The organism is Sediminicola sp. 1XM1-17, from assembly GCF_037203765.1.
In the GTDB taxonomy this organism is placed as follows: Bacteria; Bacteroidota; Bacteroidia; order Flavobacteriales; family Flavobacteriaceae; genus Sediminicola.
In genome coordinates, this window is the sequence record NZ_JBBCAS010000007.1 from 1 (window position 1) to 115,343 (window position 115,343).

98 protein-coding genes, 2 tRNA genes, 1 other RNA gene and 1 pseudogene (1 of these 102 running past the window's edge) are annotated in these 115,343 nt (G+C 41.8%); 66 read left to right on the forward strand and 36 right to left on the reverse strand.

Annotated elements, in window-relative coordinates:
• The 4 genes from WAA86_RS11210 to WAA86_RS11225 all read right to left on the reverse strand — a co-directional run.
• On the reverse strand, positions 1-198 hold a 198-nt coding region (locus WAA86_RS11210; protein WP_337301102.1), incomplete at its 3' end, for a hypothetical protein.
• A 36-nt stretch (positions 199-234) separates the two neighbouring features.
• A tRNA-Pro gene (locus tag WAA86_RS11215) sits at positions 235-311 on the reverse strand.
• A 122-nt stretch (positions 312-433) separates the two neighbouring features.
• Complete coding sequence (locus tag WAA86_RS11220; RefSeq protein ID WP_337301103.1) at positions 434-1,591, reverse strand: NRAMP family divalent metal transporter; 1,158 nt, start codon at positions 1,589-1,591, stop codon at positions 434-436.
• Positions 1,592-1,748: 157 nt separating this feature from the next.
• Positions 1,749-1,910, reverse strand: coding sequence for a hypothetical protein (locus tag WAA86_RS11225; protein ID WP_337301104.1), 162 nt, complete (start codon positions 1,908-1,910; stop codon positions 1,749-1,751).
• Positions 1,911-2,072: 162 nt separating this feature from the next.
• Here WAA86_RS11225 and WAA86_RS11230 point away from each other — a divergent pair, with 162 nt between their 5' ends.
• Positions 2,073-5,558, forward strand: coding sequence for a PAS domain S-box protein (locus WAA86_RS11230; RefSeq protein ID WP_337301105.1), 3,486 nt, complete (start codon positions 2,073-2,075; stop codon positions 5,556-5,558).
• A 144-nt stretch (positions 5,559-5,702) separates the two neighbouring features.
• On the opposite strand, the gene WAA86_RS11235 is transcribed toward WAA86_RS11230, so the two are convergent.
• Positions 5,703-5,780 (reverse strand) — tRNA-Pro (locus tag WAA86_RS11235).
• 296 nt (positions 5,781-6,076) lie between these two features.
• Positions 6,077-14,593, reverse strand: coding sequence for a T9SS type B sorting domain-containing protein (locus WAA86_RS11240; RefSeq protein ID WP_337301106.1), 8,517 nt, complete (start codon positions 14,591-14,593; stop codon positions 6,077-6,079).
• Positions 14,594-14,728: 135 nt separating this feature from the next.
• Between WAA86_RS11240 and WAA86_RS11245 the strand changes: the two genes are divergently transcribed.
• On the forward strand, positions 14,729-15,850 hold the full coding sequence (locus tag WAA86_RS11245) for a PQQ-dependent sugar dehydrogenase (RefSeq protein WP_337301107.1): 1,122 nt from the start codon (positions 14,729-14,731) through the stop codon (positions 15,848-15,850).
• A 78-nt stretch (positions 15,851-15,928) separates the two neighbouring features.
• On the forward strand, positions 15,929-16,333 hold the full coding sequence (locus WAA86_RS11250; protein WP_337301108.1) for a c-type cytochrome: 405 nt from the start codon (positions 15,929-15,931) through the stop codon (positions 16,331-16,333).
• Positions 16,334-16,335: 2 nt separating this feature from the next.
• On the opposite strand, the gene WAA86_RS11255 is transcribed toward WAA86_RS11250, so the two are convergent.
• Together WAA86_RS11255 and WAA86_RS11260 are read right to left on the reverse strand one after the other, a co-directional pair.
• Positions 16,336-17,151, reverse strand: a complete 816-nt coding sequence (locus tag WAA86_RS11255; protein ID WP_337301109.1) for an N-acetylmuramic acid 6-phosphate etherase — start codon at positions 17,149-17,151, stop codon at positions 16,336-16,338.
• Between the two features lie 2 nt (positions 17,152-17,153).
• Positions 17,154-17,903: a DeoR/GlpR family DNA-binding transcription regulator gene (locus WAA86_RS11260; RefSeq protein ID WP_337301110.1), complete on the reverse strand. Its 750-nt coding sequence runs from the start codon at positions 17,901-17,903 to the stop codon at positions 17,154-17,156.
• 182 nt (positions 17,904-18,085) lie between these two features.
• Here WAA86_RS11260 and nagB point away from each other — a divergent pair, with 182 nt between their 5' ends.
• The 16 genes from nagB (at position 18,086) to WAA86_RS11340 (ending at position 35,375) form a co-directional block, all read left to right on the forward strand.
• On the forward strand, positions 18,086-19,999 hold the full coding sequence (gene nagB / locus WAA86_RS11265; RefSeq protein WP_337301111.1) for a glucosamine-6-phosphate deaminase: 1,914 nt from the start codon (positions 18,086-18,088) through the stop codon (positions 19,997-19,999).
• Positions 20,000-20,195: 196 nt separating this feature from the next.
• Positions 20,196-21,470 (forward strand): MFS transporter, encoded by a 1,275-nt coding sequence (locus WAA86_RS11270; protein WP_337301112.1) that lies wholly within the window; start codon positions 20,196-20,198, stop codon positions 21,468-21,470.
• On the forward strand, positions 21,463-23,079 hold the full coding sequence (locus WAA86_RS11275; protein WP_337301113.1) for a glycoside hydrolase family 3 protein: 1,617 nt from the start codon (positions 21,463-21,465) through the stop codon (positions 23,077-23,079). The genes WAA86_RS11270 and WAA86_RS11275 overlap by 8 nt, the downstream gene beginning before the upstream one ends.
• Positions 23,061-24,137 (forward strand): anhydro-N-acetylmuramic acid kinase, encoded by a 1,077-nt coding sequence (locus tag WAA86_RS11280; RefSeq protein WP_337301114.1) that lies wholly within the window; start codon positions 23,061-23,063, stop codon positions 24,135-24,137. Before WAA86_RS11275 ends, WAA86_RS11280 begins: the two co-directional genes overlap by 19 nt.
• 128 nt (positions 24,138-24,265) lie before the next feature.
• Complete coding sequence (locus WAA86_RS11285; protein ID WP_337301115.1) at positions 24,266-24,661, forward strand: hypothetical protein; 396 nt, start codon at positions 24,266-24,268, stop codon at positions 24,659-24,661.
• Positions 24,662-24,992: 331 nt separating this feature from the next.
• Complete coding sequence (gene udk / locus WAA86_RS11290; protein WP_337301116.1) at positions 24,993-25,601, forward strand: uridine kinase; 609 nt, start codon at positions 24,993-24,995, stop codon at positions 25,599-25,601.
• Positions 25,602-25,607: 6 nt separating this feature from the next.
• Positions 25,608-25,940 (forward strand): FtsB family cell division protein, encoded by a 333-nt coding sequence (locus tag WAA86_RS11295; RefSeq protein ID WP_337301117.1) that lies wholly within the window; start codon positions 25,608-25,610, stop codon positions 25,938-25,940.
• Positions 25,933-27,321 (forward strand): methylmalonyl-CoA mutase subunit beta, encoded by a 1,389-nt coding sequence (locus WAA86_RS11300; protein ID WP_337301118.1) that lies wholly within the window; start codon positions 25,933-25,935, stop codon positions 27,319-27,321. Before WAA86_RS11295 ends, WAA86_RS11300 begins: the two co-directional genes overlap by 8 nt.
• Positions 27,314-29,458, forward strand: coding sequence for a methylmalonyl-CoA mutase (scpA, locus tag WAA86_RS11305; RefSeq protein ID WP_337301119.1), 2,145 nt, complete (start codon positions 27,314-27,316; stop codon positions 29,456-29,458). Before WAA86_RS11300 ends, scpA begins: the two co-directional genes overlap by 8 nt.
• A gap of 149 nt (positions 29,459-29,607) precedes the next feature.
• Positions 29,608-30,381 carry a ParA family protein gene (locus WAA86_RS11310; RefSeq protein ID WP_337301120.1) on the forward strand — a complete coding sequence of 258 codons (774 nt, stop codon included), beginning with the start codon at positions 29,608-29,610 and terminating at the stop codon, positions 30,379-30,381.
• A gap of 1 nt (position 30,382) precedes the next feature.
• Entirely contained in the window at positions 30,383-31,288 is a 906-nt protein-coding gene (locus tag WAA86_RS11315) for a ParB/RepB/Spo0J family partition protein (RefSeq protein WP_337301121.1), read from the forward strand.
• Complete coding sequence (locus WAA86_RS11320; RefSeq protein WP_337301122.1) at positions 31,281-31,928, forward strand: DUF5683 domain-containing protein; 648 nt, start codon at positions 31,281-31,283, stop codon at positions 31,926-31,928. Before WAA86_RS11315 ends, WAA86_RS11320 begins: the two co-directional genes overlap by 8 nt.
• Before the next feature lie 3 nt (positions 31,929-31,931).
• Positions 31,932-32,633 (forward strand): 4-hydroxy-tetrahydrodipicolinate reductase, encoded by a 702-nt coding sequence (dapB, locus tag WAA86_RS11325; RefSeq protein WP_337301123.1) that lies wholly within the window; start codon positions 31,932-31,934, stop codon positions 32,631-32,633.
• Between the two features lie 96 nt (positions 32,634-32,729).
• Entirely contained in the window at positions 32,730-34,421 is a 1,692-nt protein-coding gene (gene lepB / locus WAA86_RS11330; RefSeq protein ID WP_337301124.1) for a signal peptidase I, read from the forward strand.
• Positions 34,422-34,441: 20 nt separating this feature from the next.
• Entirely contained in the window at positions 34,442-35,074 is a 633-nt protein-coding gene (locus WAA86_RS11335) for a WbqC family protein (protein WP_337301125.1), read from the forward strand.
• Positions 35,067-35,375, forward strand: a complete 309-nt coding sequence (locus WAA86_RS11340) for a DUF6122 family protein (protein WP_337301126.1) — start codon at positions 35,067-35,069, stop codon at positions 35,373-35,375. Before WAA86_RS11335 ends, WAA86_RS11340 begins: the two co-directional genes overlap by 8 nt.
• On the opposite strand, the gene WAA86_RS11345 is transcribed toward WAA86_RS11340, so the two are convergent.
• The 7 genes from WAA86_RS11345 to WAA86_RS11375 form a co-directional block, all read right to left on the reverse strand.
• Complete coding sequence (locus WAA86_RS11345) at positions 35,376-36,401, reverse strand: endonuclease/exonuclease/phosphatase family protein (RefSeq protein ID WP_337301127.1); 1,026 nt, start codon at positions 36,399-36,401, stop codon at positions 35,376-35,378.
• A gap of 8 nt (positions 36,402-36,409) precedes the next feature.
• Positions 36,410-37,279 (reverse strand): rhomboid family intramembrane serine protease, encoded by an 870-nt coding sequence (locus tag WAA86_RS11350; RefSeq protein ID WP_337301128.1) that lies wholly within the window; start codon positions 37,277-37,279, stop codon positions 36,410-36,412.
• 2 nt (positions 37,280-37,281) lie between these two features.
• On the reverse strand, positions 37,282-38,025 hold the full coding sequence (locus WAA86_RS11355) for a rhomboid family intramembrane serine protease (RefSeq protein WP_337301129.1): 744 nt from the start codon (positions 38,023-38,025) through the stop codon (positions 37,282-37,284).
• Complete coding sequence (gene mutL, locus WAA86_RS11360) at positions 38,026-39,873, reverse strand: DNA mismatch repair endonuclease MutL (RefSeq protein ID WP_337301130.1); 1,848 nt, start codon at positions 39,871-39,873, stop codon at positions 38,026-38,028.
• Positions 39,873-40,166, reverse strand: a complete 294-nt coding sequence (locus WAA86_RS11365; protein ID WP_337301131.1) for a hypothetical protein — start codon at positions 40,164-40,166, stop codon at positions 39,873-39,875. Before WAA86_RS11365 ends, mutL begins: the two co-directional genes overlap by 1 nt.
• 182 nt (positions 40,167-40,348) lie before the next feature.
• On the reverse strand, positions 40,349-40,831 hold the full coding sequence (gene ribH / locus WAA86_RS11370; RefSeq protein WP_337301132.1) for a 6,7-dimethyl-8-ribityllumazine synthase: 483 nt from the start codon (positions 40,829-40,831) through the stop codon (positions 40,349-40,351).
• A 3-nt stretch (positions 40,832-40,834) separates the two neighbouring features.
• Positions 40,835-41,599, reverse strand: a complete 765-nt coding sequence (locus WAA86_RS11375; RefSeq protein ID WP_337301133.1) for a tetratricopeptide repeat protein — start codon at positions 41,597-41,599, stop codon at positions 40,835-40,837.
• Between the two features lie 124 nt (positions 41,600-41,723).
• Between WAA86_RS11375 and recF the strand changes: the two genes are divergently transcribed.
• From recF to WAA86_RS11390, 3 genes are read left to right on the forward strand one after another with little or no spacing between them, the layout of a single operon-like run.
• A complete protein-coding gene (recF, locus tag WAA86_RS11380; protein WP_337301134.1) occupies positions 41,724-42,803 on the forward strand; it encodes a DNA replication/repair protein RecF in 1,080 nt (359 codons plus the stop codon).
• Between the two features lies 1 nt (position 42,804).
• A complete protein-coding gene (locus WAA86_RS11385; protein ID WP_337301135.1) occupies positions 42,805-43,224 on the forward strand; it encodes a hypothetical protein in 420 nt (139 codons plus the stop codon).
• The gene (locus WAA86_RS11390) at positions 43,224-43,520 is read left to right on the forward strand and encodes a DUF721 domain-containing protein (protein ID WP_337301136.1); all 297 of its coding nucleotides are present in this window, start codon (positions 43,224-43,226) and stop codon (positions 43,518-43,520) included. Before WAA86_RS11385 ends, WAA86_RS11390 begins: the two co-directional genes overlap by 1 nt.
• Before the next feature lie 54 nt (positions 43,521-43,574).
• On the opposite strand, the gene WAA86_RS11395 is transcribed toward WAA86_RS11390, so the two are convergent.
• On the reverse strand, positions 43,575-43,994 hold the full coding sequence (locus WAA86_RS11395) for a nucleoside-diphosphate kinase (RefSeq protein ID WP_337301137.1): 420 nt from the start codon (positions 43,992-43,994) through the stop codon (positions 43,575-43,577).
• A 51-nt stretch (positions 43,995-44,045) separates the two neighbouring features.
• Positions 44,046-45,074, reverse strand: coding sequence for an alkaline phosphatase D family protein (locus tag WAA86_RS11400; protein ID WP_337301138.1), 1,029 nt, complete (start codon positions 45,072-45,074; stop codon positions 44,046-44,048).
• An 80-nt stretch (positions 45,075-45,154) separates the two neighbouring features.
• Between WAA86_RS11400 and WAA86_RS11405 the strand changes: the two genes are divergently transcribed.
• Genes WAA86_RS11405 through WAA86_RS11415 form a run of 3 tightly spaced genes read left to right on the forward strand, consistent with a single transcriptional unit; the run spans position 45,155 to position 47,857 of the window.
• A complete protein-coding gene (locus tag WAA86_RS11405; RefSeq protein WP_337301139.1) occupies positions 45,155-46,171 on the forward strand; it encodes a DHH family phosphoesterase in 1,017 nt (338 codons plus the stop codon).
• A complete protein-coding gene (gene gldI / locus WAA86_RS11410) occupies positions 46,168-46,722 on the forward strand; it encodes a gliding motility-associated peptidyl-prolyl isomerase GldI (RefSeq protein WP_337301140.1) in 555 nt (184 codons plus the stop codon). Before WAA86_RS11405 ends, gldI begins: the two co-directional genes overlap by 4 nt.
• A gap of 13 nt (positions 46,723-46,735) precedes the next feature.
• Entirely contained in the window at positions 46,736-47,857 is a 1,122-nt protein-coding gene (locus tag WAA86_RS11415) for a peptidylprolyl isomerase (protein ID WP_337301141.1), read from the forward strand.
• Positions 47,858-47,942: 85 nt separating this feature from the next.
• Here WAA86_RS11415 and WAA86_RS11420 read toward each other — a convergent pair whose 3' ends face one another.
• A complete protein-coding gene (locus tag WAA86_RS11420; protein WP_337301142.1) occupies positions 47,943-48,407 on the reverse strand; it encodes a CBS domain-containing protein in 465 nt (154 codons plus the stop codon).
• Between the two features lie 90 nt (positions 48,408-48,497).
• The gene (locus tag WAA86_RS11425) at positions 48,498-49,958 is read right to left on the reverse strand and encodes an aminoacyl-histidine dipeptidase (RefSeq protein ID WP_337301143.1); all 1,461 of its coding nucleotides are present in this window, start codon (positions 49,956-49,958) and stop codon (positions 48,498-48,500) included.
• Between the two features lie 126 nt (positions 49,959-50,084).
• On the opposite strand from WAA86_RS11425, the gene WAA86_RS11430 reads away from it, so the two are divergent.
• The 3 genes from WAA86_RS11430 to WAA86_RS11440 all read left to right on the forward strand — a co-directional run bounded on the left by WAA86_RS11430 (position 50,085) and on the right by WAA86_RS11440 (position 55,518).
• A complete protein-coding gene (locus WAA86_RS11430) occupies positions 50,085-51,152 on the forward strand; it encodes a DUF3810 domain-containing protein (protein WP_337301144.1) in 1,068 nt (355 codons plus the stop codon).
• 83 nt (positions 51,153-51,235) lie between these two features.
• Positions 51,236-54,187, forward strand: a complete 2,952-nt coding sequence (locus WAA86_RS11435; RefSeq protein ID WP_337301145.1) for an amidohydrolase family protein — start codon at positions 51,236-51,238, stop codon at positions 54,185-54,187.
• Between the two features lie 38 nt (positions 54,188-54,225).
• Positions 54,226-55,518 carry an amidohydrolase family protein gene (locus WAA86_RS11440; protein WP_337301146.1) on the forward strand — a complete coding sequence of 431 codons (1,293 nt, stop codon included), beginning with the start codon at positions 54,226-54,228 and terminating at the stop codon, positions 55,516-55,518.
• A gap of 77 nt (positions 55,519-55,595) precedes the next feature.
• Here the strand turns inward: WAA86_RS11440 and WAA86_RS11445 are convergent, their stop codons facing one another.
• On the reverse strand, positions 55,596-56,411 hold the full coding sequence (locus tag WAA86_RS11445; protein WP_337301147.1) for a hypothetical protein: 816 nt from the start codon (positions 56,409-56,411) through the stop codon (positions 55,596-55,598).
• Positions 56,412-56,487: 76 nt separating this feature from the next.
• On the opposite strand from WAA86_RS11445, the gene WAA86_RS11450 reads away from it, so the two are divergent.
• From WAA86_RS11450 to WAA86_RS11505, 12 genes and pseudogenes are all read left to right on the forward strand, one after another.
• Positions 56,488-57,300, forward strand: coding sequence for a TrmH family RNA methyltransferase (locus WAA86_RS11450; RefSeq protein WP_337301148.1), 813 nt, complete (start codon positions 56,488-56,490; stop codon positions 57,298-57,300).
• Between the two features lie 72 nt (positions 57,301-57,372).
• Positions 57,373-58,605 carry a M48 family metallopeptidase gene (locus WAA86_RS11455; protein ID WP_337301149.1) on the forward strand — a complete coding sequence of 411 codons (1,233 nt, stop codon included), beginning with the start codon at positions 57,373-57,375 and terminating at the stop codon, positions 58,603-58,605.
• Between the two features lie 44 nt (positions 58,606-58,649).
• Positions 58,650-60,854 carry a RelA/SpoT family protein gene (locus WAA86_RS11460; RefSeq protein ID WP_337301335.1) on the forward strand — a complete coding sequence of 735 codons (2,205 nt, stop codon included), beginning with the start codon at positions 58,650-58,652 and terminating at the stop codon, positions 60,852-60,854.
• Between the two features lie 41 nt (positions 60,855-60,895).
• Entirely contained in the window at positions 60,896-61,351 is a 456-nt protein-coding gene (locus tag WAA86_RS11465; RefSeq protein WP_337301150.1) for a Fur family transcriptional regulator, read from the forward strand.
• 14 nt (positions 61,352-61,365) lie between these two features.
• Positions 61,366-62,637: an adenylosuccinate synthase gene (locus tag WAA86_RS11470; protein ID WP_337301151.1), complete on the forward strand. Its 1,272-nt coding sequence runs from the start codon at positions 61,366-61,368 to the stop codon at positions 62,635-62,637.
• A 131-nt stretch (positions 62,638-62,768) separates the two neighbouring features.
• Positions 62,769-64,376: pseudogene (locus tag WAA86_RS11475) on the forward strand (OstA-like protein); the annotation flags it as partial.
• Between the two features lie 425 nt (positions 64,377-64,801).
• On the forward strand, positions 64,802-65,980 hold the full coding sequence (locus tag WAA86_RS11480; RefSeq protein ID WP_337301152.1) for an aspartate aminotransferase family protein: 1,179 nt from the start codon (positions 64,802-64,804) through the stop codon (positions 65,978-65,980).
• Positions 65,981-66,079: 99 nt separating this feature from the next.
• On the forward strand, positions 66,080-67,477 hold the full coding sequence (locus WAA86_RS11485; RefSeq protein ID WP_337301153.1) for a tetratricopeptide repeat protein: 1,398 nt from the start codon (positions 66,080-66,082) through the stop codon (positions 67,475-67,477).
• A gap of 31 nt (positions 67,478-67,508) precedes the next feature.
• Positions 67,509-68,432 (forward strand): DUF368 domain-containing protein, encoded by a 924-nt coding sequence (locus tag WAA86_RS11490; RefSeq protein WP_337301154.1) that lies wholly within the window; start codon positions 67,509-67,511, stop codon positions 68,430-68,432.
• Positions 68,433-68,439: 7 nt separating this feature from the next.
• Positions 68,440-69,459: a DUF368 domain-containing protein gene (locus tag WAA86_RS11495; RefSeq protein ID WP_337301155.1), complete on the forward strand. Its 1,020-nt coding sequence runs from the start codon at positions 68,440-68,442 to the stop codon at positions 69,457-69,459.
• Positions 69,431-70,183, forward strand: a complete 753-nt coding sequence (locus WAA86_RS11500; protein WP_337301156.1) for a shikimate dehydrogenase family protein — start codon at positions 69,431-69,433, stop codon at positions 70,181-70,183. The genes WAA86_RS11495 and WAA86_RS11500 overlap by 29 nt, the downstream gene beginning before the upstream one ends.
• Positions 70,184-70,393: 210 nt before the next feature.
• Positions 70,394-72,457 (forward strand): DUF349 domain-containing protein, encoded by a 2,064-nt coding sequence (locus WAA86_RS11505; protein ID WP_337301157.1) that lies wholly within the window; start codon positions 70,394-70,396, stop codon positions 72,455-72,457.
• A gap of 52 nt (positions 72,458-72,509) precedes the next feature.
• On the opposite strand, the gene WAA86_RS11510 is transcribed toward WAA86_RS11505, so the two are convergent.
• Entirely contained in the window at positions 72,510-73,775 is a 1,266-nt protein-coding gene (locus tag WAA86_RS11510) for a DEAD/DEAH box helicase (RefSeq protein ID WP_337301158.1), read from the reverse strand.
• A 145-nt stretch (positions 73,776-73,920) separates the two neighbouring features.
• On the reverse strand, positions 73,921-74,649 hold the full coding sequence (locus WAA86_RS11515) for an NYN domain-containing protein (RefSeq protein ID WP_337301159.1): 729 nt from the start codon (positions 74,647-74,649) through the stop codon (positions 73,921-73,923).
• Positions 74,650-74,741: 92 nt separating this feature from the next.
• Between WAA86_RS11515 and WAA86_RS11520 the strand changes: the two genes are divergently transcribed.
• Entirely contained in the window at positions 74,742-75,230 is a 489-nt protein-coding gene (locus WAA86_RS11520) for a nuclear transport factor 2 family protein (protein ID WP_337301160.1), read from the forward strand.
• A 61-nt stretch (positions 75,231-75,291) separates the two neighbouring features.
• Here WAA86_RS11520 and rny read toward each other — a convergent pair whose 3' ends face one another.
• From rny to WAA86_RS11540, 4 genes are all read right to left on the reverse strand, one after another.
• Positions 75,292-76,860 (reverse strand): ribonuclease Y, encoded by a 1,569-nt coding sequence (gene rny / locus WAA86_RS11525; RefSeq protein ID WP_337301161.1) that lies wholly within the window; start codon positions 76,858-76,860, stop codon positions 75,292-75,294.
• 49 nt (positions 76,861-76,909) lie between these two features.
• Positions 76,910-77,019, reverse strand: a non-coding RNA gene (ssrS, locus tag WAA86_RS11530) — 6S RNA.
• Positions 77,020-77,071: 52 nt separating this feature from the next.
• On the reverse strand, positions 77,072-77,368 hold the full coding sequence (locus tag WAA86_RS11535; protein WP_337301162.1) for a cell division protein ZapA: 297 nt from the start codon (positions 77,366-77,368) through the stop codon (positions 77,072-77,074).
• Positions 77,369-77,383: 15 nt separating this feature from the next.
• On the reverse strand, positions 77,384-77,674 hold the full coding sequence (locus WAA86_RS11540) for a hypothetical protein (RefSeq protein ID WP_337301163.1): 291 nt from the start codon (positions 77,672-77,674) through the stop codon (positions 77,384-77,386).
• A 194-nt stretch (positions 77,675-77,868) separates the two neighbouring features.
• On the opposite strand from WAA86_RS11540, the gene WAA86_RS11545 reads away from it, so the two are divergent.
• The 3 genes from WAA86_RS11545 to WAA86_RS11555 are packed head-to-tail and all read left to right on the forward strand — an operon-like array spanning position 77,869 to position 82,698.
• On the forward strand, positions 77,869-79,560 hold the full coding sequence (locus WAA86_RS11545) for a M23 family metallopeptidase (protein ID WP_337301164.1): 1,692 nt from the start codon (positions 77,869-77,871) through the stop codon (positions 79,558-79,560).
• Between the two features lie 5 nt (positions 79,561-79,565).
• Entirely contained in the window at positions 79,566-82,034 is a 2,469-nt protein-coding gene (locus tag WAA86_RS11550) for a TonB-dependent receptor (RefSeq protein WP_337301165.1), read from the forward strand.
• A gap of 10 nt (positions 82,035-82,044) precedes the next feature.
• Positions 82,045-82,698 carry a hypothetical protein gene (locus WAA86_RS11555; RefSeq protein WP_337301166.1) on the forward strand — a complete coding sequence of 218 codons (654 nt, stop codon included), beginning with the start codon at positions 82,045-82,047 and terminating at the stop codon, positions 82,696-82,698.
• Here the strand turns inward: WAA86_RS11555 and WAA86_RS11560 are convergent.
• A complete protein-coding gene (locus WAA86_RS11560) occupies positions 82,695-83,843 on the reverse strand; it encodes a cysteine desulfurase family protein (RefSeq protein ID WP_337301167.1) in 1,149 nt (382 codons plus the stop codon). The genes WAA86_RS11555 and WAA86_RS11560 overlap by 4 nt on opposite strands.
• Positions 83,844-83,956: 113 nt before the next feature.
• On the opposite strand from WAA86_RS11560, the gene WAA86_RS11565 reads away from it, so the two are divergent.
• Entirely contained in the window at positions 83,957-84,457 is a 501-nt protein-coding gene (locus WAA86_RS11565) for a hypothetical protein (RefSeq protein WP_337301168.1), read from the forward strand.
• A 3-nt stretch (positions 84,458-84,460) separates the two neighbouring features.
• On the opposite strand, the gene WAA86_RS11570 is transcribed toward WAA86_RS11565, so the two are convergent.
• Together WAA86_RS11570 and WAA86_RS11575 are read right to left on the reverse strand one after the other, a co-directional pair.
• Entirely contained in the window at positions 84,461-85,009 is a 549-nt protein-coding gene (locus WAA86_RS11570) for a Smr/MutS family protein (protein WP_337301169.1), read from the reverse strand.
• Positions 85,006-85,203 carry a hypothetical protein gene (locus WAA86_RS11575; protein ID WP_337301170.1) on the reverse strand — a complete coding sequence of 66 codons (198 nt, stop codon included), beginning with the start codon at positions 85,201-85,203 and terminating at the stop codon, positions 85,006-85,008. Before WAA86_RS11575 ends, WAA86_RS11570 begins: the two co-directional genes overlap by 4 nt.
• A 43-nt stretch (positions 85,204-85,246) precedes the next feature.
• On the opposite strand from WAA86_RS11575, the gene WAA86_RS11580 reads away from it, so the two are divergent.
• Genes WAA86_RS11580 through WAA86_RS11590 form a run of 3 tightly spaced genes read left to right on the forward strand, consistent with a single transcriptional unit; the run spans position 85,247 to position 86,227 of the window.
• On the forward strand, positions 85,247-85,549 hold the full coding sequence (locus tag WAA86_RS11580) for a DUF2752 domain-containing protein (protein ID WP_337301171.1): 303 nt from the start codon (positions 85,247-85,249) through the stop codon (positions 85,547-85,549).
• Between the two features lie 15 nt (positions 85,550-85,564).
• A complete protein-coding gene (locus WAA86_RS11585; protein WP_337301172.1) occupies positions 85,565-85,906 on the forward strand; it encodes a CCC motif membrane protein in 342 nt (113 codons plus the stop codon).
• Positions 85,907-85,915: 9 nt separating this feature from the next.
• A complete protein-coding gene (locus WAA86_RS11590) occupies positions 85,916-86,227 on the forward strand; it encodes a CCC motif membrane protein (RefSeq protein WP_337301173.1) in 312 nt (103 codons plus the stop codon).
• A 62-nt stretch (positions 86,228-86,289) separates the two neighbouring features.
• On the opposite strand, the gene recQ is transcribed toward WAA86_RS11590, so the two are convergent.
• Entirely contained in the window at positions 86,290-88,491 is a 2,202-nt protein-coding gene (gene recQ, locus WAA86_RS11595) for a DNA helicase RecQ (RefSeq protein WP_337301174.1), read from the reverse strand.
• A gap of 212 nt (positions 88,492-88,703) precedes the next feature.
• Here recQ and WAA86_RS11600 point away from each other — a divergent pair, with 212 nt between their 5' ends.
• The 4 genes from WAA86_RS11600 to lptB all read left to right on the forward strand — a co-directional run bounded on the left by WAA86_RS11600 (position 88,704) and on the right by lptB (position 91,643).
• The gene (locus tag WAA86_RS11600; protein WP_337301175.1) at positions 88,704-89,669 is read left to right on the forward strand and encodes a KpsF/GutQ family sugar-phosphate isomerase; all 966 of its coding nucleotides are present in this window, start codon (positions 88,704-88,706) and stop codon (positions 89,667-89,669) included.
• Positions 89,669-90,496, forward strand: a complete 828-nt coding sequence (gene tatC, locus WAA86_RS11605; RefSeq protein WP_337301176.1) for a twin-arginine translocase subunit TatC — start codon at positions 89,669-89,671, stop codon at positions 90,494-90,496. Before WAA86_RS11600 ends, tatC begins: the two co-directional genes overlap by 1 nt.
• Positions 90,489-90,839 carry a carboxymuconolactone decarboxylase family protein gene (locus tag WAA86_RS11610; protein WP_337301177.1) on the forward strand — a complete coding sequence of 117 codons (351 nt, stop codon included), beginning with the start codon at positions 90,489-90,491 and terminating at the stop codon, positions 90,837-90,839. The genes tatC and WAA86_RS11610 overlap by 8 nt, the downstream gene beginning before the upstream one ends.
• Positions 90,840-90,902: 63 nt before the next feature.
• Positions 90,903-91,643 (forward strand): LPS export ABC transporter ATP-binding protein, encoded by a 741-nt coding sequence (gene lptB, locus WAA86_RS11615; protein ID WP_337301178.1) that lies wholly within the window; start codon positions 90,903-90,905, stop codon positions 91,641-91,643.
• 83 nt (positions 91,644-91,726) lie between these two features.
• Here the strand turns inward: lptB and WAA86_RS11620 are convergent, their stop codons facing one another.
• The gene (locus tag WAA86_RS11620; RefSeq protein WP_337301179.1) at positions 91,727-92,482 is read right to left on the reverse strand and encodes a CDP-alcohol phosphatidyltransferase family protein; all 756 of its coding nucleotides are present in this window, start codon (positions 92,480-92,482) and stop codon (positions 91,727-91,729) included.
• A 194-nt stretch (positions 92,483-92,676) separates the two neighbouring features.
• Between WAA86_RS11620 and WAA86_RS11625 the strand changes: the two genes are divergently transcribed.
• The 9 genes from WAA86_RS11625 to WAA86_RS11665 all read left to right on the forward strand — a co-directional run bounded on the left by WAA86_RS11625 (position 92,677) and on the right by WAA86_RS11665 (position 106,674).
• Positions 92,677-93,858: an Lnb N-terminal periplasmic domain-containing protein gene (locus WAA86_RS11625; RefSeq protein ID WP_337301180.1), complete on the forward strand. Its 1,182-nt coding sequence runs from the start codon at positions 92,677-92,679 to the stop codon at positions 93,856-93,858.
• Between the two features lie 11 nt (positions 93,859-93,869).
• Positions 93,870-95,750, forward strand: a complete 1,881-nt coding sequence (locus WAA86_RS11630; RefSeq protein WP_337301181.1) for an ABC-F family ATP-binding cassette domain-containing protein — start codon at positions 93,870-93,872, stop codon at positions 95,748-95,750.
• 18 nt (positions 95,751-95,768) lie between these two features.
• Positions 95,769-96,275 (forward strand): hypothetical protein, encoded by a 507-nt coding sequence (locus WAA86_RS11635; RefSeq protein ID WP_337301182.1) that lies wholly within the window; start codon positions 95,769-95,771, stop codon positions 96,273-96,275.
• Positions 96,276-96,476: 201 nt separating this feature from the next.
• A complete protein-coding gene (locus WAA86_RS11640; RefSeq protein WP_337301183.1) occupies positions 96,477-97,052 on the forward strand; it encodes a cob(I)yrinic acid a,c-diamide adenosyltransferase in 576 nt (191 codons plus the stop codon).
• A gap of 135 nt (positions 97,053-97,187) precedes the next feature.
• Complete coding sequence (locus WAA86_RS11645) at positions 97,188-97,412, forward strand: DUF2795 domain-containing protein (RefSeq protein ID WP_013551418.1); 225 nt, start codon at positions 97,188-97,190, stop codon at positions 97,410-97,412.
• Positions 97,413-97,602: 190 nt separating this feature from the next.
• Entirely contained in the window at positions 97,603-100,965 is a 3,363-nt protein-coding gene (gene secA / locus WAA86_RS11650) for a preprotein translocase subunit SecA (protein ID WP_337301184.1), read from the forward strand.
• A 218-nt stretch (positions 100,966-101,183) separates the two neighbouring features.
• Positions 101,184-102,401, forward strand: a complete 1,218-nt coding sequence (locus tag WAA86_RS11655) for a sensor histidine kinase (RefSeq protein ID WP_337301185.1) — start codon at positions 101,184-101,186, stop codon at positions 102,399-102,401.
• A 171-nt stretch (positions 102,402-102,572) separates the two neighbouring features.
• Complete coding sequence (locus WAA86_RS11660) at positions 102,573-105,089, forward strand: M14 metallopeptidase family protein (protein ID WP_337301186.1); 2,517 nt, start codon at positions 102,573-102,575, stop codon at positions 105,087-105,089.
• A gap of 13 nt (positions 105,090-105,102) precedes the next feature.
• The gene (locus WAA86_RS11665; RefSeq protein WP_337301187.1) at positions 105,103-106,674 is read left to right on the forward strand and encodes an amidohydrolase family protein; all 1,572 of its coding nucleotides are present in this window, start codon (positions 105,103-105,105) and stop codon (positions 106,672-106,674) included.
• Here the strand turns inward: WAA86_RS11665 and WAA86_RS11670 are convergent.
• The 4 genes from WAA86_RS11670 to WAA86_RS11685 form a co-directional block, all read right to left on the reverse strand.
• Positions 106,671-106,919 carry a hypothetical protein gene (locus WAA86_RS11670; RefSeq protein ID WP_337301188.1) on the reverse strand — a complete coding sequence of 83 codons (249 nt, stop codon included), beginning with the start codon at positions 106,917-106,919 and terminating at the stop codon, positions 106,671-106,673. The genes WAA86_RS11665 and WAA86_RS11670 overlap by 4 nt on opposite strands.
• A 478-nt stretch (positions 106,920-107,397) precedes the next feature.
• Positions 107,398-107,637, reverse strand: a complete 240-nt coding sequence (locus WAA86_RS11675; protein ID WP_337301189.1) for a hypothetical protein — start codon at positions 107,635-107,637, stop codon at positions 107,398-107,400.
• 181 nt (positions 107,638-107,818) lie between these two features.
• Positions 107,819-108,505, reverse strand: coding sequence for a peptidoglycan DD-metalloendopeptidase family protein (locus WAA86_RS11680; RefSeq protein ID WP_337301190.1), 687 nt, complete (start codon positions 108,503-108,505; stop codon positions 107,819-107,821).
• A 15-nt stretch (positions 108,506-108,520) separates the two neighbouring features.
• Positions 108,521-110,620, reverse strand: a complete 2,100-nt coding sequence (locus WAA86_RS11685) for a M28 family peptidase (protein WP_337301191.1) — start codon at positions 110,618-110,620, stop codon at positions 108,521-108,523.
• 206 nt (positions 110,621-110,826) lie between these two features.
• On the opposite strand from WAA86_RS11685, the gene msrA reads away from it, so the two are divergent.
• The 3 genes from msrA to WAA86_RS11700 all read left to right on the forward strand — a co-directional run bounded on the left by msrA (position 110,827) and on the right by WAA86_RS11700 (position 113,332).
• Positions 110,827-111,492, forward strand: a complete 666-nt coding sequence (msrA, locus tag WAA86_RS11690; protein WP_337301192.1) for a peptide-methionine (S)-S-oxide reductase MsrA — start codon at positions 110,827-110,829, stop codon at positions 111,490-111,492.
• A 45-nt stretch (positions 111,493-111,537) separates the two neighbouring features.
• Positions 111,538-112,272: a sugar-binding protein gene (locus WAA86_RS11695; RefSeq protein ID WP_337301193.1), complete on the forward strand. Its 735-nt coding sequence runs from the start codon at positions 111,538-111,540 to the stop codon at positions 112,270-112,272.
• 154 nt (positions 112,273-112,426) lie between these two features.
• The gene (locus WAA86_RS11700; protein WP_337301194.1) at positions 112,427-113,332 is read left to right on the forward strand and encodes an aldose epimerase family protein; all 906 of its coding nucleotides are present in this window, start codon (positions 112,427-112,429) and stop codon (positions 113,330-113,332) included.
• A gap of 55 nt (positions 113,333-113,387) precedes the next feature.
• On the opposite strand, the gene WAA86_RS11705 is transcribed toward WAA86_RS11700, so the two are convergent.
• Positions 113,388-113,813, reverse strand: a complete 426-nt coding sequence (locus tag WAA86_RS11705) for an Ohr family peroxiredoxin (RefSeq protein ID WP_337301195.1) — start codon at positions 113,811-113,813, stop codon at positions 113,388-113,390.
• A 215-nt stretch (positions 113,814-114,028) separates the two neighbouring features.
• Here WAA86_RS11705 and WAA86_RS11710 point away from each other — a divergent pair, with 215 nt between their 5' ends.
• Together WAA86_RS11710 and meaB are read left to right on the forward strand one after the other, a co-directional pair.
• On the forward strand, positions 114,029-114,589 hold the full coding sequence (locus tag WAA86_RS11710) for a DUF2911 domain-containing protein (RefSeq protein ID WP_337301196.1): 561 nt from the start codon (positions 114,029-114,031) through the stop codon (positions 114,587-114,589).
• Positions 114,550-115,343, forward strand: the 5' portion of a protein-coding gene (meaB, locus tag WAA86_RS11715) for a methylmalonyl Co-A mutase-associated GTPase MeaB (protein WP_443217588.1). The gene runs 295 nt beyond the window's last position; 794 of the gene's 1,089 nt are visible here — the first part of the coding sequence; the start codon lies at positions 114,550-114,552; the stop codon falls past the right edge of the window. Before WAA86_RS11710 ends, meaB begins: the two co-directional genes overlap by 40 nt.

The following is a 115,343-nucleotide window of genomic DNA, read 5'->3' on the forward strand; positions in this document are numbered from 1 at the left end:
AATACAAAAGTGATGCCTATCGGCACCCACTTTTTTTGTTTCCCCTCGCTCTCCAAAACTTCGTTTTGAAACTCGGGGACAGGATTTGGAGAATCCCAATGAACCCTCACTGAAAATACAAAAGTGATGCCTATCGGCACCCACTTTTTTTGTTTCCCCTCGCTCTCCAAAACTTCGTTTTGAAACTCGGGTAAACAAAAAAAGTGATTTGCAAATGCAAATCACTTTTCTGCTTGGTCGGGATGACAGGATTTGAACCTGCGACCCCACGCCCCCCAGGCGTGTACGCTACCGGGCTGCGCTACATCCCGAAATCCGGACTGCAAAAATAATAAGTTACAGCCTATTTACAATGCTCTTTTTGAAAAAATATTAAAGATATGTCTGTTATGTCCGTTTTAATTTGATATAGTTCAAACAGGTATACTTAAAACTAAAAATATTCCAGTAAACCCATGATGCCATTAAATGAAATAAGGCAGGCGAAAAGCAATGAAGTTACCAATCCTAGGTTTATCCATAGGCTGGTCTTATGTCCTTTCATGATTTTTTTGTTATTGATGAGCAATAGTATTCCCACAATTACTATGGGGAGTACAAATACATTGAACACCTGGGACAAAATTTGCATTTCAACAGGATTGGCTCCCAAAACTGGAACGATCAAAGCAAAAACAGAAGCAAAAGCGGTAATTATTTTGAATTGTTTTGAGCTGGTATCCAGTTCCCCAGATTGATAATCGGCCAATAATATTGGTGCAATCAGCAAACAGGGAAATATGGAGGATAATCCTGCGCTCAAGGTTCCAAAAAAGAAAAGTGTCAAGGCAAATTTACCTGCAACGGGTTCTAGGGTATTTACCATATCCAAAACTTTGGTAACAGGCTGTCCCTGATGGAACAAGGCACCACTTGCTACAGCCATTACCGATCCACTGATTATAAATACAAGGCAAGCCGCTATAATAGCATCTTTTTTCTGTTGTTTCAAATTGTGTATGGTCCATCCCTTCCCTTTTACAAAAAGGGGTCTAGATAAGAATGTTGCCGCAGCCATTGTGGTTCCCACAAAGGCAGCAACCATCATATTGCCCCCTTCCACCTTTGGAACGGATGGTACCAACCCTTGGACTACTTCCATAGGAAGGGGATAGACCATGAAAAGGGACACTATAAAGGAAAGCCCCATAATGGTCACAAAGATGACCAGGATCTTTTCAAAGAAGGTATATTTTCCAACTAGAAGTAGCGCATACATAATTCCGATCACTACTATAGCAACGATCAGAACCGTTTCATATCTAAACCCTTCCAATTGTGGAAAATAGATCAAAAATATTTCGTAGATAATATTTGCTGAAATCCCCAAAATGCCCATCAAAGAATTCCATTGTCCAAATGAGATACCGATGATGATCAAAATAGCTATGAATTTTCCACCTTTGATATGTTTTTTAAAACTATATAAGGCTGTTTCTCCTGAAATTAAGGCGTAATTCCCAAACGAGTACATCAAAAGACCTGAAAAAATACAGCTTAACAAAAGTACCCATAGCAATTGCATACCGTACGTACTTCCGGCAACGATCATGGAAGTAACGATGAATGTTTACAAATGACGTTGTATGAAGCATTCGTAATGGAAAAGGTTCAACAGGGAAATCCAGTTATAGGTCTTTACCCACTTACAGCTGAAGAAATTAAATCTGAGTTTGAGGAATGGAAAAAGACAACAACAAAGGAATAGATTATAATTTAGATGATACATCTCCATAGCGAAAGTGTTGGAATATCAGGGTATCATTTGGGATAATCATTTCTGAGGCAACATTACCACCTATAGAAATTTTATCTATCTTTAATTCTGAATATGGTGTTTCTAAATTTGCCAAAACATTCCTTAATCCCATAAAGTGATTTTTTTTGCACCAAGACCTATGGGTTGCCGGAAATCATTTTAGTGATGCTGGTTATGGACAAAATATGGCTACAACCAAACAGGCATAAAGTCAAAAAAATTCACAACCTAATGAAAAAATTTGCCCTCAGGGCTTATTTAAAGTTGTATTAATATGAAATCCACCACGGAAAAATCCCATGACAAAACTTTAAAGGCCCCTAATAGAGGTGTTAGGGCCACGGAATTGTTCAAAATTGTTGTTGTGGGTGCGTCTGAGGGTGGACCTGAGGCAATATCTGAATTATTATCTGCTCTACCTCCAGCACCAGGAATGGCTTTCATTTATGCACAACATCATGTGCGGGGTACCACTGGAAAATTAAAGGAGCGGCTATCCCGTAACACCACAATGGATGTGAGGGAATTGGTTGAATTGCATAAAATAGGACCAAATCAGGTCTATATTACCGCTATTGACCATGGTAATGACATTTCAATTGATGGGAATACAACCGATCATAAAAAAAATGGTGAATTCCAGTCCATCGATAGCCTATTCTCTTTAGCAGCAAAGACCTTTGGTAACAGAGTCATTGGTATCATCTTAGATGGAACACTGGATGATGGTGTTATTGGATGTCAAGATATCAAAACTGTTGGAGGGTTGATTTTTTCCCAAAATGATTCCGCCAAATTTCCCCATTTGCCCCATTTAGCTGTTTCAAAAGGGGTGGTAGACCATGTCCTTAACGCAAAGGATATAGCATCGCAATTGGTCAGACTAAACAATTTACATACTACAAAGCCAAATAAGAAAGGGCAAGGACCTGATAACGGGTTAGAACATCAGCAGGAATCAGGGACAAAAGTCACTACCAATTCTGTGAACATACTGAATGAAGAATTAAAAAATAGTGAAGCGCGGTATCGAGATTTATTGTTCGGGTTGCCCGTTGCGGTATACACATGCAATGTAGATGGATATATTGAATTGTACAATGAAGCCGCCGCCAAGCTTTGGGGGACCAGGCCAGTAATTGGAAAAGACCTATGGTGCGGATCCTGGAAAATCTTTAGGCAAAACGGTACACCTTTACCGTTTGAAGAGTGCCCCATGGCATTGGCCTTAAAGCAACAGAAACCCGTTAGTTTTGAAATCCTTATTGAGCGACCTGACGGTACCAGACGCAACATCCTACCAAATCCGCAACCTACCTTTGATACCTATGGCAATTTAACAGGTGCCATAAATACTTTAATAGATATTACCCCTCAGGTAGAGGCACACAATAAAATCCAAGAAAGTGAAACCCAGTTCAGTACCCTGGCCAACAACATTCAAAACCTAGCCTGGATGGCCAATGCCGATGGATGGGTGTTCTGGTATAACCAACGCTGGTACGAGTATACAGGCACCACGAAAGAAGAAATGGAAGGCTGGGGCTGGCGAGCTGTGCATGACCCTCAATATTTACCCTTAGTGGTAAAGCAATGGAGGAATGCCATAGAATCAAAAAAACCCTTTGAGATGACCTTTCCTGTGAAGGGTGCTGATGGAAAATTCCGTTCTTTTATTTCCCGGGCATTTCCTTTATTTGATGCTGATGGAAATATAAGTCGTTGGGTTGGCACACACACCGATATCCATGATCACCTTGAACATTCCGATTTTTTAGAGGCCAACCTTAAGGAGGTCTATCAAGAAATGCAGGCCATTTTACATTTTGCACCAGATGCAGTGATCACCATTGATGAGAAAGGGACTATCATAAGTTGGAACCCCGAGGCAGAATCCATTTTTGGATGGAAAAAGGAGGAAACATTGGGAAGGTCCTTGACAGAAACGATAATCCCCGAACGTTTTGCACAAATGCATACAAGAGGAATGGAGCTTTTTTTAAAGACTGGTGAAGGACCAGCCATGAACAAAGCTCTGGAAATGTTTGCGGTCAAAAAAGACGGGGTTGAAATTCCGGTTGAACTGAAAATATCAGGGACAAAAATTAATGATCGCCATATTTTTATTGGCTTCCTACGTGACATTTCAGTTAGAAAACAGGCCCAAGAAACAATCATCAATAAAACTTCCCAGCTCATTGAAGCGCAACAACTAGCCCTTATCGGAAGTTGGGAATGGGATGTAAAGTCTGATAAAATAACTTGGTCTGATGAACTGTTTAGGATTTTTGGATTGGAACCCCAAGATTCTATTCCCAGCTATGAAAATTATCTCAACTACATTCATAAAGATGATAGAGATAATTTAAATGCCACGATACAGCAGGCATTCAATGACCATCAGTCCTACAAATTTATACATAGGATTACATGCCCTGATGGTACAATCAAATACATTAAAGCGAGAGGTCAAGTTTTTACCAATGAGCAAAACGAAACTATACGCCTGGCAGGGACCGCACAAGACATTACTGACTGGCAAAAGCGTGAGTCCGAGCTAAAAGCCAGCGAGGAACGTTTCTTTAAAATCTTTGACAGCAACCCTGTACCAATGTCATTGTCCGAAATCAAGACCAACAAAATAAGATATGTGAATTCTCTTTTTTGCAGTTTATTCGGTTACACCAGAGAGGAAATTATTGGCAAAACCTCCGAAGAATTACAATTGATCGAACCACGGGAATACGATAGGGTGATATCTTATATATTTGAACACCTTCAGGAAAGTAGGACCCTTGAGGAAGTTCAAAATCTATCCATTGATGAAACGGAACAACTCCTGTTGAATTTAAAGCAAACGGATGCAATGAAAGATTTTGAAGTGCAATATACCAGTAAATCTGGCGAAACCTTTCCTGCAATAGTTTCCTATGAAATAATCAGGCTCCATTCTGAGCGCTTTATGATTACTTCCTACCAAGATATTTCTGAAAGGAAAAGGGCTGAAAAGTTACTTAAGACCCAGAATGAGCAACTAGAAAAAATGAACAAGGAACTACAATCCTTTACCTACATTTCTAGCCATGACCTTCAGGAACCATTACGAAAGATCCAAACCTTTGCCGAACTCATTATAGATACTGAATTTGCGAATCTATCCGAGAGGGGAAAAAACTATTTTTCAAGGATGCATAATGCAGCTGACCGGATGCAAACGCTTATCCATGATTTACTTTCCCTATCTCATGCCAATACCCTTAAAGGAAAATTTGAATTAACGGACCTGAATGAAATTATAGAATCTGTTAAAGTTGAACTAGCAGATACCCAAAAAATGGAAGATGCAATTATCGAAGTTGAAGAGCTGGGAAAGTTCCATATCATCCCCTTTCAATTCGAACAGTTATTTTTTAATCTGATAAGCAACTCCCTTAAATTTTCCAAATACGGCCAACCACCACGAATCAAGATATCAAGTGAAATTATCAATGGCGACAAATTGAAGCATCAAGCACTTTTACCCGGCAACACCTACTTACATATCACGTTCCAAGATCATGGAATAGGGTTTAAAGAAGAATATGCTGAAAAGATTTTTGAAGTGTTTCAACGACTTCATACCAAAGATAAATATGCAGGAACTGGTATCGGACTTGCTATCGTCAAAAAAATTGTGGAGAACCATAATGGATTCATTTCGGCAAAAAGTAAACTGGACAAAGGAACAACCTTTGACATCTATATTCCCATCTCATCCTAATTCTAAAATTTCAAAAATTCCCTGCCTCCGACCTCGACCAAAAAGCTACGCCTTTCACTTTTTTTTATTTTCACGTTGGATGGGGAGCAAGCTTCATCCAAGTTCAAATAAAAAAAAGCCAGACAATATTTGTCTGGCTTTCGTTGGTCGGGGTGGCAGGATTCGAACCTGCGGCCTCCTGCTCCCAAAGCAGGCGCGATAACCGGGCTACGCTACACCCCGAATAGGTTATCTATAAACTCAATATCTCAACTTTTCTATCTAATCTCTTCCGGTGGCAGCCCCGAAACTTCGGGGGAACCTGCGGCCTCCTGCTCCCAAAGCAGGCGCGATAACCGGGCTACGCTACACCCCGAAAAAATTATAGATTGATTTAATGGTCAACTATCTTAATTTCAGACTGCAAATATACCATAATACTTAGAAAAACAAACCAAAATAAGTCTTATAAAAAACAAAATAGGTGCTAATATCTATTAACACCTATTCGGTCAAGCTGTTAGCTTTTTAACTTTATCTTATCGGAACAAAGTAAAGTGTCCCACATACTGCTGCTTATCAGGATCATTGGCATTTACCACATACCAATAATCCCCTGTTGGCACCTCATTGCCCTCATATTTACCATCCCAACCGATAACATCATCCAAAATAGCCACTACCCTACCATATCGATCATAGATTTTCACTTCCATGTTAGGGAACATTTCACGATTCCCTGGTGCCCAAAGATCGTTCATGTTGTTACCGTCCGGAGTAAAGAAATTAGGCATTTCCAACATTCCTGTAAATTTAAACGGTATCGTTATGGTAACGCTGCAGCCCTGTTCATCAACTACTCGTATGGTAACCGTTGCATCCATATTTAGAGTGAAGACATTGTTATCTCCCATGTTCTGTCCCTGGAAGTAATATTGGTAATTACCAAAACCACCTGTAGCCGTAGCCGTAATTTCATTTGGCCCTGTCTTGACCGCATCAAGAACCAATGGGTCGTAAGCATCTATGGTAAATGGAACAGAAGTTGAACAACCGTTCTCATGGTACAAATACACAATATGGTCCCCGGGAGGCAAATCTCCAAAGGTATGGTTGGTAGTGGCCAAACTAATATCATCCACATCCAAAGAAAACAATAACCTGGACAGCACACTGGAGTCTTGCATTTCTACGGTAACAGTGCTATTGGGAAATATCCCTTCACAACCGTATTCTGGGAGCGCGGTAGCAGTAAGATCTACCCCAATTATAATGGGTATTACCACATTGGTTTCGCAACCTCTGGCATCCCTAACAAAAGCAACATAAGTCTCCCCTCCTTCCAAATTATCAAAGAACAACGCATCATTCCTAACAAAATCTGCAGGATCGGATGAGTTTAAACTGGTCTCATAATATGGCTGTAAAGTCACTGGATCTATAAAAGGAGTTCCTCCTGTTATGGTCAGTTGTGCCGATCCATCCATGGCATTGATACATGTTTCCGGAGTTTCTATGGATGATACCGTCAGAACGTCCGGTTCCAAGACGGTCAAGGTCATTTTCTCCGAACATCCCTTTTCATCCAAGATCAATATTTCATAAGTACCGGCATCCAAATCATCAAATACGAACTGTCCCGGGGTGGTAGGATAACTAAAGAATTCATTGAAATTGGGTGAGATCGCGAATTGTAAAAGTCCAACTCCTCCAGATGTCACGTCTATTTCAATAGAACCATCAGATAGCCCGTTACAGGATACTGCATTGGGCACGGCCGTAAACTGTATAGGATCTGGCCTTAGGATCACCAATGGACCCTCAACCTCAGAACACGTTACACCACTGATAACGCTCACATAATAATTCGTGCCCTCTGGCAATCCTTCAAAGGTCCCATCATCTTGGGTAGGTCTAAATAGGGTCGCCGATGCATTTGGCGCAAACGGATCTCCCGGATCTCCCAACCATAATTGAAATTGATAGTTCCCTACACCACCCGCAGCAAAAGATTCTATCCTTCCATCCAATTCGGAAGCACAAGAAATATCATCTGGCAGATTTAATATAAGATCAACGTTTTCTGCATTGACCAAGGTGATCCCTTGAGAACGCACACTATTACAAACATTCAGTCCCGTTACATCCTTTTTACGGATATCGTACTGATAGAATCCTGGTCCAACCGTAATCAATACAGAGGTACCTGCCATATCGATATAGGGATCGGTAGGCAGTGCACTGAACGATCTATATTCGTATACATAGCCCACTTCAGGATTTTCCACACTTAATCGTATTTGGCCCTGTCCCCCACAACCGGGAGCTTGTACCTGCACCAATTTCGGATCTATCGGTGGCGGTGGATTCACAAAATAAGGTACGGTGACACCAACACACGCGAATCCTGAAGATATCTCAATGGCATACCAGCCTGCACTGATATACCCACCAGTTATCCCAACAAAGGTAGGCGTATCTTGTAGACCACCTGTTGAAACCACATCTGTATTGTCATTACTACCCAAATACAACAATCTGTATTTATATCCTGCTCCTGGAACTCCTCCCGAGGCTCCCGGAAGAGCAGTTAGGGCATTGCCCGTTGTTGGATCAAAAGCTTCCAATACGGCATTGTTTCCACCTGGACAGACCAAAGCCTGTGGTTCCCTGATGCCGGCCACTATTGGGGGAATAGGATTTAGTTGTATATCCGTACTTGTCTCGCAACCTTCAATATCCCTTACGGTAACCCTATAACTTCCACTGGACAAGTTTTCAAATTCATTGTTTGGCCCAAAAGCGACCACACCAACAAATGTTCCACTACCTATTGGACTTTCAATGGCCAAACTATAGTCGTAAGCAGAGGTGTCCCAACCTCCCTGAGCGCTAGCCTGGATTTTACCAAGATTGTCATCGCAACTAACATTGCCCAATTCTAAGGCCGAAAGGGTAAGCGGGCCACTTGGAGTCCTTATGGTCGCCACATTACTGTTTCCAGAACAATAGGGCAAATCATCGGAAGTCACTATGACATAAAAGTTACCTCCTGGAAGTCCGGTAATAGTCTCTGGATTGTTGGATGTATGGAAGCTACCAGTAGCCAAAGAAGTTGTGGCCGTTAGGTCATCACTGCTATAAACGTTATAGGTGTAATTTCCAGTATAATCAGTTACCGTGATTGCCATTTCACCATCATTAACTCCAAAACATTGGATAGGCTTGGCCTCACTGATCACGACAGTTGGCGCCACCGGTTCATCTACGGTATGTTTTGGCAATGGATAGGTACAACCACCAATATTATCGGTAATCTCAAAAAGATAATCTCCGGCCGCCGGCAAATCGATCAGGGCAAAACTATTGCCCACTACAACTACTGGCGCTACCGGTACCAAGGAATTGGTTGTCACGGTAAAGCTTGTGGTGCCCACAACATCGATACGGACTTGTTCTGGATCTCTACAGTCCAAATCACGCAACACGCTTAAACTAGGCACAACATCTGTAGGAGGGTTGATGGTTGGCAAAACAAATGTAGTCTGACAACCATTACCATCAATGGCATAGATCGTAAAGTTCTGAGGTGCACCATTGTCAATGATTTCAAATTGATTACTGCTCTGGTAATTGCCGAAACCTGTTAAACTGTACTGATATCCACCTGCAGCCGTTCCCGGATCTATAATATTAACTGTAATAATAGTGGAACTGAACCTATTGGCCCCTACCTCACAAGAAAAATCCGGGGCTGAAGCCGTGATAGAAAATGGAGCTGGTTCTGTTATATCCACCATACCGGTCTGCACCATACAGTTCCTATCAGTAACCACCTCAACTTCATAACGTCTCGGAGGAAGATTAGGGAATGATCCTGAATTATTGGTAGCCAAAAGCGCCCTGGTATCAAAATCCACCAAATTATAGGTGATGGGGGTATCCACGTCCGAACCACTGGTCAAAATAACGTCTATACCACCGTTGTTCGCTCCCTCACAACTTACATTCAAGTCCAATACGGCACTAATAACAGGAAGTGTAGGATTGGCCAAGAAAATATTATCTACCAAAAAGAAACAATTCCCCGATCCATCGCTCACAATATTATCGGTTACCAAGACCTTATAATTCCCTGGACCTACGCCCGGAAAAACTCCTGCATTTCTATCGCCAACAATTGGTGCGCCAATATTGGCTCCGGTCCCATCCTGTAATTGATAGGTAAAATCATCACTTCCACCATCGGTTACCACGCTGATGGTTCCGTCGGCATTGTTACATGTGGGCATTACAGTAAAACCGCCCGAAGCAGAGATAAATTCAAATACCTCAGCAATTCCTGTGCTTGTACATCCATTGGCATCTACCACATCAATGGTATAAAAACCTGGGGTAGTCACAAAAAAAGTAGCCGGACTTCCAATTTGAGTGACACCGCCAAGGGTAAATCTAGGCGTATCCACGCCTGGTGGCATAGTAACATCGATCTGGAAGGAAGTAGCCGTATTATCACATTGATTGATCACCGTAATCCCCGGCGCGGGCAATGGCGGATCCAATTGAACAATCTGACCTATTCCAAAAGAAATACACCCACTGATATCCCTTATGTATATTTCATAATTACCCGCTGGCCTTGAGGCAGTAGTTTGGGTCGTAAAATCGTCCAAAGGATCAGCAGGGGTTGCCGTACCATCATAATCTGGGGTATTGCCCTGGGGCACATAGGCAAATTCATATGGACCTCCAGCACCACCGTAGCCTTGAACTGTAAACTGTCCCTCGGCATTACAATTGGCAGGATCTTCCTGTAGAATAAATATAGATGGTAAGTTCTGGTTGATGGTAATTGCGGCTCCGTCCGTACATGCATCACCCAGATCAGTTGCCACAATCTGATAATTTCCAGGCAGCGTCTCATAGGTATTGGAATAAACTGCGCCAGCAAACCCGGGATCGGAAGCGATTACCTGTCTCGCCCCTGTATCTGAATTTACCAACTCCACCCTGATGCCCGACCCAGAAAGGCCAGTTACCGTATAGGAAATCTGTCCGTTTCTATTGACATCACAATACCCTGCCGTTGAAGTTGCGGTGACATCTAAAAGTGTAGGTCCATCTATGGGGTCTATGATATCCAAATAAGTACATCCTGTTCCCAAATCCAATACTTCAACCATATAGGATACCCCATATTGCAATCCATTAAAGGTATGTCTTCGAGGGCCAAGATTAGGTGATACAAATACGTTGGCCGGAACTTCGACCAATCTAATTTCAAAGGGACCTGTGCCTCCAACAATATTTACCGTATGGGAAAAACCGGTGGCATTACAAACCAATGGTCCAACTGGCTCTGGGACTACATCTACTGTCGTCTGTATCACAGTCACATTGTCCACATCCCTACAACCATACCTATCTACGGTAATAACCGTGTAGTTCCCAGGGATAACATTCGAAAAAGACGTTACGGTACTTGCTGTGGGCCCTATTCTATCCAACTCGGCGCCGAACTGGTCCTGAAGGATATAGGTAAAATCGGCTACCCCATCTGTTACTCCGGTAATATCAATACTGCCCGCTACCACTCCGGCACCACAGGTTGCATCAACTGGAACCACGGTTGCATTTGGAGGTGGCGTTCCATCCAACGGAATAGTTACAGTTTTCCCTACGGTCTCACAACCTCTTGAATCCCTAACAATATAATTGTAGGTGGACCCAGCAGTGAGATTTGAGTAGGTTGTTTGGGAGGTAAAAGGACTTCCGTTAAAACTTATCACATAAGGAGGCACCCCTATGGTTGCATCTGGGGTTATGGTGGCAATACCGTTATTGGCCTGCCCGCAACTGGCCGGAGTTGCCGAAGCGGTGGCTTCAATGGCCAAGGGTGGATCCAATACCAGAGGATTGGACTCGGCGACACACCCTTCATTATCCGTTATTCTAAAAACATAGGTCCCACTGGCATTTGTATTGTAAAAGAACACATTGGAAACCAAGGGAGATGGTGGACTAGTGGTAACGACAAAACCATCATCATAAATAACTTCATATTGTTTTGGCCCGGCACCCACCAGATATCCGTTGGTGGCTTCTACACGAATACTTCCATCTGCGCCCCCGCAAGGTATATCTGAAGCGATAGTCGTAGCAACCCTTAATTGTGGATTAATACTCACACTTAACTGACTGGAACAATTATTGGCATCAATTACTTCAACGGTATAGTTTCCAGGGGTAAGCCCAGAAAAGGTAGATCCTGCCTGCAGGGCACCCCCATTGATTCTATATTGGTATCCCGGGGTACCCCCGGCGGCATTTACAACTACAGTAGCTCCGGTACTGGGCACATAACAGTAATCCGTGGCCGCATCCAAGCTGATGGTAGGGGATGAAAGTGGTGTCAAGGTAAAACTAAACGTAGCGGTACAACCTTCGGAATCCCTAACACTTAAATTATAAGTACCGGGCGTGGATAGGTTTCCAAATGTTCTATTGGTCCTTGGACCCACAGTAGGTGCTCCCCCAGGGTAGACCAAAGTATATTGGTAATTGCCCCATCCACCGGATGCATTGGCTACTACCCTACCTATATTTCCATTCTGGCAATTCATTGCCGTTACTGTACCGCCCAAAGTGATAGGGGCAGCAGGTTCCGTAATGGTAAATGACGTTGAATCGGTACAACCCGTATCCACATCCATAACATTGATAACATAGACCCCTGCTCCAGAAGGTGGCAATACGACCTCCCCGGCAATTTGGGGAGCACTTTCTACCCCTCCATTGATATTATAAGTATAGTTATTGGCAAAACCATCTATAAGGAAAGTTCCTGTTCCATCGGTTCCTCCGGAACAAACTCGTGAATCCCCTCCTGCCTTGACCCTTGCTCTAATGGAACTGATATTCGCAGGGGTATAGCTACTGGTATAGGTACAACCATTGATATCGGTAACCCTGAATTGGTAGGCCGTGGCCGTATTCAATGCTACGAAGGTATTGCTACCTCCATTGTCCACCACTGGAGCCGGACCAATAATTTCATATTTGGCAATCGCAAAACTGCTGGTAACCGTTAATTGGACGTCGGCCGTTCCCGCAGCACAATTCACATTGCTCTGGGCAAAAGCTATTCCCGTGGGTGGGGCAACATCCGCAATTGTAATTGGAGGCAGCTGACTACGACATCCGCCGGAATCCTTGATTATAGGAATATAGGTACCCGGTGCAAGATTGTTATACAAGGTCTGGGCAGTAAAATTTGCCGGGGCATCACCAGAAATACTGAACACATATCCACTCCCCGATCCACCAGAAAAGGGACCTTGGAACTCTATGGAACCTCCAACAGTACCTCCGGTTCCATCACAGGTCCTATCTGCCCATTTAACCGCTGTACCATTGATGGCGCCGGTAGTTGTTACCGTAACCGAGTTCGGCAAGGTCAAAATACAGTCAAAGCCACCTTGCTGATAGCGTACTTGTAAATTGTTATAGGTACCTGCGGGCACGGATAATTGGGTGTTGGTACTCCATGGATCGGCAGGGGTTGCCCTAAAAGAAAGGTTATACCCTTTACCATCAACGACATTGAAATTTATTTTGGCCCCTCCATTACTACAGGTTCCATTGACGCCACTAGCCGTAATATCCGGTGGTGTTAGCACTTCAACAGTTGCAGAAGCGGAAATGGTACATCCATTGCTATCCGTAATATCGAAATCATAAGAACCGGGAGAGGTGACCGTATAGATAGTAGAACCGGTATAAGCCGGACTAACCGTTGCTCCTCCGTTTACGGTAAAGGTATAAGGTGCTGTTCCTCCGGAAGTTCGTACCGTAATATCCACGCTTGCCACACTACATCCAAAACTGTTGTTTACTTCCGTAGAAGCGCTCAATGCTACAATACCACTTCCTATAACTATAGGATTACCATTGATATCATTACTTTCTGTTGGTGGTGGAATACCGTTTGAGATATCTCCCTTACACTGCTGGGTCTCTACCCTTACACTATAGGTACCGAAACCGACGGCACTGAATACATAGTTGTTCGCAGCGATAAAAGAGGTAAATTCCTGTGGCACCCCATTGGAATCCAATAAGGTATATTTAAATGGACCTGGAACATTATTGGCCGTTACGGATATGCTTCCCGTATCGCCACTACATTGTGCATCTACAAAAGTGACATCAATATCCATATCCCTTTGTTCTATTACAATGGGTTCATAAGGATACTCACATGTATTGGATGTATTCTGAAGTCTGGCCTTTACTACATAGGTACCAGGTAATAGGTTATCAAATATTGGGCCTTGATAAGGTCCGAAACCACTTCCGCTATTGATACTGTACTCATAAGCACTGGATAGGTTGGTAATCTGGATCCTTCCTGGTGCCCCACAGATAAAGTTACGCTTTACATAGGTCTGCGTGATGGTACTCTTCTTGACTTTGAAATAGTAATATGGACCAGATCCGTTGACGCGTACCCTGAATCCGGCACCGGTTGATGAACTAATGGTACTGGCATTGATATTAAAATTGGAACTGGTACTTACTACACTCCAACAACTGGCCGTTGTATTGGCACATTCACTGTTTACATCAAAAACACAACTACCACCTGGGTTAAAACGTTCCCATTGGTAACTGCTATATGCTGCCTGAAGACTGACTACCCTATTATCATAATCACCACATAGGTTATAACGTACCATGGTACTACCGTCATTGCTACAAGTAACAGTTTCGTCACCGTTGGTAATGATGGTAGAGAACATTGCAGTGCTAGCAAATGCTCCATAGTCAGCACTGGCCTCAGTTGATAGATTGGTAGATGTATTGGTTAAATCAGTTTTGGCAAAGGATTCATTTTCTGCTAAAGCAGTAGAAGGTTCATGATCAATATTATAGACTGGTAGAATATCTGTAAGGAGATGATGGACTTTAAAATTTGCCAATGCAGAAGTACACACAACCGATAACGCGATCAGCAGTATGGCATACAAAAGATGCCGTGGTTTTCTTGGGAGCATAGGTTAAGTCTTTTTAAGAATATATTCGACTTGGGATCAATGATATTCTTTGATGTAAATATTTTATCTTATAAAATTCTAATTATCTTTAAACAAAAATTGTATTCCTTGTATTATTAATCTTAACGTTAAGATATGAAAATTAGTATTGTATTCCTCTATTTATTCGTTGTAATGACAACTGTCTCTTGTGGACAAGAACCTGAAAACAAGGCAAAAACTGCAGAAAACATAGCCTTCACCACCGAAACGGTTGTTGAAGGAATTTCTATCCCATGGGGTATGGTCATGCTTCCCGATGGTGCATTTTTGATAACGGATAAATCAGGCGAATTGATCCATTTTAAGGATGGAAAAAAAACTAATATAGAAAATGTTCCTGAGGTTTATGTTCGTGGACAAGGTGGCCTTTTGGATATAGAATTGCATCCTAAATATGCAGAGAACGGATGGATCTATATCTCTTATGCCTCTTCTGAGGGAGATGAAAAAGGAGGAAATACTGCTGTAATGAGAGCACGCTTGAAAGATTTCCAACTGGTGGACAACGAATTATTGTACAAAGCCACTCCCAATACCACAGCCGGACAGCATTTTGGCTCCCGTTTGGAGTTTGATAATAACGGATATTTGTTCTTTTCCATTGGAGAACGTGGCGATAGGGACGTTAACCCCCAAGACATCAAAAGAGATGGTGGAAAAATCTACAGAATCAATGACGATGGCAGTATCCCTTCCGATAACCCTTTTGTAAATGTGGCAGGAGCCAAAACAGCAATATACAGTTACGGGCATCGAAATCCACAGGGACTTATAAAACACCCAGAAACAGGGGTCATGTGGGATCACGAACATGGACCAAGAGGTGGGGACGAGATCAATATCATCCAAAAGGGAAAGAACTATGGCTGGCCCGTAATCACTTATGGGATCAACTATAGTGGAACCCCAATTACCGATAAGACCGAAATGGAAGGTATGGAACAACCAATCCATTACTGGGTACCGTCCATTGCCCCCAGTGGTATGATCATGGTCACTTCCGATAAATACCCCAATTGGCAGGGTAACCTTCTGGTAGGATCCCTCGTATTCCAATATTTGGAGAGACTGGCCATGGAAGGGGAAAAAGTGGTCTATCGCGAAAAACTATTGGAAGATATCGGTAGGGTAAGAAGCGTATATCAGGCTCCGGATGGATTCATTTATATAGGTGTTGAAGGCAAGGGAATTTTAAAACTGGTGCCCACAGAATAGTCTCCCAACCGATAAAACATTCTATACAGAAAATGGAATCCAATCAACTTATGATCCATCAATAAAACAATCTTAAAAATGAAAATTTTTCTAGCTATATATGTTACCGCCATTTTTTTATTGGCAAACAATCTTTTTCAGGATAACAAACTAAAGGAAAGTATGGAACGCGGTAGCGAGATCTATGCCGATTTCTGTGTGACCTGTCACTTGGCAAAAGGCGAAGGAGTACCCCATACCTTTCCTCCATTGGCCAAATCGGATTATTTGATGAACAACCGAAAAGAAAGCATTAGAGGTATCAAATATGGACAAAGGGGAGAAATTGTGGTCAATGGAAAGACCTACAACAATACCATGATGCCCATGGGCCTCACCGATGACGAAGTGGCCGATGTGATGAATTATATCACCAATTCCTGGGGCAACAAAAACGATAAAATGGTCACCGAAGAAGAGGTGGCTGCTATTGGCAAAAGGTAGATTTACTTTTCATAAGCGTCTATGGCCCTTTTAACAGATCCGTGCAGCTGCAACAGGCGTTCCGCTTCGTCATAGGGGATTCCCAAGGCTTCCACAAGATAGCGGGTTCCCCTGTCGACCAATTTCTTGTTACTGAGCTGCATATTCACCATTTTATTGCCCTTTACCCTACCTATTCTGATCATTAGGGCGGTAGAGATCATATTGAGCACCAATTTCTGAGAAGTGCCGCTTTTCATTCTGGTACTGCCCGTAACAAATTCAGGGCCCACATTAATAGCTATGGGTATTTCAACAGCCATCGTCAATGGGGATCCGGGGTTATTGGTAATGCATCCTGTGAGCAATCCACTGTTTTTCGCTGCCGATACCCCTCCCAGAACATAGGGGGTGGTGCCCGAAGCGGCTATCCCGATTACGGTATCATTTTCAGTGGGTTGGTGTACTGCCAAATCTTTCCAAGCCTGCTGGGTATCGTCCTCAGCCCCTTCCACAGCTTTTCTAATGGCCGAATCTCCCCCGGCAATAATTCCAATGACCCTATCATGGGGCATCCCAAAGGTTGGTGGAATTTCCGAAGCATCCAAGATTCCCAATCTTCCACTGGTACCGGCACCGATATAAAATAACCTACCTCCCCTATCAAAGCGCTCCGCCAAGGCATCAACCAATTTTGAGATCTGGGGAATGGTCAGTTCAACAGCAGCTGCCACTTTTTTGTCTTCGGCATTCATGTTTTCCAAGATGGCATGGGTTTCCATATGTTCCAGACTGTCGTAGTGCGAAGGTTCCTCGGTAATTTTATTGTATTTGGACATGGTTATAGCAAGTGGATATCGTGGTTTCTAAAAGAATCTAACTGTTTGTTCTCCGGATGCAACTCCGTAATCATAATATGTATTGAATTTATTTCGCATGTTTTGTAGCGATGTTGGGAGTTCAGTTTCTCCGAGATGCACAAAAGTACCGATTTTTTCGAAGCGTCCATGACCGCTTTTTTTACTTGGACTATATCCCAATCAAATTCGGTCAGTCCAAAAGACGAATCTACGTATCCGGTTCCTATAAACCCAAAATCCACTTTGATCTGGGAAAGGTTATAAACGGTGCTGGCTCCAATGGCCATTTGCGCATCTTTGGAAATTTGCCCACCAACAAAGATCACTTCAACATGGGTTTTGTTCAACAATTCCAGGGCCACGGGCAAACTATGGGTAAAACAGGTAAGCTGCATTTTTTGGGGAATGGCCCTTGCCAGTTCCAAACAGGTGGTACCCCCATCTATAAAGACCACACTCCCCTCCTTTAAGAGTCGCACTGCCTTTTCCGCAATCACCGCCTTTTCCTCCAAAGCGTAGGTATGGGTATTTTTGGGAGTATAATTGGTAAATCCCAATGCAATGGCGCCCCCATGGACTTTTTTGAGTTTTCCAAGTGCATCCAATTCTTTTACATCCCGTCGTACGGTATCTATGGACACATTCAGGTTTTCGGCAATATCGGTCAGTAGCACCCTATTGTGCAAGACAACTTCGTTCAATATGGTTCTTTGGCGTTCTTCCTTTAACAAAACTCCTTTATTTAATGGTTCGGTAAAACATAACAACAGCAATTTATGCTGTTTTTATTCTTCAATAAACGAATATACCACAATAACTGCACATAAATGCATTAATTACTGCACAAAAAAGCAAATAATTAAATATTTGCCTATATTTGCCGTGTTTATACCTCATCTAATCCAAAAATACCATGATCCACAAACATGAAGATCTAGAAGCAAAGAAATTTGAACGAATAAATACCATCATCCATAAAAACTCGGAGGAGGCATCCATATTCGTGGCCAAGGAAATTGCACAGCTCATCTTAGAGCGACAAAAAGAGGGAAAAATGGTAGTTCTTGGACTGGCCACGGGTTCTACCCCAACAAAAATGTACGAATATTTGGTGCGCTTACATCAGGAAGAAGGTCTCAGTTTCAACAATGTGGTTACCTTTAATCTGGATGAGTACTACCCCATGCAACCGGACAGTATTCATAGCTATGTGCGTTTTATGAACGAGCATTTGTTTGATCATCTGGATATCAAAAAAGAAAATATCCATATCCCCGATGGCTCCCTTTCCAAAGAAGAGGTAAGAGCATTTTGCGAGGGGTATGAACAAAAAATAAAAGATTTTGGAGGGTTGGACATACAGATATTGGGAATTGGAAGGACAGGACATATTGGATTCAACGAACCAGGGTCCGCCCTCTCCAGTAAAACAAGGATGGTCCGTCTGGACCGGGTCACCAGACTGGATGCTGCCAGTGATTTCTTTGGACATGAAAATGTACCTACCAAAGCCATTACCATGGGGGTGGGAACCATCATGGAGGCCAAACGTATCATATTGATGGCCTGGGGAGAGGGGAAAGCAGAGATTATAAAGCAAGCCGTGGAAGGTGAGATCAAAGAATCGGTACCTGCCACTTTTTTACAGCATCATGGCAATTGCGACTTTATCTTGGACGAGGCCTCGGCCTCTTCCCTGACAAGAATCTACACCCCTTGGTTGGTGGGTGAATGTGAATGGAACGACCTAAGAATAAAAAAGGCCACCATTTGGCTATCACACACCTTGGGCAAAGCCATTTTAAAATTGACCAATGAGGACTATAACGAACATGGCATGGGAAGTATGGTGGCAGAAAAAGGTTCTGCGGAAGATATCAACCTGAAAGTTTTCAATCAATTACAGCGTACCATCACCGGATGGCCGGGTGGCAAACCACATGCCGATGACCACAATAGGCCGGAAAGGAATACACCATTTCCAAAAACATCATTGATTTTCAGTCCGCATCCCGATGATGATGTCATCTCCATGGGGGGCACCCTATTGCGATTGGTTGACCAAGGCCATGAAGTGCATGTTGCCTACCAGACATCAGGGAATATTGCCGTTTTTGATGATGAAGTAATTCGTTTTATGGATTTTGCCAGTGATATACAGCACGAGAATGAACCTCTGAAAAGAAAATATAAAGAGGTTAGGAATTTTTTGAACCATAAGGGAGCAGGGCAAACGGACAGTCTAGAGATACAACATTTCAAAGGGCTCATCAGAAAAGGGGAAGCCCTATCTGCCTGTCGTTATTGCGGGGTCAAGGAAGAAAATGCACATTTCCAGAATTTACCGTTTTATGAAACCGGGACGGTAAAGAAAAAACCGTATTCACAAGTAGACATAGACCTCACCAAAGACCTACTGAACAAGGTAAGGCCACACCAAATATTTGCCGCGGGAGATCTTTCAGACCCCCATGGTACGCATAGGGTCTGCCTCCAAGTGATATACAAGGCCTTGGAGCAGTTGAATCAAGAAGGGACCAGGTGGCTTCAGGACTGCTATGTTTGGCTGTATAGAGGTGCTTGGCAGGAATGGGATATTGCCGATATGGAAATGACGGTTCCCATAGGGCCTAAGGATATGAGACGAAAGAAAAATGCCATCTTTAAACACCAATCACAAAAGGATAGTGCTATGTTCCCTGGTAGTGATGAAAGGGAATTTTGGCAACGAGCGGAACAACGAAACAAAGAGACAGCTAAAAAATACGATGCCCTGGGATTGGCAGAGTATGAAGCTATGGAAGGCTTTGTAAGATATCATTTTTAAGATACAACTTGGTTTATTTGAAAGCCTGCAAGATATGTGGGCTTTTTACTTTTACAAGTAATCATAACCTTAAAACCAGAGCCAATTAATAATCGATCAGCAACCTACCAATAAGGAGTATGTGTAGCTATTTTTAAATAGCAATTAGTACACAAAAGTTCATCATTTATACTATTTTTAGGGCAATTAGCTAACTATGGTTCAAAAAGACAAAGGGGCATGGGCTTGGGTCCCTGTCCTATATTTTACCCAGGGTCTCCCTTATATTTTAGTTGTCAGTGTTTCGGTAATCATGTACAAAAAACTGGGTATTAGCAATGCTGATATCGGGTTTTACACCAGTTGGCTGTACCTGCCTTGGGTACTGAAACCATTATGGAGTCCGTTTGTAGATCTCAAGAGCACCAAACGCAATTGGTTCCTGAGCATGCAACTGCTTATTTCCATAGCCCTTTTGGGTGTGGCACTCACCCTGCCCACCAATATTTTCTTTGTGACCTCTCTGGCCTGTTTTTGGATGGCGGCTTTTGCCTCTGCCACGAATGATATTGCTTCAGATGGCTATTACATGATAGGACTCACGGAGAAGAAACAATCCTTCTTTGTGGGAATGCGGAGTACCTTTTATCGATTGGCCATGGTTACCGGTCAGGGTCTTATCGTGATCCTAGCTGGATTTCTCGAAAATTACTATGGAGACAATACCAAGGCTTGGTCCATCACCATGACCTGCACCGCTTTCTTGATGTTATTGCTTACCCTGTCCAACTTTTTTGTGACCCCAAAATATGAAACATCCTTGGCCATACCGCAGGACAAGCCTGCCAGTTTTTTGGAGGTGTTTGCCTCCTTTTTTAACAAGCCACATTTGGGAATGGCCCTTGCTTTTATATTGACCTACCGCTTGGGAGAATCCCAATTGGTAAAGATGGCATCCCCTTTTTTATTGGATGATGCATCAGCTGGCGGATTGGGTTATTCCACAGAGGCCGTAGGAACCATTTACGGTACTGTAGGCGTAATTATGCTCTCTATAGGAGGTATTCTGGGAGGTATTTTGATCTCACGCGACGGACTGAAAAAATGGATGCTGCCCATGGTCCTTTCCCTGAACGTTCCCAATGCCCTTTATGCCATCCTCGCCCTTACCAACACTACCAATGTTGTTGCTGTGGTGGGTACGGTAGTTTTGGAACAGTTTGGCTACGGCTTTGGCTTTGCAGCCTTTTTGATATTTCTGATCTATACGGCCGAAGGCACTTCCAAAACTTCACACTACGCTATTGCCACTGGATTTATGGCCCTAGGGATGATGGTGCCGGGAATGATCAGTGGCTATATACAGGAATGGTTGGGGTATGGTGGATTTTTTGTTTGGGTGGTCATTGCTGCCCTCCCTTCCCTATTGCTGTTGAAATACATAAAATACCCTGCCGATTACGGAAAAAAAACAGTGCCTACAAATGAATAAGCTAGCCCCCTACCCCAAAGCCACGGCATTACTTTCCCCTAAGGAGAAAGTGGGCCAATTGTTTATGCCCGCTGCCTTTATCAATGATAACGAGGAAGAAATACAGGCCCTGGAGAAGTTGATCAAAGAGTGCCATATTGGATCCCTTTGTTTTTTTCACAGCAGGGCCAGTGCCGCTACCAATTTTGAGGGCAAAAAAGAGGTGGTCTATAATGAAGATAGCCTGGAAACCCTTAAAAATTTGATTGCCCGATACCAAAAAGCAGCAAAAACACCCCTACTCATCAGCATTGATGCGGAATGGGGCTTGGCGATGCGGGTGGAAAATTCACCCCAATACCCTTATGCCATAACACAAGGAGCCATAGTGGGACATACCGACCTTATTTTTAAGATCGGGAAGAATATCGCCCATGATTGCAAATATTGTGGTATCCATTGGAACCTAGCTCCTGTGGTAGACATCAACAACAATCCCAATAATCCCGTAATTGGCTACAGATCCTATGGGGGGAACAAAGAATTGGTTTCCGAAAACGCCATTGCCTATACCTTGGGCACCAAAAGCGAAAACATACTTACCTGTGCCAAGCATTTTCCAGGACATGGGGATACGGCGATCGACTCCCATTTGGGACTCCCTATCATAGAAAAAACAAAAGAAGCCCTGTGGGACCATGAACTTTACCCCTTTCGGGAATTGATAGCCAATGGGGTGGACGCTGTGATGATCGGTCATTTGGCCGTCCCAAGTTTGTCCAGCCAAAAAAACACTCCCGCCACCCTCTCCAAAGAAATTATCAAAGGGGTATTGCGCGAAGAAATGCAGTTTACCGGAGTAGTTATTTCCGATGCCCTCAACATGCATAGTGTTTCCAAAATGTACCCCACCAAAGGAGCATTGGAGTGGACGGCTTTTGATGCAGGTAACGATGTGCTCTGCTTTGCAGAAAATATAAAAGAAGGTATTGATCTGATCTTGAAAAATGCCTCGGAACAACAGATAGAAGAAAGTTTTGAGCGTTTGTGGAAATTGAAAACAAAAGCAATCAACGCTTCGGACGAAGCTCCGAAAGAAGTTAGAAACCCGGAAAACCTAAACCATAAACTTGCCTATGAAAGTTTAACAATCCTACAAGGGGAGCATAAAGAAATCCATTCATTTAGAAAAGAAGGCTTTGTGGGAATCACTATCGGAAAAGAAGCCAATAATCCGTTCTTTGGTACCATTTCAAAATCGGTCACAATTGCTTCATTTTCAACTGAATCCTCCCCAAAAAAAAGCATTTTAGAGCAAATTGAGGGCAAAAACATCCTTTTGGCCGTATTTCCACCATTCGCAAAACCCAAAGATAATTTTGGAGTATCAAGGCAAGACATAGAGTTCATTGCTAATTTGATAGCAACAAAAAATGTGGTGCTTTATCATTTTGGGAACCCCTACTTTTTAGACCTATTGCCCGTTCAGAAGGCCAAGGCAGTAGTGGTGGCCTATCAGGATTTTGAAACATTCCAACAAAACGCCGCCAACCATTATTTAGGCAAGGTAGACGCAAAAGGCAAACTCCCCATAACCCTAAACTTCGACGTATGCACATCTACAAAGTAATCGGACTGATGTCCGGCACCTCTTTGGACGGACTTGATCTGGCCTATTGCCATATCTGGAAAAAGCTGGACCGTTGGGAGTTTAAGATTCTGGAATCCAAAAGTATCTCCTACAATCAAGAGACCTTTGACAAACTAAAAAAATCCATTTACCTGCCTGCTGATGAGCTTCTTATTTTAAATAATACCTATGGCATATGGTTGGGGGAACAAACCAAAAAATTTATTGATGAACATGTCTTGGAGGTCGATTTCATATCCAGCCACGGGCATACTACCCACCACCAACCGGCAAAAGGACTTACGTTTCAAATAGGCTCGGGACAACATTTGGCCAATGCCTGTGGGCAAAAGGTGATCTGTGATTTTAGGACCAATGATGTGGCTTTGGGGGGACAAGGGGCTCCATTGGTACCTATTGGAGACCGACTCTTCTTTGGATCCTATGATTTCTGTTTGAACTTGGGAGGCATCAGCAATATCTCCTTTGAACATGAAGGAGTACGTTTGGCCTATGATATAGGATTGGCCAATATGATCCTGAACCACATCACCCAAAAAGTAGGGTTGGCCTATGACAAAGACGGACAAATGGCCAGCAAAGGAACCCTGAATAAGATAATGTTGCAACAATTGAACGACTTGGAATTCTATAGCCTTCCCTTCCCCAAATCCATAGGGTTTGAATGGTTTGTGGAAAAAGTGGTTCCTATAGTTGATGGTACTGAGGACAGTATGGAAAACCTTTTGCACACTGCCGTACACCATATCTGCGAGCAAGTTGCGCTACAGGTAAAACAGCAGCCCACAAGAAAAGAAAGCACCCTTTTGGTCACCGGTGGGGGTGGCTTGAACGGCTTTCTTATTGACACCCTTCAAGAAAAATTAGGATCTACCGTCAAGGTAGCAACCCCTTCCAAAACCCTTATTGAATACAAAGAAGCTTTGGTATTCGCACTTATGGGAGTACTAAGATTGGAACAAGAAATCAATTGCTTGAGTTCAGTTACCGGAGCGAAGCGCGACTCCTCAAGTGGGGTTGTATTCTTGCCTAATTAAGCACCCTATATATTTAATTAATTCCCCCGCTAGCGGGAGAAATCCAAAAGTTTTGAGATACAAATATTTTTAAAAGGGTCAATATAACACTGTCATCTTTTTATCTTGAGGTTTAAATAGATAAAAAAATGGACAAGGAAGCTTTATTAGGAAAGGAACTTAGTAACCTGTACGCCATTTACAAACAGGTAAATCATTTTTTTGATGGGAGTGATATCAGCTTTTTAAGCGAAAGGAGGCAGCAAATCGTAATGAATTATGTGAAATTAAGTTGTAAAAATGAGGAAGCGGTTGCTGAAGTTTTACGGAAGGCACATATAAACCCTGGTAATACCATTGATTCGGTTGTCAATGAAATTACCGATAATCTTCATAAGATTACCTTACAAAAGAAAGAAAACAAAAAACTTGAAGGCCTGGGCTACATGATGTCCTTCAATAGATTGGTAAGTTATCATGACGCTAATGTTAAAAACATTGAATTCATTTTAAATGAACTTGGACAATTAAAGACATACCGCTAGCGCGAGCGTCACGCGCGTGTCCTGTAACAAACAAGATGAGCAGAAAATACAAATACCGAAGCTGGCGCGAGCGTCACGCTCGTGCCATCAACAGTAAGAAATAAAATGATTAAAAATTCTAAATGGGCATATAATACAATTACCAACGTTAGCACGGATATCATCTTTTTGTCTTAGACATACATAGTCTAAGGATACACCCTCAGAAATAATAGTTATTTCCTGTTATACCACACCCCCAATCTTACTCTTACGAAAACGGTAGAGGTCCATCTATCAAAAAGTCCATAGTTTCATCCCAAATCCTTATTTTTGGACAAAAAATCAAAGCATGCTGATTATTGGAATAGCGGGGGGAACAGGTTGTGGCAAAACAACCGTTGTAAATCAGATCATTAACGAATTGCCAGATGAGGAAGTAGGGGTAATATCCCAAGATTCGTATTACAACGATATCTCCCACCTGACCTACGAAGAACGTACCAATATCAATTTTGACCATCCCAGGGCCATTGATTTTGACCTGCTCATTGAGCATTTGCAAATTTTAAAACAGGGGCAACCAATTGACCAGCCTGTATATTCTTTTATAAAACACAACCGTACCAAAGACACCATCCACACCCACCCGAGGAAGGTGATGATCGTTGAGGGGATTTTAATCATGACCAACCCCAAGATCCGGGAGATGTTCGATATTAAAATCTTTGTGCATGCCGATTCTGACGAGCGGCTGATACGCCGTTTAAAAAGGGACATTACGGAACGCGGCAGGGATCTGGACGAGGTACTGACCCGTTACCAGAACACCCTAAAGCCCATGCACAACCAATTTATAGAACCTACCAAAGAGTTTGCGGATATTATTATTCCCAACAACAAATACAACACCGTGGCCGTGGATATTGTACGGACCATTATTAATGAAAAATTAGCATAGACAGCTATGAGCCTTAAAGAACTGAGAAAGAAAAAATGGTTTGGTATTGCAACCAATATGTACGTTCTGGTACTGACCGTTTTTTTGATATGGATGCTCTTTTTTGATACCAATTCCCTCTTGATCCATTGGGAACTGAAAAAAGAAATCAAAAAGTTGGAAAAGCAAAAGGAGTTCTTACAGGAAGAGATTGAAAATGACAAAAAGACCATAGAAAAGCTCTCCGATAAAAAGGAACTGGAAAAATTTGCCCGGGAGAAATACTACCTCAAAAAAAAGAACGAGGAAATTTATTTGATAGAATACGAGGACAGCCTAAAAAACAAAGACGATGAGTAGACCCAAACTTTTTAACGAATTCCAAGAAGTTTCCTCCAAGGCCTGGAAGCAACAAATACAGTTCGACTTAAAAGGGGCGGATTACAATGAGACCTTGGTATGGGAGTCGCCCGAAGGAATCAAGGTAAAACCTTTTTACCATGCCGATGAAATTGGGGAACACATTGAGGCACCTCAGCCCATGGGATCCATGTGGAAAATAACACAGCATATCTACGCCAAAAATGCTACAATGGCCAATGCAAAAGCCTTGGAAGCCCTAAAAAAAGGAGCAGAAAGCTTACTTTTTACCGTAGCCTCGGAGGATATCAAAATAGAACGTCTCTTAAAGGATATCCCTTTGGAAGCCACGGTTATCCATTTCGATTTTCAATTCTTATCGGCTTCGTATACACAGGAACTCTTCAGTTTCGTGGGCAATAAGACCCACCGAATCTATCTGAATTTGGACCTTATTGGCCATTTGGCCAAAAGTGGCAATTGGTATCACGACCTTAAAAAAGACCACGAAATCCTAGAAAAGGTATTTACCTTGGACCACGCCAATAACTTCAACAACATTCTTGCCATCGATGCCTCCCTGTACCAAAATGCAGGTGCCAATATGGTACAACAATTGGCCTATGCCCTATCGCATGCCAATGAATACTTAAATCATTTTACAAGAGACCCTGAAAACAATATAGAGGGCATCACTTTTAAAATGGCTGTGGGCACCAATTATTTCTTTGAGATCGCGAAGCTCAGAGCGATGCGTTTGTTATGGAAAACATTGGCCAATGAATACGATTTGGAAGTACCCTGCCATATTTTGGCCCTACCTACCAAGCGTAACAAAACGCTGTACGATTACAACGTAAACATGTTAAGGACCACTACGGAATGTATGTCGGCCATCCTTGGCGGGGCAGATTCCATTTGCAATTTGCCCTACGACGCCCTCTACCATAAAAGCAATGAGTTTGGGGAACGGATAGCGCGGAACCAACTATTGATCCTAAAACACGAAAGTTACTTTGATCAAGTGGCCAATCCGGCAGATGGAGCCTACTATATAGAAAGCCTTACAACGCAATTGGCAGAAAAAGCCTTGGAGCTCTTCAAAACCTTGGAAGCTGGAGGTGGATTTCTCAAGCAACTGAAAGAACATTCCATTCAGAAAAAACTTAAGGAAAGTGCCCAAAAGGAACAGGAACATTTCAACACCCAGAAAGAGGTACTGGTAGGAACCAACAAGTACCTCAATAAAGAGGATCGAATGAAGGACAATATGGAAATCTTTCCTTTTGTCAAGACCGATGCCCGTAAAACACTCTTGGAGCCTATTATTGAAAAACGACTGTCTGAAGCCATAGAACAAAAAAGATTGAAAGATGAGTAGAAAAGACCTGCAACACCTTAAATTAAAAGTGGCTGAAGTTTCAGGTGACGAAACTCCAATTACCGCTCCAAAGAAGAAAAATAATTCCGAACCCTCCGTGTACACCAAAGAGGACGTTTCCAATTTGGAACACCTGAATTTTGTGGCAGGAATAGCCCCAAACCTTCGTGGCCCCTACTCCACAATGTATGTTCGCAGACCTTGGACCATAAGACAATATGCCGGATTTTCCACAGCTGAAGAAAGCAATGCTTTTTATAGGCGCAACCTGGCTGCCGGACAAAAAGGGCTATCTGTGGCCTTTGACCTCCCAACACACCGTGGGTACGATAGTGATCATGAGCGTGTGGTGGGTGATGTTGGAAAGGCCGGAGTAGCCATAGATTCTGTGGAGGACATGAAAATCCTTTTCGATTCCATCCCCTTGGATGAGATGTCGGTTTCCATGACCATGAACGGAGCTGTACTGCCCATCATGGCCTTTTATATTGTTGCCGCAGAAGAACAAGGCGTTGATCCAAAACAACTGGCAGGGACCATTCAGAACGATATCCTAAAAGAGTTTATGGTCCGGAACACCTATATCTACCCCCCGGCACCATCCATGCTGATCATCTCCGATATCTTTGAATATACCAGCAAGAACATGCCAAAGTTCAATAGCATCAGTATCTCCGGATACCATATGCAGGAAGCTGGGGCAACCCCGGAAATAGAACTTGCGTATACCTTGGCAGACGGACTGGAATATATCAGGACCGGACTAAAATCTGGTTTGGAGATCGATAAGTTCGCCCCTCGTTTATCTTTCTTTTGGGGCATAGGGATGGACCATTTTATGGAAATTGCCAAAATGAGGGCAGGACGCATGCTTTGGGCCAAACTGGTCCAAAAATTCAACCCTAAAAGCCAGAAATCTTTGGCCCTGCGGACACATTCACAAACGAGCGGATGGAGTCTTACTGCCCAAGATCCCTTTAACAATGTGGCCAGAACTACCATTGAGGCAGCTGCAGCTGCTTTTGGAGGCACACAGAGTTTACATACCAATGCGCTGGATGAGGCCATTGCCCTACCTACCGATTTTTCGGCCCGTATTGCCAGAAATACCCAACTATTTTTACAGGACGAGACGAAAATCACCAAAACAGTTGACCCTTGGGCAGGAAGCTACTATGTGGAGCACCTGACCAATGAGATTGCCCATAAGGCCTGGAAATTGATAGAAGAAGTAGACGAATTGGGCGGGATGACCAAGGCCATTGAGGCCGGGATCCCAAAAATGCGAATCGAAGAAGCTGCGGCCAAAAAGCAGGCCCGTATAGATAGCAACCAAGATATTATTGTGGGGATCAACAAGTACCAATTGGAAGAAGAAGATCCCTTGGTGATCCTGGAGGTAGACAATGAGCAGGTGCGCAAACAGCAGTTGGAACGATTGGAGCAAACCAAGAAAACTAGAAATACCCCTGCCGTTGAAACAGCCCTGGCTAAATTGACAGAGGCCGCCAAAAAGAAACAAGAAGCCAATGGATCTGGAACTGACGGGAATTTGTTAGCTTTAGCGGTAGAAGCTGCCAGAGAAAGGGCTACCCTTGGGGAAATTAGTGATGCCATGGAGGTTGCTTTTGGTAGATACAAAGCAAAAATTCAATCATTTACAGGAGTGTATTCCAAAGAGATCAAAAACGACGATAGTTTTAAGAAGGCCAGGGAAATGGCCGACCAATTTGCGGAGACGGAAGGGCGCAGACCTCGGATCATGATTGCAAAAATGGGTCAGGACGGACATGACAGGGGTGCCAAAGTGGTCGCGACCGGCTATGCCGATCTTGGCTTTGATGTGGACATAGGTCCATTGTTCCAAACACCTCAAGAAGCTGCCAAACAAGCTGTAGAAAACGATGTGCACGTAGTGGGGGTATCCTCCCTGGCTGCAGGTCACAAAACCTTGGTACCACAGATCATTGACGAACTCAGGAATTACGGTCGTGAAGATATCATGGTCATCGTGGGTGGTGTTGTCCCAAAACAGGACTATGACTATTTATTCAATGCAGGAGCTGTGGCCATATTTGGCCCTGGCACCAAAATAAGTGAAACAGCCATCCAGATTTTGGAAATCTTAATGGATTGATTTGTTTAATTCGCTAACACTAAAACATTAATTTCCTTAAGATTAGCGCCAAAATTGGTTATAAAGGGCTGTTATTCACCGTCTGTTAACAAAATACATTTTTTAGCGTTATAAATAATTGTATTTTTAGCCCCTAACTTACGATGATAATGGGCAAGATTATTGCTATAGCAAATCAGAAAGGTGGGGTTGGGAAAACCACCACTACGGTAAACCTAGCTGCCTCACTAGGAGTACTGGAAAAAAAAGTATTATTGATTGATGCCGATCCCCAGGCCAATGCCACTTCCGGACTAGGAATTGACGTGGACAGTATTGAAATGGGAACTTACCAGCTTTTGGAACACTCCCATCCAGCATCTGAAACAATTATTACCACATCCTCCCCCAATGTGGATCTTATCCCCGCACACATTGACCTAGTGGCCATTGAAATTGAATTGGTAGACAAGGACAATAGGGAATATATGATGAAACAGGCCTTGGAAGGGTTAAAGGAGCAATATGATTATATACTTATCGATTGCGCCCCTTCTTTGGGACTATTGACACTCAACGCTTTGACAGCTTCGGATTCGGTGATTATCCCTATCCAATGTGAATATTTTGCTTTGGAAGGTTTGGGTAAATTATTGAACACTATCAAGAGTGTACAAAAAATCCACAATCCGGATTTGGATATAGAAGGACTGCTATTGACCATGTTCGACTCCAGATTGCGATTGTCGAATCAGGTGGTGGAAGAGGTGAACAAGCATTTCGCCGATATGGTCTTCGATACTATTATCCAGAGAAATGTGCGATTAAGTGAAGCTCCAAGTTATGGGGAAAGTATCATTAAATATGATGCAGCGAGTAAGGGTGCGGCCAATTATTTGAATTTGGCCAATGAAGTATTGAAGAAAAACAAGGAGATAGTTTAATATGGCGAAAGCAGTAAAAAAACAAGCTTTGGGTAGAGGATTGTCAGCCCTACTTAAAGATCCAGAAAATGACATCAAATCAGTATCCGATAAAAATGCCGATAAAGTAGTAGGTAATATCGTAGAATTGGAGTTGTCGGCCATAGAAATGAACCCATTTCAGCCGCGTTCCAACTTTAATGATGATGCCCTACAGGAATTGGCCACCTCCATTCGGGAATTAGGGGTCATACAACCCATTACCGTTAGAAAGCTCGATTTCAACAAATATCAATTGGTATCGGGAGAAAGAAGATTCAGGGCTTCCAAACTTATAGGCCTGGAAACTGTTCCTGCCTATATCCGTATTGCCAATGACCAAGAATCCTTGGAAATGGCCCTGGTTGAAAATATACAGCGTCAAGACCTTGATCCTATAGAAATTGCCTTGTCCTACCAACGTTTGATAGATGAGATACAATTGACACAAGAGAAATTGAGTGATAGGGTGGGCAAAAAACGCTCTACCATCACCAACTATTTACGTCTTTTAAGATTGGATCCCATCATCCAGACCGGCATTCGGGATGGATTTGTGAGCATGGGTCATGGAAGAACGCTCGTTAATGTTGAAAAAAGAGAGGACCAGATTGCTCTTTATGAGAAAATCGTTGGGCAGAACCTATCTGTAAGGGATACGGAAAAGGCCGTAAAAGCCTATCAAGATGCCTTGGAAAATCCTGGAAAGGATCAAAAGAAGGTGGTAAAAACCCCAGATTTCATCAAAAGGGATGCTCCTAGGTTCAGCGATTACCTCTCCGTAAAAGTAGATGTAAAAGCATCTGAAAAAGGAAATGGAAAAATCACCATTCCCTTTAGTTCCGAAGAAGAGTTTCAGCGTATTAAAAAACTGATCACTGGTGAATAAATCACTTTGCTCCTTGCTATTTTTTTTTCTATTGATTCTTTCTACCTCTGCACAGGAGGAACAAAAGGATAGCACCACTGTAGACTCTGTACAAACAGATCTCAAGAAAAAGGGTGTTGTAGTGAAAGAAGGAAAAATAAAAAAACGTGAGGAGATAAACCCTTTGGCCCCCAGCAAGGCGGCCTTTTATTCAGCCATTCTACCCGGTTTGGGCCAAATTTACAACAAACGCTATTGGAAAGTACCCTTGGTCTATGCGGCCATTGGAACTGGCGTTTACGTTTATCAGGTCAATGATGATTTTTACGACCGATTTAGGACCGCTTTCAAACGAAGAAAGGCGGGTTTTTTTGATGATGAATTTTACGATATCAACAACAGCGGTGTAGTACCGGGAAGTCCCGACCTTTCGGACGCTGCATTGCAGGACGCCCAAGAACGCTACCAGCGCGATAGGGACTTGGCATTGGTTGTCACCATTGGCCTGTACGCCCTAAATATAATAGATGCCAATGTAGATGCCCATTTACGGCAGTTCAACGTAGACGACAACCTGAGTATGGATTTCAAGCCTTACTTGGAATACAATCCAATTAACGCCAATCCCAATTACGGAATGGCATTAACCATAAAATTCTAACGCATGAAAATTGCACTTTTTGGGTATGGTAGAATGGGAAAAATGATAGAACAGACAGCTATCAAAAGAAACCATACCATAGTAGCCAAAATAGATGTGGATACCGAAGACATTGATTTCTCCAATATCGACGTAGCCATAGATTTCAGTCAGCCCGAAGCGGCCTTTGAGAACATTAAAAAATGTATCGCCCATAACGTTCCTGTTATTTCTGGCACCACTGGCTGGCTAAAAGATTACGATAAAGCCGTAACCTTTTGCAACGAACATAAGGGAGCGTTTATTTACGCCTCCAACTTTAGCCTTGGGGTCAATATCTTTTTTGAGCTGAACGAATATTTGGCAAAAATGATGGGGACTTTGGAGGAGTATAAGGTATCCATGGAGGAAATACACCATACCCAGAAACTGGACGCCCCAAGTGGCACGGCTATCACCTTGGCCGAAGGGATCATCAAGAATACCGACTATAAAGGGTGGGAACTGGATAAGGCAAAAGAAGCACATATTCCTATTGTCGCCAAGAGAATTACCGATGTTCCCGGAACACATTCCATCCACTATAAAAGCTCAGTAGACAGTGTGGAAATTAAACACACTGCCCATAATAGGGAAGGTTTTGCCTTGGGAGCTGTAGTTGCGGCGGAATGGATCGTGGGCAAAAAAGGGGTTTTTACCATGAAGGATGTGTTAAACCTTGGCTAATAAACGTAACAAAAGAACAACTTTGAATACTTAGTTATAGAAAATATCCTTTGGGTATTGCTATACATAAATTAAAGTCACCAATAATATTATCGTATGAACGGCACACAATGGATTCTTTTTATATTGATCGTACAGGTCATCCATTTTATAGGGACATGGAAATTATATGTAAAAGCAGGTAGAAAACCATGGGAAGCCGCAGTGCCCATCTATAATGCGATTGTATTGATGCAGATCATCAACCGCCCAAAATGGTGGACCTTCTTACTATTTATTCCTATTATCAACCTGCTCATGTTTCCGGTCGTTTGGGTAGAGACCATACGGAGTTTTGGCAAAAATAGTTTGATGGACACTTGGTTGGTTATTTTAACTCTAGGTTTTTATATCTATTACATCAGTTATACCCAAGATGTCAAGTATGTGGAAAACCGCAGCAGACACCCTAAAACTGCTTTGGGAGAATGGGTAAGCTCCATTGTATTCGCCATTGTAGCCGCCACTTTGGTACATACCTATTTTATACAACCCTATGTGATCCCAACGGGTTCTTTGGAAAAAACCTTGCTGATTGGGGATTTTCTCTTTGTGAGCAAATTCAACTATGGTGCAAGAACGCCAATGACAACGGTTGCGGCACCTATGGTACACGATACCTTGCCAATCCTTAAGACCAAATCATATCTCAATAAACCACAGCTCCCCTACTTTAGGCTTCCCGGTTTCGAAAAGGTAGACCGGAATGATATTGTGGTCTTCAGTTGGCCAGCGGATACGGTCCGACAGTTCTTTAAAAAAGAAAAAGGAGTCAAAAAGCCGATCGACAAAAAATCGAACTATGTAAAAAGATGTGTGGGCATCCCAGGGGATAGCCTGTCCGTAATAAACGGTGATGTACATATCAACGGGGAGAAACTGGTTTTATCCGATAGGGCCAAGCCCATGTTCTACCATGTGGTAACTACCAAAGGACAGATAGGAAACGCAGCCATCAATCTTTTGGGGCGTAACAATTTTGGAGGGAATGTGATCAAGATTCCAAATGAGGCTTTGGCTCAAGAAAAGGCAGCCGAAGTAATAGAACAAAAGACCTCATTGGAAGAATTTGACAAGGATTCATTGTATACGTATTACACCGGATATATTGCCGATGGCAAGGTAGTTTCTTTTCTTAAAGCTTCAGCTGAAAATACCAAGGCCCTCTTTAACATGACCGAGGAAGAGGCCAAAACCTACAAGGGGAAGGCAGCTATTATCAATATTGAAAAATTCAGTTTTACCAAGCCGGAAACAGGTATATTCCCGCAGAACGGTCAATATTCTGGGACCCAGGATAATTTAGGCCCCTTGTACCTTCCCGAAGCTGGGAAGACCATTGCGCTGAATGTAAAAGTCCTGCCCTTGTACAAGAAAATAATACAGGAATATGAGGGCAATACCATTTCCGTATCGGGTAACCAAATTAGCATCAATGGAGAGGTAACAGACTCCTATACCTTCAAACAAGGTTATTATTGGATGATGGGTGATAATCGCCATAGATCAGAAGATAGCAGATTCTGGGGCTTTGTTCCGGAAAACCATATCGTAGGTAAACCTGTATTTATTTGGATGAGTATTGACGGTATCAATGAAGGCATTGGGAATTGGAAAATACGTTGGGACCGTGTGTTCACTACGGTGGGAGGAGATGGGGAACCACAATCCTATTTTAAATACTTTTTAATAGCCCTTGGCGGTTGGTTTGTGTTTGATTATTTTAGGAAGAAGAAGAAAAAGAAATAATCTGTCTTATTGAACAACCCATGAAGCTGCTTCTACATCCTGGATATTTTTTGAATATTGCCAATTTCGTGGCTATAGCCAAAAATGATATCTGCTGGGAGATCTCTGGTAATTACCAGAAACAGACCTATAGGAACCGCTGTTATATCGCCACGGATATTGGACGACATCTGCTCAATATTCCCATACAGCATGTTGGTGGTAAACTGGGAAGACAAAAATACAAGGATGTAAAAGTGGATAATTTTTACCCCTGGCAAAGACAACATTGGCGTACATTGGAAACGGCATACCGTACATCCCCTTTCTTTGAATTCTATGAGGACGATCTGGTGGGACTTTACCATACCGAGCACACTTATCTGTTGGATTTCAATTTAAAATGCATAGAAGCCATCTGTGACTGTCTTCAGATCCCAATGCCCGAAGAGAGAACGATGGAATATGAAAAGCAACCTGAGGATTTTATAGATGGACGTATTCTCATCAATGCGAAGGTGAATCCGCCCATGGTTCAGCAACCTTACGTACAGGTTTTTGATGACCGAAATCCATTTATTGAGAACCTCAGTATTCTAGATCTCCTTTTCAACGAAGGCACCAATGCCCTATCTTATCTTAAGCAGCACCATATAGACCTTAGTCATGCTTAGATTCTGCGTCCATTACGGCATCCACTTTTTGGTCCCAATAGCTATTGGGCTGTACTTTTATAAAGAGAATAGATTATGGGCCGTACTGCTTCTTTTGGCCGGAATAATGATTGATCTGGACCACCTCGTGGCAAGCCCAATATTTGATAGTGCCCGTTGTAGTATAGGGTTCCATCCCCTACATACCTATTGGGCCATAATACTTTATATAGGGCTTTTATTTTTTAGGAAAACCCGGATCGTGGGACTTGCCCTATGTATCCATATTGTGGCAGATACGGCAGACTGCCTTTTGATGTAGTTAGAGCTTCACCGAGGCCATGACCGGAAAATGGTCCGATAATTTCACATTGTAGTTTTTGTGCGATAAAACTTCCATCTTTTCATCTACCAAGATAAAATCGATTCTCAAGGGCAAGAATTTAAAATTATAGGTACGACCGTAACCAGAGCCCATTTCTATAAAAGTGTCTTTCATATCACCTTTAATATCATAATACACATTGGAGTATTGGGAGTTGTTGAAATCCCCAACAATGATCTTTTTAAACGTAGTCGCCCTACTATGTTCCAATACAATACTGGCCTGTTCTTGTTGTTTAATAAAAGAAGTATTCAGCCTTTTCAATAGTTTCTGGGATTCTTCTCTCTTTATGGAACCGGGACGCACTTTTAGTGATTGTAAATGTAAATTATAGATCCGCACCGTATCCATTTTCACAACAACATCCGCAAATATGGCATTATTGCTACTGTTTGGAAATTCTAGGGAACCTTTGTTTATAATAGGGAACTTAGAATAAATGGCCTGTATCACCCTATCATTATTCACTCCGAATTCAAAATCCACATATTTATAGGGGTATTGCTTGAAATCCTTACCGCTAACCTTTGTTTTGTCAAATTCTTGGAAGCAGACAATATCTGCATTTTCTTCCTTAATAAACTTAACAATGCTATCGCTTGATTGAGGATTACTGTCTCCATGATTACCTTGAAAAGACTGCGTATTAAAAGTCAACACTCGAAGACTTTCTTCAGCTGTTTCAGGTGTAGCCTCGAAAAATTTAATAAAAGTTCCCAAGGAAAAATATCCAATAGCCAGAACAGTAAAGGACAACAAAAACTGACGCTTGCCATTCACGACCCAATACATCAAAAATAGGGCGTTCACCACAACCAGATAAGGGACTGCCAGACTAAAAATAAATAAAAATGAAACGGATTGAAGTGAAATATAAGGGACAATACAAGAAAACAACAACAGCAGTGCCGCTATTGAATTCAGAAAATAAACGAATTTGTTGAATACAGATAGATTTCCCACGGTCAGAATTATTCTTTACCTGCTTTAAAAAGAAAGTCCTTCTCGGCCTTAGACAGACTCTCGTAGCCCGACTTGCTGATCTTATCAAGAATGGCATCTATTTTACGCTGCCTGCTTTCCTTATCGTGATCTACCGTAGTTTTAAACGTGGACTTATCTTTACGGTAAACTGTTTTCATTGGTGCTTTTTTGGATTTTGTGAACATACTCCCCAAATTATCCAACAGTTTTGAGAATCCCTCACCTATATCCTTGCCTTTCAACAATTGTCTTGCATAGATATACCCCAAAAGAGCGCCACCCAAATGTGACAAATGCCCCCCTGCATTACCGCCAGTTGGAATCTGTATCAGATCTACCAAAATAAAGAAGACGCCTATGTACCATAGCTTGACATTAAAGAAAATGAGCCTCACCTCCTGGTTTGGAATATAGGTACATACAAATATCAAAACAGCGGTAACCCCTGCCGAGGCACCTATCAAGGAAGTATTTATCCCCATGAACGCAGGGAAAATATTATAGCTCAGTAAAAATAGAAGTCCACCCAATATTACTCCCAAAAAATACACATTGATAAATCTTCTGGGACCAAAGAGGTTCAAAAATATTCTTGAGGCAAAATATAGCATTACCATATTCCAAAAAATATGACCTAGTCCGGCGTGAAAAAAGGAATATGTAATGATAGACCATGGTTGTACCAAAAAGTCGAAAAAGTCCTTGGGCAATTCAAACCATCGCAATAAAATATTAGGGGACAACTGAAGTAAAAAAGTCAGTAATCCATTAAGAATAAAGACTGCCACATTGATGGCGATCAATTTTTCTGCGATACTCAGTCTGGCAAACTGATATTTTAAATTACCTGCATCCATACCTAATCCCAACGGTTTTTGTTAAACTGGTTCTTCTTCCAGTACCACATCATTATAAATCCTATCAAAGCCCCGCCAATATGTGCGAAATGGGCAATACCACTTCCAAAGATAGCATAACCTGTAATACCGGAAAACAGGTCCAACCCAATCAAGACAGGAATAAAATACTTGGCTTTAATGGGCACCGGTAAAAATATCAAGAAAAGTTCACTATTGGGGTAGGACATACCAAAGGCTACCAGAATACCATATATGGCTCCTGAGGCTCCAACCGCTGGCGTATTGAATGCATTTAAAAAGTTGTCAATGGTGCTTTGGGGCGCAAGGTTATACCAATCTGGGCTATATTTTCCACTAGAGATAATTTCTATGACCTGACTCCTTGTGATTCCCGAATTTACCAAGGCTTCCATTCCTTCGTTAAAATAATAGTAGTTCACTGCGGTGTGCAACAGAGCCGATCCCAAACCTGCTGAGAAATAGAAAAAGAAGAACTTATTTCTTCCCCACATACGTTCCAAGGGGGTTCCAAAGGCCCAAAGCGCATACATATTAAAAAGTATATGCATGAATCCTCCGTGCATGAACATATGCGTTATGATCTGCCACAGCTCAAAATTGGCGTTTTGTGGGAACCAAAGGGAAAACCATTGGTACATTTGCTCCCCATACAGGGAGGTGGCCACAAAAAACAGAACGTTGATTATCAGCAAATGCTTGATAGCATCAGTAAGTCTTACCATTTAAATAAATTTTTTGTCTATATCGTTTTCTGTGATCGTAATATAAATTGTTTTGTTAAAGGGGCTCACCCTAGATTCCTTGCATGCGAAAAGATCGTTAACCAAGGCCATTTGTGAATTTTTATCGAGCACCTCCCCAGTTTTGACCGCCAAGGTTTTACATAGTGTCTTGGATAGGATATCGGTCTGTGAAAAGCTATCCCCAGAAACATCTTGTTGATAGTCAGCAATCAATTGGTCCAAGACCATTCCCACTTCACTTTCGGCCACTAAAAGTGGCACCCCCGTTATTTCCAGCACCTCCTTATCCATTGTTCCAAAACCAAAACCAATGGTAGAAAGACTATCTTTTATCTCGTCTATAATAGCCATATCCGAACTGGAAAATGATAGGATCAAGGGGAAAAGCAATTGCTGGCTCACGGCTTCCTTAATGGTAATATTCTTTAAAAACTTCTCATATAAAACACGCTGGTGTGCCCTACTTTGATCTATGACAACCATTCCAGAAATTATGGTTGTAACAATATACTTTCGCCTTAATTGAAAGGTGGTGGTATTGGTTTCCATGACCTCCTGTTGACCGTCGAAGATAGAACCCGTGATACTATCGGATTCAAAACTCACACTGCTAAAACGATCTTCATTGCCCACTTTGGATTCCAATCCAACATACATACTCTCCCACCCCTTGGTGTTCTCCTTCTGATAAGAACCTTTGAATCCTTTCTGTACTTCATCCTTAAAAGGATTGAAACCGGCATCGACTACCACTTTGGGAGGTTCAGCTGGTCTATTTTTATAAGTATATGGTGTATCCAGATTAAGATCCTGATCAAAATCCAGTGCCGGAGCAACATTGAACTGACCCAGACTGTGTTTCACAGCAGAACGCAACAACGCGTACAAGGTGTGCTCATCATCAAATTTAATCTCGGTTTTGGTAGGGTGAATATTGATATCTATAGAAGCCGGATCAACGTCCAAATACAAAAAGTAACCCGGATGGTTCTCAGATTTTATGAGCCCCTCAAAAGCTGCTACCACGGCATGGTGGAGGTAGGGACTTTTAATAAAACGATTGTTTACAAAAAAGAACTGTTCTCCCCTACTTTTCTTGGCAAACTCAGGCTTTCCTATGAAACCCGATATTTTCACCACTTGGGTCTCTTCTTCTACTGGCACCAATTTTTCATTGGTCCTACTGCCAAATATATTGACAATTCGCTGTCTGATATTGGATTGGGGAAGATTGAACAATTCACTCCCGTTATTGTAAAAGTAGAAATGGATGGAAGGGTGTGCCAAGGCCACCCTATGAAACTCATCGGTGATATGCCTGAGCTCCACACTATTGGATTTTAAGAAATTTCTCCTGGCAGGGATATTAAAAAAAAGATTTTTAACGGCTATAGATGTACCCTTGGGGGTCACGATAACCTCCTGTGCGGTAATTTTGCTACCCTCTATTCTTATATGGGTCCCTATTTCTGTATTGCTAGGTTTGGTTTGAAGTTCCACATGGGCAATTGCTGCTATGGAAGCCAAAGCCTCTCCTCGGAATCCCTTGGTATTTAGATTGAAAAGATCCTCAGCACATTGTATTTTGGAGGTAGCGTGCCTTTCAAAACTGAGTCGGGCATCGGTATCACTCATCCCAATTCCATCGTCCACTACCTGGATCAGGACCTTGCCCCCATCCTTTATTATCAGTTTAATGGAGTTGGCACCAGCATCTATGGCATTCTCCATCAACTCCTTTACAACTGAAGCCGGTCTTTGAACCACCTCTCCAGCTGCAATTTGATTGGCAACATGATCGGGCAAAAGTTTAATGATATCCGCCATTAAAAAAATATGTCTATTTTACCATATTTTACCGCCGCATAGGCAAATATCAGAAGGAAGATAAGAATGACAATAAATCGGAGCCTGCGGTTTCTATCGCTTTGAACACTTTTGACCGTTTTCCAGTCGTCACGGTAACTCTTTTTTCTATATCCAGCAAAATATTCCCTGTCCGGTTTTGCTTCTTTGGATTTCCTTAATTTTTCCAATCGCTCCTTCCGCTCATCATAATAACGAGGCGAATAATTGTAAGATTTGTTCTTACTTAATTTAAAAAGCGAAGGGAGTCTCATATCTATCTTTCCTATCTTCAAAAGTACTGAAAATAGGGCTAAATGGCCGAATCTAGATGCTAAAAATTGTTAACAACCCATAGGGCTTGAGCCTTAGTGTTTTGCCCATGCGGGTATGGATGACATCAAAAAAGTTAAACTGATCGCCTATGAAATAGGCCCGTTGGGTAAATATATTGGAATCAATTGCCCAAAGCAGCCATCTTAATGGCAGCAATAGCGGCTTCTGAACCCTTGTTCCCATGAATTCCGCCACTGCGATCAATGGCCTGTTGCAGGTTATTGTCGGTCAGCACACAAAATATCACAGGAGTATCCGTAATTACATTGAGATCCTTGATCCCTTGTGCCGTGGCACTGCACACAAAATCGAAATGTTTGGTCTCCCCTTGAATTACACTGCCGATAGCAATGACAGCATCCACATTTTGGGTAGCGATCATTTTTTTGCTTCCAAAAACAAGCTCATAGCTCCCGGGAACATTCCAGCGGACAATATTTGCCTCTGAAGCCCCACAGTCCAACAACGCCTCCACGGCACCATTGAACAGACCTTCCGTTATTTCCGAATTCCATTCTGAAACAACAATCCCAAACCGAAAATTTTTCGCGTTTGGGATTGTAGCTTTATCATATTCTGATAAATTCTTGTTAGCCGTGGCCATTTTTTACTGTTTTTCGGACTTACCGATAAATGCATCTACCGTTTGAGCTTCATCAGAAGAAGCGTACTCATCCTTGATTTTTTGGAAATATTCCAATGCCTTGTCATTCTCGTTCAATTCCAATGCCGTAATTCCCGCTTTGAACAAAAATTTAGGCGCTGTAAAACTGTTATCACTGTGCTCTACTGCTTTCTCGTAATATGAAAGCGCATCTTCCGGCTGGTTCAGTTGCATAAAAGCATCTCCAAGACCTCCTTTGGCAAGAGCTCCCAGTATGGCATCATCAGAGGAAAAATCTTCCAAATGGTTGATCGCTTCCTGATAGTTCTGCATGTTCAAATAGGCCATTCCGGCTGAGTAATTGGCAACGTTGGCTGCCTTTGTACCACTGTATTCCTCTATAATGTCCAAAAATCCATATTTTCCTTCAGCTCCATTAAGAGAAAGTGTAAACAAGGAATCTCGTTCTGTTTCGCTGTTCAATGCCTGATCAAAGTATTGCTGAGGATAGTACATTTCGTTATCGGCACTAGCCTCTTTTGGTTTCAACACAAATTGATTATAGGCCAAATATCCTAAAACAGCTACGGCAATGACACCGATAACACCTAAGATGTAGTTTTGATTCTGTGAAACCCACTCTTCGGTTTTAGAAGCACTTTCGTCCAGAGTACTAAAAACTTCAGCGGTTGTACTGTTCTGTTCATCCAATTCAATCTCTTCAGCTTTGTTCTTTGGTTTGTAACCTCTCTTATTGTATGTTGCCATTTTTAAATTTATTGATCGCGCAAAAATAAAGTTTTTATTGAAATCCGAAAGGTTATTTATTCGTTATTTTTCGATAATTTGCACGATACTTAGCTACTGAAAAATAAAATTGTTACCCCACGGAATGTTTCTGAAAAAATTAGCACTCATAAATTACAAGAATTTCAGCACCCAAAACTTCGAATTTGATCATAAGATAAATTGTTTTGTTGGTCCGAATGGAATAGGCAAGACCAATATACTGGATGCCATATACCACCTTTCCTTTAGCAAGAGCTATTTCAATCCGGTAGCCACCCAGAATATAAAACACGGGGAGGATTTTTTTGTCATCGATGGGGAATATGAAAAAGAAGGCAGGGAAGAAAAAATCATTTGCAGCCTAAAAAAGGGCATGAAAAAAGTCGTAAAGCGCAATGGCAAGGCCTACGACAAACTGTCGGACCATATCGGATTCTTACCCTTGGTCATTATTTCACCCGCAGACAGGGACCTTATTATTGAAGGCAGCGATACCCGGAGAAAATTTATCGATGGAGTCATTTCCCAATCAGACAAGCCTTATTTGTCTGCCCTTATGAACTATAACAAGGTGCTTGCCCAACGAAACTCCCTCTTAAAATATTTTGCCGCCAACCACACTTTCGATCGCACCACCCTTGCGGTTTACAATGAACAGTTGGACTTGTACGGCTCAGAAATCCACAGCAAAAGAGTGGCCTTCCTAGAGGCTTTCATACCCATATTCAGGGAACAATATGAAGTTATTTCAGGAGGCAAGGAAGTTGTTCACATCCATTATGACAGTAAATTAGAGCAAGACGGCCTTCTTTCCCTATTGGAAGGGAGTCTGGAGAAGGACAGGGCGCTACAGTACACTTCCGTTGGGGTCCATAAGGATGACCTCAATTTTGAAATTGATGGATTTCCCGTTAAAAAATTTGGTTCCCAAGGACAACAGAAATCTTTCCTGATCGCACTGAAATTGGCCCAATTCAACTTTATAAAAAACCAGGCAAAAACTACTCCGATTCTACTTTTGGATGATATCTTTGACAAACTGGACGAAAAAAGGGTCGCACATATTGTCAGTCTCGTAGACGATGATAATTTTGGGCAGATATTTATCAGCGATACCCACGCCGACCGAACGGAAGAAGTTGTAAAAACGATTCACAAGTCCTATAAAATTTTTAAATTATAACATGAGAACCCTACTCTCCATATTTGCCTTGATATGCCTAATGAGCTGCCAACAGAACATTTCCGAAAGTGATCTGTCCAAACTGAACGGATATTGGGAAATCAAAGAGGTAGTGTTTCCGGATGGCTCTACCAAGGAATACAAGGCCAATACCACCATAGATTTTATTGAAACGGCCAACCTTAAAGGGATTAGAAAAAAGGTGCAACCTACGTTGAAAGGTACCTATTTTGCCAATGACGATGCAGAATCTTTTACCATCCGGCAAAAAGGAGAATCCTACGAGATATATTACAAGAACGACTACAGTGAATGGAGCGAGCTTTTGACCTCCCTTTCCCAGCATCAGTTTTCTGTAGTCAACAAGGAAGGGGTCACCTATCATTACAAACGATACGAACCTATAAATATCAACGAATAATGTCCAAAAGAAAAAACGACAATATCCCATTAAGTGAGGCTTTGCAGGAATTCATCAAAGTGAACAAATTGCAGAACGGCATGGATAAGGTCAATGTTCGCGAAGCTTGGACCAATCTTATGGGCAATGGGGTGAACAATTACACTACCGCCATCGAGTTAAGAAGCGAGACCTTATTTGTATCGCTCTCCTCCTCTGTGCTCCGTGAAGAGTTAAGTCATGGAAAATCCAAGATAATCACCATGATCAATGAGGAACTGGGCAAGGAGCTGGTGAAAAAATTGGTCTTGCGTTAACAAAAAAAGCCTACAAGAATTACCTGTAGGCCTTAAAATTATTATGGTTTCGTCTTAGTAGATCTCTCTACCTGCAAAATGAAAAGCACCTTCTATAGCTGCGTTCTCATCGCTATCAGAACCGTGTACCGCATTTTCCCCAATGGAAGTAGCGTATAACTTACGGATAGTTCCTTCAGCAGCATCTGCAGGATTGGTTGCACCGATAAGGGCTCTAAAATCTTCAACTGCATTTTCTTTTTCCAAGATAGCAGCCACAATAGGACCTCTGGTCATAAATTCAACCAATTCTCCGAAAAACGGACGCTCTCTGTGTACTCCATAAAATTCTTGTGCGTCCCTTAAGCTCAACTGCGTATATTTCATAGCCGCAATTTTAAAACCTGCAGAAGTGATTTTTTCCAAAATCGCACCGATATGTCCATTCTCAACCGCATCGGGCTTAATCATGGTAAATGTTCTGTTTGTAGTCATCTCTTTTTAAATTTTGCGCAAAAATACGCTTTATATATTAACCCGCAAGTCTTAATAGGTTTGTTCTAGTTCTCCATACAATTCTCCTTGATCACCAACCATCTTAAAAAGGACCTTTTTTAGGTTGAAGTCGAAATTCAATATCCCAAAACTTTTCTTTGCAACTACCTCCCCCACCCGGTAGGGGTTGGGCTCTCCCGAGTAACTTGAGTAGACATGGGTAAGTCCGCTACTGGTAAAATCTATCAGGGGATACGAAAGTCCATCTACCATAGTCCTTGAAAATTCTGAAATATGCCTATCGCCACTCAAAAGCACTACCCCCTTGGCTTCAGAGGAAACAATCAAACTTTTCAATTTATCCACCTCATGGGGAAAATTCCCCCAACACTCAAATCCATGCTCGTTCGACAAAAATTGGATACTGCTCACAATGATATTAAAATCGGCTGTGGAAGATTTCAAGGTACGCTCCAACCATTCCCACTGCTCAGGCCCCAATAGTGTTCCTTCCCCATATTCATTGGGCTTGTTTCGCTTACTGGTTTCTCTATCTGGAGTAAGGGCCGTCCTAAAATATCGCGTATCCAGCACAATTACCTTTATATTGCCTTTTGGCAATATATAATCATGGGCGGTATAAATACCTTCCCCTGTTCTTCTAGGACTCTCCGCAGGGACATCCATAAAATCCAAAAATTCCTGCTGGCTCCACTTTTTGCCCTTGAACTCCACACCTCCATCGTTCAGACCATAGTCATGATCGTCCCATGTACCAATTACAGGCACTTTAGTTTTTAATAGAGCATACCCTTCTACACTATCTTGCTCCATATACATTTCCCGTAGCTTCTCCCTATTGTCCGTATCGGCATAAACAATATCTCCGCCCCAAATCCACACATCAGGTTGTGCAGCCAATATATCGTCCCATAATGGGTTTTTGGCATTGCTCTTGTTACATGATCCGAAGGCTATCGTAAAATCGGACTCGTTCGGCCTTGGCACACTATTTACAGCAATAGATTTACATCCAACGAACAGAAGCATCAAAATGAGGTAAATTGATAGTTTTTCCATCTAATTTTGTTTTAATTGCACGCTCAAAAATAAGGCTTTTAAGAATAAGGTCTATGTTATAAAATTGTATCTTAGCCCCCATGAATTTGAAGAATATTAAAGCAACCGAGGCTTTACTCTCAACGCCTCAAAAAATTGTAATTGTACCACATAAAAACCCCGATGGGGATGCCATTGGCTCCACCATGGGGCTATACCACTACCTTAAAAATAGGGGACAGGAAGCAACTGTAATTTCTCCCAATGACTATCCAAAGTTTTTAAAATGGGTACCCGGCAATGAGCATATCGTCAATTTTGAAAAGGACACACAACACGCCAAGCGGCTTATACAAGAAGCAACCATAATCTTTACATTGGATTTCAACCACTTGGGAAGAATAGACCAAATGCAGCCATTTCTGGAAGAAGCACAGGCCACCTTTATCATGATCGACCACCACCAGGCACCAGGTGACTATGCAGATATCATGTATTCCGATGTCAGTATGAGCTCTACCTGTGAAATGGTATATAATTTTATAGAATTTTTGGGCCACAGGGATCAAATCAATGAGGATATTGCCAATTGTCTTTATACGGGTATCATGACGGATACCGGTTCATTTAAATTTAACTCCACCACCAGTAGAACCCATAGGGTTGCCGCAGACCTGATTGACAAAGGCGCCAACAATACGCAAATCCACAATAAGGTTTTTGACACCAATACTCCTAGCCGATTGCACTTATTGGGCTGTGCCCTAAAAAACATGGTCATTTTGGAAGATTTCCATACGGCCTACATCACATTGAGCCAGGAGGAGCTCGACACCAACAACTATAAAAAAGGGGATACGGAAGGTTTCGTCAATTATGGACTTACGCTGGACGGTATCTGTTTGGCTGTCATTTTTATTGAAAATAAAGAAGATGGAATCATAAAGATTTCCTTTAGATCCGAAGGAGATTTCTCGGTGAACGAATTTGCAAAAAAACACTTTCAGGGTGGCGGACACACCAATGCTGCTGGGGGAAAAAGTGACGTATCCTTAGAGGAGACCACGGCATATTTTGTATCGCTCTTGAAAAATTATAAAGAACAATTGAAAGCATGAGATATTTTTTAGCCGTTTTAATCTTGGGGATGTCTCTGGCATCTTGCCAGGAAGCCGAACCAAGAAGACCGATAAAGGTTCGTACAGGTAGTTTTTTCAAGGAATCCATAAAGCGAAACAAAGAACTTTTGGCCCTTGAGGAAAAAATGATCAAAGAAATTATAGCCAAAGATACCGCGCACACCTATCAGAGCAGTTCCAAGGGATCATGGTTTTACTATGACCAAAAAAATGATTCTTTGACATATACCCCAAAACCAGATGATCTGGTGAGTTTCACCTATAATCTGGTGAGTTTCTCCAATGATACCATATACAGGAGCGAGGAATTGGGTACCATACAGTACAAGGTGGACAAACAAAACCTTTTCCCCGGTTTGAGGAATAGCATAAAACTTTTAAAGGAAGGTGAAACTGCCACATTTTTATTCCCTTCATCCCTAGCCTTTGGCTACCATGGGGACAATAAAAAGATAGGGACCAACATTCCTTTAAAATCAACCATTACCCTTTTTAAAATAGAAACTCAACAAGACAGTATCCAAAATTAAATTAAATCAAAAAATGAAAAGAACATACGTATTATTCTTGGCCGTGGCCATGGCCCTTACCAGTTGTAAATCCAGTAAACATGCCGACCTGGGAGATGGGTTGTTTGCCAACATCCAAACCAACAAAGGCGACATCATCATCAAATTGGAAAGTGAAAAGACACCTGTTACCGTTGCCAATTTTGTCACCTTGGCAGAAGGTACCAGTCCATTTGTTAGCGATAGCTTAAAGGGAAAAAAATACTACGACGGACTTGTTTTCCACAGGGTCATCAAAGACTTTATGATACAGGGCGGTGACCCTTCAGGAACCGGAAGGGGAAATCCAGGATATAAATTCAAGGATGAGTTCAATGACTCACTCACCCATTCCAAACCGGGAATCCTGTCTATGGCGAATTCTGGACCTACCACCAATGGCAGCCAGTTCTTTATCACCCATAAAGAAACCCCGTTCTTGGACGGAAGACATACTGTCTTTGGAGAAGTTGTGGAAGGATTGGAAGTAGTTGACAGTATTGCCAACGTGGAAACTTCCATGGAACCCATGACCAAGGACAGACCTATTGAGGATGTCGTTATGGAAAAAGTGGAGATCATCCGCAATGGCAAGGAAGCAAAAAAGTTTGATGCCGTGAAGATCATGACCGATTATTTTGCCGAGGAAGAGGAAAAATTAAAGGCCATGGAAAAAATGAAGGCCGATTTCTCCGCTGAAGTTGAAAAGCAAAAAGAAGTTGCTGAAACTTTGGCATCCGGATTACAGATTTACACTATACAGGAAGGGACCGGAGAAACTCCAAAAATGGGCCAACAAGTCAATGTTTACTACGCAGGTTATTTGGAAACAGGAGAATTGTTCGACAGTAACGTTGAGGCAGTTGCCACGAAATACGGAAAGTTTGACGAGAGAAGAAAAGTCGGAGGAGGTTATGAGGCCATTCCTATGGATTACAGTCCAGATGCCAGATTGATCGCCGGTTTCAGAGAAGGTCTTTTGACCATGAAGGTGGGCGACAAGATACGTTTGTTCATCCCTTCACATTTGGGTTACGGACCATCGGGAGCTGGAAATGTAATTCCACCAAATGCCGATCTGGTCTTTGACCTGGAAATTACTGGAATAGCACAATAAAAATTTATTTAACGTATAAAAAAAGCTCGCAAATTGCGAGCTTTTTTTGTTTATTTCTGTAATGCCGAATAAATTGATCATCTATTTACTTCCAGCTTTGCGACTTTAATTCTATGGTAGCCTTTAGGATGTCCATTTGAGAGATCTGACCTACCAACACACCGTTTTCCACAATTGGAAATCTTCTACGTTTGGCCTGTAAAAATTTATTGGCCGCATCAAATATATCCATGTTGCCATCTATAGTCTCCACATTGGAAATCATATGCTGGCCCACAGTACGTGTCTCACCGGGCAGATTGTGATATTTGCTCTCACTGATATGTTTAATACAGTCCCCTTCGGATATCATTCCGATGAGCTCATAATTATCATTGACGACCGGCCCACCTGAAATCCTATTTTTGATCAATTGGACTATTACCTCCTCCACGGACTGCTCCGGTTTAAAGGTTATTAGCTTTTTGGTCATATAATCACTGACCTTTAACGAGACCTCATCCTTGGCTTCCCTAGGTTTCATTGGTCCTTGAAAACTCTTGATTCCCATAATTAGTTCATTTTAAGACAATCTTTAAATTACTAAATATAAGCGAGTTATCCAAAAAATTTACAACAAATAATAGGAGCCAAGAGCCCTTTATTTGTTTGGAACATCCTTTAATATCTCCAATAGGAATTTCCAGAATTTTTGAACCGAGCTGATGCTTACCCTTTCATCAGGAGAGTGGGCTCCCTTGATGGTAGGTCCAAAACTGATCATATCCATATCTGGATAGTTCTTCCCAAGAATTCCACACTCCAGGCCAGCATGGCAGGCAACAACATGGGCGCCTTCACCGAATACGGTTTTGTATTTATTTTCAAGGACTTTTAAGATAGCCGAGTCAGGATTGGGATTCCACCCTGGATAATCTCCACTGAGGGTCACCTCACAGCCTGCGAGTTCAAAGGCGCATCTTAAGGAATTTGCCAAGTCCAATTTGGCCGAATTAACCGAAGATCTTGTTAAGCACATTACTTCACAATGACCATCTTTAGCTACTACCCTAGCTATATTATTGGAGGTTTCCACCAAGTCGTCCATGGCAGCACTCATGGCATAAACCCCATTTTTAGCGGCATAAATAGCCCTTATCAACTTCTGCTGTGCATCTGGCTCCATCATGGAAGCTGGGACAGCAACCTGTTCTATACCTACATACAAGTTTGGTTCCATATACTTCAGCTCATCCTTAATGGTACCTGCCAGTTCCAGTATCGTTTTCTCAAAATTGTCCATAAACTTTTCGTGGACAACAATTACTGCAAAACTCTCTCTGGGTATGGCATTGCGGAGACTTCCCCCATTGATCTCGGAAACTCCAATTTCAAAGCGCTCCCCTGCCGAGAACAACAGCCTGTTCATTATTTTATTGGCATTGCCAAATCCCCTGTGGATATCCATACCACTATGACCTCCTTGCAACCCTTTTACAGTTATGGCATACGCAATTTGGTTATTGGGTACATCCAACTCCATATACCGCCTCCTAGCCGTAACATCTATGCCACCGGCACAGCCTATGTCTATCTCATCATCTTCCTCCGTATCCAGATTAAGCAAAATCTCACCTTTCAGCACACCAGCTTTCAGTCCCATTGCCCCTGTCATCCCAGTTTCTTCATCAATCGTGAACAAGGCCTCCAAAGCAGGGTGCTCCACGGAATCACTTTCCAACAGGGCCATAATGGCCGCCACACCCATACCATTATCGGCTCCCAAGGTTGTCCCTTTGGCCTTAACCCAATCCCCTTCAACCTTCATCTCAATGCCTTGAGCATCAAAATCGAAAATGGTATCGGCATTTTTTTGGTGCACCATATCCAAGTGCGACTGCAGTGTCACCATTTTTTTATGTTCCATTCCGGACGTTGCAGGTTTGCGTATGATGACATTACCAACCTCGTCCTTAAAGGTCTCCAAACCCAAGGATTTACCAAAATCCAACATAAACTGTATAACTCTTTCCTCCTTTTTTGAGGGCCGTGGAACAGCATTCAAATCAGCGAATTTGTTCCAAACGTTTGTAGGCTCCAATTGACGTACTTCCTTGCTCATAATATGCTATAAAAATGTACCCAAAAATACGGATTGAAAAATGACTATGCCACTGTTCTGTCCATTTAACATTTAATTAGAGCATTGGTCAATAATTACTGATTCCGATTGGTTATTTTTGACTCGATGAACAACCGATTGAAAAATAGTATTGCCCTGTCCATTATCCCACAGATCATATTGGTCAAATGGCTGGGACGCTATCCACAATTCATAGAAACCTATTATAGTTTGGGTTTGTATCCCTTTCTTTCAAAAATATCCAGAACCGTTTTTGGCTGGATCCCTTTTTCCTTGGGGGATATTATTTATGCCCTATTGGTTATTGCCCTATTTCGATATTTGATTCTAAGAAGAAAAAAAATAAAACAAGAGCCCAGGGCATTCTTTCGAAATGTTTTTGTGGTCATATCAACTGCTTATTTTACCTTCCATCTGCTTTGGGGATTTAATTATTATAGGATCCCGTTAAGCGAGACCCTGGCCTTGGAAGAATCCAACTCCAGTGAACAGATGGTATTATTTGTTGAAAAGCTCATCGACAAAACCAACGAAACTCAGTTGCTGATCACAACGGACAGTACACAAAAGGTCATAGTTCCCTATTCTAAAAAGGAGATTTTAAAAAAAACAATAGCGGGCTACCAAAAACTGGATTCTCGAATTTCAATTTTTCATTACCAACGGCCCAGTCTTAAGAATTCCCTCTTTAGCACTGGGCTTTCCTATATGGGCTACGGAGGATATTTAAACCCGTTTACCAACGAGGCACAGGTGAATGCGCTACTCCCCAATTTTAGATACCCCGTGGTCGCTGCCCACGAGGTGGGACACCAATTGGGCTATTCGGCAGAAAATGAGACCAATTTTATTGGCTACCTGGTCACTTCTTCCAATAGTGATATCTATTTTAAATATTCTGCCTATTCCTATGCGCTGGCCTACTGCCTGTCCGATATAAAAAAAAGGGATGAAGCAACATTTGACTTGTTCATGGCCAAACTAAATGAAGGGGTCAAAAAAAACTACCAAGAAATATCAGATTTCTGGTTGTCCTATGAAAATCCGGCAGAACCAGTTTTTAAATCCATTTTCGATACTTTTTTAAAAGCCAACAACCAGGATAAAGGAATAGAAAGCTATAATGCCGTGGTATCACTTTTGATAAATTATCACCAACAACACCCCTTATAGTGTTAAATAAAAGTGAATAGCCGTTAAAAAAGTCCTAAGAATTTTACCTTTAAAGGGACTAATCTAATAACACCTAAATTAAAATGAAAATGCGACTTCTAGTCTTGGCCATCATATGGTCGAGCACAACTTTGTTTGCACAAGATTATTTTCCTAAAAATGATGGCGTAAAAACAACGAACAACAACTACACGGCATTTACCAATGCCAAAATTTATGTAACTCCAACCCAGATCATTGATGGGGGCACATTACTGATTCAAAATGGAAAAGTGGTCCAAGCTGCCAAAACGGTGAACCTACCGAAAAGCACCATAGTCATAGACCTCAATGGGAAATCGATCTACCCTTCCTTTATTGACATCTATTCCGATTTTGGGGTAGAAAAACCAAAAAAGGCCTCAGGTGGCGGCAGAAGTGGGGAGTATGAGCCCTCTAGGGAAGGTTACTATTGGAATGACCATGTTATGCCCGAGAACAAAGCCATTTCTGTTTTCAAATACGATGACAAAAAAGCCAAAGAAATGCGCGAAGCTGGTTTTGGTGTAGTCAATTCCCATATACAGGATGGTATCGCAAGGGGCACTGGAATTTTGGTAGCCTTGAACGGCGCAGGGAATGATGCGGACAGAATCTTGGATGACGCCTCGGCACAGTATTTTTCATTTGATAAGAGCATAGCCAAAACACAAGCCTATCCCTCTTCACTAATGGGTTCCATGGCCTTGTTGAGACAGATGTACAGCGATGCCGATTGGTACGCCAAAGGTAACTCCAAGACCAAGGACCTTTCTCTGGAAGCCTTGAACAAAAACAAAGGATTGGTTTCCATTTTTGAAGCCAAGGACAAAGGAAATGCCCTGAGGGCAGATAAAATTGGGGATGCCAATAATGTACAATATGTAATTCTTGGAGGAGGGAACGAATACGAGAGCATCAATGAGATTAAAGGTACCAACGCAAAATACATTCTTCCAATAAATTTCCCGGATGCCTATGATGTTTCCAACCCGTACCAAGCTTCCTATGTTACTTTGGAAGATATGAGATATTGGAACCAAGCTCCTGCCAATCCCAAGATCCTGGAAGCAAATGGGATACCGTTCTCATTGACATTGTATGATCTAAAATCTCCATCAGCATTCAAGGACAAATTGATGCAGGCCATAGAACATGGACTATCCAAAACAAAAGCCTTGGAAGCCTTGACCACCGTACCTGCGGGAATTTTGGGAAAATCAAACAAAATTGGATCGCTTACCCCTGGGAGCTATGCCAATTTCCTGATCACTTCCGGAGATATTTTTGAAAAAGAAACTACCCTATATGAAAATTGGGTACAGGGAACCAAAAATATTGTGAACAGTAAAGATCAGAAAGATATCCGTGGGGATTACGATCTATCCATAAGTGGCATTGTTTACAAGCTTTCCATTACCGGTGAGGTAAATAAATTAAAATCCGAAATCACCCAGGACACCGTTAAACTGAAATCCAAAATCAGTTATGGGGACAATTGGTTGGATCTTAGCTTCAATACGGATGAAGGCGCCAAAATATACAGAATGACCGCCCTAGTGGTTCCAACTACGGACAATATCGGTGGCCGCCTAATAATGCCCAATGGAAAAGAAGCTACCTTCAATGCCATCAAGACCAAAGGGTATACAGAAAAAGAAAAAGAGCAAAAAGAGAAGGAAGCTCCTGTTGTGGTTCCAGTTACCTACCCTAACGTAGGTCATGGCTATGCCACCAAACCGGCCCAAGAAACCATGCTCTTTAAAAATGCAACTGTTTGGACCAGTGAGGATACCGGTATTTTAGAGCATACGGATGTCCTTATTAAAAATGGCAAAATTTCCAAGATTGGTAAGGATCTTAGTGCCAGTGGGGCAAAAGTGATTGACGCCACTGGAAAACACCTTACTGCCGGAGTAATCGACGAACACAGTCATATTGCCGCTCTTGCCGTCAATGAAGGTGGACAGAATTCATCAGCAGAGGTAAAGATGGAAGATGTTGTTGACCCTGAAGATGTTGGTATCTATAGAGATCTTGCCGGTGGGGTTACCTCCATCCAAATACTGCACGGATCTGCCAATCCTATTGGAGGTCGTTCTGCCATCATCAAACTTAAATGGGGAGAAACTGCAGACAACATGATCTATAGCAATTCCCCAAAATTCATAAAGTTTGCCTTGGGAGAGAATGTCAAACAATCCAATTGGGGAAGTTTTAACCGTTTCCCACAGACCAGAATGGGTGTTGAGCAGGTTTTCATGGACTATTTCCAAAGAGGAAAGGAATATGATGCCAAAAAGAAAAGTGGACAACCTTACCGTTACGATGAGGAGATGGAGGTCATTGCCGAAATCTTGAATGGGGAGCGCTTTATTAGCTGTCACTCTTATGTACAGAGTGAAATAAATATGTTGATGAAGGTTGCCGAGAAATTTGGTTTTAGGGTGAACACCTTTACCCATATCCTAGAAGGTTACAAGGTCGCCGATAAAATGGCCGAGCACGGTGTTGGTGGATCTACCTTCAGTGATTGGTGGGCCTACAAGTACGAGGTGAACGATGCTATCCCCTACAACGCAGCCATCATGCAAAGTCAGGGTGTAACCGTGGCCATTAACAGTGATGATGCCGAAATGTCCAGAAGGTTGAACCAAGAAGCTGCAAAAACAGTGAAATATGGTGGCATGACCGAATTGGAAGCTTGGAAAATGGTAACCATAAACCCAGCTAAATTATTACATATAGATAACCGCGTAGGAAGTATCAAGGAGGGCAAGGATGCTGATGTAGTATTATGGAACGACCATCCGTTGTCCATCTATGCCAAGGCCGAAAAGACCGTTATTGATGGTGCTGTTTATTTTGATCTGGAGAAGGACAAGCAATTGAGACAATCCATAGACCAACAGCGCAATACCCTGATCAATATGATGTTGAAAGAAAAGGACGGTGGCAATGCCACGCAAACTCCTGTAAAAAAAGAGAACAGGCTCCTTCACTGTGATAGCCTATAAGCAACTTGATGAAGTCTAAAACGATAAAGATAAAAGACATGAATATTAGAATATATATACCTTTAGTGATGTTGGTCTTGGCAAGTACGCTTGGCTTTGGACAACAGACACCGGCCTCTGCGCAAACAGAAGCAATAACCATCACCGGTGCCACGGCCCATATTGGGGATGGCACTGTCATGGAAAACACTACGTTGGTTTTCGAAAATGGAAAGATAACTGCTCTTGGCGGTCCCGAAACCCAGACCAAAGGAACTGTTATCAACGCAGCGGGAAAACACATCTATCCGGGTTTTATAACTCCCTGTTCCTCTTTGGGTCTTGTGGAAGTGGATGCTGTAAGAGCAAGTGATGACCAAGATGAAATTGGTGAAATGATCCCTCACGTACGCAGTTTGATTGCCTATAATGCTGAATCCAAAGTTGTAGAAAGCATGCGCCCAAATGGCGTGTTGTTGGGACAGATATCTCCAAAAGGTGGCAGGATATCAGGAACCTCTTCGGTGGTACAGTTCGACGCATGGAACTGGGAGGATGCCGCGGTAAAGAAAGATGACGGCATCCATTTAAACTGGCCGAACACCTTTAGAAGAGGCCGTTGGTGGGAAGGTGAAGCCAGAGGACTACAGCCCAATAAAGATTACACGAAGGATGTGAGTGAAATTGAGGTTTTTGTTCAAAATGCCGCAGCGTACAACAAAGGAACTTCTTCTGAGCTAAATCCGATTTTTGCTGCCATGAAAGGCGTTTTTGAAGGCTCACAGAGATTGTATGTTTACGCCAATGGGGAGAAGGAAATGATTGATGCCGTTACCAATCTAAAAAATATGGGCATTAAAAATGTGGTCATCGTTGGTGGCTACCATGCGCTAAAGATTTCCGATTTCTTAAAGGAACAAAATGTTCCAGTATTGGTAAACCTACCACATGATCTTCCAAATTTGGATGATGATGATTATGACCTTCCCTACAAACTACCCAAGTTGTTGACCGATGCCGGGTTATTGGTAGGAATTCAAAACATTAGCGCCGCCAATTTCCAGGCGAGAAATCTGCCCTTCTATGCTGGTCAGGTAGCCGGACAGGGATTGGATAAAGAAAAGGCCTTGGCACTGATATCTTCCAATACAGCAAAAATATTGGGCATAGATGATCAGTACGGTTCACTAGCCATCGGTAAAAGTGCAACCCTTTTTATATCTGAGGGAGATGCCCTGGACATGCGTACCAATAAATTGAGCCATGCCTTTATTGATGGGCGTATGCTTTCTTTGGAAACGCACCAAACAGAACTATGGAAGCGATATATGGGAAAATACAGCGGTAAATAAGCCCGATATTTCCTAAAACAAAAATCCCTGTAGACAATTGACCTTGTTTACAGGGATTTTTCATTTTTAAAGCAGTATTATTCTTGAACCTTGCCTTCCACAAATTTTGCTTGTCCAGGTTTTTCAAAGAAAGAGTCCGGCTTTGCCGTTTCGCTCAATATCACATTTTCAAAAGGAACCGTATTCTGGCTTTCTTTCATAGTTTTACCTTCGTAGGAATACCAAGAAATGGATTTTGGCAGTACTACATCCGATACTTTCATCCAATCATTATAACGGATCCATTTAACATGATCGGACTTTTCCCCACTCCTATAACTCACGGTATACCCCAGCCAGGCCATTTGGAAGGTCTCGGGATCGTAGTGGATAAAATATTCATCTTTATAAGAAGTACCAACACCTGGATTGTAAGAGATACTGATACCCGGAAAGGTCTTCCCCTCGAACACCACATCTTTCGAATCACCATAAACAATTCCGTCATCGGCCAATACAAAGGGCATGGCATAAAAATAAAACATAAGGTTATGGTAGAATACAGGATCTCCCTTATAGGTATTGTCAGAATCCAACAACCAAACTTGTTTCCCATCGAAGCCCATGGAAAAATCGGCCCCTTCTACCTTATCCTTTCTGGAATATAGGTTAGTGGTATGGATTTCTGCACCTTCAGGCTTTGGGATTTGGTAGACCAAACTTTTTTTGTTTCTCCAATTTTGGAGTCCACCATGGGCATCAAAAATTTTTACCAAACCCTGCGGGTACTTGCGGAGATCTATCTGTTCTACTTGGGTGGTTTCCTCAACTTCCATCGTTGGTTGCTCGGTTTTTTTCTCCTCCTTACAGGAAATTAATCCAACAAAGAGCATTACTAGTAATGCGTATTTCATGTAGTCTTGATTTTGATTTTCACAATTTGTCGTAAGCGGCGGCATTTGTTTACGGGATTAGATTATTTTTGTGCCAATGACAGAAGACAAGTACCTCAGTAGCCTGCAAAACCCACTGGTCAAAAAGGCAATGACCCTTAAGGAAAAATCCCGCGAACGTAAAAAAACGGGGTGTTTTGTATTGGAAGGAGTTCGGGAACTTCAATTGGCCGTTAAGGGCGATTATGAACTGGAGACTGTTTTCTTTTATTCGGATATTATTGCCCGGAATGAAGTCCTTAAACTTTTGGGTCAAACTGTGGGTCAGGAGGTCTTAGTAGAAATTTCCAAGGAAATTTATCAGAAATTGGCCTACAGGGAAACTACAGAAGGCATTTTGGCCATTGCCAAATCCAAACCCCACTTTCTTGACAGCTTGGAATTCAAGAGCAAGCACCCCTTGATATTGGTTGCGGAAGCTCCAGAAAAACCGGGTAATATAGGTGCGCTATTGCGTACGGCAGATGCCGCCAATTTGGATGCTGTGATCATCGCCAATCCCAAAGGCGATCTCTACAATCCCAATATCATACGATCTAGTGTAGGTTGTATTTTCACCAATCAAGTTGGCGTTGGTACCACAGAAGAGGTAATTGCATTTCTTAAGAAGAACAATATTGCGCTTTACTGTGCCGCCCTTACCGCTTCGGAAAAATATACAAAGGTGAAATATGATGAAGCTTCGGCAATCATTGTAGGTACGGAAGCTACCGGTTTATCATCTGAATGGCTCGAAAATTCCACCAAAAACATCATAATACCGATGGAAGGTGAAATAGACTCCATGAATGTATCCGTATCGGCAGCAATAGTTATATTTGAGGCAAAAAGGCAAAGGGATACCCAATAAGACCCAAAAAAAAGGAGATTACTTCCAAAAATAGGCACATACGCTTTCTTGTTTCCCCAAAAATTCAAATTCATGAACAGCAGTATTTTATTTTATATCATCATAGGCATTCTAAGTGCCCAGTTCATACTGGAAACTATTCTGGACTATCTGAATTCCAAAAGATACCAAGACCCTGTGCCCCAAGAATTGAATGATGTTTTTGATTCCAAGGAATATGAAAAGTCCCAGCGCTATAAAAAGACCAATTACCAATTTGGATTGGTGACCTCCACCTTCACTTTTATCCTGACCCTAGGATTTTTGACTTTCGGTGGTTTCGAGTGGATCGATTCCATGGCACGAAATATTTCGGACAATCCTATTGTGGTGGCCTTGTTGTTTTTTGGCATCATTATGATTGGGAGCGATCTCTTGTCCACACCATTTTCCTACTATCAAACCTTTGTAATTGAGGAAAAATTCGGATTTAACAAGAGTACCAAAAAATTATTTTTTCTGGATAAGTTGAAAGGTTGGCTAATGACCATAATTCTGGGGGGCGGCATATTGGCGCTGGTTATTTGGTTCTTCCAGTGGGCCGGATCCAATTTCTGGATATATACCTGGGCCGTCGTTGCCCTATTTTCGGTATTCATGAACATGTTCTACAGTAAATTGATAGTGCCCATGTTCAACAAACAGACCCCTTTGGAGGAAGGTTCGTTAAAACAAAAATTGGAAACCTATGCCAAAAATGTAGGCTTTGAACTCAAAAACATTTTTGTAATAGACGGATCAAAAAGATCTACGAAAGCAAATGCCTACTTCTCCGGATTTGGAAAACAAAAAAGGGTGACACTTTACGACACCCTGATCAACGATCTGGAGGAAGATGAGATTGTTGCCGTTTTGGCCCATGAGGTGGGCCATTATAAAAGAAAACATATTATTTTCAACCTGCTTGCATCCTTGGTGCTTACGGGGATCACCTTATTCATTCTTTCAATTTTCATCAACAACCCCCAAGTTTCTTTGGCCATCGGAGTCTCCCAACCGAGTTTCCATGCCGCATTGATCGGGTTCGGAATCTTATACAGTCCAATTTCTGAAATCACAGGGTTGGTCATGAATTTTCTTTCCAGAAAATTTGAATATGAGGCCGACGATTTTGCAAAAGACACCTTCGCGGCCATGCCATTGGTGAGCTCCTTAAAAAAGCTGTCAAAAAATAGTTTGAGTAACCTCACGCCGCATCCTGCCTATGTATTCATGCACTACTCACACCCCCCGCTGATCGCCAGAATCCGTAATTTAAAGGCATAATTTTTGTTGGTTGCTATAAAAGTTTATCTTATTTTTAAAATATGATGACGGAAGCTGCTATAGAAAAAGAAAACAAGCAAATTGCTAAGCAATACAAGGAGTTATTGCGTATTAGCTATCAAACTTTATCCGTTGAGGATAAAAAATTGATACGCTCTGCATTTGACGTGGCCGTAGATGCTCATAAGGAACAAAGAAGGAAATCAGGGGAAGCCTATATTTTTCATCCCATCGCGGTGGCCAAAATTGTAGCTTCGGAAATTGGTCTTGATGCTGTTTCCATTGCTTCTGCCCTATTACACGATGTGGTAGAGGACACGGCCTATACCTTAGCGGACATTGAGCGTATGTTCGGGGAAACCGTTGCCCGAATTGTAGACGGACTGACGAAGATAGCCCACCTTAAAAAGGACATGAACATTTCCCAGCAGGCGGAAAACTTCAGGAAAATGTTGCTGACCCTGAACGATGACGTAAGGGTGATCATCATAAAAATCGCCGACCGCTACCACAATATGCTCACCATGGATTCCATGCCGGAGGACAAGCAGGTGAAAATTGCATCCGAGACCTTATACATTTATGCACCACTGGCCCATAGAATTGGGTTGTACAATATAAAAACAGAGTTAGAGGATCTAAGTCTGAAATATACCGAACCCGAGGTTTACAATGACATCCTAGGAAAAATTGAGGAGACCAAAGAGGAACAGGTAGCCTATATAGATGCATTTTCCGGTGTAATCAGCAATTCTTTGGACAAGGAAGGCCTCAACTATATCATCAAAGGCCGAATGAAATCCATTTTTTCCATTCGCAGGAAAATGAAGATGCAAAATGTCCCCTTTGACGAAATCTATGACAAATTCGCCATAAGGATCATCTATAAATCGGATCGGCGCAACGAGAAATTTTTGGCATGGAAAATATATTCCATCGTAACGGATCACTTCACTCCCAACCCAGTGCGATTGAGGGACTGGATCTCATCCCCAAAATCTACGGGTTACGAAGCGCTTCACATCACCGTCATGGGCCCAAAGGGCAAATGGGTGGAAGTTCAGATACGTAGCGAAAGAATGCACGAGATTGCGGAAAAAGGGTATGCCGCCCATTTTAAGTACAAGCATGGGGAACAAAAGGAACAAGGTCTTGAAATGTGGCTGAACAGGTTACAGGAAGCCCTTGAAAATGCCAATACCAATGCCGTGGATTTTGTTGAGGAATTTAAATTGAACCTCTATTCCAAGGAAATATTCGTTTTTACCCCCAAAGGAGAATTAAAATCGCTCCCAAAAGGCGCTACCCCTTTGGATTTTGCTTTTAATATCCATACCGAGGTAGGCATGAAAACTCGAGGTGCCAAAGTAAACGGTAAGTTGGTGCCTTTGAACACTACCCTTCACAGTGGGGACCAAGTGGAAGTTATCACTTCTGAACAGGCCAAGCCAAGCCAAAGCTGGCTGGATTACGCCACAACGGCAAGGGCAAGGTCCAAGATCAAATCCTCACTAAAAGAGGAGAAGAAAACCATTGCCCTAGATGGCAAAGAGGTACTGAGAAGAAAACTTAAATCTCAGAAAATAACCCTGAACGAGGATACCATCAATAAAATGGTCATCTTTTTCAAGTTGAAAACCAGCCTGGATCTTTTTTATAGGGTGGGTATCGGTGCTATTGACAACCAAATGCTGAAGGATTTTGCTTCCTCCTATAGCAATGCCTTTATCAGTTTCTTTAAGAACAAAATAAGAAGACATCACGTTCCGGAGGATATCAACAAAGATGAAATAACCTCCAAGTATGATATTCTAGTATTCGGCAAGGAGGAGGAAAAGTTGGCATACAAGCTGTCCCAATGCTGCAACCCTATTCCAGGGGATGATGTTTTTGGTTTTGTAAGTGTCAACGAAGGTATCAAGGTGCACAAAAAAAACTGTCCCAACGCCATAGCCCTTCAATCCAACTATGCCTATCGCATTATCAGCGCCAAATGGATCGATAGCAGCCAAGAAGAGTTTACGGCAGAAATCCAACTTACGGGGATAGATGACCTGGGATTGGTAAGCGATGTTACAGAAGTAATTTCTGATCATATGCACGTGAACATGAGAAATCTAAATTTTAGTACGGATGGGGGCACATTTACCGGAAGAATTACGGTGGTCGTAAAAAACAATGGCATTCTCAAAAAATTGATTGAAAATTTAAAGCAGCTTAAGGGAATAGACAAAGTAAGCAGAATTTAAATTTTAGCTGTACATTTGCAGCTGAATGCAGCAAAATCTTTATGGGTACTAACAAGAACCAAGAAATTGTAAAAAACGTTTTCACCGCCTTTCTTGAAGAGAACGGACATAGAAAAACTCCAGAACGTTATGCTATACTTCAGGAAATCTATGAAAGTGAGGATCATTTTGATATAGAATCGCTCTATATCAATATGAAAAACAAGAATTATAGGGTGAGCCGGGCTACGCTGTACAATACCATTGAGCTTTTATTGGATTGCAAATTGGTACGCAAGCACCAATTTGGAAAAAACCAGGCACAATACGAAAAATCATATTTTGATAGACAGCATGACCATGTGATCCTTACCGATACAGGGGAGGTCATAGAGTTCTGCGATCCAAGGATACAATCTATCAAAAAGACCATAGAAGAAGTTTTCAATATTAAGATCAGCAATCATTCCTTGTACTTCTACGGTGTTAAAAACAAGGAAGAAATTTCAAACAATTAACCAATTTACAACTAATGGCAGTAGATTTACTACTAGGACTACAGTGGGGAGACGAGGGAAAAGGAAAAATCGTTGATGTACTCACAAAAGACTATGATATTATTGCACGTTTTCAAGGAGGGCCCAATGCTGGACATACCTTGGAATTTGATGGCATAAAGCACGTGTTGCACACTATCCCATCAGGTATTTTCCATAAAAATGCGATCAATATTGTAGGGAATGGAGTAGTCATAGATCCCGTTATCTTTAAAAAAGAACTTGAAAATCTTAAGAAATTCAATATTGATATCAAATCCAAGCTCTTCATTTCTAGAAAGGCTCATTTGATATTACCTACCCATCGTTTATTGGATGCCGCTTCTGAAACTGCCAAAGGAAAGGCAAAGATAGGATCTACCCTAAAAGGCATAGGTCCTACCTATATGGACAAGACCGGACGTAACGGTATGCGTGTAGGTGACCTGGAATTCAGCGATTGGAAAGAAAAATACAGGGCCCTTGCCAATAAGCATGAGGACATGATCGGTTTTTACAATGTGGACATTCAGTACGACCTAAAAGAATTGGAAAATGATTTCTGGACGGCTGTAGAATCATTGAAGGAACTGACCTTTATTGATAGTGAGGAAACCATTTTCCAAGCACAAAGGGACAACAAAAAAATATTGGCAGAAGGAGCTCAGGGATCTTTATTGGATATCGATTTTGGAACCTATCCTTTTGTAACCTCTTCAAATACTACCGCAGCGGGAGCTTGTACCGGTTTGGGGATTGCCCCAAACAAGATAGGAAAGGTCTTCGGTATTTTTAAGGCCTATACCACTAGAGTAGGAAGTGGTCCGTTCCCTACCGAACTCTTCGATGAGGACGGTGCCACCATGGGACGCGTTGGAAACGAATTTGGTGCTACCACCGGAAGGCCAAGAAGATGTGGCTGGTTGGACCTGGTTGCCCTTAAATATGCCGTTGAGATCAACGGGGTTACCGAACTGATCATGATGAAGGCCGATGTACTGAGCGGATTTGAAACCTTGAAAGTTTGTACTGCCTATAACTACAAGGGTAAGACCATAACCCATCTCCCCTATAACATAGAGCCTGAAAATGTGACCCCTATTTATACAGAAATGAAGGGTTGGGCCAAGGATTTGACCAAAATGAGCAAGGCTGGGGAATTGCCAGCAACCTTGAACGATTATATCAATTTCTTGGAAAAAGAATTGGAGGTTCCAATTTCCATAGTGTCTGTTGGACCTGATAGAACACAAACCATAGTTAGATAAGAAAAAAGCCACTTTAAAGTGGCTTTTTTTACTTTACTGGATTACTAATTCTATCCTAATCTTTAATATTCTCGGGTAAAATATTCTATTTTTGACCAAAATTTAAAGCATTGCACAAACTTTTAATAGCCATAGGTCTACTCCTTTTAGTATCGGTAGGTAGGGCACAATCCCAAACACCCCAAAAGAAACAGATCAATATTGTTTACGGGGCTAACTTTACCAAGGACGAGGCCAAATATCCAGGAGCCTCCATCTTTAGTAAGGATGATAGGCAGGTGCAATTTGAACACCAAGGAGCAGTACTATTCTGCGACGTGGCCATTTTCTATCAAAAAGAAAACAGGCTTAAGGCCATAAACAATGTACGGCTCCAGCAAGGGGATTCCGTTACCATGACCAGTGGCAAAATAGATTATAACGGGAATCTGAAATTGGCCAAGGCCTACGAAAATGTGGTCCTGACCAATATTGACATGACCCTAAAAACAGATACGCTCCGGTTCGATAGGGAAAAACAGGAGGCCTATTACCAGGATTTTGGTACCGTTGTAGATTCCGCCAACACCCTGACCAGTGAAGTGGGCAAATATTACATGGAGACCAAAAAGTACCAGTTTTTAAAAAGTGTCAATATTCAAAATTCCGAGTACACGATTGATTCCAAGCAGCTGGATTATTACACCTCCTCTAAAAATGCCTATATGTACGGCCCTTCTACCATTACCGGCAAGGCCTATAAAATATATTGTGAGCGTGGATATTACGATACTAAGATTGAAAGTGGCTATGGCATAAAAAATACGCGAATAGATTATAACAATAGAATTATTGAAGGCGATAGTGTCTTTTTCGATAAGAGAACAGAATTTGCTTCGGCCACCAATAATATCAAGATTACCGATACCATCAATAAAGGAATAATCAGGGCTCATTATGCAGAGGTATATAAGGCCAAAGATTCTGTTTTTGCAACTAGACGTGCAGTATCAATAAATAAAGTTGAAAACGATTCCCTTTATATGCACGGGGATACCCTAATGATCACGGGAAAACCAGATGAAAGAATATTAAGGGCCTTTAGGAATGCCAAGTTTTACAAGACCGATCTCAGTGGTAAATCAGATTCTATCCATTTTGACCAGAAAACAGGAATCACCCAGTTGATCACCAGGCCAGTCATTTGGAATGGAGAAAATCAGATGACGGGGGATAGTATCCATTTAATTTCAGATTTAAAAACCGAAAAACTGGATTCCCTAAAAGTGCTCAACAATGCCTTTGTCATATCGTTGGATACCATCAGCAACGATGGTTATAACCAGGCCAAGGGAAAGGATCTTTTTGGAAAATTCTTGGATAACAAATTGAAATACATTGATCTAGTTAAAAATACAGAGGTCATTTATTATATGTACAATGACGACGAGGAGCTTATCGGCATCAATAAGACCATTTGCAGCGCCATTAATATTGTGTTGGAAAACAATGAAATTGAGGATATCACATTTATAACCGACCCGGATGGGGATGTGTATCCCGAAAAGGATCTACCCAACAATAGCAGAAAACTTAAGGGCTTTATATGGCGTGGGGATGAACGCATAAGGACCAAAGATGATATTTTTGATGCAGATGACAATGCTATCAAACTGGTAAAAATCAATGGAATTGACAATCCCATGGACACCATTGCTCCACCGAAAACTGAGGAAACTCCGAAGGGTAAAACAACCCCTGAAATAGCCAAAAAACCAATAAAGAAAGAACAAGAAGTCAAGGAAAATATAACAGTCCAAACTAAGGATAAAGCAAAAGTTACGACTAAGAAGATCGACAGGAAGGATACGATTCCAGTGGCCGTGGACCAAAAGACGAAAGGCCTTTATGATGATGTGGCCAATGAAGATGGACTTTTTCCGGGTTATTATTTGGTGGCAAATGTTTTTGAGTACACGGAAAATTACAAGGCATTCATGCGAATGCTCAGCGAACAAGGACTGGAACCAAAATGGTTTTTCCGCAAAATGAACCAATACAACTATGTGTATTTGGCTCGCTATGACACCAAAGAGGAGGCCGATAAGGCACGTGAAACCCAATTTTTTGGACAATACACAGACGAGACGTGGATCTTGAGGGTTGTTGCCCAATAAAGTAGGCTATGAGAGAGGATTTTTTTACATATCAGACACAAACAACGCCACATCCTTTGGCATTGGAAATATCCCATGCCAAGGGCAGTTACATCTATGACACAGCAGGCAATGCCCATTTGGATTTTGTGGCAGGGGTTTCCGCATGTAGTCTCGGACACTGCCATCCCAAAGTTGTCCAAGCAGTACAGGACCAAGTAGAAAAGTACATGCATGTAATGGTGTATGGGGAATACATTCAAGAGCCAGCGGTAGCGTATGCGAAATTATTGGCATCCCACCTGCCCTACCCCTTAGAAACCACCTATCTGGTGAATTCAGGGACAGAGGCTATAGAAGGAGCTTTGAAATTGGCCAGAAGGGTAACGGGCAGATCACAGATTATATCGGCCAACCAAGCCTATCATGGCAATACCATGGGCAGTTTAAGCGTGATGGGATACGAACCGAGAAAAAGTGTATTTCGGCCACTCATCCCCGATATTTCCTTTATTGCCTATAATAAGGAGGAGGATATATCTAAAATAACCCATAAAACGGCTGCTGTCATCTTGGAGACCATTCAAGGTGCTGCTGGTTTCCTACAGCCAACGAATGGATATCTAACCAAGGTCAGAAAAAGGTGCAACGAAACAGGGACCCTACTCATCTTGGATGAGATTCAACCGGGATTTGGTCGTACCGGCAAGCTCTTTGCCTTTGAGAATTACAATTGTGTTCCCGACATCCTTGTTATTGGAAAAGGTATGGCAGGCGGACTTCCAGTAGGGGCATTTGTAGCATCAAAGGAGATGATGGCCACATTGCAGGATCAGCCAAAACTGGGGCATATTACGACGTTTGGAGGCAATCCGGTGATTGCCGCTGCAAGCCTTGCCACATTGAAGGAAATTACGGAAACCAAGCTTATCCAAGAAACCTTGGAGAAGGAGGCGATCTTTAGGGAGCTCTTGCAACACAAACATATAAAAGCCATTAACGGCAAAGGATTAATGCTCGCCGTTATGCTTGAAAATGAAAAAATTACCAACCATGTGGTACTTACCTGTGCCAAAAAAGGATTGATTTTGTTCTGGTTGCTTTTTGAACCCAAAGCAGTTCGAATCTCTCCTCCTCTGACAATTTCCAAAGAGGAAATAGAGAAGGGATGCAACCTAATCCTCAATGCTTTAAACGATTATATATAATAAATTGTTAACTAATTTGTTAATAATAAAGGCCCTATTTACAAAAAACAGGGTATCAAAGCTGTAATTTTAAAAATATAGTTTAACCAAAAAGTTCTTATGGCGTTAGAATCTAACGAAAATCCAGGCCAGCCGATAGCTAAGTTTGAATCCATGTTGAAAACGGACGATGTCTATTTTTTTGATGCGGAGGATTTCGAAGATATCATTCACCACTACCTTAACAATGGTAAAGTGTCCTTGGGGAAGAAGGCTATAAAAATTGGTTTGCAACAACATCCAGACTCTATTGAATTGAAGCTCTTGGATGTAGAGGTAATGGTTTTCGAAAACAATCTGGAAGTTGCTGAAAGAATGTTGGATGAGCTTCAGTTACTGGATAGCACCAATGAGGAGATCTATATTCAAAGGGCCAATATCTATTCAAAAAAGGACAATCACGAGGCTGCGGTAATCTTACTGCACAAGGCCCTGGAACTATCCGATGACGGCTTTGACATCCATTCCCTGTTAGGTATGGAATATCTGTTCATGGACAATTTTCAATTGGCCAAGGAAAATTTCATGATGTGTGTTTCCTTTGACCAGGAAGATTACTCTTCCCTCTATAATGTCATCTATTGTTTTGAGTTTATGGAGGATTTTGATGGCGCCATTCTATACCTGAACGATTACCTGGAAAGAAACCCCTATTGTGAGGTGGCTTGGCATCAATTGGGAAAACAATACATGGCCAAAAAGATGTTGAACGAAGCCTTGGCTTCCTTTGATTTTGCCATTATCTCTGACGATACCTTTATAGGGGCCTATTTTGAAAAGGGCAAGGTTTTGGAAAAATTGGGCAGGTACAATGAGGCCATTGAGAATTATGAAACAACCATATCCATAGAAGATCCTACTTCACATGCCTATTTAAGGATAGGTAAATGTCACGAGAAACTTCACAATGACGATTTGGCGAAACACTTTTTCTATCATACCGTTCATGAGGACCCTTTATTGGACAAAGGTTGGTTGGCTATAACAGATTTCTATTACCGCAAAAAGGATTACAAAAAGGCATTGTATTATATCAATAAAGCCATTAATATTGATGAGGAGAATGCCCTCTATTGGAAGAAATGTGCCAAAATCAACAAGGCCCTCAAAAAGTACGACGAAGCAGATTTCGCCTATAAGCAGGCTGTTGACCTTGGTAATTTTGAATTGGAAACATGGCTTTCTTGGACCGAAGTGGTCCTGCATTGCAACGATGCCGAATCTGCTCTTCAGATTTTGGAACAGGGGCTTGAGTTTTATCCAGAAGAGGCCAAATTATGGTTTGCGGTTACAGGGGTGCATCTCCTTTTGAAAAAGACCCAGAAAGCAAAAAGCGCCTTTTCAAAAGCCATCAGATTGGACGTGGAAAAACTTCCCATTTTTGAAGCAAAATATCCGCAATTCTACCAATTGGAATGGGTTCAAGATATTATAATGGAAATCAAAAGGGCTTCTTAATAAAAAAGTTACATTTGCTTTTTTATTCGCTATGCAAAGTCGAAATTTTCTACAGTATTTTTTTATTACTCTTAAAGGAATGGCCATGGGCGCAGCTGATGTTGTACCTGGGGTTTCTGGGGGCACCATTGCTTTCATTTCCGGAATCTATGAGGAACTGATCACCTCGATCAACAATATCAATCTATCGCTTTTCAAAACCTTAAAGAATGATGGTCTGGGCGCATTTTGGTCTCAATTGAACGGTAATTTTTTGGTTGCCCTCTTTTTGGGGATCGCCATAAGTGTATTTTCCTTGGCAAAAATCATCAGTTGGTTATTGATCAATGAACCTGTTCTATTGTGGTCCTTCTTTTTTGGGCTGGTGATTGCCAGTGTCTTTTTTGTGGGCAAGGCCATTGAGAAATGGAATTTGGGCACCATAACGGTCTTTATCGTTGGCGCCTTGGCCGCTTATTTTATAACCACCCTTCCCCCATCGGAACATACAGGTAGTATTACATTTTTGTTCTTTTCAGGAGCCTTGGCCGTTTGCGCCATGATATTGCCCGGTATTTCCGGTGCCTTTATTCTGGTTCTTTTGGGGTCTTACAAAACCATTTTGGATGCTGTCCACGAACGCGATCTAACCATTGTTGCGACGGTAGCCTTGGGTGCCATTATAGGTCTTTTAAGCTTTGCCAAAGTCCTCAAATGGATGTTCAGCAACTATAAGAATATTACACTTGCCCTATTGACCGGCTTTATTTTGGGCTCCCTGAATAAAATTTGGCCTTGGAAAGAGGTGTTGGCCACCAAAACGTACGGGGACAAGGTCATTACCGTAAAAGAAGCAAATATTTCCCCTTTTTCTTTTAATGGAGATCCACAGTTAATGTACGCTGTCCTCTTGGGAATCTTTGGATTCTCTGTTATTTTTATACTTGAAAAATTGGCCTCTAAAAAAGAAAACTAGAATATAAATGCGCGCGGAAAGGACATTTATCGATAAGATATTTCTGATCATAAAGGGTCTTTTTATGGGTGCGGCAAATAAAGTTCCAGGTGTATCAGGAGGAATTGTGGCCTTTGTGGCGGGTTTTTATGAAGAGTTTATATATTCTTTGCAAAAAATAAACCTCAAGGCCTTTAAACTAATTCTCAACGGTAGGTTCAAAAGTTTTTACAGATACGTCAATGGGCAATTTTTGTCATTGCTGATATTTGGCATGTTGGTGAGCTATTTCAGTATTTCCAAAATACTGGATTACTTTTTGGAAAAGAAAGAGCTGTATGTATGGGCTGCCTTTTTTGGAATGATCATAGGCTCCATCTACTATATTTCCAAAGACTTTGGCCACTGGAACAAAAAAACGATCCTGGCAGGCTTGCTTGGACTTCTTCTTGGAATCTCTATCAGCTTCCTGAATCCTGCTACAGAAAACGACAACCTCTTTTTTATTTTCTTTTGCGGGATCATCAGTGTCTCCGGGATGACCCTTCCCGGTTTGTCCGGCTCTTTTATCCTGATACTTTTGGGCAATTATGTGCTATTACTGGTAGATTCCGTAAATTCTCTTTACGATACATTTGCAGATATTATGGAAGGCGATTTTGGTTTTATCAACAATTCCAGAAGACTGAATACTCTAAAAATATTGGCAGTCTTTACCCTTGGTTCGGCCACAGGATTGGTAACCTTGTCCCATATCCTGAGCTTTGTACTTAAGAATTACAAAAATATAACCACTGCCGTGATCATAGGCTTTATTACCGGTTCTTTGGGTGTGGTATGGCCTTGGAAGAAAACCATTTATAAAACGGATGCCTTGGGCAATGTGCTTATAGACTCCAACGGAAATGAGGTAATTGTCAATTATCATCGCTATATTCCGGATTTGGAAAATCCAGAATCTTGGTGGGCCATTTTTTATATGGTGCTGGGTGCCGCATTATTATTAGGATTGGAATGGTATGGAAAATACAGAAAACACAAAAAATAGATTTGGACTGGTAGGCAAAAACATTGCCTATTCTTTCTCCAAAGGGTATTTTACCCAAAAATTTTCAGGGCTCAACCTAAAGAACTACTCCTATGAAAATTTTGATATCCAGGAAATTACAGAATTTAAAGACCTCATAGATCATAATAAGGATATCAAGGGGCTCAATGTCACCATCCCCTACAAGGAGGCCATACTTCCCTTTCTGGACCAAATTGACCATAAAGCCGCCAAAATTGGGGCGGTGAACACGATAAAATTTACAAAAGAAGGACTCGTTGGTTACAATACAGATGTTTTTGGGTTTCAAGATTCCATAGCGCCCCACCTTAAAAAACACCATAAGAAAGCTCTTATTTTAGGTACAGGGGGGGCTTCAAAAGCCGTGGCTTTTGTATTTGATGAACTTGGCATAGCCCGTACCTTTGTTTCCAGAAACCCCGAAGCCAACCAATGGAGCTATGACGATCTTAATGAATCGATAATGGCGGAATATACAGTTATTGTAAACTGCACCCCCTTGGGAACTTCTCCCAACATCACAGCAAAGCCATCTATTCCCTATAAATTTTTAACCGAATGGCATTTACTGTTCGATCTTATTTACAATCCAGAAAAAACTGCCTTTTTGAAAGAAGGTGAGGCCCGTGGTGCCGATATCCAAAATGGACATAAAATGTTGGCCATACAGGCCGAAAAGGCTTGGGAAATATGGAATCTGTAAGAACATACCACTCCATTTAGATCAAGGAAATGTCTGTAACCACCTACAAGGAGGTACGATTTACAGGCCCCAAAAACCCATTACATGCCTCTCCACTCTTATATCTGGCATTAACATCTGCTTAAAAGAAGATTGCTTAACTTTGCTATTAACGCGGTTGTTACTATCTTACCATGGTACAATATCGTATAACCGATAAACATTCTAAAAATGTTAGAAGAGAAAGACGAGCAACTACAGGATAATGTAGGTGGTGAAAAAAAATCAGAAACTACTGAAGTCACATCGAATTCAGAGAAAAGCGCTGATATACCAAAAGTAAAAGAAGAGGAAGCCACCGAGGACCCATCCAAAGGCAAGAAAGAGGATATTCCTGCCACTGGCAATGATTCTGGGGAGCCTACTGCCGAGAAAGAAGAAGACCTACAGGAAGAGATAGATGAATCCAATGCCGAGGATGCCGAGGATGAGGACAACCGTGTACGGCACCAAATCCCAATTTTGGACTACCACGCCATGTCGATGGAAAATCTAGTTGGAGAATTGCAACGTTTGGTCAAAAATGAAAAAGTACAGGCCATCAAAAAACATGTTGATGGAATCAAATATGAGTTCGATCTAAAATTCCAGGATTTCATAGAACATAAAAAGGAAGAATTTGTCAGTAATGGCGGTAATGAAATAGACTTTAGATATAATTCGGTTACCAAAAGGCAATTCAATGAAGTATACACGGAATACCGTGAAAAAAGGGATCAATATTACAAAAAGCTGGAGCACAACCTCAAGGACAATCTAGAGAACAGGTTGGCCATAATTGAAGAACTTAAAGGGCTTGTCAACGTGGAAGAGGATATTAATACCACGTACAAGAATTTTAAGGATCTACAGGAGAGGTGGCGCACCGCAGGCCCTGTTCCCAGGACCAATTACAACGATGTATGGCGTACCTACCACCACCATATAGAAATATTTTACGATTTCCTTCACCTAAATAGGGAGTTACGTGATCTGGACTTTAAGCACAACCTGGAGGAGAAGCTCCGATTGATTGAACGCGCCGAGGCCCTGGCCAATGAACCTGATTTAAGCAAGGCATTTCAAGAGCTGCAAACCTTACACAAGATTTGGAAAGAGGATATCGGTCCGGTCGATAAGGAACACCGTGAACTGATCTGGGAAGCCTTTAGCAATGCCACCAAAGCACTACACCAACGAAGACAGGACCATTATAAAGAAATGGACAAGGTCTATGAACAGAACTTGGTGAAAAAAAATGAGATCATAGCCGCTATCAAGGACATTGCTGACAACATGGCCAACAACCACAAGGCCCTGCAACAGCAAATGAAAAAAGTGGAGGATTTAAGGGAATCTTTTTTCAAGGCCGGTAAGGTACCACAAAAGGTAAATGAACAGACCTGGGCCTCATTTAAGGAAACGGTACGCAATTTTAATAGAAACAAGAACGCGTATTATAAGAACCTCAAAAAAGATCAGCAGGAAAATCTTGATAAAAAACGGGCATTATTGGAATTGGCCGTTTCATTAAAGGACAGTGAGGACTACGACACTGTAACCCCTGAAATGAAACGTATCCAAAACGAATGGAAAAAAATTGGTCACGTACCCAGAAAGTATTCGGACAAAATTTGGAACGAATTCAAAAATGCATGCAACCACTATTTTGACCGTTTACATTCCTTGAAAAACGAGGCGCATAAGGAGGAAGAGGAAAATTTTGAAAAGAAAAACGCCTGCATGGATCGATTGAAAGCCTTTGAGCTTAGTGGGGACAAGCAGAAAGATCTGACTAGTATCAAAGAATTCATCACAGAATGGAAAACCTATGGAAGGGTTCCTTTCAATAAGAAAAACATCAATGTAAAGTTCAATAAGATCCTAGATGCCCTTTTTAATAAATTGGACGTTAACAAGCAGGAAGCTGAATTGATGAAATATGGCAATAAAATTCAACAATTGGCCAATGCGGATAACGAAAGAGCCATTTATAATGAGCGTACGTTTATCAGAAGAAAAATAGAGGAGAGCAAAAGTGAGATCAATCAATTGGAGAATAATTTACAGTTTTTCTCCAATGCTTCAGAGGATAGTCCCGTTGTCAAAGAGGTGATCAAGAACATCAACAACCACAAGGAGGCCCTGACGACCTGGAAAGCAAAACTAAAAAAGCTCAACATCTTGGAAAACAATCTCAATAGGGAAGCCGAAGAGGCCGAAATGGATGATGATGACGTTTCAGAAAAAGAATAATGATGAAAAGTTTTAATTAAAAACGGGACCAATTGGTCCCGTTTTTTTTGTCTTAAGAATTTCTATTCCCTCCAGATCTACTCTTGAACCTATTGGGTTTTTTATTTCCTGTTCCTTGTTTTGCTTTTGATCTTGGGTTTCTCTGCCTTGGCCCTCTGTCATCCTCTTCTTCTTTTTCGGGCCTTCCACTGGGTTCAAAACCTTCCAATACGTCACTGGGCAATTTCATCCCCAATAACTTTTCTATACCTCTTACATATTCCATTTCGTCCTGGGACACCAAAGAAAGAGCTTCTCCACTGGCCCCTGCCCTACCTGTCCTACCTATTCTATGCACGTAGTCTTCTGGTACGTTGGGTAGTTCAAAGTTGATCACATGAGGCAATAATGGAATATCCAATCCACGGGCTGCGATATCCGTGGCTACCAAAACCCTTACGGTTCCTTTTTTAAAACCGTCCAATGCTTTGGTTCTAGCACCTTGACTTTTATTGCCATGTATGGCAGCAGCGGTAATATCATTCTTGTTCAACTTCTCACTCAACCTATTGGCCCCGTGTTTGGTCCTGGTAAAAATGAGTACTTGCTTCCATTCGCCCTCACCGATCAACTTGATGACCAATTCCGGCTTTCTACTTTTATCCACACGGTAGACTTGTTGATCCACCTTTTCCGCAGTTGTATTTTCCGGGGTTGCTTCAACCAATACCGGATGATGTAGAAAACCACCGGCCAATTGTTTTATTTCTTTGGAAAAGGTTGCCGAAAACAGTAGATTTTGCCTTTTGGCGGGCATTAGGTTCAATATTTTCTTGATATCCCTTAGAAAACCCATGTCCAACATACGGTCGGCCTCATCCAATACCAAAATTTCTACGCTATCCAATGATAGGGCTTTCTGGTTATGGAGATCCAAAAGGCGACCTGGAGTGGCCACCAAAATATCAACTCCATTGCGCAGGGTTGCAATTTGTGGATTCGCATTCACGCCTCCAAAAATAACAGTGGACCTTATATCCAGAAACTCACTGTATTCCTTCACATTGGCATACACTTGGGCTGCCAATTCCCTTGTAGGGGTCAGCACTAGAGCCCTTACAGGTCTTCTTCTTAAAATGGGAGCCTGTGAAAGGACCTGCAATATTGGCAAAGTAAATCCGGCTGTCTTGCCTGTCCCCGTTTGCGCGGAGGCAAGAACATCTTTTCTTTCTAGTATTTGTGGTATTGCTTTTTCCTGAATAGGCGACGGTGTGGTGTATCCTTTTTTGTTGACAGCTTTCAACAGGGCGTCGGATAGGCCCAAAGATTTAAATGACATATACATTGTTTAAGAGACGACACTCAATTCATGGTCGCCCCTATATGAAGCCACAAAGGTACATCTAATTTATCCGATACAATTTTATTATCGCAATATCCTTGATCTACTACGGTTAAGGAGAACAGAATTCCAAAAATATACCCTATTTGTTCCTCACATACACAAGTTTGAAACGCGCATTGGGCTGATCCCGATGATCCACTTCAAATTGGGACAGCGATTTGAACAAAGGAGTGAGCTTCTCAAATCCGAAATTCCTGGAATCGAAGTTTGGCTGCTTCTTGATGATCAAGGATCCTACATCTCCCATAAAGGCCCAACCGTCCTCATCTGCCGCATCGGACACCGAATTTCTCAGCAGTCGTATAATCTTGGGGGTAATCTTATCGACATCCTGTTTTTTGGAATCGGACTGTCCATCCTGCTTTTCATTATCCGATTTAAGGATTTCCAAATAGATAAACTTATCGCAGGCCACAATGAACGGATCCGGGGTCTTTTTCTCCCCGATCCCATAAACCTGAAGTCCGGCTTCCCTTAATCTAGTTGCCAGTTTGGTAAAATCACTATCTGATGAAACCAAACAAAATCCGTCTACCTTATTGGAATAGAGAATATCCATGGCATCGATGATCATAGCGGAATCCGTGGCATTCTTTCCTACTGTATATCCATATTGTTGAATGGGATTAATGGCATTTTCCAACAAAATATTCTTCCATTTGGATAAATGGGGTTTTGTCCAGTCGCCGTATATCCTCTTAATGGTAGGTGTTCCGTATTTGGTAATTTCCTCCATCATCTCCTTGATGTATTTGGAGGGTATGTTGTCACCGTCTATCAAAACGGCCAATTTTGTGTCTTTTATCATATGGATCTAAAGATACAATAATCTAAGGGTATTTTTATCCCTATCCATTCTATTTGTATATTGAATAAAAATAAGATTCCTATCTAATTAACATGGACCGTACCAATACCATAAAGGAACAAATTGAACTATTTTACCGGGCTTTCAATGACTTGGATGCGGAAAAAATGGTGGCCCAATATCACGAGGATATCATTTTTGAAGACCCTGCTTTTGGCGTGTTGCAAGGCGATCGGGCCAAGAACATGTGGAGAATGCTCTGTGCCTCACAACAAGGGAGGACTTTTAAGATTCAGGTATCTCAAATAGTACATGATAATCATACGGCATCTGCCGTATGGAAAGCCCATTATATTTTTAGTAAAACAGGACGGGAAATCCATAATACCATCCAGGCCCAATTTGAGTTTAAGGATGGGAAGATCATATCCCATAAGGATACATTTGATCTTTACAGATGGTCCAGACAGGCTTTGGGGATAAAAGGACTGTTGTTGGGGTGGACATCTTTCTTTGCAAGGAAGTTGCAAAATCAAACCAATAAATTGCTCTCCAGGTACGAAAACAATAGATCCCAATAACAAGGGGGAACAAAAAAAAAGCGAGCCATAGTGGCTCGCTTTTTTTTAACTTGGATAACTTTTATTTCGCCACATTTACGGAGCGAGTCTCCCTGATAACGGTCACTTTGACCTGCCCGGGATAAGTCATATCTGTCTGTATTTTTTGTGAGATTTCGAATGACAATTCCGCTGCCTTCTCATCGCTCACTTTTTCACTTTCCACGATCACTCGTAATTCCCTACCCGCTTGTATGGCATAAGCCTTTTGAACCCCTCCAAAACCAAAGGCGATATCTTCCAAGTCTTTAAGACGCTGGATATAGGAATCCAACACTTGCCTACGAGCTCCTGGTCTGGCGCCACTAATGGCATCACAAACCTGAACAATTGGAGAAATCAAGGTTTTCATTTCTATCTCATCGTGGTGGGCTCCAATGGCATTGCATACATCTGGCTTCTCACCGTATTTCTCTGCCCACTGCATTCCCAAGATAGCGTGTGGTGTTTCTACTTCTGCTTCCGTATTGGGCACTTTACCTATATCGTGCAATAGTCCGGCGCGTTTGGCCAATTTAGGGTTGAGTCCCAACTCAGCGGCCATCACGCCACATAGTTTGGCAACCTCTCTGGAGTGTTGTAAAAGGTTTTGACCATAGGAAGAGCGGTATTTCATTCTACCAACGGCCTTGATCAATTCTGGATGAAGTCCATGAATACCCAAATCTATTACGGTGCGTTTCCCTATCTCAACTATTTCTTCCTCTATCTGCTTTTCCGTTTTCTTAACGATCTCCTCAATACGAGCCGGGTGTATTCGGCCATCGGTCACTAACTTGTGCAAGGACAAACGGGCCACTTCCCTACGAACAGAATCAAAACAAGAAAGAATGATTGCCTCTGGGGTATCGTCCACAATGATCTCGACTCCTGTAGCCGCTTCAAGGGCACGGATATTTCGTCCTTCACGTCCTATGATACGACCTTTTACATCATCGGATTCCAAGTTAAATACGGAAACGCAATTTTCCACGGCCTCTTCCGTACCAATGCGCTGGATGGTATTGATTACTATTTTCTTTGCCTCTTGCTGAGCGGTCAATTTAGCCTCTTCCACGGTAGACTGGATAAAAGCCATGGCATCGGATTTGGCATTTTCCCTTAAGGATTCCATCAATTGGCTTTTGGCATCTTCGGCAGACAGTCCTGAGATAACCTCCAGTTGTTGTACCTGGCTTTTGTGCAGCTTTTCCAATTCGGACTGCCTTTTTTCCAGATACTCACTTTTGTGGTCTACCTCCTGTAATTTTACTTCGAGCTGCTCGTTGAGTTTTTTACTCTTGGCAAGTTCGTTACTTATCTGGGATTCCTTATCGCGAGTACGTTTTTCTGCCTCGCTGATCTTTTTATCCTTACTGATTATGACTTTTTCGTGCTCTGCCTTCAGTTCCAAAAACTTCTCCTTAGCCTGATAAATCTTATCCTTTTTGGTGTTTTCACCCTGCAATTCGGCTTCCTTGATAATGGAGGCAGCTTCTTTTTTTGCATTGATTATGGTTTTGGAAGCTTTTCCCTTTTCCATAATCTTGGCAATCGCAAAACCTATTGCAAGCCCAACTATACCTACTATTATTATTGTAGTACTATCCATAATTTAAAAATTATTAAAAAAAAAGCCCACATTGGAGGAAGTTTTGTACAAACTCCGATAAACAGGTTTAGGGCTAACAGACTGATCAAGGATCCTTATACTAGTAAGGCCTGCTTTTACAATCTAAACTCACCCTTTTCAAACAAATTAGTGTTGAGTTTGTCAAAAATAATTACCAATGTGGGCAGTAACATTATTTATTTAAAAGAACTTATTTCCATTCGAGCTTCGTGGCAATCAGACTATCCAGGGCTTTCAGTCGTTCTTCAACTTCCTTGGTATTTTCTGATTGGTCTATTCCCTTCTGCTCTATTTTAGAAGCAAACTGCAAAGCGCACATGGCCAACACATCTTGTTTGTCCCTTACTGCATAACTTTGCTCAAATTTCTTAGCCAGTTGCTCAATATTTTTCGCAGCCTTTCGTAAACCTTCTTCTTGGCTTGGGTCTATGGTCAAAGGATATACCCTGTCCGCAATAGAAAGTTTTATTTTTAGCTTTTCTGACATTGTATCGTTGATACACTATTCAGCAAGTTGGGAAATACAATGGTCCAACTCCCTGATTAATGTGTTTATTTTAAGCTTAGCTTCCGTTTTATTCGTATTACTGCCTAGCATAGAACTCGCAAGCTTAAGTGAATTGTACTTCTCCTCCCATTCCAAAGCAGAATTTTTGGTTAGCTCGTGGCTTTTTTTAACTGAAGTCAACTCTTCTTCCAATTTTAAATTAGCTTGGTTCAGAAGCTCTACCTTATGGAGCATCTTACTAATTTTATTTTCTAAAGAATCAACAATTTCCACTAGTTCACTCATATGCAAATATCAATGCATTTTACACAAAGTTAACATACCTCAAACGACTTCGCAATACTTTTTACAATTATTCTTGGAGGAAAACTTTGTCGCCTATACAAATGGTTCAAATTTATTGGTTTAACTTTTTTAACAGCGATAGATTTTTACCATTTCAACCGTTTAATTACATTCGCACCTACTTATCGAACATTATGAAAATTAATTTTTTAGCCCTACTGCTATTCTTTTCCCTAACCATATCTGCACAAGACAGTTATCCTAAAGATGTTTTTAGGTCGCCCTTGGATATTCCATTGATACTCTCGGGCAATTTTGGGGAGCTCAGGAGCAATCATTTTCATTCCGGAATCGACATTAAGACACAACAACGCGAAGGCCTTCCTATATATGCCATCTCGGAAGGGACCATCAGCAGAATAAAGGTATCACTCTGGGGCTATGGCAAGGTAATTTATTTGACGCATCCCAATGGTTATACTTCCGTTTATGGACACCTTCAAAAATTCTCACCTGCCATTGAAGCCTACATCAAAAAAATCCAATATGAAAAACAATCCTTTGAGGTTGAAGTGTTCCCGGATTTCGGAGAACTCAAGGTAGCCAAAGGGGAATTGATCGCTTACAGCGGGAACACCGGAGGATCTGCAGGACCCCATTTGCATTTTGAAATTAGGAACAGCGTCTCCGAGGAACCCACCAATCCATTGCTCTACGGGTTAGATGTCAGTGATGCAACCAATCCCACCCTGCTCAACCTTTTTGGATATGCCTTGTCCGACGATGCACAGATCAACCAAAGCAATGATCTGTTGCAAATAAATTTTACAAGACAGCCTGATGGCTCCTTCCTGGCAGATAAAGTCTATGCAAGTGGAACCATTGGTTTTGGTTTCAATGCCTATGATAGACAGGATTTGGCTGCCAATAAAAATGGTGTATTCCAAGTCCAACAATTGGTGAACGGAGAGGTTTATACCGATTTCAATTTTGAAAAATTCTCTTTTTCCGAAACGAGGTACATCAACACCTTAATAGATTATGACTATTTTGGAAAGTACAGGAAATGGATCACCAAATGTTTTAGATCTCCGGGCAATAACCTTTCCATCTACAAAACCCTTAAAAATGACGGAAAAATAGTGGTTGATGAAGGAATGAGCTATCAAGTTGAGATCCTTTTAAAAGATCTTGGAAACAACATCACCAAAGTGGTCATTCCGGTTGAGGGGAAAAGACAACCGCTCAAGGTCCTTAAAGAAAATAAAAAAACAGATACCTACATCATAGCGGCCAAACCCAACAATTATGACCTTGGTGCCGCGCAGGTATATTTTCCGGCCAATACTTTTTACGAGGATTTTTATATGGACCTAAAAAAGGGCAATGACACCGTAACCATCCACAACAGTAGGGTTCCGGCACATAGGGATTTCACCATCACCTTTGACGCCTCAAAATATTCGGAGGAAGAGCGCAGTAAAATGTTCATTGCCCGACTTGGAAGCCGTATGCGCCCCAGTTATACCTCAACCTACAGAAGGGACAATACCTTTACCACCAGAACTAGGAACCTGGGCACATACACCTTGGCAAAGGACACGGTTGCCCCTCAAATTAGAAGTAAAAACTTCAAGGATAAGCAATGGTTGACAAACTATAGATATCTGAGCCTGACCATTTCTGATGACCTCAGTGGTATAGATACCTACACGGCCACATTGAACGGTGAATGGATATTGATGGAGTATGAAACCAAGACAAATACCATTACCTATAACTTCGATGACAAGATTTTGGATCAAAAACAATGTGAACTCAAGGTTGTGGTAACGGATAATGTTGGAAATACCAGTACCTTTACAAGTACATTCTACAGAAATTAAAAAAATTGAAGTGTCTTAGAACAGTACTCCTCTTACTGACATTTTGCCTTTGGAATTTTTCCAATGGGCAGACAGCCACCATCACCGGTGTCGTTATGGACAATAATAACGAGCCCTTGGGCAACGTCAATGTAAGTTCCACGTATCAAGGCACTTTCACAGATAAAAATGGTTTCTACGCCCTTGAGATCGTTTCTGAACAAAAAACAACCATAACCTTCTCCCATATAGGACACAAGGATATCATCCTGGAGAATTTGATTCTTTCATCGAACGAGACATTTGAGTTCCATCCCATCTTAAAAGAAGGAGTTACCCAAGTGGACGGAGTCACTGTAACAGCATCTGGTGAAAAACGCATCACTGGAATTACTACCGTTCCACCAGAAATAATAAGACGTATTCCAGGAGCAAATGCGGGCGTTGAAAATGTATTGAAATTATTGCCAGGGGTAACTTCCAACAATGAACTGAGCACCCAATACTCGGTCAGAGGGGGCAATTACGATGAAAATTTGGTCTATGTCAATGGAATTGAGGTGTACAGGCCATTTCTCATCAGATCCGGTCAACAGGAAGGCCTGAGTTTTATCAATTCCGATATGGTGCAAAAACTGGAATTTTCTCCAGGGGGCTTTCAGGCAAAATATGGAGACAAATTATCATCCGTCCTTGATATCACCTACAAAAAACCCAAGGAGTTTGCCCTCCAAGCCAACGCAAGCCTACTGGGGATGAGCACTGCACTTGAGACCATATCAAAAAACAGGAACCTCTCTTCCATCACAGGGATCCGCTATAGAAACAATAGCCTATTGGTCAACAGTCAGCAAACCAAATCTAATTTCAATCCTACATTTGCCGACGTACAGTCTTTTCTCAATTATAGGGTTTCCAATAAAGTACATATTGGAGTTTTGGGAGCCTATTCCCTGAACGATTACCAAAACGAACCTTTGACGAGACAAACAAATTTTGGGACTTTGGACAACCCCAGGGCCCTATTGGTCTATTATCAAGGAAGGGAAAATAATAGGTTTCAAACTGCCCAAGGGGGTGTTATTTCCAGTTATCAGGCCAATGATCATTTAAAATTAGATCTGACCACATCATTGTTCCATACCACTGAAGAAGAATATTCCGATGTATTTGCAAGCTATGAGTTGGGTGAGGTTGATACCGATTTGGGCAGTGACAATACCGGCGCAATTATCGCCTCCAGGGGAATAGGCGCACAGTTCAATAGGGCCAGAAATGAATTGGATGCCTTGATCCTGAATATATCACATCGTGGATCATATGCCAAAAACTCCAGCCTTTTGGAATGGGGAGTGTCTTATTCCCATGAAGATATCAGGGACCAACTCAGGGAATCCGAATTTTTGGACTCCTTGGGATTTTCCGTAAGACCACCAAATAGGGAATTCCAGAACAACCAGCCCATAAGCCCATTTGATGGTGACATTGTTCCCTATGACGGGGTGAGGTCCCAAAATTTCGTGCAGACCAATAGGTTTTCTGTATTTGGTCAGCTTAGCAATAGATTGGAGTGGCTTGGCCAGTACCTATATTACAATGTTGGCCTAAGGGCCCAGCAATGGACTATCATCGGAAAAAATATGGAGAGGTCTTCCCATATCATTGTCAGCCCCCGTGCCCAATTGTCCATAAAACCCAATTGGGATCTGGATATGCTGTTTACGCTTTCCGGTGGCCTATACCAACAGCCTCCCATGTACAGAGAATTACGGGATCGCGAAGGGACCGTTCACACCGATGTCAAAGCTCAAAAGTCCGTACACACCGTTCTCGGCAATGAATACAGCTTTATACTATGGAACAGCCCCTTTACTTTGCACAGTGAGGTCTACTACAAAAAATTAAACAACATTAACCCTTACACGTTGGAAGACGTTAGAATCAGGTATGCTGCAACCAATAATGCAAAGGGCTATGCTTATGGAGGCGAGGTAAGGATGAACGGGGCCTTTGTTCCCGGCACGGAGTCATGGGTCAGTGTGGGCTATCTTAAAACCGAGGAAAACATCAATGATAGGGGATATATATCCAGACCAACGGACCAGCGGTTAAAATTTGGGGTCCTCTTCCAGGACTATGTGCCCAATATCCCAAATCTAAAGATGTATTTAAACCTTGTATACAATACAGGTGTTCCTGGGGGATCACCAAGTTATGCCGATCCGTACAACTTTCAGAACAGATTAAGGGATTATAGGAGGGCAGATTTGGGAATTTCCCATATTTTTGTGGACGCCAAGACAACATATCCAGATAATCATTGGCTCCATGGGTTTAAGGAATTGAATATTGGATTTGAAATTTTCAACCTCTTTAATAATCAAAACTCCATAACCAATACTTGGGTGAGGGATGTGGACGGCAAACAGGAATATGCAGTTCCCAATTTTATGACATCCCGGGTATTGAACCTAAAGATTGGGACTCGATTTTAGAATGATAGCGATGAAAAAGAATTTATTTTACTTATTTCTCTGTACCACGGTGGTATTGAATGCCCAAAAGAACATCTACGAAAGTGACAAATTTGAGGCACTGAGCAGTGAACATGAAGTATTGGCCATCATACCCTTTTTGACGAATTTGGAACTCAAGGACAACATATCCAAAGGGGAGCTTAAGGCTTTGGAAAAGAAGGAGGGATATGCGGTACAGGATGCCCTGGAGATCTATTTTTCCAGAATAAAGAAGAAAAAGAAATTTTCGGTGGAATTTCAAAATATCAAAAACACCAATGCGATTTTGGCCAAGAATGATATTGACTATGACAATATAGATGTGTACACCATAAAGGAGCTCTGCAAAATACTGGAAGTAGATGGTATCATCAGTGGCAACCTGGACATCAACATATTGCTTTCCAAAGGCATCCCTTCCGATTTCAGTTTGATCGATTATCTATTGGGGGATTCCAATTACGGTCGTATCGGGATGAAGATCAGTGATGGGGAAACCGGAAAATTATTGTGGAAGTACGAAAAGGAGATCAACAAAAAATCAGGCAAAAACACCAATGACCTGATTGATGGCATGATGAAATCTGCCACCCGTAAATTTCCGTACGAGCGGGAAAAAGCAAAAAACAGAAAGAAAGGTTAATCGTTGGCGTACTCTTTCAATATGTTGATCACATAATCCAACTCTTCCTTGGTATTGTACTTTGAAAAGGAGAATCGCAGTGATGGCCTTTTGAGATCCTCCTTGGAAAGGACCTCCACCAGTACATGGGATCCTAGATCACTTCCGGACTGACAGGCACTACCCTTGGAACACGCAATACCCTTAAGATCCAAATGAAATAGCAACATCATGGCCTTTTCCTCACTAAAGGGCAGACAAACGTTGACCAAGGTGTAGGTACTTCGCACCATATCTGCCGAAAGCCCATTGAATTTTGCTTCCGGAAGTTCCTTGCCCAGCTTTTCTATAAAGTATTTTTTCAGCTCGGTAATATATTGACGCTCCTGGTCAAGGTTTTCATATGCCGCCACAAAGGCTTCCTCCAAACCAACGATGTTGTGAAAAGATTCTGTTCCGGCCCTAAACCCACGTTCTTGGGAACCCCCAAATATGAGGGGCTTAAGCCCTGTATTTTTTCGAATATAAGCAAAACCAATACCCTTTGGTCCATGGAATTTATGAGCGGCAGCTGTTAGAAAATCAATTGGTGTCTTTTTTACATCCCATTCGTAATGACCAATGGATTGCACTGTATCGGAATGGAAGAGCGCTTGGTTGTCCGCGCAAAGCTTACCGATGGCATCGATATCTATTTTATTGCCTATTTCATTGTTGACATGCATCAGACTCACCAATTTCTTGGAATCATCCTGTTGCAGCAATTGGGTCAAATGGGATATATCAGGATTTCCAAAGGAATCCAAATTCACAAAATGCAGGGCTATCCCATATTCTCTGGCCAATTCCTCTGCGGTATGTAGCACGGCATGGTGCTCAATTTTGGAGGTGATCAGGGTTTTCACCCCTAAGTCCCTGACCGCACCCCTTAAGATCATGTTATCTGCCTCTGTTCCCCCGGAAGTAAAGATGATCTCAGAGGGTTGTGCATTGAGTTCCTTGGCAATAGTTTTTCTGGCCTTTTCAACGGCGGTTTTGGCGGAGCGCCCAAAACTATGGGTAGAAGATGGGTTTCCATAAAAATTAACTAGGGCATCTTGCATTTTCACTATAACTTCTTCCCTTACCTGCGTTGTAGCAGCACTATCCAGATATACTCTTTGCATGAATCAGATTTCAGATTGTATAAAGTTCAAAAATAAATTAAATAAAGTTAATTTCTCCGAAATTGAGTCAAAAGCTATAGGAAAATCCCCTTTATTTGAATTAAATTTGACGCATGAAACAAGTTATTCTTTTTGTCTTTTTGGGTTTATTTCTGTCCTGTGATGATGGTGACCTTCAAATAGAAACGTTGAACTTTGACGATAGTTCCATAGATTTTTGTGGAACGGCTACCACGGAGACCCAGGTATTTTTTAAGATCAGTGGGGATGAAGCCTTAATACTGACCCTTGCCTCAGGCGTTTTAAAGAATGAAGTTTCCAATGGTACCATAGAGAGTGCCATTCCCGCCAATTCCAAGATTACCTATAGGATCTTTTCTGCCAATGTCAGTAAGAATTATTTCTGCGATGCCCTACCTCCTCAAACGCCAACCGTAATTGATGAAATTGAAGCGGTAGATGGAAAAGTACTTGTTAACACCATTCTATTGGAAGATGGGATCACCTATGAACACACCATCCAACTAAGTGACATTTCATTGGTCAATGACGATGGATCCAGGATCACGGATTTAAGCATCAATGATTTTGGAGTGGTCACCACTACCAATTGAGAATTACGCATTTTGATAGATATAGACCTCGGTGGCGCCTAATCCATACTTCTGGTAATCTGCATCGTAATATTTGACATTCTCGTATCTTTTGAAGAGATAATACAATTCCTCCTTCAGCACCCCTTCACCCACTCCATGTATAAATACGACCTTTTGGATACGCTTGCTCATAGCGAACTCCAACTGCCTTTTTGCCGCATCCAACTGGATATTTAAAATTTCATAATTGCTCATTCCCCTGTTCGAAGGCACCAGTTGATGGATATGTAGGTCCACCTCCATTTTTGGGGCACTCCTCTCTTTGGGCTTCACGGCCTGGGTATTTCTTCTTTTGGGGATTTCCTTTTCCTTTTTGATCTGTGCCACCTCAAAATTATTGACCGTTATATCGATAGAATTATTGACCAACATCAGTTCCTCAGGCTGGAAACGAAGCATAAATCCTTCATCGGTTTCTATGGAAATAAAATTTCCCTGAATGGCCCTTACCACCCCAACAAGGACATCATCTACGGTCTCTACCCTATCCCCTATCTTAAATTTACTCATGATTGGTCATTTTCTCCCGTTGTCTTTCCTTCACCACCATCACTCCAGATCTGCGTGGATTTGTATATTCCGAACATCAACAAAACAATACCGATGCACAAGGCATATTCCTTTTCCATGTAATTTTCACCTGCGCCCATGATCACAGCACCAGAAATAATGAGCAAAAAATAAATAATTCGTTTTGTTTTCATTCCCCAAAATTAATAGTAATTTTCAGCAAAAGAATCTATTTTCATGAAAATACACCTTATTTCGTTGCTATTTTCTTTGGATGATTTTATGCTTCCTTGCCTCAATAAAAAATTCTTGGGCATTGATTGTCCCGGATGTGGCCTACAAAGGGCCATGGCCTTATTGCTACATGGAGAATTCAAGGAAGCCTTTTTGATGTACCCCGCCATATATCCACTAATACCACTTTTGGGATTTGTTCTGTACAATAATTTTTATCCCGTTAAGCACGCAGGGAAGGTAATTATTACCTTGACCGTTATTACCGTATCACTAATAATCACCAACTTTATAGCTAAATTTTAAACTAAACCTTAATTTATGGAACAACACAAATTACCGAATGCCACTTTGATCATTGTACTGAGTATTGCGTCCATTGTGCTTTGCTGGTGCTATGGGATTCTTGGTTTAATACTGTCGGTCATCGCCTTGATTTTGGCCAACAAATCGGCCAACCTCTTTAAAGCCAATCCTGAAATGTACACCGATTATAACTCGGTAAAGACCGGGAAGGTCCTGGCCATCATTGGCTTGGTATTGAACATTATGGTTATATTGATGTTCATATGGGTAATATCCATTATAGGCTGGGACGCAATCATGTCCCAAGATGAGGAGTTGATAAGGGAACGGATGGAAGACTATCTAAACAATCAATAACACAAGGACATGTACAGGGAACCGTTACCAGGAGCGAGCAATGCTGTGGCCATGGGAATAATTTCCATAATAGTCCCATTTGTCTGCTGCGGTCCTTTCGGAATTATTTTCAGCATCATCGGATTGGTAAGTGCTGGCAAAGCCGAAAAGCTATACTATGAAAACCCGGAATTATATTCTGGATTTGAAAATGTCAAAACTGCCAAAATACTATCCTATATTGGGATGGGCATTTCCATAGTATTTATTTTGGCCATTATAATATTCTTTGGAACCATTGTAGCTTTGGTTTCGACGGGTAGTTTCGACAACCAGTACTAATCTTAAAACAAAAAAATCCCCTTGAATCTTCAAGGGGATTTTTTTTATTCCAGGGTCCAACATCAATTGGCTACCTCACTGATAAACTTTAAACGGTACAATCGGAGTTCCTCATCTTCGTAATCCCCATCAAATTCTTTGACAGCTTCTTCGATATTGTCCGTCTCGGCCTCCAAAAAGTACTCGTGTATTTCTTCCTGCTGGTCGTCATCCAATATTTCATCTACCCAATAGCTCAAATTGAGTTTGGTACCGCTAAATACGATCTGCTCCATTTCCTTGATCAACTCGGAAAGCTCCAGGCCTTTTGCGGCGGCAATATCATCGAGTGGCAATTTTTTGTCAATATTCTGTATGATATATAGTTTAAGACCAGAATTTGCTCCCGTGCTCTTCACTACAAGATCGTCTGGTCTCAGGATATCGTTTTCCTCCACATAATTGGCGATAAAATTTACAAACGGTTTCCCATATTTTTTGGCTTTGCCTTCGCCCACCCCGTGGATATTCACCAATTCCTCTACAGTAATGGGATATTTAAGGGCCATATCCTGTAAGGAGGGATCTTGGAAAACAACAAAAGGAGGTACCTCCAATTTTTTGGCTTCCTTTTTTCTGAGGTCCTTCAACAATTGCAACAGATTTTCATCGGCCACGCCTCCGGCTGTCTTGGCTGCACTTACAATGGCATCATCGGCCTCCTGGCTGTAGACATGATCCATGGTCATCATAAAGGAGGAAGGGTTTTTCAGAAAACCGGCCCCTTTTTCCGTCACATGGAGAATTCCGTATTGCTCAATTTCCTTTTTCAACAAGCCAGCCACCAACGTCTGTCTTATCAGGGCCATCCAATACCCCTTATCTTTTTCACTTCCTATACCAAAAAACGGTTTTTCATCCGTTTTATGGGAGGCAATCAAAGCATTGACCTTTCCGGTCAAGGTCTTTACTATTTCTTTGGATTTAAACTTTTCATTGGTACCCTGTACCACTTTGATAAGTTTCACCACATCATCTTTAGCTTCCTGCTTTTCCTTGGGGTTTCTGGTATTGTCATCCATCTCAGCCCCTTCCCCTTTCACTTCATCAAATTCTTCCCCAAAATAATGAAGGATGAACTTTCTTCTGGACATGGAAGTCTCGGCATAACCCACGACCTCCTGTAATAGGGCATTTCCAATTTCTTGTTCCGCAACGGGTTTCCCTGACATGAACTTCTCCAATTTCTCAATATCCTTATAGGAATAAAAAGCAAGGCAGTGTCCCTCGCCACCATCCCTACCAGCGCGACCTGTTTCCTGATAATAGCTTTCGATACTTTTGGGCATGTCATGATGAATGACATACCTCACATCCGGCTTGTCGATCCCCATCCCAAAAGCAATGGTCGCTACCACCACATCCACACCTTCCATCAAAAACAGATCTTGGTATTTTGAACGTGTTTTTGCATCAAATCCGGCATGGTAAGGAACAGCACTGATACCATTGACCTGTAACACTTGGGCCAATTCTTCCACCTTCTTGCGGCTCAAACAGTAGATGATGCCCGATTTGCCCGAATTTTGTTTTACAAAACGGATAATATCCGCATCTACATTTGCTGTTTTTGGCCGTACCTCGTAGAACAGGTTTGGCCTGTTAAAGGATGCCTTAAAGACCTTGGCTTCGGTTATGCCCAAATTTTTAATGATATCCTCCTGTACCTTTGGTGTAGCCGTAGCTGTTAGGCCAATAATGGGAATATTGTCGCCCAATCTGGCAATAATGGTTCGTAAATTGCGATATTCCGGCCTAAAATCATGTCCCCATTCAGAGATACAATGCGCTTCATCAACAGCGACGAAAGAAATTTTCACCGACTGTAAGAAATCTACGTATTCTTCCTTCGTAAGGGATTCAGGAGCTACATAAAGCAATTTGGTAATCCCATTGGTAATATCATCCTTTACCTGTCTAATTTCGGTTTTCGTCAAAGAGGAATTCAAGACATGTGCAATACCATTTTCCGAAGAGATCCCGCGAATGGCATCCACCTGGTTCTTCATCAATGCAATCAATGGAGACACCACAATGGCGGTCCCTTCCTGCATTAGGGCAGGCAACTGATAGCATAGGGATTTACCCCCACCTGTTGGCATGATCACAAAGGTATTGTTGCCTTGTACTATATTATTTATGACTTGTTCTTGAAGACCTTTGAACTTAGAAAATCCAAAGTATTTTTTTAATGAGGCATGTATATCCATTTCATTCAAACCCATACCATTCCTTTCAATTTTATTATCATCACCCTTTGATTTCAAGGAGCAAAACTTCATCTCTTAATATACGGCTTTTTACCTTTGGCAAAACGCCTCCCACAAATTTAATTATTGAAATTTTAAATATACTATAAAATATAGTTTATGTAATTTTGCAATATTAAATATAATACATTCTTTTAGTAATTCAATCACATAATTCTATTATTACATTGAGCGACACCACAGCTATACTCAACATAGCAAAAAAAACCATTGCCACGGAAGCGGAAGCAATTCAAAATTTGGGTTCCCTTGTAACGGAGGAGTTTGCCCAGACCGTTGAACTTATCTACCGATCGAAAGGCAGGGTAGTTATTTCAGGAATTGGAAAGAGCGCCCTTATTGCCTCCAAAATTGTGGCCACGCTAAATTCCACTGGAACGCCTTCCATTTTCATGCATGCCGCGGACGCCATCCACGGTGATCTTGGTACCATACAGGACGATGATGTCGTGATCTGTATTTCCAAAAGTGGCAACACGCCTGAGATAAAAATGTTGGTCCCTTTGATAAAAAGCGGCAATAACAAATTGATAGGGATGACCGGTAATATGGATTCATTTTTGGCTACCCATGCCGATTTTAAATTGAATACATTCGTGGAAAAAGAGGCCTGCCCAAACAATTTGGCTCCTACCACGAGCACCACCGCGCAATTGGTGATGGGGGATGCATTGGCCATTTGCCTATTGGAATTAAGAGGTTTCAGCAGTAAGGATTTTGCCAAATACCACCCGGGGGGTGCCTTGGGCAAAAGATTGTACCTAAGGGTCTCGGACATAGCAACCAACAATATGAGGCCAGAAGTCGATTTGGATTCTGATGTAAGAAAGGTCATCGTGGAGATTTCTGAGAAAATGTTGGGTGTAACCGCTGTCCTGGAAAATGGGAAGGTCGTAGGAATCGTCACTGACGGGGATATACGAAGAATGCTCAATAAATTCGACAATATTTCGGGGCTTACGGCCAAGGATATCATGACAGCCACCCCAAAAACAATCCAAGCCGATGTCTTGGCTATAAATGCCCTTGAACTGATGCAAGAAAAAGGGATTTCACAATTACTCGCTATGGACGGTGAAAATTACATGGGAGTAGTACATTTGCACAACTTAATCAACGAAGGTATATTGTAATGGCTAAAAGCAAAAATCACAATGAGATGTCTTTTCTTGACCATCTCGAGGAATTGCGCTGGCATTTAATCCGATCGACCATAGCGGTATTGATCATAGGATTAGTTGCCTTTATCATGAAGGATTTCATTTTTGACACCGTCATCTTCGGGCCAAAAAAACCAGATTTCCCAACCTATAAACTCTTTTGTCACCTTTCCAAGGCGCTAGGCTTTAGCGAGGCCTTTTGCGGAACGGAACCTTTGTTCAGAATACAGAGCCGGGAAATGGCAGGTCAATTTTCAGCACATATATGGACCTCCATTTGGGCTGGTTTTATTTTGGGATTCCCTTATATCCTTTATGAAATGTGGAAGTTTATCTCCCCTGGACTGTATACCAAAGAAAAAAATAATGCCAGAGGTTTCATTTTTATCGCCTCCACCCTTTTCTTTACGGGCGTATTGTTCGGTTACTATGTAGTAGCCCCGCTTTCCATCAACTTTTTAGGTGGGTACCAGGTAAGTAAAGAAGTTTTTAACGACATAGATTTGGGATCTTATATTTCTACGGTACGTGCCGCCGTTATTGCGTGCGGACTCGTATTTGAACTTCCGATCATCATCTTCTTTTTGACCAAAATAGGACTGGTGACCCCGGAAATTCTAAAAAAATATAGAAAAATCTCACTAGTTGTGGTTTTGATCGTATCCGCGGTAATTACCCCTCCGGATGTGGCCAGCCAGATCATTGTTGCCATCCCCATTTTAATATTATATCAAGTAAGTATTTATATATCCGCTTACGTTGTAAGACAAGAAGCTAAAAAACTAAGAAAGAATGCCTAATCAAGTTGAAGAATTTAATGCTTACCGTTCCAAGATGAACGAAAAGCTGATGGCCGATAACAATAAGATCATCAAAAGGATTTTTAACCTGGATACCAATGCCTACGCTCCGGGTGCGTTGGATGTCAAGACCAAGGAACTACTCGGACTGGTTGCCTCCGCGGTCCTTAGGTGCGACGATTGCGTAAAATACCATCTGGAAAGCTCCTATAAGGAAGGCGCAACAAAAGCAGAAGTAATGGAGACTTTGGGAATAGCCACTTTGGTTGGTGGTACCATAGTTGTCCCCCATTTGAGAAGGGCCTACGAATATTGGGAGGCACTGGAAACACAAGAAGGTTAAAATAATGACAAATCTGCCCCCTTAAAAATATAATGGGTTAGATTTGGAAAATAATAAGGATAGATGAAGTTAAGGGCAGAAAATATCATGAAGTCCTACAGAGGACGACAAGTTGTAAAAGGAATTTCCCTGGAAGTAAACCAAGGTGAAATAGTTGGCCTTTTGGGTCCAAACGGAGCAGGTAAAACCACTTCCTTTTATATGATCGTAGGCCTTATCAAACCCAATAGCGGGAATATCTATCTGGACAATATGGAAATCACCAAATTTCCAATGTACAAAAGGGCCCAGAACGGAATAGGCTATCTAGCACAGGAAGCATCGGTATTTAGAAAGCTGAGCATTGAAAAGAATATCCTAAGCGTACTGCAACTTACCAAATTGAGCAAAAAAGAACAGCTCATGAAAATGGAATCCCTCATAGAGGAATTCAGTTTGGGACATATCCGCAAAAACCGTGGCGACCTTTTATCCGGAGGAGAACGAAGGCGGACCGAGATTGCGAGGGCCTTGGCGACCGACCCTAAATTCATCCTATTGGACGAACCCTTTGCCGGGGTGGATCCCGTGGCAGTAGAGGACATCCAACGTATTGTAGCACAACTGAAAAACAAGAATATCGGCATCCTGATCACGGACCACAACGTTCAGGAGACGTTGGCCATTACAGAAAGGTCGTACTTGATGTTCGAGGGAGGGATCTTAAAGTCAGGGATTCCAGAGGATTTGGCTGCAGATGAAATGGTGCGCAAGGTTTATCTGGGACAGAATTTTGAGCTCCGTAAGAAAAAGCTCGATTTCTAGAGATCCAAGAGGAGCATCTCAAAACTTGGTGGCACACTTCCCGTATGGTAGTAATTTGAGAACTCTTAAATAACCGTCCAAGATTATTTCTTTGTCCTCAATCCATTGACCAGGGAACTGGCCACATAAAAGACAATAATAAATGGGATCGCCAAAAACTTCATGGTTCCTATGGATACCAAACATACGCCGATAAACACATAGCGTATGGCATTATCCCTGAAGCTCCAATTTTTGAATTTCAAGGCGAAGAGCTCTATTTTAGAATTCAATAAATAAGCACTCAGCAAAGTCATTGGGATCAAAAACCACTGGTTCAAGATGATACCGTTCAAAAAATCGTTGTTATGGTACAAGAGAATCAAAGGCAATGAAAATATCAACAAGGCATTGGCAGGCGTTGGAAGCCCCACAAAAGAAGACACCTGATTCTCATCGATATTGAATTTTGCCAACCTGTAAGCCGAGGCCAAGGTTATCAGAAAACCAAAGAATGGCAAAACGGAAAGATCTGAGGTAGCATGTGACAGCGTGCTTGCCGAACCGGTACCCAATTCCAGATTCCAACCTCCCGCCGAGGACATCTTCAACAATTGAAACATGACTATCCCAGGGACCACACCACTGGTAATCATATCCGCCAAGGAATCCAGCTGAAGACCAAGCTCACTCTGTACCTTGAGCACCCGAGCCGCCAGACCATCAAAAAAATCAAAAAATATTCCTGCAAACACAAATAATGCCGCCAACTCCAGATCGTTCCTAACCGCAAAAACAATGGCAATACAGCCACATAAAACATTCAATAAAGTTATGATATTTGGAATTTGTCTTTTCATGGTCACGGGTTTGAAAGTGATGGTTGACTCCTTTAGAAATGAACCACAGGGTAAAATTAGCTTTTAATTAAAAGATCCGTTAAATATAGTTTGCCTTTTTTTTACAATCTACAAAAATGCATATGTGTAATCCCTTTATTTATTCGATATTTGTCGGCAATTAGAATAATTTGTACCCTTCAACCGTTTTTGGAATGCAATTGAAATTACGTTTTTTATTGGTCCTCCTGGGTTTTTCCCTGATGGCCAATTCCCAAGAAGTGGAGCTTTCTCCCAAAGCCCAAATAAGTATCATTACCTGCGGACCAGGCCAAGAATTATATAGCACTTTTGGCCATAGTGCTTTCCGCTTACAAGATCCCGTATTGGGCATTGACGTAGTGTACAACTACGGTACATTTAATTTCAACACACCCAATTTCTATATGAAATTCGCCCAGGGAAAACTATTGTACTCCTTGAGCAGGCAGAAATTTGAAGATTTTCTATGGACCTACGAGATGGAAAACCGCTGGGTACAGGAACAGCTGCTGAACCTTGACCCTACAGAAACCAAGGCACTTTTTGAATTTCTGGAAAACAACTATAAACCTGAAAACAGAGATTACAAGTACGATTTCTTTTACGACAATTGCTCCTCCAAGATCAGGGACGTTCTGAATGCCGTTTATGGAGACCGTATTTCCTACTATGACGGCCACCTGATACAGCGCTACACGTTTAGGCAACTCATCCACCAAAGTCTAACGACCAATTCATGGTCTGCCTTTGGTATTGATCTGGCACTGGGATCTGTCATTGACAAAAAGGCAAGTCCCAATGAACATATGTTCCTACCCATTTATGTCATGGATCAAATGGCCAACACGGATTTGAACCAAGAGCCCTTGGTAAAAAGGGAAAGATCCATTATGGAATTTGAATCCCTGGACCCGTACACCTACTTTTTACTGACCCCTTTCTTCTGGGTTTTGGCATTATTGGTCCTTGTGGTAGTGATCACCTACATCGATTTTAAGAACAACAGTCGTAGCAGATGGCTAGATTTTTTCTTATCTTTTAGTACGGGTATCGCAGGACTATTGATCGTCTTCCTTTGGTTTTTTACAGACCATTCGGCAACAGCCGGTAATTTAAACATCCTTTGGGCCTTTCCATTGAATATTGTTGCCTGCTTTTATTTGGTCAGAACCAAGCCATTGGCACTATGGATGCAGAAATATTTTGTGCTTATTACCGTATTGCTTTTGCTGACCCCATTGGTGTGGTTGACTGGCATACAGGTATTTTCTCCACTGATTGCCCCAATATTGGCGGCACTGGCGGTACGTTACTTCTTTTTGCTGCACTGGTCAAAAAGAAACATTAAGAAATAAAAAATAAATTCATGAACCTACTTACTGTAGAAAACATTTCCAAGTCCTATGGCGAACTTGTCCTATTCAAGGACCTATCTTTTGGCATCAACAAAGACCAGAAGATCGCTTTAATTGCCAAGAACGGTAGCGGAAAGACATCCATACTAAATATTCTTGCAGGATTGGACACTCCCGATACAGGACAGGTGAATTACAGAAAAGGAATTCGTGTCTCCTATCTTTCCCAAGAGCCCGATTTAAATCCGGAGCTGACCATTGAAGAAACCATTTTTGCTTCGGACAATGAAATTCTTACCGTTATTGCCCAATACGAAAAAGCCCTGGAAAATCCGGAAGATGCCGAATTTTACCAAAAGGCATTTGAGGCCATGGAACGTAACAGTGCTTGGGATTTTGAGACCCAATACAAACAAATCCTTTCCAAGCTCAGGTTTGAGGACCTTAATCTTAAGGTAGGTGTTCTTTCCGGTGGACAAAAAAAGCGATTGGCCCTGGCCAATGCCCTGATCAACAAACCCGATCTGCTCATACTGGATGAACCTACCAACCATTTGGACCTAGAGATGATCGAATGGCTGGAAGCGTATTTCGCCAAGGAAAATATCACCCTGTTCATGGTGACCCACGACCGGTTCTTTTTGGAGCGTGTCTGTAATGAAATTATTGAATTGGACAATGGACAACTATATTCCTACAAAGGCAACTATTCCTACTATTTGGAGAAAAAGGAAGCCAGACTGGAGCAGGAGGCCGTGGAACACCACAAATCCAAAATACTGTACAATCAGGAATTGACCTGGATGCGCAGACAACCCAAGGCTAGGACCACCAAATCGAAATCGAGAATAGACGATTTCCAAGCCATCAAAGAAAAGGCCAGCCAAAGAAGAAAGGAACACCATGTAGAATTGGAACTTAATATGGAACGTCTTGGCAGCAAGATCATGGAACTACATAAAATTTCCAAGGCCTATCCTGGAAAACCTATCCTTGACAAATTTGAATACAACTTTCTGAAAGGGGAACGCATTGGTATCATTGGAAAAAATGGTACGGGAAAATCTACCTTTCTCAATATATTGACTGGGGAAGACAAGCCCGATAGCGGAAAAGTTGTCGTAGGTGAAACCATTAAATTTGGTTACTATACCCAAAAGGGAATTGCGATTAAGGAGGGGCAGAAAGTAATTGATGTCATTCGTGAATTTGGAGATTATATCCCCTTAAAAAAAGGACGACAGATATCTGCACAACAATTATTGGAACGCTTTCTTTTCGACAGAAAGAAACAATATGATTTCGTGGACAAGTTAAGCGGTGGCGAGAGAAAAAGGTTATACCTGTGTACCGTACTGATACAAAATCCCAACTTTTTGATCCTTGATGAACCTACCAATGATCTGGACATTGTAACCTTGAATGTACTGGAGAGTTTTCTTTTGGATTTTCCCGGCTGTCTGATCGTAGTATCCCACGACCGTTATTTCATGGACAAGATCGTGGACCATCTTTTTGTTTTCAGGGGCAATGCCGAAATTGAAGATTTCCCCGGCAATTACTCTGATTTCAGAGCCTATGAAGATAGCGCCGTTGCTGATTACAGGGCTGAAAAGGAAAAAAGCACCGAAGCAAAACCCGTTAAAAACACTTGGAAAAACGAAGGCAAAACGGTCAAGCTTTCCTATAACGACCAAAAGGAGTACAATAATTTAGAAAAGACCATACAACGTCTCGAGGAAAAGAAAGTAACACTGCAAAATCAATTTGCAGACCCTTCCCTTGAAGGTACGGAAATTGATAAATTATCCTTGGAATTAAAGGAAGTAGAAGAAGAAATAGAAGCCAAAACAGAACGTTGGTTTGAACTTTCCGCCCTTATGGAAGGATAATCCTCAAAGCCAACGCCCATGTTCCATAGACTGCTATCTTATTTAAAGTTTTTATGGCATTCCAAAAATGAGCACGGGGTGCACTCCCCTTTCATATTTAAATATGTTACCCAATGTCTTTACCGTAAAAATAAATTTGCGGATGACAAGGTAGAGAATATTGTACTCAAGAGTTTAGACTATTTCCAATGTGGGAGCATAACCGTTGTTCCTGCAGAACACCCATTGGCCCTCAACTTAAAAAAAGTTAGACCCCATATCCATATGGCGGATAATTCATCAGAATTGATTTTTATTTCAGACTGTGATGATAGCATGGTTGAAACGTACCTATTAAAAAACAAAAATATAGGCAACAACACGATCGGCATACTTAAGGGCATCTACAAAAACAAGGAGAATACCCAACTCTGGGACCAAATAAAGACCTCGGACAGGGTCAGGGTTACGGTAGACTTGTATTATTGTGCGGTAATTTTCTTTAGAAGGGAACAAGTGGAGGAACATTTTAAGATACGGATTTAATCCTGTAATTTTAGGGTGCCTAAACTAGCGTCATGAATTATACCATTTATATATTGTTGGCCGTTTTCGGGTTAATATTTGTCATTAATCTAATAATTACCCGCAAAAGGATCAATAAAAGAAAGTCCAGAAAATTTATGGATCGTTCCGATGAGGATCAAAAAAAATAAGCTTTTTCAATAACAGCATTAAATACCATACATGAAAATATATACCAAAACAGGAGATAAGGGCACCACGGCACTGTTCGGAGGAAAAAGGGTATCCAAACACCATATCCGAATAGATAGCTACGGCACTATAGATGAGCTAAACTCTTGGTTGGGGTTGATAAGAGACCAAAATATAGACGAGCATTCAAAAAATACACTGATACTGATTCAGAACAAGCTTTTCACGATAGGTGCAATTTTGGCCACGGATCCTGAAAAAGCCGTTCAAAAAAACGGCAAGGAACTATTGAACATTGTTAAGATCACCGATGATGATATTTCCTATTTGGAAAAAGAAATGGACTGTATGGACGCAGCCCTACCGGCTATGACGCATTTCATTCTCCCCGGCGGACACACCACTGTATCCTATTGCCATATTGCTAGGACCGTTTGCAGAAGGGCAGAACGATTGGCAACCCTTTTAATGGAAAACGAGCCCTTTGACAACCACGTACTGTCATACATCAACAGACTATCTGATTACCTCTTTGTTCTGGCCAGAAAGTTGTCACAGGATTTGGGTGCCGAAGAAATAAAATGGGTATCGGAGAAAAAAAACTAATAAATTCCATTTTTTTGCGTTAGTAAAGTATTGAATATAAATGATTGTTAATAAAATTGCCGAAATAAATCGAAAAAAACTTGACTATGTCAATTTAAAAATTATTTTTGCAAAAAATTAAATAATACTATTGCGATGTATTGGACATTAGAATTGGCTTCATATTTAAGTGATGCTCCTTGGCCAGCCACCAAAGACGAGTTGATTGATTATGCAATTAGAACAGGTGCTCCTTTGGAAGTGGTTGAAAATCTTCAATCTATGGAAGAAGAAGGCGGAGAAATCTATGAATCTATCGAGGAAATTTGGCCAGACTATCCCACTGAAGAAGATTACCTCTGGAATGAGGACGAATATTAGATAAAAATTAACGGAATTACATTAAAAAAGTCTCTCATGAGGCTTTTTTTTTATGTAATTTTGACGGTACCAATATGGTTTCTGACCAATCATAAAATTGAACAAATCAACCCCTAAGAAAAGATAGAGAACAGAAACTGGCTACTGTATGCGTACAGCGGTCCTTGTTTCATTTAAAATATATTGAGTTATGAGTTTTTTAAACGCTGTTCTAAAGGCATTTGTTGGCGATAAGGCCAAAAAAGATGTAAAGGAACTACAGCCTATCATAGACAAGATCAAATCCTATGAAAAGGCACTGGAAGGATTGAGCAATGATGAGCTAAGACAAAAGACAATCACCTTCAAAAACAAGATCCAACAAGACTGCAAAGGCTTGAACGATCAGATCGACGTTCTGCTAAAAGAAGTAAAGGCATCTGCTGATATCGATAAGAATGAGGATATCTATGCAGAAATAGACAAGTTGAAGGAAGAGGTCTATAAAATCTCTGAAAACACCTTGAACGAGATTCTTCCCGAAGCTTTTGCCGTGGTCAAAGAAACTGCAAAACGCTTTGCGAACAATACCACACTACAGGTTACGGCCACAGAATTTGATAGGGAACTATCCGGCACCAAAGACTACGTGACCTTGGAAGGCGAACAAGCCATCTGGAAAAACTCATGGGATGCTGCTGGAAAACAGGTTACCTGGGACATGGTACATTACGATGTACAATTAATTGGTGGTATTGCCTTACACCAAGGAAAAATTGCTGAAATGCAGACCGGAGAAGGTAAAACGTTGGTGGCCACATTGCCCGTGTATCTGAATGCCCTAACCGGTAAAGGGGTACATTTGGTTACGGTAAACGACTACCTAGCCAAAAGGGATAGCGCATGGATGGCACCAATCTTCCAGTTCCACGGACTTACCATTGATTGTATCGATAAGCACCAACCGAACTCAGACGGCAGAAGGGCGGCCTATAACGCAGATATTACCTACGGGACCAATAACGAGTTCGGATTTGACTACCTAAGGGACAATATGGCGCATACCCCTGGTGATCTGGTACAGAGACCTCACAATTACGCGATTGTGGATGAGGTGGATTCCGTATTGGTAGATGATGCCCGTACCCCGCTCATCATATCGGGACCGGTTCCTGAAGGGGACCGTCACGAATTCAACGAGCTGAAGCCGAAGGTTGCAGATATCGTACACACGCAAAGACAATACCTGACCGGTGTTCTGGCAGAAGCCAAAAAATTGATATCGGAAGGTGATACCAAAGAAGGCGGATTCCTTTTGCTCCGCGTACAAAGGGGATTACCAAAGAACAAAGCACTCATTAAGTTTTTAAGTGAGGACGGTGTTAAACAACTGCTCCAAAAGACAGAAAACTATTATATGCAGGACAATAACAGGGAAATGCCCAAAATAGATGAGGAGCTCCTGTTTGTTATTGATGAAAAGAACAACCAGATCGAACTTACCGACAAAGGGGTAACTTATATCTCCGGTGACCAAAACAAAGATTTCTTCGTGATGCCCGATATAGGGAACGAAATTGCAAAGATCGAAAACCAAAATCTGGATATAGAAGAGGAGGCCGATCTTAAAGAGGAACTTTTCAAGGATTTTGCCATTAAAAGTGAGCGTATCCATACCCTGAACCAATTGTTGAAAGCCTATACCCTTTTCGAAAAAGATGTGGAGTATGTGGTCATGGACAACAAAGTGATGATCGTTGATGAGCAGACCGGTCGTATCATGGACGGTCGTAGGTACTCGGATGGTCTGCACCAAGCCATTGAAGCCAAGGAAAATGTAAAAATCGAAGCGATGACACAGACCTTCGCCACGGTTACTTTGCAGAATTACTTTAGGATGTACCAGAAATTGGCAGGGATGACCGGTACCGCAATTACAGAGGCTGGGGAGTTTTGGGAAATATACAAGTTGGACGTAATGGAGATCCCTACCAATAGACCAATTGCCAGGGACGACAGACACGACTTGATCTATAAGACCAAAAGGGAAAAATACAATGCCATTATTGAGGAAGTCACCAAACTTTCCCAATCAGGAAGGCCGGTACTGATAGGTACAACTTCGGTAGAAATTTCAGAATTGCTATCCAGAATGTTGACCATCAGAAAAGTACCGCACAACGTACTGAACGCCAAACTTCACAAAAAGGAGGCCGATATTGTTGCCGAAGCAGGTAATGCCGGGGTTGTGACCATTGCGACCAACATGGCGGGTCGTGGTACGGATATTAAATTGAGCAGTGAGGTAAAAAAAGCCGGTGGTTTGGCCATCGTAGGAACAGAAAGACATGACTCCAGACGTGTTGACCGCCAGTTGAGAGGTAGGTCTGGTCGTCAGGGAGATCCGGGAAGCTCCCAATTCTATGTTTCGTTGGAAGATAACCTTATGCGACTTTTTGGTTCTGATAGGGTAGCCAAAATGATGGATAGAATGGGCTTGGAAGAAGGAGAGGTCATCCAACATTCCATGATGACAAAATCCATTGAAAGGGCACAAAAGAAAGTTGAGGAAAACAACTTTGGGGTCCGTAAACGTCTTTTGGAATATGATGATGTGATGAACGCCCAACGTGAGGTGGTCTACAAAAGAAGAAAACACGCCCTGCAGGGAGAAAGACTACAGGTAGATATTGCCAATATGATCTATGATACCTGTGAGGTTATCGTGGAATCGAATAAAATGGCCAGTGATTACAAGAACTTTGAATTCGAATTGATCAAATATTTCTCGATCACCTCCCCTATTACGGAAGCAGAATTTTCAAAAATGCCCGTACAGGAAGCGGCAGGTAAAATTTATAAGACAGCATACGACCATTATAAGGCCAAAATGGAACGCAGTGCAACCACTGCCTTTCAGGTAATCAAGAAGGTCTATGAGGACAATACCAATAAATTTGAGCGGATCGTAGTTCCCTTTACGGATGGTATCAAATCACTCAATGTGGTTACCAACCTAAAAGAGGCCTATGAAAGTAATGGAAAACAATTGGTAACAGATTTTGAAAAGAATATTACCCTTGCCATTATAGATGATGCCTGGAAGACCCATTTGCGCAAAATGGACGAATTGAAACAATCCGTTCAATTGGCGGTCCATGAGCAGAAAGATCCTTTATTGATCTATAAATTTGAGGCTTTTGAATTATTCAAGGGAATGATCGAAAAGGTGAACAAAGAAGTTGTTTCCTTTCTCTTTAAGGGAGAGTTGCCTTCCGAGAACACCAATCAGATCCAAGAGGCAAGAACGGTCAAAAAGCCGAAGGAAAACTTACAGACCACTAAGGAAGAAATTCCCAACAGTGACGAGTTGGCAGCCCAAAACAGAGCTGTTGGCCAAAATCAAGGAGGAAGGCCCCAGGTTACAGAAACCATTGTAAGGGAGCAAGCCAAAATTGGGCGTAACGATCGTGTCACCATTAAAAATATTATGTCGGGTGAAAGCAAAAGCTTAAAATATAAGCAAGCGGAGCCCCTTATAGAAAAAGGTGAATGGGTACTTACCGAGAAGTAGTTCTATAAACTATTTTCTATCATTTCTTTTTTATAGAAAAAAAAAGATGCCATAAGGCGAAATTAAAAGAAACGGCAACCAAAAAAAGGTTGCCGTTTTTGATTTTATCCAAAAACATATTTAGCTTTACCAATTATCAGAGATGCACTCTTTGAAGCCTTTACTAATTCTAAACGTTTTTTTTATTTCCAGATGTTTAAGGATTAAAAAACCAAGCTATGATAAAGCCAACCAAAGACTATAATCGATTAAGGGATAAAATAAAACTGACACATAGGGTTAACTACCTTTCCTCTGCCTTGATGCTCATATTTTATCCAATATCCCTATTCTTATTGGACATTGGCCAACCTATTCCTTATGTATTCCTTTCCTTTGGGCTTTTGAACCTTATAAATACGTTGGTATTCAAATTCCATGACAACCTTATTCTTACCTATAATATAACCTCCGTACTGGCTACCATTGGAACTGTTGTTGTCACCATTTATAGTGGCGGCATCAATAGCCCTTTTATTTTTGTACTGGGTATCATAGTGTTTGCTGCCTATGCCACTACCAGACAATATGGTAAAGTTTACCTCTATTTTAATTTGAGCCTTGTCATATTGATCTATGTATTGGGTTCATCACAGTATGCCATTACAGAAAATGTAGTTCCCTTGGTCAATAGGGATCTGTTTGCTTTATTCTGTGTCTTATTTTCTGTATACATGATCGGAGGAGTATTTGGCAAGTTCCTTTTGAAGGCACACCACCGGTTATATAAATCCAAGCGTGAAATTGAAGACCGTATCTCAGAAAAAGAAACACTTTTAAGGGAGGTACACCACCGTGTGAAGAACAACCTTCAAACGGTATCCAGTCTGTTGAGCCTTCAATCTAGAAGTATTGAGGACGAAGAAATAAAAAGTCTTATCAAGAGCAGTCAAAACAGGGTCATCTCCATGGCCATGGTCCATGAAATGCTCTATATGAGGGACGATTATTTATCCAAGATTGAATATAAGACCTACGTACATGAATTGAGCCAGTATTTGGTCCGATCTGTAAAGGGGAACAAAAACAACGTAAAGCTCAATATTGATATTCCAGATATCAAATTAGGCATAGACACTGCCATCCCATTGGGCCTACTGATCAATGAGGCCATTACCAACGCCTTAAAATACGGTATCAAGGACGATACCGAAGGAACTATACATATAGAACTGAAACAGGAGGACGAGAAAGGGTTTATTTTGAATATTGGGGACAATGGAGATGGCTTTCCAGAAACCGTTACACCTCAGACCTCAAAATCCCTCGGTCTTAAATTGATCCACAATTTGGCGAGGCAGTTGAAGGGCTCCATCACCAAAGACCTGTCTCTAAAAGGGACCAATTACATTATCAGGTTCCAAGAGGTGACCCAGGAATTTAATTCAGTGGCCTAAAATAATGGTTTTCTTATTGTAAATAATACTAGGGCAAATTTTCGATTGCCTCAATTTTTACCGCCTATATTTTTAATAGCTTAATACCCGTCACCTAAGAGCGCCAAAGAAAGAGGGTTTAGGAATATTATTCCTATATTTAAAACGACTAATTCTAAAACCATCTTACCAATGTCAAAAAAACTACTCGTTTTGGCACTGCTTTGTAGCACCACCATTTTTGCCCAAGACTATTTCCTTAAAAATTACGAGCCCTTTAATAAAGATATTCCCTCACCAGAGGAATTTTTGGAATACGGCATAGGGGAACACCATACCAGGCACGACCTGATCGTTGCTTATTTGGAAAAATTGGCAGCCGTATCCGATAGGGCCACCATTCATCAGTACGGTAAAACCCATGAGGGAAGAAAGTTGGTGATTCTCACCATCAGTACCCCAGAAAATTTATCCAATTTGGAAGGTTTTAAACAACAACATTTGGCCTTCACAAATCCAGAAAAAAACGTGACCAATTACAATGAGGTACCAATTTTCATCAATTTGGCATATAATGTGCACGGTAACGAGCCTTCCAGTTCCGAGGCGGCCCTTCTATCGGCTTATACTTTTGTAGCCTCTGAAAATCCGGAGATCTTGAATTACATTGAAAACGCTGTCATTTTTATAGACCCGACCATTAATCCAGATGGGCGCGACCGACATACCCAATGGGCCAATACTTATCAAGGAAACCCATTGGTGGCAGATCCACAGGATGCCGAACATAATGAATATTGGCCCATGGGAAGGACAAACCACTATTGGTTTGACCTCAACAGGGATTGGCTGTTGGCCATAAATCCAGAAAGTAGGGGGAAATTAAACTGGTATCACGAATGGTACCCCAATGTAGTCACCGATTTTCATGAAATGGGATCCCAAAGCACCTATTTTTTTGAACCTATGAAGGCCAATGGCGCATTGGACCCTATCATGCCCAAAGAAAACTATGAGGACCTCAACAATTTATTTGGAGATTACTTTGCCAAGGCATTGGACAACATTGGTTCTTTATATTTTACCAAAGAAGTATTTGACGGAACTTACCCAGGATACGGCTCCTCCTATCCCGATTTGCAAGGGGGATTGGGCCTATTGTTCGAGCAGGCCAGTTCCAGGGGACACAAGCAGACTACGGACTATGGGGAGATCACATTTCCTTTTACCATTAGGAACCAATTTACATCCAGTATTACAACCGTAAAGGCGGCCGTGGAAAACAAGGCCAAAATGCGAAAATATCAACAGGATTTTTTTAAAAGTGCATTAACCCGAGCCTCGAAAAGCAAAATAAAAGGCTATACTTTTGGCGACGACTACGATCAAAACAGGGTAAAAGCTTTTATTGATAAACTACTTTTACATCGCATCGAAGTCTACAAATCGGACAACGGGTCCTATGTGGTTCCAACAAAACAGCCACAATACAGAATGGTCCAAACCATGTTTGAGACCTATGACAAATACAGGGACAGCGTATATTATGATGCATCTGCCTGGTCCGTGGCCAATTTTTACAATATGAAGTACAAGGCAGTATCCAATGTAACCACTGGCGACCAGGTAAAGAGTACCGCCGATATCGTATCCGTTCCCAATTTCGAAAAATCGGATTATGCCTATATATTGGATTGGGACGACTACAATACCCCAGCTGCCCTATATCAATTACAAAAAGATGGCTTGGTCCTGTCCTCTTCTTCAAAACAATTCAGCAGTCAGACCAACAAGGGGGAAAAGAGATTTAATTATGGCGCCCTGGTCTTGCCGGTTAGCCTTCAAAAAAAATCCTCTGACGAAATTTACCAGGCCTTAAAAAAGGTACAGGACCAATTTCAGATACCCATTTATTCCATCAATACCGGATTGAACCTTAAAGGAGTTGATATCGGCAGCAGAAATATCAGTGCTGTTACCAAGCCAAAATTGGCCATGCTGATCGGAAACGGCGTTACTTCCTACGAAGCTGGGGAAGTATGGCACCTATTGGACACGAGGGTTGGAATGCCTATTACAAAAATACCCATGCGGAATTTTTCACGCTCCGATCTATCGGGCTATAATACCTTGGTCATGGTGTCGGGGAGATACGACCTTGATGAAAAGGAACGCAATAAAATAAAGGATTGGGTCAACAGTGGCAATACCCTGATCACTATTGGCACGGCCTCCAAGTGGGCCGTAGACAAAAAGTTGGTGGAAGAAAAACTGATCGAAGTTAAAAAGGATTCTACCAAGACGGTGGTAAGAAAACCTTATGTGGATGCCGATGAAAACAACGGCAAGGAGAGTTTGGGAGGTGCCATCTTCAAAGTAGATCTGGATGTAACGCATCCATTGGGATACGGATACCACGATGCTACCATTCCTGTCTACAAGAACAATACTGTATGGCTTGCACCGAGCAAGAATGAATACGCTACCGTAGCCAAGTACACCCAGGATCCGCATATAGATGGCTTTATCACCGATAAAAATCTGAACGAATTCTTAAAGCCTGCCGCCTCTCTTATTGTCAGCAAAATTGGTAAAGGTAGAGTGGTCCTATTTGCAGACAACCCCAATTTTAGGGGATCTTCGTATGGCACCAACAGATTGTTCTTAAATGCCTTGTTCCTTGGAGATAAAATAAATGTACCTGAATAATTTACAAACACCCATGAAAAATACTACCAACTATATCACCTGTCTGCTATTAGTATGCTCCTACCTTGTTTTCGGTCAAGATTCGAAGGGACAAGGGCCTTATTCCCAATTGATCATCCGTGGGGTTACCCTCATCAATGGTAATGGAGCACCACCACAGGGGCCCATTGACATCGTGGTGGAAAACAATATGATTACGAAAGTTCAGGTGGTGGGCTATCCAGGAGTACCCTTGGATAATTCCAAAAGACCCCAATTGAAGGCAGGAGGCAAGGAGCTCAACTGTGAGGGCATGTACCTGCTACCAGGTTTTATAGATATGCACGGGCATATAGGTGGAACTGCCCAGGGTGCAGATTACGATTATGTCTTTAAACTATGGATGGCCCATGGGATCACTACCGTCAGGGAACCCAGTGGCAGAGGGGTGGATTGGACGATGGATTTAAAGCGAAAAAGTGCCAAGAACGAGATCATTGCCCCGAGACTATTCGCCTATACCGGCTTTGGCCAGGGCAGTGAAGCACCCATCAGCACCCCGGAAATGGCCAGGGAATGGGTACGCAACAATGCCAAGAAAGGTGCGGATGGTATTAAATTTTTTGGTGCCTCCCCAGAAATTATGGCCGCAGCATTGGATGAGAACAAAAAATTGGGGCTTAGATCCGCCTGCCACCATGCACAATTGGATGTGGCCAGATGGAATGTCCTGAATTCCGCAAGGGCGGGACTTACCAGTATGGAACACTGGTACGGCTTGCCTGAGGCATTGTTTGAGGACAGAACGGTACAGCATTATCCTTTGGACTACAATTACCAAAATGAGCAAGATAGGTTTGAAGAGGCTGGAAAATTATGGCAGCAAGCCGCCAAACCCTATTCCGATCACTGGAACAAGGTGATGAATGAGCTCATAAGCTTAGATTTTACCTTGGACCCAACGTTCAATATCTATGAGGCCAGTAGGGACCTGCATAAAGCCCGACGAGCAGAATGGCACGAAGATTACACCTTGCCTTCCCTATGGGAGTTCTACCAGCCCAGTAAGGTGTCACATGGCTCCTATTGGCATGATTGGGGCACGGAACAAGAGGTGGCGTGGAAAGAGAACTACAGGCTATGGATGACCTTTGTCAACGAATACAAAAATAGAGGTGGAAGAGTCACTACCGGATCGGATTCTGGTTTTATCTTCCAATTATACGGCTTTGCCTATATCCGTGAAATGGAATTATTGAGGGAAGCCGGATTCCATCCCTTGGAAATTATCCGATCTGCCACCCTGAATGGTGCGGAAGCCTTGGGCATGTCCAATAAAATTGGTTCCGTAGAAGTTGGAAAATTGGCCGATTTTGTAGTGGTGGATGAAAATCCATTGAAGAACCTCAAGGTTTTGTACGGAACGGGGGCCATTAAACTGACCGATGACAATAAAGTAGAACGGGTTGGCGGGGTCACCTATACCATTAAAGACGGAATTGTTTATGATGCCAAACAATTATTAAGGGATGTAAAAGAAATGGTAAGATTGGCAAAAGAGAAAGAGAATTATAGCATTCAACAACCTGGCGTTACGAAGGATTAAGCCAATTTAGCCTTATCATTTTTGGTAGCAAAGGTCAAAGCCTTTAATACCCTAGCATTTTTGTTCTTGTACAAACGGGCAACATCATTTTGGATATCTGTATTAACCTCGTTGAACATGTCATTGTTGGTTGTGGATACGTTTTCCATTGTAACCGTTTCAACTTTAATATTGTCATTAGCGTCTTGTGCCTGGGCAGCAACTCCGATAAAAAGAACAAAGATTAAAGTTAAGATGGCTTTCATAATGGTAACGTTTTGTTATATAAATAGAACGCCCATAGTGTATTTCAACTCCTTGTAATTCGTCCAAGAACCCTTATTTTTCGGTATCTGGCAAAGGATGGGACAAAGTGCAAAAAAAGGTCGATAAACGGCAATGGCACAAAATATCGGATACCGATATTTTGTGCAGTTCATCGATACGGCATGTTCCGTATATGTTACTTCCTAAGGCTTTATGGGTTGTTTTACGAGGAACAGCTTCGATGAAAGGACCTAAAGCATCTTATCATCCTTCCTAAATCACCGAAGTATAACCTAAAGCGATAGCGGCCTTGATCAACATTCATTACCTTAAATGTTCTTCCCAGCAATGAGGGAATAGATATCTCTTACGTATTCCTAACCTTAATAGGTCTTAAGCGCCTTTTTTGAAGTTTAGGTGCGATAATGGAGAATATACAATACAATAAACCAGTACTCAGAATAATTTCAACCATGATTAGGCCAATTTAGCAGTGTTTCTTTTGGTAGTAAAGGTCAATGCCTTCAATACTCTTGCATTTTTGTTCTTGTACAAACGGGCAACCTCGTTACCGTTCGCTGTAGATACTTCTTTAAACTTATCAGAAGTAACAGTAGTAGTTTCAACATTCTCAGTTTTTACATCAGTAGTGGTTTCTTGCGCTTGGGCAACAACTCCGATAAAAAGGATAAAGACGAATGTTAAAATAGCTTTCATGACTTGGGTTTTGTTGTAGTAAAGGTACCCCCGCATGTAAGCTGTTTCCGACTAAACTCGCCCAAAAACCCTTATTTTTCGGTATCTGACAAAAGTTTGGTTGAAGTGCAAAAAAAATCCGATAAGTGAATTTCGCATAAAAAACACTTATCGGAATAATAGGCTGTTAATCGGTTCAAAACTAATCCACCTTCAACAAGAAATTGGGATTAGGACAATTGTTAGCGTAGTATTTCAGATCGTTTGCAGTAGAAACTCCCGGATAATCGCCGTAATACGAACCCATATCATCTATGATCTGGAAGTGCAGGTGTGGTGCATAGTTTACATTGATATCAGGTGTCCCCAAGCTCGCCATTATACTACCGGCCTGAAACTCCTTACCTACAAATAGATCATTCAGCGACGCTACGGACAAATGGCCGTAGAGTGTATGGAATACCATGCCTTCCAATTCATGCTCCAAAATAATGGTCGGACCATAATCCCCAGAAGTACTGTTGTTCTTAAAACTGTGTACCTTACCGGATAACGGGACCCGCACCCTGGTATCTGCCTGGGCCCAAAAATCCATTCCCAAGTGAATATTGCGCTTATCCCCTGCTCCCGCAAAATGACCGTTACCGGAGTACAGGTTTCTCTGCTCCAAATAACCGCCATAGGCAACCTTGGCGTTCTGGCGCTCCACAATGCCGTCAACATACTTTTGGCATCCTTCCACTTGGGTAATATCTATTTCCCCCAAAGCGGGGTTCTTGGTGGAGAGATCCAGAAGGGTATAGTGTTCCTTTGCAAATCCATCCAAAATAGGAATAAAATCGTTGCTATATTTTTGAAGAACCCTTTCCAAAGGTGTAGGTATCGTCATAAAGAGATTACTGGATTAATTATTTAAATCTGATATAATTGTGTTGATCTTACTGCTCAGGTCATCAATGGCCTTGCTGTATCGCAAATCCCATTCCTTTAGTCGATCTGATGATTTTAGGGCTATTTCGTATTCTATCCCTGGCAGCATCCAAGATGCATAACCACTGAAGGGATCCGTAGAGGCGTAGAGCGACTTGTACCAATCTCCGTAATACATCCCCTTGGAATCGATAAAGCTTTTTTCCAAAGCCAACATTTTTGTATTGATGGATTTGATCTCATTCTTGGATAGACTGTTGTTGTTCAATGCAGTGGCCAATCGTTCTTCAAATCTTGAGGCTACTGCTTCCAGTTCTACCAGGGAAGAATCCACCTGGCCAAACCCTTGGAACCCCTTATCAAAGGAACTGATATTCTTTGTTGCCTTGTCAAAATGAAGTTTAAGGTCCGTGGCGTATCTTTTTACATCATAAGGTATAATCTCTGCATTGGCCAATCTCAATGTCATTATTCCGACAAGCTGTTCTACCATTGGTCCCATTTTAAATGAAGAATCCACAAATTTCTCATAAAAACCAAAGCTATCGTAGTTGGTATGGTATTGTGTAGGCCCCGATGTACCTCCACTTAAAGACGGAACCCCTACATGCATGTAAAACCCGATATGATCAGAGCCACCGCCAAGATTACCGATTGAAGGTGATGCCTTATCCCCTTTCCAAACCTCATAGACCGTTTTGTCGGTCTCTGGATAATTCACTTCCTTGGAAGCGTCTACAAGCACCTTCTTTAATGTTGGGGATGCCGAGGCACCAAAATTCTTTCCGGATACTCCCCCATCAAAATTGAGATAGGCGACTGCTTTGGCATGGAGTTCATCCTTCATCTGCTCTACCCATTCGGCAGACCCTATAACCCCATGTTCCTCGGCATCCCAGTGTGCAATTAAAATGGAACGTTTTGGTCCTTTTCCTTCTTTGACCAATTTTCCCAAGGCCTCACTAAGACCCAACAACATAGCGGTACCACTGTTTGGATCTGTAGCACCAAATCCCCATGCGTCATAATGGCATCCAAGGATAATCCATTCATCGGGAAACGTGGTACCTTTAAAGGTACCCACAACATTATTTACCCTAACAAAATCTCTCTTTTGATCTACCATCAGTCGTACTTTTAGAGCACTCCCCCCGTCCAATCGATAGGTAAATGGGAGTCCGCCTTGCCAACCATCGGGCACTACCGTCCCCTGCATTAAGCCCAAGATCTTTTGCGCTGAGCCATACCCGATTGGGGTCACTGGAATAGTGGGCATATCGGTTTCCTTGGGATCCTTGCGCGTAATCTTTTTCTTTCCATCCATAGGAAGCGCAGGCTCATAGGGGGTCAACGGGTCTCCCGTAAAATCTTCGGTAAGGATAGATCCGCGCTGTATGGCACTTTCATTGGCATAGACACCTTCAGGATAAACCAGACCTTTTGTAAATCCGCTATCCGCAGGATCCGTATATATGATAAGTCCGGCAGCACCATGTTCCTCAGCAAATTTTGCCTTGTACCCCCTAAAGTTTTGACCATATCTGGCCATTACTATTTTACCTTTTACCTCGACCCCCAACTCCTTCAATTTTTCAAAGTCCTCCTTCGTTCCGTAATTGGCATATACCACTTCGGCAGTAACATCACCACTACCGGAGTAGGCATTCCATCCCTTCCATAGATCAGGATTAGAGGAAAAGGTATCCCCTTCCAATATAAATTCATGTTGATTAAGGGGTTCTCTAATTGGGGTCACTACTTCTATCAGGGAATTCCCAGGGTTTTTGGACATGTATACATCGTATGGATATAGATCTACCTTCATTCCCGCATTCTTCATTACATTCGCCATATAATCCCTTACCGCTTCATTGGCCTTACTACCCGCTACATGTGGTTCTTTTGTGAGAGTCTTTAAATGGACTTTGTATTGATCAACTTCCACTGCCTCCAAAAAATCCTGCTCCAATTGTTGTTCCTTGGAAAGTGATTCGGATAAAAAGCCATTTGTAGATTGTGCAGTGGCTATATAACCACAGGACAATAGGACAATGTGTACTAGTAATTTTCTCATATTTGGTTTTGTTTTTATTATAAATGGGTCCTACTATTATTGCGTCGGATATTTTTGACCCTTTCCATTCAAATATAAAGGGAAATCATGAAATCCTCTTAAAGTGCCTCCCGAAATATATGCGCCTTCAAAACTTTAAAACCTTTTAACATCATACTCCGTAAGTATTCGTAAATTAAGACAACTATATAATAAAAAAAGAAACCATGAAGATGTTCAAGATTGTATTGATCAGTGCCATTGCACTTTTTAGTACTAGTTGCCAATCCAAAAACAAAGATCAAAAACCACTTGATGATAAAGTGGCCTTCAGTGGCCAAGACCTTAAAGGGTTTGAAACCGCCTATTTTGCCAGTGGCTGCTTTTGGTGCGTTGAAGCCGTATTTGAAAGTGTAGCGGGTGTAAAGGAGGTTGTTTCAGGTTATGCCGGGGGAACAGAAATGAACCCCACCTATGAACAGGTTGCCATGGGGAACACTTCCCATGCAGAAGCCGTTGAAGTATATTACGACCCAAAAGTGGTTTCCTTTGCCACCTTGGTCAAGGTATTCTTTGGATCACAGGATCCTACAACCCTAAACAGACAAGGTCCTGACAGGGGCGCTCAATACAGATCTATAGCCTTCTACAAGAATGACGGGGAGAAAAAAATAATAACTGACCATATTGCCAAATTAACAAAGGACAAGGTATACAACAATCCCATTGTTACCGAGGTAACACCTTTTTCCAAGTTCTATGTTGCGGAAGATTACCATCAGGATTATGAAAGAAAACATCCCAACAATCCATATATACAGGGCGTTTCCATTCCAAGATTAAAAAGGTTCCAGAAAAAATTTCCCGAACTTTTAAAAACAGGTGCACATTGAAATAAGAATTTTACTACTTTACAGCGAAAATAGTATCTTCGATATATGAAAAAGCTGTTAGTATTATTTTTTTCCTCTTTTATGATCTTGAGCTGTTCTACAAAAAAGAAAGAGGACCATCAGATAATTGAAGTTAAAAAGGCCAGCAAAAGCCCTAATTTGGATGGCAAGGATATGGATGATTGCTGGAACAAAGCCGAATGGCTGGCTATGGACCAAAATTGGTTGGGCAATGCTTTTACCTACAAAGATTTTAGTGGCAGGTATAAATTGAGTTGGGATGAAAGCGCTTTATATATCCTTGCGGAAATTACGGACGATGTCCTATTTGACCAGCATGAGGATCCATTAAAATTATGGTGGGACGATGATTGTGTTGAAGTTTTTATAGATGAGGACAATTCAGGAGGTCCGCACCAATTCAGTCACAATGCCTTTGCCTATCACATTGCCTTGGACGGGAATGTGGTTGACCTGGCTCCCGATGAATCGCCGCGTCTCTATAATGATCACATAACCTCTGTAAGAACCACAACAGGCCATGTAAGTACTTGGGAAATTGCTGTTAAAATATTCGACGATACTTTTGTTGATGGACAAAACAACAGTCCGAAAAACTTGGAACTGAACAAAAAACTTGGTTTTGCAATTGCTTATTGCGATAATGATGGCAGTAAGGAACGCGAAAACTTCATAGGTTCCGTTTTTGTTCCCGGGGAGGATAAAAACAAAGGTTATGTAGATGCCAACATATTCGGAACTTTGGTGCTCCTGGAATAACCGGTTCTTGTAAATCCCATTTTCATACCCTCAGAATTATTTTTCCTGCGTCCCCATAAAAATCAATATATTTTCCTTTTATTGCAATGAACATATATTAGTCCAAGTCAATTGCCTTAAATATGGACCAAACCGCTATGATACTATTCTTTCCTTGAAACATTACACCATTAAAAACGATTTTATTTCCCTAACTATTTTGGAGTATGGGGCAACCATCCAAAAACTGTTGGTGAAAGATAAAAACGGCAAGCAGGTCAATGTAGTCGCCGGCCATGATCAACCAGAAGCGTATTTAGAAGACCATATTTCCTTAGGGGCATGTGTAGGCAGGTATGCGGGAAGAATTTCGAAAGGTGGTTTTAATTTGGAAGGAACTTTTTTTCCCCTTTACAATGAAAATGGAATTCACCTCCATGGGGGTGAAGAAGGTTTTGGACAAAAATATTGGACCCTAAAAGAACACCGTTCCGGTAAGCAACCATTTTTACAACTGGCATATGAAAGCGCCCATTTGGAGGAAGGGTACCCGGGCAACCTATCAGCTACCGTTACCTATACCTTGGTAGGTTCTACCCTTAAAATATTATTTGAGGCAACCACTGATAAAACTACAGTTGTAAACCTCACCAACCACGCTTACTACAGGTTGGACAACGAAGACTCCATCGAACATTATCAGTTGGAATTAAAGTGCAACAGTATTCTGGATGTAGATGGACAGTTGGTGCCTACTGGGCGTTTCAATGAGGTTTTGAATACCCAATATGACTTTTCAAAAAAGAAACAAATAGGAAAGGTCCATTTGGACACCCCCTTTACCTTTACCCCAAATTGCAAAAATGCGGCCCAGGTTTCTTCCAAGGTTTCAGGAATAATTATGAAGGTTACCACGGATCAACCTGCCATAGTCATCTATACGCCAACCTCTTTTCCCGCCATTTGTTTTGAAACACAAAATTATCCGGATGCACCCAACCATTCCCACTTTCCAACTTCGGTATTGAGGCCAGGAGAACTATATAGGAATGAATCTTCCTTTAGCTTCGAAACCCTATAAAAAAAATAGGCCTCCAATGCTAATTGAAGGCCTAATGGTATATTTTTCAAATTGACTATTCGTCCATTAAAAGATTTAAATGTACGGTGATATTGTCTCTTGTTGCCTTGCTGTAAGGACAAATTTCATGGGCAGCATTTACCAGCTCCTCCCCTTTCTCTTGGTCTACAGTGGGCAAATAGCAATCGAGGGTAGCTTCCAGCAAAAAGCCATCCTCATCCTCCTGTAGGGCGATGGTCGCAGTGACATTAAAATCTCCCAAATCTTTTACATTATGGTCCTTGGCAACTGCTTGTATCGCGCTTGCGAAACAGGTGGAATACGCCGCTGCGAATAACTGTTCGGGATTGGAATATTTACCCTCCGTTTTTGTTTTGCCGCCAGGCATCCTAACATCCAAATCTATCAATCCGTCTTCACTGGTCACATGACCATTTCTACCTCCTTCGTTGGTAGCACTGCTCTCAAAAATAGTTTTCATACATGTAAATTTTTAGTCCCCTTAAAGTACCAATTGAAATCGACAACACATAACTCAATCTCCTAAAATTATGTAAAAATCGATTATTCAAAAATTATAATCAGCCTTCTTTGCATCCAAGCGATCCGGATCATCCATAGAATGAAGGTTCTTTTACATGTGCTTTGAATGGTATTTAGTAAATTAGTTCCAGCAACCACCAAAACCGAACCGAAATGAAAATGTTAAAATGGATTTTGATTGTCCTTGTTGTCCTGGGAGTACTTTTTTACTTTGTTGGACAACCTTATTTAAAAGAGCAGACAAAAAAGAACAGTCCCGAAAAAACGGCCACCTATAAAGAAGGCGGCTTGGATTTGACCGTGAAATATAGTAGTCCCTTCAAAAAGGAGCGTGAAATTTTCGGAAAATTGGTACCCTATGGTACGGTATGGCGAACAGGAGCCAATGAACCTACCACGTTTACCACGGCATCGGAAATACAGATCATGAATAATAAATTGCCCGCGGGCACCTATTCCTTATGGACCACGCCAGGGGAAGACCAATGGGAAATAATTTTTAACAAGGAAGTTCCGGGATGGGGAGTTACCATATGGAGTGGTGGAAAAGAAACCTCCAGAAATCCTGATAAAGACGTCATAAATGTCATGGTCCCCACAACCTCTTTATCGGAGCCCCTAGAAAGTTTTACCATAGCTTTTGAAGGAAAAGATCCCGCTTTCCTAACTTTGGCATGGGACCAAACCAAAGTGAGTATTCCTATCAACAATTAACATTGAGTACAGAAAAAAATACAAGTCCGGAACGAATTTCTAAAATAAAATCTTTTAGAAAAAAAATCCCGTCTTCCGCAGCGTTGACGGAAGGCATATTACAGGGAAACAAGACCGCTCTCGGGCGAGCCATAACCTTAGTGGAGAGCACCAATATTGACCATTTGGAACGTGCCAATGAAATTATTGAAAATACCCTAGGCCATACGGAAAACAGCATAAGAATAGGAATCACTGGAGTTCCAGGAGTTGGCAAAAGCACCTTTATTGAAACATTTGGCCTGTATTTGACAGGGCTTGGAAAAAAAGTGGCCGTCCTTGCCGTTGACCCGACCAGCACTATCAGTAAAGGAAGTATTTTGGGCGACAAGACCCGTATGGAAGAGTTGGTCAAAGACCCCAATGCGTTCATTAGACCTTCTCCATCCGGAAGTTCTCTAGGAGGTGTTGCCCGTAAGACACGAGAATCCATTATTCTCTGTGAGGCTGCAGGCTATGACGTTATTTTGATAGAGACTGTAGGAGTAGGACAAAGTGAAACTGCGGTTCACGGCATGGTCGATTTCTTTTTGCTCCTTAAATTGGCCGGGGCAGGTGACGAGCTTCAAGGAATAAAAAGGGGCATCATGGAAATGGCAGATGCCATTGTCATCAATAAAGCTGATGGCGATAATCTGAAAAAAACAAAAATTGCCAAAACGGAATTTACAAGGGCACTGCACTTATATCCACCCAAGGAAAATGGATGGGTTCC

Coding starts and splice junctions, on each gene's coding strand:
- WAA86_RS11420 (WP_337301142.1), bottom strand. CDS start 48,407: ATGGGAATCAAGAGTTTTCAAGGACCAATGAAACCTAGGGAAGCCAAG.
- WAA86_RS11310 (WP_337301120.1), top strand. CDS start 29,608: ATGGGCAAGATTATTGCTATAGCAAATCAGAAAGGTGGGGTTGGGAAA.
- WAA86_RS11565 (WP_337301168.1), top strand. CDS start 83,957: ATGAAACAAGTTATTCTTTTTGTCTTTTTGGGTTTATTTCTGTCCTGT.
- WAA86_RS11560 (WP_337301167.1), bottom strand. CDS start 83,843: ATGCAAAGAGTATATCTGGATAGTGCTGCTACAACGCAGGTAAGGGAA.
- WAA86_RS11655 (WP_337301185.1), top strand. CDS start 101,184: ATGATAAAGCCAACCAAAGACTATAATCGATTAAGGGATAAAATAAAA.
- udk (WP_337301116.1), top strand. CDS start 24,993: ATGCTGATTATTGGAATAGCGGGGGGAACAGGTTGTGGCAAAACAACC.
- WAA86_RS11570 (WP_337301169.1), bottom strand. CDS start 85,009: ATGAGTAAATTTAAGATAGGGGATAGGGTAGAGACCGTAGATGATGTC.
- WAA86_RS11490 (WP_337301154.1), top strand. CDS start 67,509: ATGCAAAGTCGAAATTTTCTACAGTATTTTTTTATTACTCTTAAAGGA.
- WAA86_RS11400 (WP_337301138.1), bottom strand. CDS start 45,074: ATGGAAAAACTATCAATTTACCTCATTTTGATGCTTCTGTTCGTTGGA.
- WAA86_RS11220 (WP_337301103.1), bottom strand. CDS start 1,591: ATGATCGTTGCCGGAAGTACGTACGGTATGCAATTGCTATGGGTACTT.
- WAA86_RS11240 (WP_337301106.1), bottom strand. CDS start 14,593: ATGCTCCCAAGAAAACCACGGCATCTTTTGTATGCCATACTGCTGATC.
- WAA86_RS11315 (WP_337301121.1), top strand. CDS start 30,383: ATGGCGAAAGCAGTAAAAAAACAAGCTTTGGGTAGAGGATTGTCAGCC.
- WAA86_RS11270 (WP_337301112.1), top strand. CDS start 20,196: ATGGTTCAAAAAGACAAAGGGGCATGGGCTTGGGTCCCTGTCCTATAT.
- WAA86_RS11510 (WP_337301158.1), bottom strand. CDS start 73,775: ATGTCATTTAAATCTTTGGGCCTATCCGACGCCCTGTTGAAAGCTGTC.
- WAA86_RS11335 (WP_337301125.1), top strand. CDS start 34,442: ATGAAGCTGCTTCTACATCCTGGATATTTTTTGAATATTGCCAATTTC.
- WAA86_RS11625 (WP_337301180.1), top strand. CDS start 92,677: ATGCAATTGAAATTACGTTTTTTATTGGTCCTCCTGGGTTTTTCCCTG.
- WAA86_RS11480 (WP_337301152.1), top strand. CDS start 64,802: ATGAGAGAGGATTTTTTTACATATCAGACACAAACAACGCCACATCCT.
- msrA (WP_337301192.1), top strand. CDS start 110,827: ATGAAGATGTTCAAGATTGTATTGATCAGTGCCATTGCACTTTTTAGT.
- WAA86_RS11445 (WP_337301147.1), bottom strand. CDS start 56,411: ATGAAATACGCATTACTAGTAATGCTCTTTGTTGGATTAATTTCCTGT.
- WAA86_RS11580 (WP_337301171.1), top strand. CDS start 85,247: ATGAAAATACACCTTATTTCGTTGCTATTTTCTTTGGATGATTTTATG.
- nagB (WP_337301111.1), top strand. CDS start 18,086: ATGATCCACAAACATGAAGATCTAGAAGCAAAGAAATTTGAACGAATA.
- WAA86_RS11620 (WP_337301179.1), bottom strand. CDS start 92,482: ATGAAAAGACAAATTCCAAATATCATAACTTTATTGAATGTTTTATGT.
- ribH (WP_337301132.1), bottom strand. CDS start 40,831: ATGGCCACGGCTAACAAGAATTTATCAGAATATGATAAAGCTACAATC.
- mutL (WP_337301130.1), bottom strand. CDS start 39,873: ATGGCGGATATCATTAAACTTTTGCCCGATCATGTTGCCAATCAAATT.
- WAA86_RS11375 (WP_337301133.1), bottom strand. CDS start 41,599: ATGGCAACATACAATAAGAGAGGTTACAAACCAAAGAACAAAGCTGAA.
- WAA86_RS11585 (WP_337301172.1), top strand. CDS start 85,565: ATGGAACAACACAAATTACCGAATGCCACTTTGATCATTGTACTGAGT.
- WAA86_RS11555 (WP_337301166.1), top strand. CDS start 82,045: ATGAAAAAGAATTTATTTTACTTATTTCTCTGTACCACGGTGGTATTG.
- WAA86_RS11415 (WP_337301141.1), top strand. CDS start 46,736: ATGAAAAGAACATACGTATTATTCTTGGCCGTGGCCATGGCCCTTACC.
- WAA86_RS11350 (WP_337301128.1), bottom strand. CDS start 37,279: ATGGATGCAGGTAATTTAAAATATCAGTTTGCCAGACTGAGTATCGCA.
- WAA86_RS11275 (WP_337301113.1), top strand. CDS start 21,463: ATGAATAAGCTAGCCCCCTACCCCAAAGCCACGGCATTACTTTCCCCT.
- tatC (WP_337301176.1), top strand. CDS start 89,669: ATGGCTAAAAGCAAAAATCACAATGAGATGTCTTTTCTTGACCATCTC.
- WAA86_RS11665 (WP_337301187.1), top strand. CDS start 105,103: ATGAAAAATACTACCAACTATATCACCTGTCTGCTATTAGTATGCTCC.
- WAA86_RS11485 (WP_337301153.1), top strand. CDS start 66,080: ATGGCGTTAGAATCTAACGAAAATCCAGGCCAGCCGATAGCTAAGTTT.
- WAA86_RS11405 (WP_337301139.1), top strand. CDS start 45,155: ATGAATTTGAAGAATATTAAAGCAACCGAGGCTTTACTCTCAACGCCT.
- WAA86_RS11300 (WP_337301118.1), top strand. CDS start 25,933: ATGAGTAGACCCAAACTTTTTAACGAATTCCAAGAAGTTTCCTCCAAG.
- WAA86_RS11695 (WP_337301193.1), top strand. CDS start 111,538: ATGAAAAAGCTGTTAGTATTATTTTTTTCCTCTTTTATGATCTTGAGC.
- WAA86_RS11250 (WP_337301108.1), top strand. CDS start 15,929: ATGAAAATTTTTCTAGCTATATATGTTACCGCCATTTTTTTATTGGCA.
- WAA86_RS11225 (WP_337301104.1), bottom strand. CDS start 1,910: ATGGGATTAAGGAATGTTTTGGCAAATTTAGAAACACCATATTCAGAA.
- WAA86_RS11365 (WP_337301131.1), bottom strand. CDS start 40,166: ATGAGACTCCCTTCGCTTTTTAAATTAAGTAAGAACAAATCTTACAAT.
- WAA86_RS11660 (WP_337301186.1), top strand. CDS start 102,573: ATGTCAAAAAAACTACTCGTTTTGGCACTGCTTTGTAGCACCACCATT.
- WAA86_RS11245 (WP_337301107.1), top strand. CDS start 14,729: ATGAAAATTAGTATTGTATTCCTCTATTTATTCGTTGTAATGACAACT.
- WAA86_RS11535 (WP_337301162.1), bottom strand. CDS start 77,368: ATGTCAGAAAAGCTAAAAATAAAACTTTCTATTGCGGACAGGGTATAT.
- WAA86_RS11390 (WP_337301136.1), top strand. CDS start 43,224: ATGTCCAAAAGAAAAAACGACAATATCCCATTAAGTGAGGCTTTGCAG.
- dapB (WP_337301123.1), top strand. CDS start 31,932: ATGAAAATTGCACTTTTTGGGTATGGTAGAATGGGAAAAATGATAGAA.
- WAA86_RS11575 (WP_337301170.1), bottom strand. CDS start 85,203: ATGAAAACAAAACGAATTATTTATTTTTTGCTCATTATTTCTGGTGCT.
- WAA86_RS11675 (WP_337301189.1), bottom strand. CDS start 107,637: ATGAAAGCTATTTTAACATTCGTCTTTATCCTTTTTATCGGAGTTGTT.
- scpA (WP_337301119.1), top strand. CDS start 27,314: ATGAGTAGAAAAGACCTGCAACACCTTAAATTAAAAGTGGCTGAAGTT.
- WAA86_RS11610 (WP_337301177.1), top strand. CDS start 90,489: ATGCCTAATCAAGTTGAAGAATTTAATGCTTACCGTTCCAAGATGAAC.
- WAA86_RS11685 (WP_337301191.1), bottom strand. CDS start 110,620: ATGAGAAAATTACTAGTACACATTGTCCTATTGTCCTGTGGTTATATA.
- WAA86_RS11340 (WP_337301126.1), top strand. CDS start 35,067: ATGCTTAGATTCTGCGTCCATTACGGCATCCACTTTTTGGTCCCAATA.
- recQ (WP_337301174.1), bottom strand. CDS start 88,491: ATGGGTTTGAATGAAATGGATATACATGCCTCATTAAAAAAATACTTT.
- WAA86_RS11640 (WP_337301183.1), top strand. CDS start 96,477: ATGAAAATATATACCAAAACAGGAGATAAGGGCACCACGGCACTGTTC.
- WAA86_RS11495 (WP_337301155.1), top strand. CDS start 68,440: ATGCGCGCGGAAAGGACATTTATCGATAAGATATTTCTGATCATAAAG.
- WAA86_RS11635 (WP_337301182.1), top strand. CDS start 95,769: ATGTTCCATAGACTGCTATCTTATTTAAAGTTTTTATGGCATTCCAAA.
- WAA86_RS11460 (WP_337301335.1), top strand. CDS start 58,650: ATGACGGAAGCTGCTATAGAAAAAGAAAACAAGCAAATTGCTAAGCAA.
- WAA86_RS11645 (WP_013551418.1), top strand. CDS start 97,188: ATGTATTGGACATTAGAATTGGCTTCATATTTAAGTGATGCTCCTTGG.
- WAA86_RS11255 (WP_337301109.1), bottom strand. CDS start 17,151: ATGTCCAAATACAATAAAATTACCGAGGAACCTTCGCACTACGACAGT.
- WAA86_RS11440 (WP_337301146.1), top strand. CDS start 54,226: ATGAATATTAGAATATATATACCTTTAGTGATGTTGGTCTTGGCAAGT.
- WAA86_RS11705 (WP_337301195.1), bottom strand. CDS start 113,813: ATGAAAACTATTTTTGAGAGCAGTGCTACCAACGAAGGAGGTAGAAAT.
- lptB (WP_337301178.1), top strand. CDS start 90,903: ATGAAGTTAAGGGCAGAAAATATCATGAAGTCCTACAGAGGACGACAA.
- WAA86_RS11540 (WP_337301163.1), bottom strand. CDS start 77,674: ATGAGTGAACTAGTGGAAATTGTTGATTCTTTAGAAAATAAAATTAGT.
- WAA86_RS11455 (WP_337301149.1), top strand. CDS start 57,373: ATGAACAGCAGTATTTTATTTTATATCATCATAGGCATTCTAAGTGCC.
- WAA86_RS11425 (WP_337301143.1), bottom strand. CDS start 49,958: ATGAGCAAGGAAGTACGTCAATTGGAGCCTACAAACGTTTGGAACAAA.
- WAA86_RS11450 (WP_337301148.1), top strand. CDS start 56,488: ATGACAGAAGACAAGTACCTCAGTAGCCTGCAAAACCCACTGGTCAAA.
- WAA86_RS11430 (WP_337301144.1), top strand. CDS start 50,085: ATGAACAACCGATTGAAAAATAGTATTGCCCTGTCCATTATCCCACAG.
- WAA86_RS11280 (WP_337301114.1), top strand. CDS start 23,061: ATGCACATCTACAAAGTAATCGGACTGATGTCCGGCACCTCTTTGGAC.
- WAA86_RS11505 (WP_337301157.1), top strand. CDS start 70,394: ATGTTAGAAGAGAAAGACGAGCAACTACAGGATAATGTAGGTGGTGAA.
- WAA86_RS11545 (WP_337301164.1), top strand. CDS start 77,869: ATGAAAATTAATTTTTTAGCCCTACTGCTATTCTTTTCCCTAACCATA.
- WAA86_RS11355 (WP_337301129.1), bottom strand. CDS start 38,025: ATGGTAAGACTTACTGATGCTATCAAGCATTTGCTGATAATCAACGTT.
- WAA86_RS11285 (WP_337301115.1), top strand. CDS start 24,266: ATGGACAAGGAAGCTTTATTAGGAAAGGAACTTAGTAACCTGTACGCC.
- WAA86_RS11295 (WP_337301117.1), top strand. CDS start 25,608: ATGAGCCTTAAAGAACTGAGAAAGAAAAAATGGTTTGGTATTGCAACC.
- WAA86_RS11435 (WP_337301145.1), top strand. CDS start 51,236: ATGAAAATGCGACTTCTAGTCTTGGCCATCATATGGTCGAGCACAACT.
- secA (WP_337301184.1), top strand. CDS start 97,603: ATGAGTTTTTTAAACGCTGTTCTAAAGGCATTTGTTGGCGATAAGGCC.
- WAA86_RS11385 (WP_337301135.1), top strand. CDS start 42,805: ATGAGAACCCTACTCTCCATATTTGCCTTGATATGCCTAATGAGCTGC.
- lepB (WP_337301124.1), top strand. CDS start 32,730: ATGAACGGCACACAATGGATTCTTTTTATATTGATCGTACAGGTCATC.
- recF (WP_337301134.1), top strand. CDS start 41,724: ATGTTTCTGAAAAAATTAGCACTCATAAATTACAAGAATTTCAGCACC.
- WAA86_RS11710 (WP_337301196.1), top strand. CDS start 114,029: ATGAAAATGTTAAAATGGATTTTGATTGTCCTTGTTGTCCTGGGAGTA.
- WAA86_RS11515 (WP_337301159.1), bottom strand. CDS start 74,649: ATGATAAAAGACACAAAATTGGCCGTTTTGATAGACGGTGACAACATA.
- WAA86_RS11680 (WP_337301190.1), bottom strand. CDS start 108,505: ATGACGATACCTACACCTTTGGAAAGGGTTCTTCAAAAATATAGCAAC.
- WAA86_RS11590 (WP_337301173.1), top strand. CDS start 85,916: ATGTACAGGGAACCGTTACCAGGAGCGAGCAATGCTGTGGCCATGGGA.
- WAA86_RS11395 (WP_337301137.1), bottom strand. CDS start 43,994: ATGACTACAAACAGAACATTTACCATGATTAAGCCCGATGCGGTTGAG.
- WAA86_RS11465 (WP_337301150.1), top strand. CDS start 60,896: ATGGGTACTAACAAGAACCAAGAAATTGTAAAAAACGTTTTCACCGCC.
- WAA86_RS11230 (WP_337301105.1), top strand. CDS start 2,073: ATGAAATCCACCACGGAAAAATCCCATGACAAAACTTTAAAGGCCCCT.
- WAA86_RS11630 (WP_337301181.1), top strand. CDS start 93,870: ATGAACCTACTTACTGTAGAAAACATTTCCAAGTCCTATGGCGAACTT.
- gldI (WP_337301140.1), top strand. CDS start 46,168: ATGAGATATTTTTTAGCCGTTTTAATCTTGGGGATGTCTCTGGCATCT.
- WAA86_RS11470 (WP_337301151.1), top strand. CDS start 61,366: ATGGCAGTAGATTTACTACTAGGACTACAGTGGGGAGACGAGGGAAAA.
- WAA86_RS11520 (WP_337301160.1), top strand. CDS start 74,742: ATGGACCGTACCAATACCATAAAGGAACAAATTGAACTATTTTACCGG.
- WAA86_RS11500 (WP_337301156.1), top strand. CDS start 69,431: ATGGAAAATACAGAAAACACAAAAAATAGATTTGGACTGGTAGGCAAA.
- WAA86_RS11670 (WP_337301188.1), bottom strand. CDS start 106,919: ATGAAAGCCATCTTAACTTTAATCTTTGTTCTTTTTATCGGAGTTGCT.
- rny (WP_337301161.1), bottom strand. CDS start 76,860: ATGGATAGTACTACAATAATAATAGTAGGTATAGTTGGGCTTGCAATA.